The 113,161-nt window shown below is 58.5% G+C and carries 102 protein-coding genes, 1 tRNA gene, 1 other RNA gene, 2 pseudogenes and 1 riboswitch (1 of these 107 cut by a window edge); of the genes and pseudogenes, 46 read left to right on the top strand and 60 right to left on the bottom strand.

What is annotated here, in order from left to right; genetic code table 11:
• From ACVWY9_RS03990 to ACVWY9_RS03980, 3 genes are all read left to right on the top strand, one after another.
• Positions 1-925: the 3' portion of a hypothetical protein gene (locus ACVWY9_RS03990; RefSeq protein WP_457387571.1), read on the top strand. It extends 206 nt beyond the left edge of the window; 925 of the gene's 1,131 nt are visible here — the last part of the coding sequence; the start codon falls outside the window, past its left edge; the stop codon is at positions 923-925.
• Positions 926-1,109: 184 nt separating this feature from the next.
• Positions 1,110-1,637: a hypothetical protein gene (locus tag ACVWY9_RS03985; RefSeq protein ID WP_414380883.1), complete on the top strand. Its 528-nt coding sequence runs from the start codon at positions 1,110-1,112 to the stop codon at positions 1,635-1,637.
• Between the two features lie 36 nt (positions 1,638-1,673).
• Positions 1,674-2,192 carry a MogA/MoaB family molybdenum cofactor biosynthesis protein gene (locus tag ACVWY9_RS03980; protein WP_414391002.1) on the top strand — a complete coding sequence of 173 codons (519 nt, stop codon included), beginning with the start codon at positions 1,674-1,676 and terminating at the stop codon, positions 2,190-2,192.
• A gap of 28 nt (positions 2,193-2,220) precedes the next feature.
• On the opposite strand, the gene metK is transcribed toward ACVWY9_RS03980, so the two are convergent.
• Together metK and ACVWY9_RS03970 are read right to left on the bottom strand one after the other, a co-directional pair.
• The gene (metK, locus tag ACVWY9_RS03975) at positions 2,221-3,480 is read right to left on the bottom strand and encodes a methionine adenosyltransferase (protein ID WP_041436796.1); all 1,260 of its coding nucleotides are present in this window, start codon (positions 3,478-3,480) and stop codon (positions 2,221-2,223) included.
• A gap of 298 nt (positions 3,481-3,778) precedes the next feature.
• A riboswitch (SAM riboswitch) is annotated at positions 3,779-3,890 on the bottom strand.
• Positions 3,891-3,957: 67 nt separating this feature from the next.
• A complete protein-coding gene (locus tag ACVWY9_RS03970; protein WP_011434147.1) occupies positions 3,958-4,326 on the bottom strand; it encodes a hypothetical protein in 369 nt (122 codons plus the stop codon).
• 269 nt (positions 4,327-4,595) lie between these two features.
• Here ACVWY9_RS03970 and cobO point away from each other — a divergent pair, with 269 nt between their 5' ends.
• Together cobO and ACVWY9_RS03960 are read left to right on the top strand one after the other, a co-directional pair.
• Positions 4,596-5,189: a cob(I)yrinic acid a,c-diamide adenosyltransferase gene (cobO, locus tag ACVWY9_RS03965; protein ID WP_049749600.1), complete on the top strand. Its 594-nt coding sequence runs from the start codon at positions 4,596-4,598 to the stop codon at positions 5,187-5,189.
• 16 nt (positions 5,190-5,205) lie between these two features.
• Complete coding sequence (locus tag ACVWY9_RS03960; RefSeq protein WP_457387570.1) at positions 5,206-6,609, top strand: cobyrinate a,c-diamide synthase; 1,404 nt, start codon at positions 5,206-5,208, stop codon at positions 6,607-6,609.
• On the opposite strand, the gene ACVWY9_RS03955 is transcribed toward ACVWY9_RS03960, so the two are convergent.
• The gene (locus ACVWY9_RS03955) at positions 6,606-7,853 is read right to left on the bottom strand and encodes a URC4/urg3 family protein (RefSeq protein WP_457387569.1); all 1,248 of its coding nucleotides are present in this window, start codon (positions 7,851-7,853) and stop codon (positions 6,606-6,608) included. The two genes, ACVWY9_RS03960 and ACVWY9_RS03955, sit on opposite strands and share 4 nt — an antisense overlap.
• Positions 7,854-8,338: 485 nt before the next feature.
• Between ACVWY9_RS03955 and ACVWY9_RS03950 the strand changes: the two genes are divergently transcribed.
• Entirely contained in the window at positions 8,339-8,686 is a 348-nt protein-coding gene (locus tag ACVWY9_RS03950; protein WP_011434143.1) for a DUF1815 family protein, read from the top strand.
• Between the two features lie 313 nt (positions 8,687-8,999).
• Here the strand turns inward: ACVWY9_RS03950 and ACVWY9_RS03945 are convergent.
• A tRNA-Glu gene (locus ACVWY9_RS03945) sits at positions 9,000-9,072 on the bottom strand.
• Positions 9,073-9,462: 390 nt separating this feature from the next.
• On the opposite strand from ACVWY9_RS03945, the gene clpP reads away from it, so the two are divergent.
• The 4 genes from clpP to ACVWY9_RS03925 all read left to right on the top strand — a co-directional run bounded on the left by clpP (position 9,463) and on the right by ACVWY9_RS03925 (position 12,814).
• Positions 9,463-10,065, top strand: coding sequence for an ATP-dependent Clp endopeptidase proteolytic subunit ClpP (gene clpP / locus ACVWY9_RS03940; protein ID WP_011434140.1), 603 nt, complete (start codon positions 9,463-9,465; stop codon positions 10,063-10,065).
• Between the two features lie 509 nt (positions 10,066-10,574).
• Positions 10,575-11,999, top strand: a complete 1,425-nt coding sequence (locus ACVWY9_RS03935) for a form I ribulose bisphosphate carboxylase large subunit (protein WP_011434138.1) — start codon at positions 10,575-10,577, stop codon at positions 11,997-11,999.
• 66 nt (positions 12,000-12,065) lie between these two features.
• Complete coding sequence (gene rcbX / locus ACVWY9_RS03930; protein ID WP_457387568.1) at positions 12,066-12,473, top strand: RuBisCO chaperone RbcX; 408 nt, start codon at positions 12,066-12,068, stop codon at positions 12,471-12,473.
• 8 nt (positions 12,474-12,481) lie between these two features.
• Positions 12,482-12,814, top strand: a complete 333-nt coding sequence (locus tag ACVWY9_RS03925) for a ribulose bisphosphate carboxylase small subunit (RefSeq protein WP_011434136.1) — start codon at positions 12,482-12,484, stop codon at positions 12,812-12,814.
• Between the two features lie 321 nt (positions 12,815-13,135).
• Here the strand turns inward: ACVWY9_RS03925 and ACVWY9_RS03920 are convergent, their stop codons facing one another.
• From ACVWY9_RS03920 to ACVWY9_RS03910, 3 genes and pseudogenes are all read right to left on the bottom strand, one after another.
• Positions 13,136-13,894 carry a TIGR00297 family protein gene (locus ACVWY9_RS03920; RefSeq protein WP_457387567.1) on the bottom strand — a complete coding sequence of 253 codons (759 nt, stop codon included), beginning with the start codon at positions 13,892-13,894 and terminating at the stop codon, positions 13,136-13,138.
• A gap of 73 nt (positions 13,895-13,967) precedes the next feature.
• Positions 13,968-14,542 (bottom strand): annotated as a pseudogene (locus ACVWY9_RS03915) (IS5 family transposase); the annotation flags it as partial.
• A 98-nt stretch (positions 14,543-14,640) separates the two neighbouring features.
• Complete coding sequence (locus tag ACVWY9_RS03910) at positions 14,641-16,005, bottom strand: serine/threonine protein kinase (protein ID WP_457387566.1); 1,365 nt, start codon at positions 16,003-16,005, stop codon at positions 14,641-14,643.
• Between the two features lie 134 nt (positions 16,006-16,139).
• Here ACVWY9_RS03910 and ACVWY9_RS03905 point away from each other — a divergent pair, with 134 nt between their 5' ends.
• Both ACVWY9_RS03905 and ACVWY9_RS03900 read left to right on the top strand, forming a co-directional pair.
• Entirely contained in the window at positions 16,140-17,711 is a 1,572-nt protein-coding gene (locus ACVWY9_RS03905) for a photosystem II high light acclimation radical SAM protein (RefSeq protein WP_414330735.1), read from the top strand.
• A 129-nt stretch (positions 17,712-17,840) separates the two neighbouring features.
• The gene (locus tag ACVWY9_RS03900; RefSeq protein WP_011434132.1) at positions 17,841-18,668 is read left to right on the top strand and encodes a DnaJ domain-containing protein; all 828 of its coding nucleotides are present in this window, start codon (positions 17,841-17,843) and stop codon (positions 18,666-18,668) included.
• On the opposite strand, the gene ACVWY9_RS03895 is transcribed toward ACVWY9_RS03900, so the two are convergent.
• The 4 genes from ACVWY9_RS03895 to ACVWY9_RS03880 all read right to left on the bottom strand — a co-directional run bounded on the left by ACVWY9_RS03895 (position 18,665) and on the right by ACVWY9_RS03880 (position 20,795).
• A complete protein-coding gene (locus ACVWY9_RS03895) occupies positions 18,665-19,360 on the bottom strand; it encodes a chorismate pyruvate-lyase family protein (RefSeq protein WP_414522719.1) in 696 nt (231 codons plus the stop codon). The two genes, ACVWY9_RS03900 and ACVWY9_RS03895, sit on opposite strands and share 4 nt — an antisense overlap.
• Positions 19,361-19,492: 132 nt before the next feature.
• Positions 19,493-19,996: an AbrB family transcriptional regulator gene (locus ACVWY9_RS03890; protein WP_414330730.1), complete on the bottom strand. Its 504-nt coding sequence runs from the start codon at positions 19,994-19,996 to the stop codon at positions 19,493-19,495.
• Positions 19,993-20,442 (bottom strand): Fur family transcriptional regulator, encoded by a 450-nt coding sequence (locus tag ACVWY9_RS03885; protein ID WP_414422382.1) that lies wholly within the window; start codon positions 20,440-20,442, stop codon positions 19,993-19,995. Before ACVWY9_RS03885 ends, ACVWY9_RS03890 begins: the two co-directional genes overlap by 4 nt.
• 29 nt (positions 20,443-20,471) lie before the next feature.
• On the bottom strand, positions 20,472-20,795 hold the full coding sequence (locus tag ACVWY9_RS03880; protein ID WP_011434128.1) for a DUF1825 family protein: 324 nt from the start codon (positions 20,793-20,795) through the stop codon (positions 20,472-20,474).
• A 150-nt stretch (positions 20,796-20,945) separates the two neighbouring features.
• On the opposite strand from ACVWY9_RS03880, the gene cobT reads away from it, so the two are divergent.
• A complete protein-coding gene (gene cobT / locus ACVWY9_RS03875) occupies positions 20,946-22,073 on the top strand; it encodes a nicotinate mononucleotide-dependent phosphoribosyltransferase CobT (RefSeq protein WP_041436788.1) in 1,128 nt (375 codons plus the stop codon).
• Here the strand turns inward: cobT and clpS are convergent.
• From clpS to ACVWY9_RS03860, 3 genes are all read right to left on the bottom strand, one after another.
• Positions 22,022-22,327, bottom strand: a complete 306-nt coding sequence (clpS, locus tag ACVWY9_RS03870) for an ATP-dependent Clp protease adapter ClpS (protein WP_457387565.1) — start codon at positions 22,325-22,327, stop codon at positions 22,022-22,024. The genes cobT and clpS overlap by 52 nt on opposite strands.
• Before the next feature lie 177 nt (positions 22,328-22,504).
• On the bottom strand, positions 22,505-24,346 hold the full coding sequence (locus ACVWY9_RS03865) for a hypothetical protein (RefSeq protein ID WP_457387564.1): 1,842 nt from the start codon (positions 24,344-24,346) through the stop codon (positions 22,505-22,507).
• Between the two features lie 140 nt (positions 24,347-24,486).
• Positions 24,487-24,882, bottom strand: a complete 396-nt coding sequence (locus ACVWY9_RS03860) for a hypothetical protein (protein WP_011434124.1) — start codon at positions 24,880-24,882, stop codon at positions 24,487-24,489.
• Between the two features lie 106 nt (positions 24,883-24,988).
• Here ACVWY9_RS03860 and ACVWY9_RS03855 point away from each other — a divergent pair, with 106 nt between their 5' ends.
• The 3 genes from ACVWY9_RS03855 to ACVWY9_RS03845 all read left to right on the top strand — a co-directional run bounded on the left by ACVWY9_RS03855 (position 24,989) and on the right by ACVWY9_RS03845 (position 28,438).
• Entirely contained in the window at positions 24,989-25,663 is a 675-nt protein-coding gene (locus ACVWY9_RS03855) for a RibD family protein (RefSeq protein WP_457387563.1), read from the top strand.
• Positions 25,664-26,282: 619 nt separating this feature from the next.
• Complete coding sequence (locus ACVWY9_RS03850) at positions 26,283-26,483, top strand: DUF2811 domain-containing protein (RefSeq protein WP_041436785.1); 201 nt, start codon at positions 26,283-26,285, stop codon at positions 26,481-26,483.
• Between the two features lie 149 nt (positions 26,484-26,632).
• Positions 26,633-28,438 carry a tetratricopeptide repeat protein gene (locus ACVWY9_RS03845; RefSeq protein WP_457387562.1) on the top strand — a complete coding sequence of 602 codons (1,806 nt, stop codon included), beginning with the start codon at positions 26,633-26,635 and terminating at the stop codon, positions 28,436-28,438.
• Here the strand turns inward: ACVWY9_RS03845 and rpaB are convergent.
• The 4 genes from rpaB to ACVWY9_RS03825 all read right to left on the bottom strand — a co-directional run bounded on the left by rpaB (position 28,411) and on the right by ACVWY9_RS03825 (position 31,834).
• Entirely contained in the window at positions 28,411-29,151 is a 741-nt protein-coding gene (gene rpaB / locus ACVWY9_RS03840) for a response regulator transcription factor RpaB (RefSeq protein ID WP_011434119.1), read from the bottom strand. The genes ACVWY9_RS03845 and rpaB overlap by 28 nt on opposite strands.
• Before the next feature lie 463 nt (positions 29,152-29,614).
• Positions 29,615-30,472 (bottom strand): DNA repair protein RecO, encoded by an 858-nt coding sequence (recO, locus tag ACVWY9_RS03835; RefSeq protein WP_457387561.1) that lies wholly within the window; start codon positions 30,470-30,472, stop codon positions 29,615-29,617.
• Positions 30,469-31,164 carry a deoxyribose-phosphate aldolase gene (deoC, locus tag ACVWY9_RS03830; protein ID WP_414380898.1) on the bottom strand — a complete coding sequence of 232 codons (696 nt, stop codon included), beginning with the start codon at positions 31,162-31,164 and terminating at the stop codon, positions 30,469-30,471. Before deoC ends, recO begins: the two co-directional genes overlap by 4 nt.
• A 205-nt stretch (positions 31,165-31,369) precedes the next feature.
• Positions 31,370-31,834, bottom strand: a complete 465-nt coding sequence (locus tag ACVWY9_RS03825) for a redox protein (protein ID WP_414343843.1) — start codon at positions 31,832-31,834, stop codon at positions 31,370-31,372.
• Between the two features lie 174 nt (positions 31,835-32,008).
• On the opposite strand from ACVWY9_RS03825, the gene ACVWY9_RS03820 reads away from it, so the two are divergent.
• Complete coding sequence (locus ACVWY9_RS03820) at positions 32,009-32,890, top strand: LysR family transcriptional regulator (protein ID WP_457387560.1); 882 nt, start codon at positions 32,009-32,011, stop codon at positions 32,888-32,890.
• A 328-nt stretch (positions 32,891-33,218) separates the two neighbouring features.
• On the opposite strand, the gene ACVWY9_RS03815 is transcribed toward ACVWY9_RS03820, so the two are convergent.
• Positions 33,219-33,389 (bottom strand): hypothetical protein, encoded by a 171-nt coding sequence (locus ACVWY9_RS03815; RefSeq protein WP_457387559.1) that lies wholly within the window; start codon positions 33,387-33,389, stop codon positions 33,219-33,221.
• Positions 33,390-33,462: 73 nt separating this feature from the next.
• On the bottom strand, positions 33,463-34,101 hold the full coding sequence (locus ACVWY9_RS03810) for a response regulator transcription factor (RefSeq protein WP_457387558.1): 639 nt from the start codon (positions 34,099-34,101) through the stop codon (positions 33,463-33,465).
• A gap of 503 nt (positions 34,102-34,604) precedes the next feature.
• On the opposite strand from ACVWY9_RS03810, the gene ACVWY9_RS03805 reads away from it, so the two are divergent.
• Both ACVWY9_RS03805 and ACVWY9_RS03800 read left to right on the top strand, forming a co-directional pair.
• Positions 34,605-36,665 (top strand): ribonuclease catalytic domain-containing protein, encoded by a 2,061-nt coding sequence (locus ACVWY9_RS03805; RefSeq protein ID WP_457387557.1) that lies wholly within the window; start codon positions 34,605-34,607, stop codon positions 36,663-36,665.
• Positions 36,666-36,769: 104 nt separating this feature from the next.
• A complete protein-coding gene (locus ACVWY9_RS03800; protein ID WP_457387556.1) occupies positions 36,770-37,783 on the top strand; it encodes a phosphate ABC transporter substrate-binding protein in 1,014 nt (337 codons plus the stop codon).
• Between the two features lie 258 nt (positions 37,784-38,041).
• Here the strand turns inward: ACVWY9_RS03800 and ACVWY9_RS03795 are convergent, their stop codons facing one another.
• Complete coding sequence (locus ACVWY9_RS03795) at positions 38,042-38,839, bottom strand: ABC transporter permease (RefSeq protein WP_457387594.1); 798 nt, start codon at positions 38,837-38,839, stop codon at positions 38,042-38,044.
• Positions 38,840-39,105: 266 nt separating this feature from the next.
• Positions 39,106-39,927, bottom strand: coding sequence for an ABC transporter ATP-binding protein (locus ACVWY9_RS03790; RefSeq protein WP_457387555.1), 822 nt, complete (start codon positions 39,925-39,927; stop codon positions 39,106-39,108).
• Positions 39,928-40,123: 196 nt separating this feature from the next.
• On the opposite strand from ACVWY9_RS03790, the gene argJ reads away from it, so the two are divergent.
• Genes argJ through hypA form a run of 3 tightly spaced genes read left to right on the top strand, consistent with a single transcriptional unit; the run spans position 40,124 to position 42,937 of the window.
• Entirely contained in the window at positions 40,124-41,341 is a 1,218-nt protein-coding gene (argJ, locus tag ACVWY9_RS03785) for a bifunctional glutamate N-acetyltransferase/amino-acid acetyltransferase ArgJ (protein WP_457387593.1), read from the top strand.
• A gap of 15 nt (positions 41,342-41,356) precedes the next feature.
• Entirely contained in the window at positions 41,357-42,535 is a 1,179-nt protein-coding gene (gene speB / locus ACVWY9_RS03780) for an agmatinase (RefSeq protein ID WP_457387554.1), read from the top strand.
• Between the two features lie 3 nt (positions 42,536-42,538).
• Positions 42,539-42,937, top strand: coding sequence for a hydrogenase maturation nickel metallochaperone HypA (hypA, locus tag ACVWY9_RS03775; protein ID WP_011434106.1), 399 nt, complete (start codon positions 42,539-42,541; stop codon positions 42,935-42,937).
• Here hypA and ACVWY9_RS03770 read toward each other — a convergent pair.
• The 4 genes from ACVWY9_RS03770 to ACVWY9_RS03755 form a co-directional block, all read right to left on the bottom strand.
• Positions 42,934-43,251, bottom strand: a complete 318-nt coding sequence (locus ACVWY9_RS03770) for a TMEM14 family protein (protein ID WP_011434105.1) — start codon at positions 43,249-43,251, stop codon at positions 42,934-42,936. The genes hypA and ACVWY9_RS03770 overlap by 4 nt on opposite strands.
• Positions 43,252-43,278: 27 nt before the next feature.
• Entirely contained in the window at positions 43,279-43,521 is a 243-nt protein-coding gene (locus ACVWY9_RS03765) for a hypothetical protein (protein ID WP_011434104.1), read from the bottom strand.
• Between the two features lie 293 nt (positions 43,522-43,814).
• On the bottom strand, positions 43,815-44,621 hold the full coding sequence (locus tag ACVWY9_RS03760) for a PPC domain-containing protein (RefSeq protein WP_457387553.1): 807 nt from the start codon (positions 44,619-44,621) through the stop codon (positions 43,815-43,817).
• Positions 44,622-44,788: 167 nt separating this feature from the next.
• Positions 44,789-46,081, bottom strand: coding sequence for a methionine gamma-lyase family protein (locus tag ACVWY9_RS03755; protein ID WP_414341573.1), 1,293 nt, complete (start codon positions 46,079-46,081; stop codon positions 44,789-44,791).
• A gap of 879 nt (positions 46,082-46,960) precedes the next feature.
• Here ACVWY9_RS03755 and hpf point away from each other — a divergent pair.
• The 3 genes from hpf to ACVWY9_RS03740 all read left to right on the top strand — a co-directional run bounded on the left by hpf (position 46,961) and on the right by ACVWY9_RS03740 (position 49,614).
• A complete protein-coding gene (hpf, locus tag ACVWY9_RS03750) occupies positions 46,961-47,533 on the top strand; it encodes a ribosome hibernation-promoting factor, HPF/YfiA family (protein WP_011434101.1) in 573 nt (190 codons plus the stop codon).
• Positions 47,534-47,545: 12 nt separating this feature from the next.
• Positions 47,546-48,286: an urease accessory protein UreF gene (locus ACVWY9_RS03745; RefSeq protein ID WP_148202769.1), complete on the top strand. Its 741-nt coding sequence runs from the start codon at positions 47,546-47,548 to the stop codon at positions 48,284-48,286.
• A gap of 134 nt (positions 48,287-48,420) precedes the next feature.
• Positions 48,421-49,614 carry an RNA-guided endonuclease InsQ/TnpB family protein gene (locus ACVWY9_RS03740; protein ID WP_457387592.1) on the top strand — a complete coding sequence of 398 codons (1,194 nt, stop codon included), beginning with the start codon at positions 48,421-48,423 and terminating at the stop codon, positions 49,612-49,614.
• A gap of 183 nt (positions 49,615-49,797) precedes the next feature.
• On the opposite strand, the gene psbV2 is transcribed toward ACVWY9_RS03740, so the two are convergent.
• Entirely contained in the window at positions 49,798-50,301 is a 504-nt protein-coding gene (gene psbV2 / locus ACVWY9_RS03735) for a photosystem II cytochrome PsbV2 (RefSeq protein ID WP_414380910.1), read from the bottom strand.
• A gap of 26 nt (positions 50,302-50,327) precedes the next feature.
• Positions 50,328-50,870, bottom strand: a complete 543-nt coding sequence (gene psbV / locus ACVWY9_RS03730; RefSeq protein WP_457387552.1) for a photosystem II cytochrome c-550 — start codon at positions 50,868-50,870, stop codon at positions 50,328-50,330.
• A gap of 321 nt (positions 50,871-51,191) precedes the next feature.
• Between psbV and ACVWY9_RS03725 the strand changes: the two genes are divergently transcribed.
• A complete protein-coding gene (locus ACVWY9_RS03725) occupies positions 51,192-52,079 on the top strand; it encodes a hypothetical protein (protein ID WP_457387551.1) in 888 nt (295 codons plus the stop codon).
• A gap of 30 nt (positions 52,080-52,109) precedes the next feature.
• On the opposite strand, the gene ACVWY9_RS03720 is transcribed toward ACVWY9_RS03725, so the two are convergent.
• Positions 52,110-53,408, bottom strand: a complete 1,299-nt coding sequence (locus ACVWY9_RS03720) for a hypothetical protein (RefSeq protein WP_457387550.1) — start codon at positions 53,406-53,408, stop codon at positions 52,110-52,112.
• Positions 53,409-53,535: 127 nt separating this feature from the next.
• A complete protein-coding gene (locus ACVWY9_RS03715; protein WP_457387549.1) occupies positions 53,536-55,332 on the bottom strand; it encodes a M61 family metallopeptidase in 1,797 nt (598 codons plus the stop codon).
• Between the two features lie 273 nt (positions 55,333-55,605).
• Between ACVWY9_RS03715 and ntcA the strand changes: the two genes are divergently transcribed.
• On the top strand, positions 55,606-56,280 hold the full coding sequence (gene ntcA, locus ACVWY9_RS03710) for a global nitrogen regulator NtcA (protein WP_011434093.1): 675 nt from the start codon (positions 55,606-55,608) through the stop codon (positions 56,278-56,280).
• Positions 56,281-56,518: 238 nt separating this feature from the next.
• Positions 56,519-57,802, top strand: a complete 1,284-nt coding sequence (gene eno, locus ACVWY9_RS03705) for a phosphopyruvate hydratase (RefSeq protein WP_011434092.1) — start codon at positions 56,519-56,521, stop codon at positions 57,800-57,802.
• On the opposite strand, the gene ACVWY9_RS03700 is transcribed toward eno, so the two are convergent.
• Positions 57,799-59,886, bottom strand: coding sequence for a prolyl oligopeptidase family serine peptidase (locus ACVWY9_RS03700; RefSeq protein ID WP_457387548.1), 2,088 nt, complete (start codon positions 59,884-59,886; stop codon positions 57,799-57,801). The genes eno and ACVWY9_RS03700 overlap by 4 nt on opposite strands.
• A gap of 431 nt (positions 59,887-60,317) precedes the next feature.
• On the opposite strand from ACVWY9_RS03700, the gene treZ reads away from it, so the two are divergent.
• Entirely contained in the window at positions 60,318-62,141 is a 1,824-nt protein-coding gene (gene treZ, locus ACVWY9_RS03695; protein ID WP_457387591.1) for a malto-oligosyltrehalose trehalohydrolase, read from the top strand.
• On the opposite strand, the gene ACVWY9_RS03690 is transcribed toward treZ, so the two are convergent.
• On the bottom strand, positions 62,138-63,658 hold the full coding sequence (locus ACVWY9_RS03690; protein ID WP_457387547.1) for an NAD(P)/FAD-dependent oxidoreductase: 1,521 nt from the start codon (positions 63,656-63,658) through the stop codon (positions 62,138-62,140). The genes treZ and ACVWY9_RS03690 overlap by 4 nt on opposite strands.
• Positions 63,659-63,693: 35 nt before the next feature.
• Positions 63,694-65,016 carry a four-carbon acid sugar kinase family protein gene (locus ACVWY9_RS03685; protein ID WP_457387546.1) on the bottom strand — a complete coding sequence of 441 codons (1,323 nt, stop codon included), beginning with the start codon at positions 65,014-65,016 and terminating at the stop codon, positions 63,694-63,696.
• Positions 65,017-65,224: 208 nt separating this feature from the next.
• Between ACVWY9_RS03685 and phoU the strand changes: the two genes are divergently transcribed.
• The 3 genes from phoU (at position 65,225) to clpB (ending at position 71,061) form a co-directional block, all read left to right on the top strand.
• On the top strand, positions 65,225-65,866 hold the full coding sequence (gene phoU, locus ACVWY9_RS03680) for a phosphate signaling complex protein PhoU (protein WP_414357802.1): 642 nt from the start codon (positions 65,225-65,227) through the stop codon (positions 65,864-65,866).
• Between the two features lie 148 nt (positions 65,867-66,014).
• Positions 66,015-68,219, top strand: a complete 2,205-nt coding sequence (locus tag ACVWY9_RS03675; protein ID WP_457387545.1) for a ribonuclease R family protein — start codon at positions 66,015-66,017, stop codon at positions 68,217-68,219.
• 199 nt (positions 68,220-68,418) lie between these two features.
• Positions 68,419-71,061: an ATP-dependent chaperone ClpB gene (clpB, locus tag ACVWY9_RS03670; RefSeq protein ID WP_414398779.1), complete on the top strand. Its 2,643-nt coding sequence runs from the start codon at positions 68,419-68,421 to the stop codon at positions 71,059-71,061.
• Between the two features lie 15 nt (positions 71,062-71,076).
• Here the strand turns inward: clpB and ACVWY9_RS03665 are convergent, their stop codons facing one another.
• From ACVWY9_RS03665 to ACVWY9_RS03650, 4 genes are all read right to left on the bottom strand, one after another.
• Entirely contained in the window at positions 71,077-71,478 is a 402-nt protein-coding gene (locus ACVWY9_RS03665) for a SaoD/DsrE family protein (RefSeq protein ID WP_457387544.1), read from the bottom strand.
• 268 nt (positions 71,479-71,746) lie between these two features.
• On the bottom strand, positions 71,747-73,069 hold the full coding sequence (locus tag ACVWY9_RS03660) for a dihydroorotase (protein ID WP_457387543.1): 1,323 nt from the start codon (positions 73,067-73,069) through the stop codon (positions 71,747-71,749).
• A 101-nt stretch (positions 73,070-73,170) separates the two neighbouring features.
• A complete protein-coding gene (locus tag ACVWY9_RS03655; RefSeq protein WP_457387590.1) occupies positions 73,171-74,388 on the bottom strand; it encodes an RNA-guided endonuclease InsQ/TnpB family protein in 1,218 nt (405 codons plus the stop codon).
• A 45-nt stretch (positions 74,389-74,433) separates the two neighbouring features.
• A complete protein-coding gene (locus ACVWY9_RS03650; protein WP_457387589.1) occupies positions 74,434-74,931 on the bottom strand; it encodes a MarR family winged helix-turn-helix transcriptional regulator in 498 nt (165 codons plus the stop codon).
• Between the two features lie 409 nt (positions 74,932-75,340).
• On the opposite strand from ACVWY9_RS03650, the gene ACVWY9_RS03645 reads away from it, so the two are divergent.
• From ACVWY9_RS03645 to ACVWY9_RS03635, 3 genes are all read left to right on the top strand, one after another.
• On the top strand, positions 75,341-76,633 hold the full coding sequence (locus tag ACVWY9_RS03645) for a D-alanyl-D-alanine carboxypeptidase (protein WP_457387542.1): 1,293 nt from the start codon (positions 75,341-75,343) through the stop codon (positions 76,631-76,633).
• A gap of 197 nt (positions 76,634-76,830) precedes the next feature.
• On the top strand, positions 76,831-77,127 hold the full coding sequence (locus ACVWY9_RS03640) for an IS630 transposase-related protein (RefSeq protein WP_414342861.1): 297 nt from the start codon (positions 76,831-76,833) through the stop codon (positions 77,125-77,127).
• A gap of 161 nt (positions 77,128-77,288) precedes the next feature.
• On the top strand, positions 77,289-78,212 hold the full coding sequence (locus tag ACVWY9_RS03635; protein WP_457387541.1) for a fructosamine kinase family protein: 924 nt from the start codon (positions 77,289-77,291) through the stop codon (positions 78,210-78,212).
• Between the two features lie 72 nt (positions 78,213-78,284).
• On the opposite strand, the gene glyS is transcribed toward ACVWY9_RS03635, so the two are convergent.
• Together glyS and ACVWY9_RS03625 are read right to left on the bottom strand one after the other, a co-directional pair.
• A complete protein-coding gene (gene glyS / locus ACVWY9_RS03630; RefSeq protein WP_457387540.1) occupies positions 78,285-80,477 on the bottom strand; it encodes a glycine--tRNA ligase subunit beta in 2,193 nt (730 codons plus the stop codon).
• A 179-nt stretch (positions 80,478-80,656) separates the two neighbouring features.
• The gene (locus tag ACVWY9_RS03625; RefSeq protein ID WP_457387539.1) at positions 80,657-82,735 is read right to left on the bottom strand and encodes a cation:proton antiporter domain-containing protein; all 2,079 of its coding nucleotides are present in this window, start codon (positions 82,733-82,735) and stop codon (positions 80,657-80,659) included.
• Between the two features lie 261 nt (positions 82,736-82,996).
• On the opposite strand from ACVWY9_RS03625, the gene ACVWY9_RS03620 reads away from it, so the two are divergent.
• Positions 82,997-84,640 carry a serine/threonine protein kinase gene (locus tag ACVWY9_RS03620; RefSeq protein WP_457387538.1) on the top strand — a complete coding sequence of 548 codons (1,644 nt, stop codon included), beginning with the start codon at positions 82,997-82,999 and terminating at the stop codon, positions 84,638-84,640.
• 97 nt (positions 84,641-84,737) lie between these two features.
• On the opposite strand, the gene ACVWY9_RS03615 is transcribed toward ACVWY9_RS03620, so the two are convergent.
• The 3 genes from ACVWY9_RS03615 to ACVWY9_RS03605 form a co-directional block, all read right to left on the bottom strand.
• On the bottom strand, positions 84,738-85,337 hold the full coding sequence (locus tag ACVWY9_RS03615) for a superoxide dismutase (protein WP_011434074.1): 600 nt from the start codon (positions 85,335-85,337) through the stop codon (positions 84,738-84,740).
• 263 nt (positions 85,338-85,600) lie between these two features.
• Positions 85,601-85,960 (bottom strand): hypothetical protein, encoded by a 360-nt coding sequence (locus ACVWY9_RS03610; protein WP_414418597.1) that lies wholly within the window; start codon positions 85,958-85,960, stop codon positions 85,601-85,603.
• Positions 85,957-87,945 carry a transglycosylase domain-containing protein gene (locus tag ACVWY9_RS03605; protein WP_457387537.1) on the bottom strand — a complete coding sequence of 663 codons (1,989 nt, stop codon included), beginning with the start codon at positions 87,943-87,945 and terminating at the stop codon, positions 85,957-85,959. Before ACVWY9_RS03605 ends, ACVWY9_RS03610 begins: the two co-directional genes overlap by 4 nt.
• A 202-nt stretch (positions 87,946-88,147) precedes the next feature.
• Between ACVWY9_RS03605 and tyrS the strand changes: the two genes are divergently transcribed.
• A complete protein-coding gene (gene tyrS / locus ACVWY9_RS03600) occupies positions 88,148-89,389 on the top strand; it encodes a tyrosine--tRNA ligase (protein ID WP_457387536.1) in 1,242 nt (413 codons plus the stop codon).
• Between the two features lie 135 nt (positions 89,390-89,524).
• On the opposite strand, the gene ACVWY9_RS03595 is transcribed toward tyrS, so the two are convergent.
• Positions 89,525-90,718, bottom strand: coding sequence for an RNA-guided endonuclease InsQ/TnpB family protein (locus tag ACVWY9_RS03595; protein WP_457387535.1), 1,194 nt, complete (start codon positions 90,716-90,718; stop codon positions 89,525-89,527).
• Positions 90,719-90,757: 39 nt separating this feature from the next.
• On the bottom strand, positions 90,758-91,429 hold the full coding sequence (locus ACVWY9_RS03590) for a hypothetical protein (RefSeq protein ID WP_457387534.1): 672 nt from the start codon (positions 91,427-91,429) through the stop codon (positions 90,758-90,760).
• A gap of 447 nt (positions 91,430-91,876) precedes the next feature.
• On the opposite strand from ACVWY9_RS03590, the gene ACVWY9_RS03585 reads away from it, so the two are divergent.
• Positions 91,877-92,755, top strand: coding sequence for a vWA domain-containing protein (locus ACVWY9_RS03585; protein ID WP_457387533.1), 879 nt, complete (start codon positions 91,877-91,879; stop codon positions 92,753-92,755).
• Positions 92,756-93,670: 915 nt separating this feature from the next.
• Positions 93,671-94,777 (top strand): peptidylprolyl isomerase, encoded by a 1,107-nt coding sequence (locus ACVWY9_RS03580; RefSeq protein WP_457387532.1) that lies wholly within the window; start codon positions 93,671-93,673, stop codon positions 94,775-94,777.
• Here the strand turns inward: ACVWY9_RS03580 and ACVWY9_RS03575 are convergent.
• The 3 genes from ACVWY9_RS03575 to ACVWY9_RS03565 all read right to left on the bottom strand — a co-directional run bounded on the left by ACVWY9_RS03575 (position 94,774) and on the right by ACVWY9_RS03565 (position 97,332).
• Complete coding sequence (locus ACVWY9_RS03575) at positions 94,774-95,805, bottom strand: succinate dehydrogenase/fumarate reductase iron-sulfur subunit (RefSeq protein WP_011434066.1); 1,032 nt, start codon at positions 95,803-95,805, stop codon at positions 94,774-94,776. The two genes, ACVWY9_RS03580 and ACVWY9_RS03575, sit on opposite strands and share 4 nt — an antisense overlap.
• Positions 95,806-95,891: 86 nt before the next feature.
• Entirely contained in the window at positions 95,892-96,659 is a 768-nt protein-coding gene (locus ACVWY9_RS03570; protein WP_041436771.1) for an MlaE family lipid ABC transporter permease subunit, read from the bottom strand.
• Between the two features lie 10 nt (positions 96,660-96,669).
• Positions 96,670-97,332 (bottom strand): GerMN domain-containing protein, encoded by a 663-nt coding sequence (locus ACVWY9_RS03565; protein WP_011434063.1) that lies wholly within the window; start codon positions 97,330-97,332, stop codon positions 96,670-96,672.
• A 184-nt stretch (positions 97,333-97,516) separates the two neighbouring features.
• On the opposite strand from ACVWY9_RS03565, the gene atpD reads away from it, so the two are divergent.
• Entirely contained in the window at positions 97,517-98,950 is a 1,434-nt protein-coding gene (gene atpD / locus ACVWY9_RS03560; RefSeq protein WP_011434062.1) for a F0F1 ATP synthase subunit beta, read from the top strand.
• Positions 98,951-99,134: 184 nt separating this feature from the next.
• Here the strand turns inward: atpD and rppA are convergent, their stop codons facing one another.
• Together rppA and rsmI are read right to left on the bottom strand one after the other, a co-directional pair.
• Positions 99,135-99,836, bottom strand: coding sequence for a two-component system response regulator RppA (gene rppA, locus ACVWY9_RS03555; protein WP_457387531.1), 702 nt, complete (start codon positions 99,834-99,836; stop codon positions 99,135-99,137).
• Between the two features lie 28 nt (positions 99,837-99,864).
• The gene (gene rsmI / locus ACVWY9_RS03550) at positions 99,865-100,863 is read right to left on the bottom strand and encodes a 16S rRNA (cytidine(1402)-2'-O)-methyltransferase (RefSeq protein WP_457387530.1); all 999 of its coding nucleotides are present in this window, start codon (positions 100,861-100,863) and stop codon (positions 99,865-99,867) included.
• A 206-nt stretch (positions 100,864-101,069) separates the two neighbouring features.
• Here rsmI and ACVWY9_RS03545 point away from each other — a divergent pair, with 206 nt between their 5' ends.
• From ACVWY9_RS03545 to ACVWY9_RS03535, 3 genes are all read left to right on the top strand, one after another.
• Entirely contained in the window at positions 101,070-101,525 is a 456-nt protein-coding gene (locus tag ACVWY9_RS03545; protein WP_414331465.1) for an Rrf2 family transcriptional regulator, read from the top strand.
• A 13-nt stretch (positions 101,526-101,538) separates the two neighbouring features.
• The gene (cbiB, locus tag ACVWY9_RS03540; RefSeq protein ID WP_414416517.1) at positions 101,539-102,543 is read left to right on the top strand and encodes an adenosylcobinamide-phosphate synthase CbiB; all 1,005 of its coding nucleotides are present in this window, start codon (positions 101,539-101,541) and stop codon (positions 102,541-102,543) included.
• Positions 102,544-102,867: 324 nt separating this feature from the next.
• A complete protein-coding gene (locus tag ACVWY9_RS03535) occupies positions 102,868-103,062 on the top strand; it encodes an IS630 transposase-related protein (protein WP_071818172.1) in 195 nt (64 codons plus the stop codon).
• Between the two features lie 65 nt (positions 103,063-103,127).
• On the opposite strand, the gene ssrS is transcribed toward ACVWY9_RS03535, so the two are convergent.
• A non-coding RNA gene (gene ssrS / locus ACVWY9_RS03530) (6S RNA) lies at positions 103,128-103,314 on the bottom strand.
• An 86-nt stretch (positions 103,315-103,400) separates the two neighbouring features.
• Here ssrS and ACVWY9_RS03525 point away from each other — a divergent pair.
• A complete protein-coding gene (locus ACVWY9_RS03525; protein ID WP_457387529.1) occupies positions 103,401-103,925 on the top strand; it encodes a YIP1 family protein in 525 nt (174 codons plus the stop codon).
• A 286-nt stretch (positions 103,926-104,211) separates the two neighbouring features.
• Here ACVWY9_RS03525 and ACVWY9_RS03520 read toward each other — a convergent pair whose 3' ends face one another.
• The 4 genes from ACVWY9_RS03520 to ACVWY9_RS03505 all read right to left on the bottom strand — a co-directional run bounded on the left by ACVWY9_RS03520 (position 104,212) and on the right by ACVWY9_RS03505 (position 107,297).
• Entirely contained in the window at positions 104,212-104,439 is a 228-nt protein-coding gene (locus ACVWY9_RS03520) for an indolepyruvate ferredoxin oxidoreductase subunit alpha (RefSeq protein WP_011434056.1), read from the bottom strand.
• Between the two features lie 395 nt (positions 104,440-104,834).
• Positions 104,835-105,479, bottom strand: coding sequence for a rod shape-determining protein MreD (gene mreD / locus ACVWY9_RS03515; protein WP_457387528.1), 645 nt, complete (start codon positions 105,477-105,479; stop codon positions 104,835-104,837).
• On the bottom strand, positions 105,457-106,209 hold the full coding sequence (mreC, locus tag ACVWY9_RS03510) for a rod shape-determining protein MreC (RefSeq protein WP_011434053.1): 753 nt from the start codon (positions 106,207-106,209) through the stop codon (positions 105,457-105,459). The genes mreD and mreC overlap by 23 nt, the downstream gene beginning before the upstream one ends.
• A 59-nt stretch (positions 106,210-106,268) precedes the next feature.
• Positions 106,269-107,297, bottom strand: coding sequence for a rod shape-determining protein (locus ACVWY9_RS03505; protein WP_414419661.1), 1,029 nt, complete (start codon positions 107,295-107,297; stop codon positions 106,269-106,271).
• 456 nt (positions 107,298-107,753) lie between these two features.
• Here ACVWY9_RS03505 and ACVWY9_RS03500 point away from each other — a divergent pair, with 456 nt between their 5' ends.
• On the top strand, positions 107,754-108,167 hold the full coding sequence (locus ACVWY9_RS03500) for a VOC family protein (protein ID WP_457387527.1): 414 nt from the start codon (positions 107,754-107,756) through the stop codon (positions 108,165-108,167).
• Here the strand turns inward: ACVWY9_RS03500 and ACVWY9_RS03495 are convergent.
• From ACVWY9_RS03495 to ACVWY9_RS03470, 6 genes are all read right to left on the bottom strand, one after another.
• The gene (locus ACVWY9_RS03495) at positions 108,164-108,757 is read right to left on the bottom strand and encodes an SAM-dependent methyltransferase (protein WP_457387526.1); all 594 of its coding nucleotides are present in this window, start codon (positions 108,755-108,757) and stop codon (positions 108,164-108,166) included. The genes ACVWY9_RS03500 and ACVWY9_RS03495 overlap by 4 nt on opposite strands.
• A gap of 367 nt (positions 108,758-109,124) precedes the next feature.
• On the bottom strand, positions 109,125-109,892 hold the full coding sequence (locus ACVWY9_RS03490) for an RNA polymerase sigma factor SigF (RefSeq protein WP_414349817.1): 768 nt from the start codon (positions 109,890-109,892) through the stop codon (positions 109,125-109,127).
• Positions 109,882-110,073 carry a hypothetical protein gene (locus tag ACVWY9_RS03485; RefSeq protein WP_041436759.1) on the bottom strand — a complete coding sequence of 64 codons (192 nt, stop codon included), beginning with the start codon at positions 110,071-110,073 and terminating at the stop codon, positions 109,882-109,884. Before ACVWY9_RS03485 ends, ACVWY9_RS03490 begins: the two co-directional genes overlap by 11 nt.
• Positions 110,074-110,444: 371 nt before the next feature.
• Positions 110,445-111,623, bottom strand: a complete 1,179-nt coding sequence (locus ACVWY9_RS03480; RefSeq protein ID WP_011434048.1) for a tetratricopeptide repeat protein — start codon at positions 111,621-111,623, stop codon at positions 110,445-110,447.
• Between the two features lie 27 nt (positions 111,624-111,650).
• The gene (locus tag ACVWY9_RS03475; protein WP_457387525.1) at positions 111,651-111,983 is read right to left on the bottom strand and encodes a hypothetical protein; all 333 of its coding nucleotides are present in this window, start codon (positions 111,981-111,983) and stop codon (positions 111,651-111,653) included.
• 1 nt (position 111,984) lies between these two features.
• Positions 111,985-112,842: a hypothetical protein gene (locus tag ACVWY9_RS03470; RefSeq protein WP_414342821.1), complete on the bottom strand. Its 858-nt coding sequence runs from the start codon at positions 112,840-112,842 to the stop codon at positions 111,985-111,987.
• Positions 112,843-113,055: 213 nt separating this feature from the next.
• On the opposite strand from ACVWY9_RS03470, the pseudogene ACVWY9_RS03465 reads away from it, so the two are divergent.
• A pseudogene (locus ACVWY9_RS03465) lies at positions 113,056-113,161 on the top strand (IS5-like element ISSoc13 family transposase); the annotation flags it as partial.

Genomic DNA, 113,161 nt, shown 5'->3' with positions numbered 1-113,161 from the left:
AGCTTTTCTCGACCGCCACGGCGAGCATCCTCTGGCCGCCGCCGTCCGCTATGCTCTGGCGGTTCGCTTCGCCCGCGAACACCGCTACGACCTAGCCCTGCAGCTGACGGAAAATCTGGCTTTGGATGCTGTGTTGGATCGCTACCCCTTGCTGGATGGCGGCTACTGGCTGGACGACTGGGATCCCGTGCCCGCCAGCCGCACCCCTCTGCAACCGAAAATCCAGGCCCAACGAGAACGCTGGCGCCAATTGAGCCGTTGGCAAGCCCAATCCACTCCCCAACAACGCTATCAACTGGCCGCCCACTGGGCCGCTGCCGACGGTTGGCGCAATGGGTACCTGTGGCTGTTTAACCAAACCCGTGCCGGTGGCCTGAGTGGGGATGCTGATGGAAGCGCGCCGCCGCAACCAGCTTCCTCCAGTTCTCTATCGGACTATCAGCGGGCCAATCACCATGCTGTAGCAGCAGAGTTACTCGGCTCTGTGCTGGCGGATCCCACCGCCCCTGCCCATCTTCAGGAAGAAAGCCTGTACCGGCAGGTGCTGATCCTCTACCGCCAGTACACCACCTACCCTCCCGAGGAAACGGCAGCCATCTATCCGCTGCCGGGCTTCCCCCCAGGAGTGACAGAAGATACCAGCTTGTTCGACACGTCACTGCCGGACTACGTGGATCCTGGCAGCCTCAGCTACAGCTACTTTCTGGAAGCCAAAGCCCTGCAGGATGGCTATGCCCGCCAGGCGATCTACGCCGGCAATGAGCTGCTAAACCGCTTCCCCCAGAGACGCTATGCTGGGGATGTGCTCATGGCTCTGTACGGCCTGACGGGAGATGTCGCCTTCCTAGGACGGCTGCTGACGCAGTTTCCTGATAGCGAGCGCGCTCTGGAGGCAGCGCTTGAGCTGGGGCCCGTCAGCCACTGAGTCTTTAAGCGTACCGCAGCTTTGCAGCTTTATAGCCTCTTCACAGAGCCTTCATGAAAGGCAAATAGGGGTATTCTTGGACGAGAGCTGTCTTGCGAGATCCAGGGAGAAAGGCTTTATCTCCCCTTTGTCTCGGCGGATCTGGACTAGCTTGGGTTGAGTTTCCTTGGGCTGCCATGGGCTGATGGATCCTGCCACCTTTCTGGAGCACTATGGGTTTGAGCTGGAAGGTCAACCCAGCCAGGTTTGGGTGGAGCGCTGGAGCCAGTTGTTCCCGGATCTTTGGATCCCGGCAGCCTTGCTAGAAGCCCTCTACCAGGGGCGGTACAAGGCCGCCTCTGTGGAGCAGCTTCTCCGCCTTTGGCAGCGTCGCGGCTCTCCTCATCTTACCTTTCCCCCAGAAATCGGCCAGTTCCTTTGGCAGGAGCAGCAGGAGCGGATCCGCTCTTTGGCTGCGGCTGCCTTTGCCTGTTCTCCTCTGCCGCCGGTACCCCCCGCGGGATCCCTGTTTTCCAGAGAACCGGCCATATCTCTAAACTTGTTGTTGGAGCAGTTGCAGGAGCTTCCCCCCAAGCTGCGCCGCCTGCTCGCCCAGTCCCCTCCTCCCCAACTCGCCCGTGCTGGTGGGGCAGAGTCCTCAGGGATCCTAGAGCTCCAGCAGACGGTCGTTGACCCTCCAACTCCTGCCGAGCCCCCTCAGGGACAGTCTTGATGGGCTTGCCACTCTCTTTCCTCAGGGATCCTGGCCATGAACTTTCCCCTCGATTGCGACAGCGGTGCGGAGCACATTTTTGCCGCCTTGCCCTGTGGGGTGATCACCGTCAGCGACACGCGCACCCCTGAAACCGATCACAGCGGCCAGTTTATCTGCACAGCCCTCCAGGAGTCCGGCCACCGGGTGGAGAGATATTGCATTCTCCGAGATGAACCGCAGCTCATTCGAGAGCAGGTTCAGGATTGGGCCGGATCCCTGCCGGTGATCTTGTTGAATGGTGGCACAGGCATCGCCCCCCGCGACACCACTTACGACGCCATCGAGGCTCTCCTGGAAAAGACCTTGCCCGGCTTTGGGGAGATCTTCCGCCAGCTCAGCTATGCCCAGATTGGCAGTCGGGCCATCGCCTCTCGGGCCATCGCCGGGATCCACGGAAAGTGCTTGATCTTTTCCATGCCTGGCTCCCCGGCAGCCGTGCAACTGGCTATGCGCAGCCTGATCCTGCCGGAGCTACCCCACCTGGTTAAGCAACTGCACCAGGGCAAGCATTGAGGCAGCAGGCCGTCTTAGTGATCCCCTCTTAGGCCAAGAGGGCAGTCGCCTTGGCAAGAGCCTCCTCCCGCAGCAGAGCGGCTTTATCGGTGCGCTCCCAGGGCAGATCCAGGTGAGTTTGCCCGAAGTGACCATAGACCGCTACATTTTGGTAGAAGCGTCCCCCCCGTTGGCGGGGCAGCTCCCGCAGTTGGAACTGGGCCAAAATGGCTGCCGGCCTCAGATCGAAGTGGCGCTGCACCAGCCGCAACAGCTCTTCGTCGGGGATGCGCCCTGTGCCAAAGGTTTCCACCAAAATGTTGATGGGGCGGGCTACCCCAATGGCGTAGCTCACCTGCACTTCACATTTTTGCGCCAAGCCAGCTGCCACGATGTTCTTGGCCACGTAACGAGCCGCATAGGCAGCGCTGCGATCCACCTTGGTGGGATCCTTGCCGGAGAAGGCCCCGCCCCCATGGCGAGAATAGCCGCCGTAGGTATCGACGATGATCTTGCGTCCGGTCAGGCCCGCATCTCCCTGAGGGCCGCCGATGACAAACTTGCCGGTGGGATTGGTGAGGAAGCGGGTGTGGCTATCCGGCTTGATGGGCAGCTCGGCAAACACCGGCGTGACCACTGCCTCCCAGAGATCGGCGCGGATCCGCTCTTGCACCGCCGCCTCTTCCGTAATGGCGCCAATCGTGGGTGTGTGCTGGGTGGAGATGAGCAGGGTGTGAATGCCCACCGGGCGACCTTCCTCATAGGCCACAGTCACCTGCGTTTTGCCATCCGGGCGCAGATAGGGCAGGGTGCCGTTTTTGCGAACCGTGGCCAACTGGCGGCTGAGGCGGTGGGCCAAGCTAATGGGCAAGGGCATCAACTCGGGAGTTTCATCGCAGGCAAAGCCAAACATCAACCCCTGATCCCCGGCCCCGACCAAGTCGAATTGATCTTCCTGGGAGCCGCGACTTTCCAGGGCCATGTTCACCCCTTGGGCAATATCGGGAGATTGCTCATCGAAAGCCACCAACACCGCGCAGCTTTCGGCACAAAACCCATTCTTGGCATCGGTATAGCCAATTTCGGCCACCTTGTCCCGCACCAGACGGGTGAAGTTGACCTGCGCTTGCGAGGTGATCTCCCCGGTCAACAAAACCAGGCCCGTATTGACCACCACCTCAGCAGCCACCCGACTGAGGGGATCCGCCGTCAAGAGGGCATCCACGATGGCATCGGAGATCTGATCGCAGATTTTGTCGGGGTGCCCCTCCGTCACCGACTCCGAGGAAAACAAAAACGACTTGGACAACGAACCTTCTCCTTAAAAGCTAGAACTGAGAACCTGAACAAAAAACAAGGCTCACCCGCTCGTTCATTATCCGTCGGAGAAAGAGCCAACCAGGGATCCCCAGGTGCTCCGCACCAGCCCCAACTCAGCCAGAGGAAAGGCCCAGCAACCAGCAAGCGTTCTGCACCGCTGACGCACCAGCACTGCCGCGAAGGCCTTGCCCCGCTGCCGCGACCAGAGCTATGGGAGCTGCTAAAGGATAAAGTTGCCAGAAAAGTCCCCCGCCAAAGAGGGCTATCCTCTAGAGAAAACTTTATTGCCTTTATCTTTCGGTTACTGACTAACCGCAGGAATTGGCACCGTAGCGGAGGCTTCCGCCGGGTTGCCGCAGCTTCATTGGGCCTGGTCCCTCAGTCTGCTCTGGATAAAGAACGGAACTTGTCCCTATAGTACCCCCAACCTCCGCCCATTTGTCAAAAAAATAAGCTGTGGGCGGCTTCAGCCAAACAGACCCTGCCACCAGTCTGTCCCCTGAGCGGCTTTGAGAAAGAATGCGCCGGCCAAGCCCAGGGGGGAGAGAACGCCGAGAAAGCCAACTGTCCCCAATCCCCAAGCCAAGCGGTGCAGATGCTTTTTGTCGGCAGGATTTGGCGTCGTTTCGGCTGAGATGGCCAACAGGGATCCCAAGGCTGCCAATAGGGATCCCCCCAGACCTGCAAAGTAGCTGGGCGCTAGCCACGGTTGCAACTCGGCGGCAGATACGACTTGGATGCGGGGCAAGACTTGAAAACACCCTATTGCCAGCACTGCCCAGATGAAGCAGTACATTAGCAGGCTATCTCGGAAAGCAGCAGCCGGTTCTCTCATATCCCAGCCGAATGAAACCGGATTAGGATAAAGGCGGTTCACTGTGGGGAACTTGGGTTTGCCCCGACGGTCGCGCCAGTGGTGCAGTTCCCCTCAGCCTGTGTGGCGAATCTCGATTCCTTTTGATTATGGCCCAACCCGCCCTGTCTGGCTTGCCTGCACCGGCTTCCGGATCCCAGCCCCTGCCCCTCTCGACAACAGAACTTGAGGCTGCTTGCGATAGCTCACCGGGCGCAGAGGCCGACCCAAACTGGCGGCACCGCCAAAGAATGCAAAAACGCCAGCAGATCCAGCGGCAGCGTCTGTCGGGCATGCGAGATGACAAGGGCTTGATCATCGTGCACACGGGGCAGGGCAAGGGCAAGACCACGGCTGCCTTTGGCATGATCTTCCGCGCCCTCGGCCAGGGATTGTCGGTGGGGGTGGTGCAATTTATCAAGGGGGCCTGGGATCCAGGAGAAGCCAAGCTATTGCGGAAATTGGCCGAGCATCCAGAGCTGGGCCTGGGGAAAATAGCTTTTTACGCCATGGGAGAGGGCTTTACCTGGGAAACCCAAGACCGGGAGCGAGACATCGCCCATGCACAGGCGGCCTGGGAAAAGGGGCGGGAGCTGTTCACCAGCGGGGAGTTTCAGTTGGTGCTTCTGGATGAGATCAATGTCGCCCTCAAGTTGGGATATCTCTCGCCGGACAGGGTGTTGGCCGGGCTAGCGGAGAAACCGGAGCGGGTTCACCTGATCTTGACGGGGCGGGGCGCGCCGGCAGCGTTGATCGACCGAGCCGATCTGGTGACGGAGATGACTTTGGTCAAGCATCCCTTCCGTGACCAGGGGATCAAGGCGCAAATCGGCATCGAGTTCTAACCCTTGGGCAGGAAAGATGGCCATTCTGCTGGCGGCGGCAGCAAGCGGCAGCGGCAAAACCACCATCACTCTGGCTCTGTTGGCCGCTCTGAGGCGACGGGGCCTGCGCATCCAACCTTTCAAGGTGGGGCCGGATTACATTGATCCTCTGTTTCACACGGCGGTGAGCGGGATCCCCTGTCGCACTTTGGATCCCTTCTTGACCGACGAGGACTTTGTGCAGCGCTGCTTTCGCCACCATTGCCAGGGCAAGGATGGAGCCATTGTGGAGGGGGTAATGGGCCTCTTCGATGGACGAGCGCCGGGATCCCTGCCCCTCCCCGAGGGCGGAACGGAGCCTTTTTTTGCCAGCAGCGCCCATGTGGCCCGCCTGCTCGGGATCCCTGTGGTGCTGGTGATCGATGGCAGCGGCATGGGAACGACGGTGGCCGCTTTGCTCTACGGCTTGAGCCGCTGGGATCCCCGCCTCTCCATTGCTGGGGTGATTTTCAACCGGGTGGCCTCGGAGCGGCATGGACAAATCTTGCAGCAGGCAGCGGCTGCAGCGGGGATCCCAGTCTTGGGCCAGTTTCCCCGGCGGGAGGATTTGCGGTTGCCCAGCCGACACCTGGGGTTGGTGCCTGTCTCAGAACTGGATCACTTCCCCCACTGGCAAGCTGCCTGGGCCGAGCTGGCCGAGCAACACGTCAATTGGGATAGCCTATTGCCCCTCATTCGGAGGCTTCCTCCAGCGGTAGGAGAGCTGTGGCCAGGGATCCCCCCTCTCACCGAAAGGACTCCGCCCCGCCGCTGCGAACAGGTACGGGTGGCGGTGGCCCAAGACCACGCCTTTAACTTCTACTACGCCGACAACTTGGATCTGTTGCGGGCCTGTGGAGCCGAGCTGCTGGAGTATTCCCCCCTCCAGGTGGGGCTATGGCCACCGGAGCCCTGCGACGGCGTGCTGCTGGGGGGAGGGTTCCCGGAATTGTTTGCAGCACCTCTATCTGAGAGCATTAACCAACGCCCGCTCCCGCCCGCCCACCCACCCCTCTATGCCGAGTGTGGCGGACTGATGGTGCTGGGCCAATCCCTCACCGATTTTCAGGGAAAGACCTACCCGATGGCCGGGCTATTACCCATCCAGGTAGACATGGCCGACCGGCTGTGTTTGGGCTACCGCGAAGCTGCGGTTTTGCGCCCAACCCTGCTGGCCCCAGCCGGGGATCGCCTGCGCGGGCATGAATTTCACCGCTCCCGCAGCACCCCTATCTCCCCAAGCCCAATCTATGGCTGGGGATCCCCCGCCCAGCTTCAACAGGAAGGATGGGCCACCGAGCGTCTTCACGCTTCGTACCTGCATCTGCACTGGGGATCCCGTCCTGATTTGGCCCTGAGATTATTACAGAACTTCTTAAGAATCTCGAAAGGGGATCCCTAAAAAACCGTGCCATCGCTGAGCAGTTGGATGGGGGGAGAAGCATCTGGCCTGAGCTGGGCCGCTATTTGCCGCCCTGCCGTCCAGGTTCCCCCTTGCAGTATTTTCACCAGGGGCAACTCCTGGGCAGAGCAGCCAAGCCTTTCCCGGATTAAGGAGGCAACTTGATCCAGCAAAATCACCGTCAGGGCTCGCCACTCCACAATCACCGTCGAATCTGGAGGATACGGTTGCTGCCCAATCTCCGGCTGCTTGAGCTGGATCACCCCCAAATCCACAAACAGCCCCCCGTTGCGATACTCCGCCAAACCCGTCAGCTCATCCAAACCCCAGATCGGGATCCCCTCCTGCTGCAACGGCTCCAGCAGGGAATAGGTCATCCATTGGGACAACTTGTGAAAAGGCACCCAATGGCTCCCCGGCTCCGTTTGGGGCAGGTGGGGATAGGGCCAGACATCCCCCAGAGGGATCCCGGCCAGCGAGACTCGCCCAGGCCAAATGGGGCCAACCCCCCTCTGAACTGCCTGTAAGACCTGTGCTGCCTCGATCCCACCGCTGGGATCCTCAGGCTGGATGGCGTCCCACAACCGGCCTGGACGAGGAAGATTGTGACCAGATCCAAAGTAATGAGGTTGAGCCCGCAAAGTTTGTGCCAACCTTTGCAGCAGTTGCCAGCGCCCCTCCAGTCCCAGTAAAGGATTTTCCGGCCCCACCTGGAAAGCTGCTGCCAAATCCGCCAAGGTGATCCGCTCCAGGCCTGCCGCATCCACCTGCAGAGGCTGCTGGGGATCGCTGGAAAACCCACCTTGCCAGAACCAGTCGAAACTGGCCAAGGCCAAACCTTCGGAACGACCCACCACCGTCTGACTTTCTGGATCCCGGTACTTCCAGGCAGAGCCTGCCCCTGCGTCCAGCAACACGCTGACGATGGCCAGATCCCACTTGCATCGCAGCCGCTCCAGCGGATCCATGTCTTTAAGTCGATTTTCCAGACGGGTTAGGCGCTCCCCGGATCCCACCTGAAAATGTTGCCAGCGGCTGTGGAAGGGAATTTCCCCGTTGGGATAATGGGCCCGCATTGTGGTGATCACATAGTCGGCTACGGATCCCAGCCGGTTCAGGTCGAGGCGAAAATGCTCTGATTCACCGGCCAAAACCCTTTCCAATAGCAACTGACAGCGATCCCGAATGGCTTGGGGACTCTGAAAATAAGCCACTCGTTTCTCCAGATCAACAGGTGTCAGCATCGAGCTGTTCCTTCTCAATTGTCCATGCCGAGAATTTTCTCAGCATAATCGGGCGGGAACCCACCTTGATCTGCATTCGTCTGCAAGCCTTGGCCCACTTGACACTCCCGCCGGTCTCTTGTCAAAAGACCGCGTCTTACTTCGCGATCGGTGAGACCCTTGCAAGAGAAAGCTTTGAGGCAACTGTCCTGATGACGCGAGCAGCCGCTGAGCCATTTTGAGAAAAGACTGGGCGAGCACTGAGTGAGGATCCCGATAGATAAGAGCATTGACTCGAGGTAAATTTTGATGTCCCTGTTAAGAGAAGTGTTGAATACTACATTTCCCTGAAGTAGACTTTGCCCACTCTGTGGCCTTAATCACTTCCTTGAGGGGTTGTCGATTGTTATGATAGATGTAATCCTAGTCCTAAGCATAAATTACTAGTTAGGTCATTTGCAGCTAGGCTGAGCCCCAAAAGTGCCAATCCATTAGGGAGGAGTGTGATGTTCACACGGTTGGCGGAACAATACCGCAGCTATGTTCAAGATCTGGTGATGAGTTTGCAGGCCCTGGCCATCGTTTTGGAGAAGCGGGGCTACCCAGCCTCTTGCTACACCTGTGGTACGTCTTTCGAGAGTGCCTCGTTTATGGTCAGTTTACGAGAGGGGCACCTAATCCGCTTTTTGGTTTCCGAATGCTCCATTAGCTGGACAGAAATGCGGGATGACCGGGAGCTTATGAAATTGGAAGGGGCAGAGGCGATTCGCCAACTGCAGGAGCTGGCAGAGCTTATCAAAGATGAGCTGTTGGTCGCCGCCACGCCGGCTGAAGCTCTGGTGGCCAGCACCTGATCCTGGCAGGCCCTAGGTCTGCTCAAACCCAAGCCGTAGCCGATTGGACAACTAAGCCTAACCTTCTAGGCCGCTGCTTTGGAGATTTTTCCCCTGTTGAGGAGTAAGTGTGGAATAGGGATCCCCCTCGACAGAGTGGCAGTTGGCTGGCTGCCCATGCCGCTTGTATGGGGATCCCAGATGACCCGCTCTCCCAGCTTGTATCTGGAGTGGTTTGTGGCGGCAAAGCCTCTCTGAGTAAAGTCTGAGTAAGGTGTCACCGCTGCCAGGGATCCCGTGTCGACGGGCTCAGTCTCTCATGGCTCTTACGCAATACCCCCAAGGGGATTCGAACCCCTGTCGCATCCGTGAAAGGGATGTGTCCTAGGCCTCTAGACGATGGGGGCGCTCTCCGACAAGGCGATCCTAATCCTAAAGAAGGATAAGTAAGCTTGTCAACCTTTTAATCTGCATCCCCAGACCCACGCCCTGCCAAGTTCAGAATCAAGATCCCCAGCAAAGCCAGGCTCAGCAGGCTGGCAATCACAATCGGTTCATCTGGGATCACGTCCATCTTGGCTTCACCTCACCACATCACAAAGAGCCACACCTCAGACCCGTTCCACATCCCAGAAGAAGAGGGATCCCGCTATAACCACCCCGTCTCCTTGCTGTTCTAGCCGGCTCACACCCCATCGAGCCCCGTACGGAGGCGGGCCGGTGAGTCGTCCTGAGCAAAGCATCCGTCCGGTGGCTTAGACTACACTAGTAAGGACTGACCCATCGTTTGGACTGGCATGATTCCCACCGTTATTGAGCAATCTGCGCGAGGCGAGCGCGCCTTTGACATTTACTCGCGTCTCTTGCGGGATCGGATCATTTTCTTGGGCACCCAGGTGGACGACGACATTGCTAACCTGATTGTGGCCCAGATGCTCTACTTGGAGTCCGAAGACCCTGAAAAAGACATCTACCTCTACATCAACTCCCCCGGCGGCTCTGTCTATGCTGGCATGGCCATTTACGACACCATGCAGCACATTCAGCCGGATGTCTCCACCATCTGCATTGGTTTGGCTGCCAGCATGGGAGCCTTTCTGCTGGCAGGGGGCACCAAAGGCAAGCGCATTGCCCTTCCCCACGCCCGCATCATGATCCACCAACCCCTTGGTGGAGCTCAGGGGCCAGCTACCGATATTGAAATTCAGGCCAAAGAGATCCTCTTCATCAAAAACAGCCTCAATAGCTTGCTGGCCTACCACACCGGCCAACCTCTAGAGCGCATCGAACGAGATACCGACCGCGACAACTTCATGACCCCAGAACAAGCCAAAGAGTACGGCCTTATCGACCAGGTGATCAGCAAGAGACCCCAGCCAACCCTGGCAGCCGTTTCTTGACCCTCCAGATCCTGTGGGTGGACTTGCTCCGCTCCCTCAAAGAAGGGAGCTTTTGGTTTTGGCCAGGGATCCCACCCAAAGGATATTAAGAAAGCCAAAGAAATCTGTATTCTCAGCGGGAAGCAGGGGGCCTCACTTTAATTAAACTAATCAAACTCATAAAGAAAGTAATGATCAGCCCACTATTGCGGATGATAGCTTAGGATTAAACCAATATAGAGTTGTGTTTGCCGAGATTCTAGCTTAGGCGCTGTATAAATTCCTTTCCGCTGGGTTTGCAAATCCAGGGAGTCGAAGCTAGTAATTGAAGGCACTCGAAAAGAAGGGTTTGGGGCTTCCATCCCCTGGGATGAAGAGTGTCTTAAGGCCCAACTTTGGCCTCGCGGTTGTGGGGCGAGTTCGTTCACGAAAACTCGGTGGTCTTGAGTTTTGGCCCTGGGTTTTTTCCTCTTGGTTGCATCCGTGAATGGCATTTTCTGGTTCTGTGATTCGTTCAGAGGGAGATCAACGTGGCCTATTCAGCAACCCAATCCAAAAGCGGCTATCAAGCCGGGGTGAAGGATTACCGACTCACCTATTACACTCCCGACTACACACCCAAGGATACCGATGTCTTGGCCTGTTTCCGGGTTACTCCTCAGCCGGGTGTTCCTCCCGAAGAGGCCGGGGCGGCTGTGGCGGCTGAGTCTTCGACAGGCACCTGGACAACGGTATGGACCGATTTGCTGACCGACTTGGATCGGTACAAGGGCCGCTGCTATGACATCGAGCCGGTTCCCGGCGAAGACAACCAGTACTTCTGCTTCGTCGCCTATCCGCTGGATCTGTTCGAGGAAGGCTCGGTGACCAACATGCTCACCTCGATTGTGGGCAACGTTTTTGGCTTTAAGGCCCTAAAGGCGCTGCGGCTGGAAGATGTGCGGATCCCGGTGGCCTACCTGAAAACCTTCCAAGGCCCTCCCCACGGCATTCAGGTGGAGCGGGACAAATTGAATAAGTATGGCCGTCCGCTGCTGGGCTGCACCATCAAACCCAAGTTGGGCCTTTCTGCCAAAAACTACGGGCGGGCCGTGTATGAAGCTCTGCGGGGCGGCTTGGACTTCACCAAAGATGACGAAAACATCAACTCCCAGCCCTTCCAGCGCTGGCGAGATCGCTATCTGTTCGTGATGGAGGCTGTCCACAAGGCCCAAGCGGAAACCGGCGAGATCAAGGGCCACTATTTGAACGTGACGGCGCCCACCTGCGAAGAGATGTTCAAGCGGGCCGAGTTTGCCAAGGAGTTGGGCGCCCCTATCATCATGCACGACTACTTGACAGCTGGCTTCACTGCCAACACCAGCTTGGCCAAGTGGTGCCGGGATAACGGCATTCTGCTGCACATCCACCGGGCCATGCACGCGGTGATCGACCGGCAGAAAAACCATGGCATCCACTTCCGGGTGTTGGCCAAGTGTTTGCGCATGTCCGGTGGCGACCACCTGCACTCCGGTACGGTGGTGGGCAAGTTGGAAGGCGACCGCGCCATCACGATGGGCTTTGTGGATCTCATGCGGGAAAACTACGTAGAGGCCGATCGCTCCCGCGGCATTTTCTTCACCCAAGATTGGGCTTCCATGCCAGGGGTGATGCCGGTGGCTTCCGGCGGGATCCACGTTTGGCACATGCCGGCACTGGTGGAAATCTTCGGCGACGACTCGGTGCTGCAGTTTGGCGGCGGAACCCTGGGACACCCCTGGGGCAACGCGCCGGGCGCAACCGCCAACCGGGTGGCCTTGGAAGCGTGTATCCAAGCTCGTAACGAAGGTCGAGATCTGGCCCGCGAAGGCAACGACATTATCCGGGAAGCAGCCAAGTGGTCGCCAGAGCTGGCGGCTGCCTGCGAGCTGTGGAAGGAAATCAAGTTCGAGTTCAAGGCCGTCGACACCCTCTAGAGATCTGCTGGGGGCAGGGGATCCCCACGGCTCTCTTGCCCTACTGGCTCCCTCCCTGGATCGGCAATGGATCTGAAACAGATCGCCAAAGACACCGCCAAGACCTTGATCAGCTACCTGACTTATCAGGCGATGCGCACGGTGCTGGCCCAACTGAGCGAAACAGATCCCCCCAGGGCCCTTTGGCTACAGCAGTTCTCCGCTCGGCAAAACCTTCAGGATGGAGAAGCCTACCTGCGGGCTTTGCTGGCTGAGCATCCTGAGTTGGCCTATCGCATCATGACCGTTCGCGAGCACATTGCTGCGGAGGTGGTGGATTACCTGCCGGAGATGGCCAAATCCGGCATCCAGCAAGCCAACATGGAGCACCGCCGCAATCATCTGGAACGGATCACCTCGGCGACGGGATCCCTGCCCGTTACCCACCCGGAAGCGGGATCCCCCCCGCAAAACCCTAGACCCGAAACGGAGTGATACCCATCATGCAAACCTTACCGAAAGAGCGCCGCTACGAAACTCTCTCCTACCTGCCGCCGCTGACGGATCTGCAGATCATCAAGCAGGTGCAGTACATCTTGGATCAGGGCTATATCCCTGCCATAGAGTTCAACGAATCTTCTGAGCCGACGGTTCGCTACTGGACACTGTGGAAGCTGCCCCTGTTCAGCGCCACTTCTCCCCAGGAGGTGCTCAGTGAGGTGCAGGCTTGCCGCAGCGCCTACCCCAACTGCTTTATTCGCGTGGTGGGGTTCGACAACATCAAGCAGTGCCAGGTGCTCAGCTTCCTGGTCTACAAGCCCAGCGGCCTGCGCTAAGGGAGCTCTGGTCAGCGAAAGGGGAGGGCTTCTCCCCTTTTGGTCAAGCCTCCTGGCTTGACTTCTTTGTATGGCCGCTCTCGGTGGCACGGCAATAGAGACCGTGGTTCGGTAATGGTCATGTACAACGTTGCCGTCAACGGGCAACCGGGGTTGGGAACCAGCCTCGTTGGTCTCGGATGTTGCAGCACTCCTTCAGAGACCTGCGGGTCTATGAAGCAACTGGGACAGAGGAAGGGACAAAAACCTCACTGTTAAGGGGATGGGGCACTAGAAACCCCATCTGCCTATACGGTGGGGTAGTTCATGGTGACCCTATTTCTAGGATCCGATGCCCATAAGGGATCCCAGCCCTACCGCCAGAAGAGCGGCCAGGGTTGTTTGAATACTGTTTATAACTTCGTTGGTCATCCAGGCCAAACGGGGTTGTAACACCACTCCCATCCAGCTTTCCGCCAGGGTGGCCAGGATCCCAGCCAGCCAGCAGATGCCCAACCAAAATGGGCTTTCCCCCACCCACTCCCCGCCAATCCCCCAGGCCAACCCGGCCATCCCTGCCGCTGCCGCTACTCCCGCCAGGGATCCCTCTAGGCTCACGGCTCCTTCTGTGCCCGCCGGCACGGACTGGAAGGTGGTGATCAAAAAGGTCTTGCGGCCATAGGCTTTCCCCACCTCGCTGCTGACGGTATCGGCCAATTTCGCTGCAAAGCTGGCGCTGTATCCCAACCACCACAGGGGACGCGGGAAGAAAGCGTATCCTAGCGCACATACTGCCCCGGTTAAAGCGGATCCCCAGACGTTCTCCGGCCCTCGCGCCCCCTCTCGCTTTTCGGCGATCCCCTGCGCCTGCTTGCGCCGGATCCCCAGTTTGGTTACGGCTGTCCCTATTAAAAAATAGGCAGCTACCACCGCGTAGCCCCGCCCCCCCAGCCCCCCCCACACCAGCAGGCCCAGCAGGCCCGCGTGGATGACCCCTGCTCGCGTCAAAGCCTTCTGAGGGCTCAGCAGACCCAGCACCACCAGAGCCAGGTTGAGCCAGAGTGCCACCCCCCACTGACTCAGAAGCCACGCTTGCCACATATACCCTTAAACTTTAGCCACAGCAATTTGGCCAGATAATCCTCAGTACAAGCACCAATATAGCAATTCGTGTTAAATCGTAAAAAAATCTTTTATCGACTAAATGCCTCTCCCTGTAAACGTGCCGGTCAAATCTCCCACCACCCTCCTATTCCTCTTAGAAGGAATCAGCACCCGGCCTTCCCTTGTCTATCCTCTCCCTGAATTCCTGAGAATCTTATCCCCTATCACCTTCGTATGCTCTTCTTGCCAACTCTCTGGTAATGCCTCTGCTTGGGTAATATCCTGCTTTGCCCTGCTGTGATTCTAAACACTAACGGCTTCCCCAAACCATCCACACTCACATGGATCTGAGTGCTGTATCCACCTCGACTCCTCCCCAAAGCTTGCTCCCCTTTTTTTGCGGCTGCCCAGGGGTGAGCACGAACGACAGTTGAGTCAAGGATAAGATGCTCTAAGTCAGGGTCTTTCCCAAACTCCCAAGCAACTCCAGCGATGGAATCTCTGGTGTATCATTTTCCATATCTTTTTGGGAGGTAGCGCCACGGGGATCCAGAGCGAGCTATTACAGCAGGCCTTGGATAAACTGCTTGCATCCTGCCTCTTTGCCGATGTGGATCTGGATTCTGTTTTCAGGAAATCTATAATTTTTTGCTATTTTATTTGCTGTGATCTGCAGCAAGATAACTCATCAGACCTTACCCAAAAACTGTCCTTATCATAACTAAATGCAAAAAACCTAACGACTACACCTTTCGCCGTTCAACTGGGATCTGCAGCCAACGGCTTAGTTCCGAGGCCAACCACTCCAGCTCTGGCTCCTGCAAAGGGATCCCCGCTCCCAACTCGTATTTGCGGTTGCCCGCCCAGATGTTCAACTGTGGGCTTTGGCGTGGGATCAGCTCTAGCCGGTCAATATCCCATCGCCGACTGGGGGGAACGTTGCGAAACCTCAGGCCAAGCACCTCGTGAACCAGGCGAATGTATTCTGTGTCGATCCGTAGGTGGGCCTTGCCGAATAGGCCGTAGAGGATCCCGCCCACCATCCCCAACCCCACCGTCCAGAAGGGCAGCATGAATAGGCCAAACATCAGATTGGCCGGAAAAGGCGCAAACCCAACCGATATGATCGTGAAAAAGGTGGTGAAGGAGTTCCAAGCGATGGCGAAAGGCAGCAACACCAAAACACCGATTTGCCGGGCCGGGATCACCACCTGAAAGGTCTGTTCGGACTTGTGCAGTTGAATCCGGCTGCCTGCTGGCTGTCGAGTAGGGACTGCTGCTGCGTCTGAGGGAATCAAGGCGGGACGACGATCCAAATGCTCCAGCGCCTCCAGGGCCTGCCGGGCGGAAGCGGGACGATCTGCCGCCAAAGGTTCCGTCAACCACCGCAGCCAGTCGCGAAAGGGCGGGCTCAGTTGCACCGCTTGCTCGAACGCAATCCGGGATCCCTCCTGGGGCAAGTCCGCCGGATGTTGTCCGGTGAGCAGGTGGATTAGGGTGGCACCTAAGCTGTAGAGATCAGAAGCGGGCACGGTTCTGCCGCCAAATTGCTCCAGGGGCATGTAGCCGTAGCTCCCCACCACGGTGTAGGATCCCTGCTCCCGGGGGGCAGCCGCCTGAACCGAACCAAAGTCCACCAGATACACCTGCTGGTCGGATCCCAAGAGAATGTTGCTGGGCTTGAGATCCCGGTGAATGACGGGGGGATGGAGTTCGTGCAGGTAGACGAGAATGCGCAGCAACTTTTGCGCCAGATCCCGCACCTCCGGCTCGGCAAAGCGCCGCCCTTGCTCCATCCACTCTTGCAAAGAGGGGGCGTCGATGTAGGTTTGCACCAGGGCCAGGCCCCGTCCTCCCTCTAGGCTGATCTCGAAGTGGTCGCGGTATTCAGGAATGGCTGGATGGGAGAGGGTCTGCAGGATCTGGGCTTCCCGCTCGAACAGCTTCAGGTCGGCCCAATCAAAGTCTGGCCCAAAGAGCAGCAGCTTGATCACCACCTGTTCCGAGGTGAGCAAATCCTGAGCCAGGTAGGTGTGTCTGCCGCTGCGCTTGCTCAATCGCCGCTCTGGCCGATAGCGACTGTGCCAAATTGGACGCTCTGGAGTCATACCCTCTCCTCAGGTCCGACCCTGCTGGTTGCTTCAGCTTTAGCTTATCTTTGTCCCTTTTGGATCCCTGCCGCCGCGCCCCTCAAAAACCGACTAGAGTGAGTGAAGAGATGTGAAGTAAGCTCTCAGGTTATATGGCCTCGAACCTGAAGATTCAAAAAATCCTCTATGTGCGGCTGCCCTGCAACCCCATTTTTCCCATTGGGGTGGTTTACTTGGCCGATCATGTCCACAAGCTGTTCCCCCAAGTTGAGCAGCGCATCTTCGATATGGGCACCTTTCCGCCCTTGGATTTTCGCCGCCGCATGCTGGAGCAAATTGATCAGTTTCAGCCGGATTTGCTGGTTTTCTCTTGGCGAGATATTCAAGTCTATGCGCCGGTGAACGGGCGGGCCGGCAACCTGTTGCAACACTCTTTTGAGTTTTTCTACGCCCGCAACCCCCTGAAAAAATTGCGGGGATCCCTGAATAGCCTCAGGCTGGTGCTGGCCTACTATGGCGAGATTTGGCGCAACACCCGGCTGGTCTGGCAGGGGATCCGCAGAGCCAGGCGCTACAAACCTCACGCTGAAGCGGTGTTGGGGGGTGGGGCAGTCAGCGTCTTCTACGAACAATTGGGCCGCTACCTGCCCCAAGGCACCATCATCTCGGTGGGGGAAGGAGAAACGCTGCTGGAAAAAGTCATCCAAGGGCAAAGCCTTGCTGCAGAGCGCTGCTATCGGGCCAAGCTGGAGCAACCTCGCCCAGGTTTGATCCACGAGCCGCCTCAACCTCTGCAAAAAACCGCCTGTGATTACACCTACATCACCGCCATTTGGCCGGAAATTGACTACTACTTAGAAGGGGGCGACTTTTACATTGGGGTACAAACCAAGCGCGGCTGCCCCCACAACTGCTGCTACTGCATCTACACCGTCATCGAAGGCAAGCAGGTGCGCCTCAACCCTGTGGATGAGGTGATCCGAGAAATGATGCAGTTGTACGAGCGAGGAGTGCGAAACTTTTGGTTTACTGACGCCCAGTTTATCCCTGCCCGCCGCTACATTGAGGATGCGGAGGAATTGCTGCAGAAAATCCTTGATGCCGGCATGACCGATATTCGTTGGGCTGCCTATATTCGGGCCGACAACCTCACCCCAAAGCTGGCCGAGCTCATGGTGAAAACTGGCATGAGCTACTTCGAGATCGGCATCACCAGCGGATCCCAGGAACTGGTGCGCAAAATGCGCATGGGCTATAACCTGCGCACGGTACTGGAGAGCTGCCGCTACCTCAAACAGGCAGGATTTAACGACCTGGTTTCGGTCAATTACTCCTTTAATGTTATCGACGAGCGACCGGAAACCATTCGGCAAACAGTACGGTACCATCGCGAGCTGGAAGCCATCTTTGGTCGCGACAAAGTTGAGCCGGCCATCTTCTTCATCGGCCTGCAACCCCACACTCATCTAGAAGATTTTGCTCGCAAAATCGGTGTTATCGACGACCGCTTTAACCCCATGCACATGACTCCTTGGACGGCGCGCAAACTGCTCTGGAACCCAGAACCCCTGGGATCCTTTTTTGGGGAAGTGTGTCTGGAAGCCTGGGATCGCAACCCCCATGATTTTGGCCGCGAGGTGATGGATATCCTGGAGCGTCGTCTTGGCCTGGCAGAGTTGGAAGAAGCCCTGAGCGCGCCTCTAACAGGGGTTTACGTGTCTTAGATCTTGGCCAGGCAGCCTCGCTGAACCGGGCAGGATATGCTGGTCCGAAAGGAGGGATCCCTGTTGGGGTAAGGTGGCTGGCCTTCGAAGGCAGCCGGTTCTCCCTCTGTTCTGCAACCAACTGCTCCCATGCCTACTCTGCCTGCTTCCCCCACCTACTACCAACAGCTGGGGCTTTCTCCCCAAGCCAGCCTGGAGGAGATCAAAGCTGCCTACCGCCAGCGGGCACGCGAACTGCACCCGGATCGGTTGCCTGCCGATATCCCCGCAGGGTTGCGGCAGTTGGCCCAGCGGGAGTTCCTCCAGCTACAACACGCCTACCGAGTTCTCAGCGATAGCCAGCAGCGTCGGGCTTACGATCTCAGCCTCATGTCCAAACCCTTGCCTCCTCATGCGCCGGTGCAGGTGGTGCTTGAGCCGACTGCGACCTCTGTCAGTTGGCTCGCCCTCTTGAGTGCTGGACTGATAGGGGCTGCTCTGTGTTTGGCGGGCTTGGCCCTTTGGAATGCCCTCAACCCGGCCCAAGACTTGGACGCAGCCGGCAGAGTGGCCCTCCAGGCTCCTGCCAACCCGGATCCCTCTCCCTCGCCCAGGCCAGACTCCGGATGGGATGGGGATCTGCCCGCAACCTCTTCAGAGACGATGACCTCGGCCCCGGCTAGTCTTTCTGAAGCCACCTCTCCACCTTCTTCTGAGCAGATTGACCGCTTTGCCCGCACCCTCCTGGCGGTGCAACCTCTTCTGGAGAGCACCCAAAATCGCCTCCAACAGGCCAACAGCAGCGAGGAACGTCGGCAAATCGAACAACAGTTTGAGGCTGCTGCTGCCGAGATCATCGTCGCCCATCAACTGACCCCAGAGGACTATCAGCGCATCTCCGCCAGCGCCCAATTGGATCCGCAGGTGGCAGCCGCCATCACCGCAGCCGTGCGCCGTTGGAGGTCTCCGTCGCGCTAGCGGGACAGGGCCCTTGCGGCCAGCCGTGGAGAAAACACCTCGTAGATGACCGTCAAAGGCTGGCCCCTGTGCAACAAAAGATAATGCCTAGCCCAGAAGGGACCGGGACACTGCAGCAGCCGGGCAACCGGGTCTGCCTCGCCGTGGTAAAGGCCGCGCAGCTCGCGAAAGGTCTCCAGTTTTTCTTGGATCAGATTTTGGCCAATGGGCTGATCGGGATGGGGCAAGTATTGGGCCAAATGTTCAGAGTTCCACCAAGAGGTGGCATAGAGCAAGGGCTGTTGAGAGGTTGCCCCGCACAGCCAAACCCGCCGCCGCATCAAAGGGGATCCCAGCCGCCCCAAATCTCTGGCCAGCTGTTGCATGGACTTGGGGGCAGTGCCCTGCTCTGCCTGTAAATCAACCCGGCCCGTGTCCAGCAGATGAGCCTGAATCGGCTCTTGGATCAAGGCAGCAAGATTACGGGTGGTAAAGCCATCCCCCAAAAGCAGCAAGCGCAGCACGGGATCCACCTGCACCAGCTCAGGCTGTACCGGGTCTGGCTCCCCCTGCCAATGCAGCTGTAGAGGCCACCAATCGCCTTGGCCAGAGGAGACATTGCCCAAAGAGCCATCCGCAGAACGGAGAGCAGCGCTCCAAGGGGATCCGGCAGCGTCGGCATGGCAGGTGAGTGGAGAGGGGGAAAGTTCCAAGGCGGCGGTTCAGTTGTTAAGTTCTGTATCGCCCCTAGTCTAACCCACCCACCGTCTCTGCTCCGAGGACTTTCGTGACATACTCCGGCACTCATGCTGATGCACAGAGGGCGGGGCTTCCCGGCGGTCTAGCTAACTCGTGCCCGGCTGAACCAACAGCCGCACCACCCAGGGGACGACCACGACGACACTGATCAGGCGTGCCAAGTGCATGACCACCACTGTGCTGGTTTGGGCTCCCATGTCCAGGGCTATCAGGCTCATGTCGGAAATGCCTCCTGGAGCTGTGCCCAAGATGGCAGTCAAGCGCTCGATCCCCAGCCAACGGGAGATCAGGTACCCCGACAAGACCCCCGTGCCCACCGCAATCACTGTACAGAGCAGGGCTGGTCGCCACAGATCTTTCAGGGCCAGAAGCGTATCGGCAGTGAGCTTAGTACCCAAAAGAATGCCCAACACCACCTGCATGGCAAAACGGATCCCGGCTGGGGGAGCGGGAATTGGGATCGCCCCCCAGACATTCACCAAACCCACCGCCACCATGGAGCCCACCAGTGCTCCCGCCGGAAGCCTCAGCTTGACCCCGATCAGGGCGCCGGCCAGCCCGATCAACACCGTCCAGAGATAGCTCATCATTTGGGCTTAGCTTTGAGAAAAGAGGAACGCCGTGAGTCCGGGCTTGGCCCAACCCCTCTACGGCACTGGGCACAGACGCCGTAGAAGTCAAGCACATGGTACTCGATCGCAAATTGGTATCGGCTGGAAAGCTGTGCCTCCAAATCTTCCACCGGACAATCGGGCAAAGGCACCACCCGCCGACATTCGGTGCAGATCAGGTGATGGCGGTTGTGGCCATTGCTGGGCAGAACCTGGTAGTAGGTCTGCTGGTCTCCCAAGTTGACCGCCTGCAGCTTGCCCTCATTGCGCAGAGCATCCAAAACTCGGTAAACCGTGGCCAGACCGACGGTGTGGTTGGCATTGCGCAACTCCAAAAAGATCTCTTGCGCTGAAAGGGGCTGCGACTGCTGCTCTAGCACCTCCAGAATCAATTTCTGGTTGCGGGTCTGGCGGGAAGAAGACATGATCCCTTCGTGTAGGTCGTTCTTGGGGGTCAACGCTCAGCGTCTGCCTCAGCTTTCATGCGCTCTAGGGTCTGGTGCATCTGGTCAAACATTTGGGTCAGGGAGAGCCCAAACCCCCCAAGCTGAGTTTGCAGTTGTTTGATGGTCATTTGAGCCATAAAGTCGTCGGAGAGTTCCAGCCGCTTCATGAAAATGCGCTGGCGCTCCAGCAACTCCTCCATCTGTTCGATGAAGATTTTTTTGCCTTCCCGGTCGAATTGGCCGTACCGTTGACCAAGCTGCATCAGGTTTTGGAAATCCTGAAACAGTTGCTTGGCTTCCTCTTGGACGATCTCAGAGTCGAAGAAGCTCATGGCCTTCCGTTTGCCCTGAATAAACTGCATTGGGTATACCCATCCTATCCGAATCCGATTGCCTCAGCAGGAGGCAACCCCTCCTGCGAGTACGGGATCCCGCCCTTCTGGCTCAGGATAGACTCTGGCTTGTTTGCCTCGGTGTCCGGTATGCTTCCGTTTCCTTGCGTTAAGGCTTACACTCAGCCGGCTGTGGCCCGGCGGTGGTGCGAACGGGTGCAGGGATCCCGACCTCTGTTTCTGGCCTGCTTGGGGTTTACCGAAACGGCTCTTGTTCCGGGCATTTCGGCTGCCGGCGCTACCCCCTCCTTGCGTCGCTACACGGCTCTTGCCGATGGCGAAGTGTTGCTGGCGGGCCATTCTCACCGCTTGCCCACCTCTCCGGATGGCTATCCTTCTCCGGTGGTGATCAGCTGCGCCATCCTGAGGGAGTTGGGGATCCCGTGCCGAGTGTTCGATTGTGGCTTGCCGGAACCTTTGCCGGGGGCAGAAATGGTGAGCTCTGGGGGAGTGGCCCGCTGCTTGAGCACAGGACAGGCTCTGTCTTTGGAGCAGGTGGGATCCCTTTGGCAAGAAGGGTACGACCGCGGATCCCGGCTGGAGCAAGGCTACTGTGTGATTGGGGAGTGTGTGGCAGGGGGCACCACCACGGCGCTGGCGGTGTTGTTGGGACTGGGGTGGGCAGCAGAGGGCATGGTAAACAGCAGCCACCCGGTCTGCAACCACGCCCAAAAGCTGGCCTTGGCCCGGCAGGGATTGGCCCGTCTGCCAAGGGGAGCTTCTGCTGCTGAGGTGGTGGCGGCAGTGGGGGATCCCATGCAGCCCTTTGTGGCCGGGTTGGCGATGGGCGCAGCGCAGCGGGGAGCGGTGCTGCTGGCGGGGGGAACCCAAATGTTGGCGGTGCTGGCCTTGATGCAGCGCTGGGGGGAAGAGCAGGGGATCCCTTGGCCCCCAGAGAACGTGGTGGTGGGAACCACCCGCTGGGTGGCAGAGGATCCCTCGGGCAATACGGTGGCCTTGGCAGAGTTGTTGGGGGTTGCTCCCCTTTTGGCCACCCAACTGAGCTTTGCCAATAGCCGCTATCTGCCTCTACAGGCTTACGAGCGGGGCTATGTCAAGGAAGGGGTGGGGGCGGGTGGGCTGGCCATTGCCAGCAGCCTTTACGCCGGTTGGGGCCAAGCGGAGCTGTTGGCAGCAGTTGAGCGCAGCTACGAACGCCTGGTGCTTCAGGCCGGCTCCAAGGGGGCCATGGTCAACCCCTCCCGCAGCAATTGCTGATGGTAGAGCTCCGCCTGTTCTTGAGGGCCGACCCAAACAACTGCTTGCCCTTCGGCATCCACCTGCACGGTCAGTTGCCGCGCTAGGGGCAAAGTCATGCCGGGGATGTATTTCAGCAGACATTCCGTAACGTGCTGAAAGGTATTGAAATCGTCATCCAAGACGATCACCTTGAAGTGGGGGTAGGGCTGGCGAACCTGGGTTCTCGAGGGCGAGGACTGCTGAGCAGGTCGAGTTGGAGCTTCCGTAGTCATAGCAGAAGAGATCGACACAACTACCGAGTAACTTGGGTCTCTCAGGGGTGAGAAACCGGTCGCTTCTGATGATCTATCTCTATCTAGTTTCTAGTCTAATTGGCATCTTGTTGGCAGCTTGTGTCTGTATTCGGATCCCTTGTCGGTCGTTGGCGTCAGCGATAGAGCATGGTTCCTCTAAAGCTCTTCCCGCAGCGGGCGGCGGGGCTTTTGCCCGCCGAAGTGGCGCTCGAAATACAGGGCAGTGGCCCGGTGTAGGATCCCGGCTTGGGCAAGGGCCTGACACAGGGATCCCCCTGGCGGCAGGTGCTTCTGGATCTGTTCGATTTGGGTGGCGCTGACCAATCCAGAAGCCTTGAGGTAGTCGGCCACGTGGCGTCCCCCTGCCAGTTGAACAGAGTAGCCCCCTTCGCTGAAAAATTTGACGGTCTCCGGCTTGAGGCCGCTGTGGTGGGCCAGCACATCCGTGAAGGTGCCCCCTTCCTTTTCCCAAGCGTGAATGACGGTTTCGATGCCGGCATTGTCGATTAGGCCAGCCGCCCGCAATTGGGTCAATACCCGCTGTACCCAGGGGGTAGCCCGCTGCAAGGCTTCCAAGTCCTCTTCCCCCAAATACTGCTGCGGGGGCAATTCGCTTTCTGGGGCACTCAGCTCGGCTGCCCAGTCGGCTACGGTCAGGGTCTTGAGATCCTCTGCCTCTGGCCGGGCTTTCTCCGAAGCTGGGGTCGGTGCAGCTGCAGGTGGGGAAGTTCGCCGGGCTTCGGCTACCGCTGCGGCTAGAGCACGGTTTTCCACTTGAGCCGCTTGCAGTTGGGCCTGGAGCTGGCTCACTTGGGCTTGGGCTTGCTGCAAGCGATCTTGAGTTTCTCGCAGTTGGGCTTGGGTTTCTTGGAGCTGCACCTGCAAGCGGTGGGTGGCCTCGGCAGCTTCTTGGCGAACGTGGGCCAGGTCGGCAGTTAAGCGCTGCTTCGTAGACTGGGCCAGTTGGAGTTGATGTTGGTGCTCCTGCAGCGATTGGTTCAGGGCAGCCACTTGGGCTTCCATTTGCTGCAGAGCATGACGCAGGTGGGTTTGCTCTTGGAGCTGCTGTGCCTGATCCTGCTGTATCTTCTGCTGCTCCTGCAGTTGGGATCCCAGCTCTTGCAGCTGGTGTTTGGCTTGAGATTGCCATTCTGTCAGCTCGTGGCAGCGGCGACGTAGGATTTCCAGCTCTGCTTGGGCGGCTTGCAGTTGCGCGGATCCCTGAGTTTGCTGGGCTTGGAGTTGCTCCTCCAGTTCCCGAATGCGCTGCTGGGCAGCCTTTTGTTGTTCAGTGCCCTGCTGGATTTGGGCTTCCAATTGGGCAATGCGCTGCTGCTGTTCCTGCTGGCGGGCTTGATGGTCGGCAACCTGCTGCAGCGATTGTTCGACCAGGAGCTGTTGCTGCTGCCGCTGCTGCTCCAGTTGCGCTTCTAAGATGGCAATTTGCTCTTGGTAGCGCTCCAGTTGGGCTTTGTACTGCTGGGTGGCTTTGTAAGTCTCTTGAGCTACCTGTAGAGGTGAGACGTAAAGAGGGGGCTGATCGGGAATGGTGGACCACTGCTCCACCATCACCTCCCAACTGTTGGCAGCTCCTTTCTGGCGCCGCAGCCGCTGCTGCTTGTCCAAGGCCCATTCCAACCAGTGGGGTTGTACCCAGCCCTGCTGCACCAAGATCTCCCCCAGCTTGCGCTCCGGGTGCTGCCGCTGCTGAATCAGGGCCTGATGGATGTGCTCCAGCTCCAGATACCCATGCAGCATCAAGATCTCGCCGATACGCACCAGTTCGACCGGGATCAACGGATAGAGATCTTGGGGGGCAATCCAGCTGTGCTGCATACACAGCTCCCCCAACATCAAGGGGTTGTCGGCCTTTTCCCACATGGCCTGAGCCAGTTGGGCGGGGGTGAGCAGTCCTGCTCGATTGAGGGCTTCTCCCAAGCGGATCTCAAACTTTTCCTGCTCGATGGCGGTTGGGGTGGGGCTGGTCGGCGGATTCATTGGGCCTCTCGGACGGGAAGAGTAAGCTCTGCTACAACTATCGTAGTGGAAAATCCTTAGAGAAGTAGCATGCCGCAACCGAAACGCATTTTGTCAAGCCGAGGATCCACGGATTTTGCCGGAAGGTCGCTTTTTAAGTCCTAAGAGGGGCGCTGTTCTTGGCTTTGGGCAAACTGTTGCAGCCGCCGCAGCATCAGCAATTGTCCCAAGCCCAAGGGCAGGAGAGAGACGGCCTCTACCCGCAACTGCACCCAGCCGTTCCCCCACAGCCAGTCACAGTAGCCATCGGCTCCTCCCCACATCAGCAGGCGCAGCCGTTCCGGCAGCAGGGTTTCCACCTGGTGCATGATCGAGAGGGGGCCCCATTGGGCGGCAAAGGTGCTGCCCAGCTCCAGCCTTTCGGGAAGGGATCCCTGCAGTTGCTGGGGCCAGATCCACTGCTGCAGCAACCCCACTTCTGTCAGACAGCGCTGCATCGTCGATGCACTGGCCTCGACTTCAACCCGGATGGTGGAGGATTGAAATGTCCCTAGCATATCCATTCCGCGTGGGCGCTCTGGTGACCGGTGCCACGGTTCCCCCGGCGATGCCTGACTCTATTCTGGTCAATTTGTAGGGTTTGCCCACCCTTTCTCAGCAATCTTGTCTTTGAATCGTCCCCATTTGGTAGCTATCTTTGCCCAGAGCTTGGATGGAAAGATCGCAGCCCATCGAGCGCAGAGGCCCTCCTTCAGCAGCCCTGAGGACTATCGGCACTTGGAAACCCAAGCTGCCCAGCAACAGGCTTTGATCATGGGGGCCGCCACTCTGCGGGCCTACGGCACCAGTCTGCGTATTCGGGATCCCGAGTTGATCCAACGCAGAACCGCTCAGGGCCTCTCTCCCCAGCCCCTGACGATCATCTGTTCCGACAGCGGGGATATTCCTGAGGATTTGCCGTTTTTTCGCCAGCCCCTCACCCGTTGGCTGTGGACAACTCCCAAGGGATCCCAAATTTGGCAGAACCGAACCGGCTTTGAGGACATCTGGGTGGCTGCCGATTGGGATCTGCCGGCACGGCTGGCCCGCCTGCGCAGCTTGGGCATTGAACGGGTGGGGTTGTTGGGCGGGGGGCGGCTTTTGGGGGCATTTCTCCAGGCAGGGGCCTTGGATGAGCTGTGGGTTACCCTCGCTCCGGTGCTGCTGAGTGGATATGCCGATGCGCCTGCCAGCATTGAGGGTTGGCAAGTGCAGGGATCCCCGCCCCAGTTGGAGCTGCTGGAATGCCGCCGCGGTTCCAAGGAGCTGTTTTTGCGCTACGGAGTTGAGTGGCCCTGAGAAATGCTCGACACAAACACAAAAATTTTTGGACAAATTCAGATTTCCCGGAAATCCACAGGTTTTCCCCAGACTTTCCACAGGCGGGTGGGCTGTTTTCCACAGGGCCTTTCCCTCAGGGGGCGGCATCGGGGGTTTCTGTGGAAAAGTGGAGGTGGGTAAGGTTCAGGCAATTACACCCTGAGAAACGTAACGGGATCGCGCCGTTTTTTCCGATCCCATCAAGGCCAATGGCAGGCTTTTGTCCGGTTGGATCCCTGGCTTGGGATTGACATCCCCCATAGGGCAGAGGGCAGAATAGCCCCACCTGAGGGCGAGTGGTGTGGAGATTTTCCCGAGCGCTCTCCTTAGAAAGAAAAGACTTCATCTGTTCTACGGCCCACGACAGGCTTAGGAACAGTTGTGAATGCCCTCCCTCCCATCCGCTGGGATAGGGGCAAGCTATGAACCTATATTGCTTGCTTTTCTGCTTGCGAGCCTGCTGAGGCTCTTGGCCTATCTAGGTTGGGTTTTGATGTTGCGGGTTCGCTCTGTTCGAGCTGCCCAAGTTTTGGCTGTGGCCGCAGGTTTTGCGGGATACCGTTTTCTCCCCTCTTGACCCCGAGTGAGTGGTTGGACTATGAGTTCTCACAGCGTTAGCATTTTGAGTGAAATTCCCGAGGAGCTGCATGACACCCTCCAAAACTACCTCTCTCGCCATCCCGACTGGGATCAGGATCGGGTGGTGACGGCAGCGCTCTCGTTATTCCTGCTCCAAAGCGGGGAGAGCGACCGGCGGGCGGCACGCATCTACTTGGACAGCCTGTTTCGCCGCAACTGAGCCCCAAGGATGGCCCGTGAAAACCGGGGCAGTGGGAACCTTTTGTTAGCCTGGGTAGGGATCCTGTCCCACCGCTGTCATTTGGACACTGGGGGGAGGGCGCTAAGAAGTGAAAAGGATCTCAAAAGAGGCAAAAAAGAGGCAAAGACGTGCCACGGGGCTTTGGGCGAGGGAAAGACAATCGGCAAGCGGCTAAGTCACAGAATCCAGAGCGGGGATCCGAGATCCCATCCTCTTCGCAGGCGGCTCTGACGTGGGTTCAACGCTACCGACAGGCGGGGGATCTGAAAGCTGCTCTGCACCTCTGCCGGCAGCTTACCCGCGCCCATCCCCATCTGTTCGCCGCTCAGGCGTTGCTGGGATCCCTTTATCTGCAGATGGGGGATCCCCGCCAAGCTTTGACCCCCTTGCAACTGGCTCTGCACCTGCGGGGGGATTGGGTGCCGGCCTGGCAGGATCTGGGCGATGCCTGGATGCAGCTCGGCAACCCAGAGGAAGCGGCGCGAGCCTACGAACAGGGCCTGGCCTTTGCCCCCGGTGATGGGCAATTGCTTTTCCGATTGGGCAGTTGTTGGCTCACCCTGGGGAAATTGGCCCAGGCAATTGAGGTGTTGCAACAGGCAGCAGCAGCCCAGCCTCCCCAGGTCTATGCCTTGGCAGCTTTGGGGAATGCCCTGATGCTCGATGGCCAAGCTGAGGAAGCGGAAGGCTGGTTTCGCCAAGCTCTCGCCCTTGCACCCCAGGAGGGGCGAATTCTCGTTAACCTCGGCCACTGCCTGCACCTGCAAGATCGCTTGGAGGAGGCCGCCGATTGTCTGCAACGGGCCATCTCGCTGTTGCCGAGGGACGCCCAGCCTCACAACAACCTGGGCACCATCTTGCAGGAACAAAACCGGTTGGAAGCGGCCATTGAAGCCTATCGGCGCAGCTTGCAGTTGGCCCCCCACTGGCCGGAGATCCACTACAACCTGGGCACGGCTTTGCTGACCCTGGGCCGCTACGAGGAGGGGTGGCGAGAATACGAATGGCGGCTGCAGCGACAAGGGGCGACCTACCCGCGCTTTCTTTCGCCTCTGTGGACGGGATCCCCTCTGGGCCGCCAGACCCTGCTGATCTACGCCGAACAAGGGTTGGGGGACACGCTTCAGTTTGTGCGCTACCTGCCGCTGCTGGCCGAGGCCCATCCCCAAGCGCAAATCTGCCTTCGCTGCCAGGAATCCCTCGTGGAGCTGTTCAGAGGGTGCCTGCCCCAGGTGCAGGTGATCTCGGAAACGGATCCCTTGCCCTCTTTCGATTGCCATCTGCCCTTGCTCAGCTTGCCACAGCGGTTGGGTACCACCCTGGAGACGATCCCGGCCCGCATCCCCTATCTTGTCTATCCCGTTCATGCCGGCGGGCCGCAGATCCCTTTGAGCCTCTCCTGGCCAGAGCTTTCCCAGGAGCGGATGAAGGTGGGGCTGGTGTGGGCCAGCGGCCGGCGTGCCCATCCTGAGCTCAACCGCGTGCAAAGGCTGAAAAGTTGTCCTCTGGATCTGCTGCTCCAGCACTTGCATGTGCCTTCCATCCAGTGGGTTAGCCTGCAGGTGGGGGAAGATCTAAGGCCGCTGGGATCCCTATTGGAGCAGTACCAGGTGGTGGAGCTGGGATCCCGTTTCCGCAGTTTTGTCGATACAGCCGCAGCCGTTGCCCAGTTGGATCTGGTGATCAGCGTTGATACAGCCGTTGCTCATTTGGCCGGGGCGATGGGCAAGCCGGTATGGGTGCTGCTGCCCTTTGCCGCCGATTGGCGCTGGCTCCTCCATCGAGAAGATAGCCCCTGGTACCCTGGGGTGATGCGCTTGTTTCGACAAAACACACCGGGAGACTGGGTTGGCGTGCTGAGGCGAGTCCAGGTTGCCCTCGAAGAGAAGTTGCGAGGGATCCCCTCTCAAGACCGTGCCTGTTCCTCCCCCTGAACGATGCGCTGAAATAGATAGCCGGTGCCTCGGGCCGTCAGGATCAGCTCTGGGTTGCTGGGGTCATCTTCCAGCTTGGCCCGCAGCCGCGAGATGTGGACATCCACCACCCGCGTATCCACATGGCGCTCCGGGGTATAGCCCCACACCTCTTGCAAAATCTCGGAGCGGGAAAAAGGCTCCCCCGACCGACTGACCAACAACTCCAGCAGACTAAACTCCATCCCCGTCAGGCGAATGCGCTCGTCCCGTTTGTAGACCTGCCGCTTGTTGGTATCGATGCGGATGTCCCCCACTTGAATCACCCCAGAACTGGGGATCCCATCGTGGGCCGACCGCGCCACCCGGCGCAACACCGACCGAATGCGAGCTTCCAGCTCCTTGGGCGAAAAGGGCTTGACCACATAGTCGTCTGCCCCCAGCTCCAGCCCTGTGATACGGTCGGCTACATCTCCCAGCGCCGTCAGCATGATGATGGGGATGTCCGATTCTTTGCGCAGCTCCTGGCAGACCCCATAGCCATCCAGCTTCGGCATCATCACATCCAGCACCACCAGGTCGGGATCCTGCTTGTGGAAAACCTCCAGCGCCTCCTCGCCGTCCGAAGCTGTGACCACATCGTATCCGATCATGGACAGACGGGTTTCCAAAATGCGTCGAATGCTGGCCTCATCATCGACCACCAGAATCCGTTCCTTACGCTGTGCTTCCACGGTGCTGCAACTCCTGAACTTCTAACGGTACTCGGTAAAAGAGAAATCTGAAAAAGAACTGAGGTGGGCGCTAACTTGAGTTGGGCGGATACAGGAACCTCAGGGGCTGCTCCTCAGTTGGGCAGACTCACCGAGTGAAATTGAACACTCACAAGCAATCATCTGCAATTAACCAAAGCCGCACCCCAGGGATGCAGCTCCGGGAAACAAGCACAAAACAGAAGGCCCTCTCAGCAGTCGATTCAATCTTGTTAAAAGCTCCAACTTCAATCCCACCTGATGATGCTGTCCAGTACCTGGTGCAAGGCACTCCTCCCCCCAAACCATTGCTCAAACCTGAGAGGCCTTCGTAAGAAGTTACTTTCCATAACCTAATTTATCATCCAAAATCGGCTGCCAACCCGCCTCGATGCTCTATTTTGCGGCTATTGGGCCGGACTTGATACATACCTTCACAACTTTTTCAGACCGATGCCCATTTTTCGGGATGTCCCTCAGGAAAAGCTGGGGATCCCTGGCCGTTTGCGGTGGGAACAGCGTAGCAACTGGCCAATAGCTCGGCGGAACGGATTTCTCGATCTGTATGATGCTCCAAAACGCGCCGCAACAGACGTTCTGCCTCCAGCCAAGCAGCCAAAGGCAGGGAATCCTCCGGCAGAGGCAGTGTGGAGCTGGGCAGGGATCCCAAGGCACGTAAGGCAGAAGCGGAGACCCAGGCAATTGGGCTGGGCCGCTGGGCCACCCGGCAGGGATCACAGATCAAGCCACCCCATTGGGGGCTGAAAAAAACGCTGCCGACCAACCCCCCTTGACAGAAGTAGCAGGCTTGTACCTGAGGGGCAAACCCTGCCAACGCCAGGAGGTGATACAACCCATGGGTGAGCAAGGGCAGAACGGCCTGTTCCGAAGCAGCCCGCTCGATGCGTTCCAAGTGTTCGACCAACACCACAAACAGCTCTTCCTGAGCTTGATCGGGCAAGGCCAACAGCAAGGCCACCTCCGCCAAGTACTGCGCTGCCGTGAGATGGGCTAAGCTGCGGCTGAGGCGGGGAAAAGTCTGCAGGGTTTCCGCTTGGACGATGCGCTGTAAACGCTGGGAAGTCTCTGTTTGGGCAGACCAGCGCCCCCGCACAATCAGCAAGTCGTTGATGACAAAAGGCTCCATCCGCCCGCCCAGCTTGGAAGGCTGCTTACGGGATCCCTTGGCCACCGCCCGGATCAACCCTTGCTCGCGGGTCAAGATGGTAACAATCCGATCCGACTCTCCCAGGGGGATCCCTTTGAGGTTGATGCCCGTAACCCGGTAGGTGCGGCCACTCATGGGGTTCCTCTGGCTTTCAGCTCTTGCATCAGCTCCAGCCCCCAAGAGGTGCCAATACGGCTGGCCCCCGCCTGGATCATGGCCTCTGCTTGAGCCACTGTGCGAATGCCGCCCGACGCTTTCACCCCCACTTTGCCGCGGCTGAGTTGCCACAACAGTTGCACATCTGCCAGCGTCGCCCCCCCCATCCAGCCGGTGGAGGTCATCAAAAAAGCCGCCCCCGCATCGATACAAATCTCCCCGGCCAGCTTTTTCTCCTCCTCGGTCAGCAGAGCCGTTTCCAAAATGGCCTTGACGCAAACCCCCGTTTCTTCCACCAGTTGGGCAATCTCAGCATGGAGGCGATCCAGCTCTCCCGCCTTGAGCCAAGCCAAGTTGATGCGGACATCCAGCTCCCGGCACCCCTGCTCCACCGCCAGTTGGGCCTCGTAAAGCTTAGCCTCTGCAGTGGTTGTGCCCAGGGGAAACCCCACCACCGTGCTCACCTTGACCGGGGATCCGTGCAGCCGCTCCACCACCCGCGGCACATAGCAGGGAGGAACACAAAAAGTGGGGAAGCCATAGCGCAAGGCAATCTCACACCCCTGGTCAATCTGTTCTGGAGTAACCATCGGCAACAGCAGAGTATGGTCGATGTACTCCGCCAAATTGAGCGAGCTATCCGCTATGCCCTTGCGCTCCAGAGAGAGCATTGGTCGATCCCCCAGCACCCATCTTTACTCTAGCTTCAGTTTTCACCTGCAGGGATCCCCAAAGAGGGCTGAGCCTCTGGCCACAGCCAACCCACCAGGGCATCCCTTCGACCCCACAGTGTCCATTCCCTCGGCACAGCTCACACAGGCTGCTGCCCGATTGCGAGCCCTGATTGACTCGCGGGGGGGCATGGGTTAACTGTACTCAGGCACAAATGCGGGGCAAAGGTGCAGGCGCCGAGGTCACCTGCAGCAATCGGGGGATGCGGCTGCTGTCGTAGATGCGAAATTCTTTTTCCAAGATGGCTTTTTCGTCGCGCACCGCCTGGTTCAATACGATGGATCCCTCTGGATCGGAGACGGAACGGTGAAAAGTGCCGGGAGGAATGCGCAAAATGCCTCGGTTCGCTTCCAGGCGCACAATATGGAAGGGATCCCGCCAGCTAAAATTCACCAGGTAAAACGTCCGTCCGCCCCATAGAGCCAGTAGGTTGTCCTCTTGGTGTGGATGCATATAAAACTGCCAATAGCCCTGAGGATTATTGGGGGGACTGATGGCGGGCCCATCGTGGTAAACCAAATCGCGGGCGTTGGATCGCGCAACCGTGATGTCGAAAAAGCGCACGCCGGGAGTATCTCGAAATTGATGGAAAGGCAATAGGGCAAACATGGATCTCGACATAGGGACACTTGACCAACGACAGGAAGATAAAGATGATTTCACACTGTTTCCCGCTGTTTCGCAGTGTGAAGGAGAAGTTATGTCGTAGTTTAGTCAGGTGCGGCGGAGGGTTCAAACCTGAGATAGCATCACATCTATGCGCAGATCGAATAGATGGGATCCATGAACATCTCACAACTGCAAACCCTGGTGGCTGTGGTGGAGCGGGGGAATTTCAGCGATGCCGCTCTGCAATTGCACATTTCCCAGTCGGCGGTGAGCCGGGCCATTGCCAGCCTAGAGGAAGAATTGGGGGTGACTCTACTGGTGCGCGGTCGCTTTGGGGCACGCCTGACGCCGGTGGGAGAGCGACTGCTGCGCCATGTCCGCAAAATGCTGCAACTGCGGGAACAAATGGATTATGAGGCCAACCTGGAAAAAGGGTTGCGGGGGGGAAATGTGCGAGTTGCCGCTTTTCGCAGTGCTGCAACCCATTTGCTGCCGCCGGTGATCGCCCGCTTCCGCCAACAATTTCCCCAGATTACCCTCACCCTCACAGAAGAAGATCCGGCCACTGTTGAACATCTGTTGCGATCGGGCCAGGTGGATATTGGCCTATTGCCTCTGCCGCGGGCTGGTGAGGATCTACAGACGTGGGAGATTGCCCGCGATGAGTTCATTGTGTTGGTTCCGCTGAGTTTTGGGCCCCTGCCGGAAACCCTGACCTGGGAGGATCTTTCCCGTTTTTCCTACATTCTCTACAACTACGCCGAATGCACCACCGCGGTGCGGAACCACTGGGAAGCCGCTCACCAAACCCTCAAGGTGGCCTACTTGGTGAAGGAAGACTCCACCATTGTGAACATGGTGGCACAGGGTCTGGGGGCTGCCATCTTGCCCCGCTTGGCCGCCATTCCCATTCCCGAAGGGATCCAGATCCGCCGGCTGCCGATCCCACTGGAGCGGGTGATCGGGGCTGCCGTTCTGGCCTCTGCGCTGCATCCGCCTGCAGTATTTGCCTTCCTGGAAGCCTTGCAGGGAAACCCATCCCAGTTGCCAAGTTAACATTGCATCGGGAGTACAAGGCAGCTTTGTTGACACCACGCTCATCCATCCAGTGACGCAAGCATTGGTTGCGGACAAACTGGGCAGGGCCTCATCCAAGGCTTGGTATGGCGCTGGAGCGGCGTTGAGGAGTTTGGCTTCCCTGACCAGCATGGGTTTATTTCATTGCAGGTCTATATCATTGCAGGTCTATAGTCATTTCAAACTAGATTGAGACACCCCCGCTGCTGCCCAAACGTTCCACGCCGCTTCCACAATCACCTTTAGATCCTGTCCCAGAGGGAGAAAGGAGCTAGGAAGCAATGCAACGGAAATGTTTCATTCCTGTTTAAAATGACAACAACAGGGCAAAAACTGTCCTGGAAGGACGGGGCTTTAGACCCAGTTTTTGGGTAACGCAGTGAAAATCGGCGGCCAATGTAGGTTGGGGCAAGGCCAGCAGATCCTCCCCCGCCAATTTTTGAAAAGACTTGCCCACCCCAATTACCTTGCCCTTCAAGTGCGATCACTACCCTATCTCCAATCGCGCCGAGGAGATAGAGTTCTCCAGCCGTTGAAAGGGGTGGCGGGAATTACAACGGTTTTTTGCCCAAACCACTTTCTATTGCCCAGCGGGCCAGTTCTGTGCGGTTGTGCAGGCCAGTTTTGCCCAGCATGTTGCTGACGTGGCTTTCAACGGTGCGCTGGCTCACCCCAAGAACTTCGGCAATCTCGCGGTTGGACAGGCCCCTGGCCACGTACTGGATCACCTTGGTTTCCGTTGGCGTAAGTTCAATTTCCCGATCCAGTTTTATGACGGGTTGAACGCCCGCGCCCTGCATTTGTAACAGGCGCTCAGTATGTTTGAGAGAAGATTCCACCTGCGCCACCAATTCTTCCGGCTCAAAGGGCTTGACCATGTAAACATCTGCCCCTGTGGTCAGGCCGCGCACCCGGTCTGCCGTTTGCCCACGCGCCGACAGAAAAATCACGGGGATCCAGTCCGTAGCACTGTTGGAGCGAATGGTTTCCACAAAGGTGTAGCCATCCATCTCCGGCATCATCACATCGCAGATGATCAGGTCTGGAGTGAAATGGCGCATCGCTTCCAACCCCTCCAGACCGTTGCTCGCCGCCACCACCTCATAACCGCGAAACTCTAGGTAGTCCTTGGCCAGCAGGATTAAGTTCGGATCGTCATCGATGAGCAACAGTCGCTTTGGGTTGTCCACGGTTTACCTTTTGAGCGCTAAGCTAAAAAGTTTTAGGTGAAGAAATACGGAATCTCCTGTTTCCGTGACCTTCACTGTAGGGAAACGACTCTTGAGTACCACCCTTTTGCTTGCTCAATTGGGGAGCAGCCTATGGTAACTGTGCCTTACCCCTAGTCTCTAGGATATCACACATGGAAGAAGTGGAAGTATCCACTTGCGAACGGAATTTAGGAGCCCTAGTTGGTAACCTTATCCCACAAACCTGGCAGAGCTGGCCTCTGCTCTGGCATCGCAGTGCCCAACACATAACCGCAATCTACCCAAAAATTTGTATCTCGTATGTCTGTATATCTCTATATATCACATACCTATATACTTAAGTACCGATATATCTAACATCTGCTATCTATTCAAGTGCCCGTACGTCTTCTGGCTGGGGTTTCCAGGTAGGCAGGCGGGCAGAGCTGATGGAGAATGGAAGAAAGCCTGCGCTTTAACGACAGCCGACATGGGGAGAACGGGTGGAAAAGGGCACACTGGTGGAGTTTCGTTACAATAACGACCGTGTGTTGGCAGTGGTTCAGGGCACCGAGGGCAAGAAGAACCTACTGCTGGGGGTGCCTTCTGGGCAGGTTCATAGTGTTCACCCTCGCCAGATTACCTTTGCTTTGAACGGGGGATCCAGCTTCACGGCTTCCGACATTCCCGGCTTTTGGCAGGCGGTGCAAGCAAAGTTGGATCCCGAAAGTTTGGCGTTGGCCTGGGAACTGGTGCAGGAGGAGCGTCAGCCCCTGAGCTTGGCGGAGATGGCTCGGCTGTTGTTTTCTGATGATTCCCCGGTCTCCACCTATGCCGCCTATCGCCTCTTGAGCGAGGATCGCACCTACTTCAAGCAAAAGGGGGAAAGCTACGAACCCCGCACTCCGGCTCAGGTGAAGGAGATCCTCCATCAAATGGCCGTCGCCCAACAACGGCAGCAGGAACAAGCAGAGTTTGAGGCCCATCTGCGGGAGGCTCTGGCTCATCCCGGTCAAGGGTATCCCTGGACTCCTGCCGAGCGGGCCCGCCTGGAGGTGCTGGAGCGCCTGGCCCTGCAGGGAGCGGCGGCAGCCATTCGCAGCCACGAGGATCTCTCTTACAATCTCAACCCGTCGGATCGGGAACGGGCCTCGCAACTGCTGGAGCTGATGGGGTTTCCTGACACTCCGCAGGGGGCTTTTGAAGCTTTGGTGGCCCTGGGCCTGTGGAGCCGCCACGAGAACCTGGCCCTGCGCCTCACCGGGATCCCAACCCAGTTCCCGAAGGCGGTGGAGCGATACACCCAAGCCCTGCTCAGCCAGCCTCCCTCTTTCTGGGATCCCCACCTGCGGCAGGATCTCACCCACCTCCACACCTACACCATCGATGATGCCAGCACCCGCGACATTGACGATGCCCTCAGCGTCGAGTTCTGGTCGGATGACGCGGTGAAGCTCTGGATCCACATTGCCGATCCCAGTTGTTGGGTGCAGTGGGGGGATCCCCTTGATTTGGAAGCCCGCAAGCGTGGCACCAGCGTCTATTTGCCGGAGCGGGTGATCCCGATGTTCCCGCCGGAGTTGTCCACCGGCCCGATGAGCTTGGTGCAGGGAGAGGTGCGGCCTGCCCTTAGCTTTGGCATTCTACTGGGATCCGACGGCCAGATCCGCGATTCCAAGATTTGCCTCAGCCAGATCAAAGTGACCTACCGCCTCACCTACGAAGATGCCGATGAAATGTTGGAGTTGGGGGCAGAGGCTCAACTGACAGCCATTGCCCGGGCAGCCCAGTGGCGTTATGCCTGGCGGATGGCTCAAGGGGCAATCCAAATTGGCTTGCCCGAGCAAGATATCAAGGTCATCGACGAGATCCCCCACCTCCGGGTAATCGAGGATACTCCTGCGCGGCAGATGGTGGCGGAAATGATGGTGCTCACCGGCGAGGTGGCGGCTCGCTTCGCCAGCCAAAATGGGATCCCGGTGCCCTATCGTCTGCAGCCGGCTCCCGACTTACCCCCACCCGAAGTGCTGGATAGGTATCCCCAGGGGCCAGTTCGGTCTTTTGCCATCATGCGCTGTCTATCGCGGGCGGAAGTGGCCACCCAACCTGGGCGACATACGGGGCTGGGTCTCGATGCCTACTGTCAGGTTACCTCCCCGATTCGGCGCTACCTGGATTTGGTGGCCCATTACCAGATCAAGGCTTTCCTGCGTGGGGATCCCTTGCCGTTGACGGAGGCGGATGTGCAGCAGCTGCTGCTGGGGATTGAGCCGGGCACCGCTGAGGCCAACCAGGTGGAGCGGAAATCCAAGCGCTATTGGAGCATCGAATACCTGCGCCTGCGACCGGGGCAAATTTGGCGGGCTCTGGTCTTGGGCTACCTGCGCGAGCAGGAAAACTTGGTGTTGGCCATGCTGGATGAGATTGCCTTTCGGGTGCCGGTGCGCCTAGAACGCCAGATTCCTCTGGGGGCTTGGATCGAGTTGGAAGTTGTGCAGGCGGATCCCCGTGCGGACGTAATTGAGCTGCGCGAGGTGGGACGAGAGGCTGCCATGGGCGGATAGATATGCCTTGACCTGTCGCTCACCCAATCTGCGCGGATAGCTGATACAACAGAGGGGGGAAGTCTCAAAAGTCTGGATCGTGAATTTTCTTTAGGGGGGATCCCATGACCGCACGACCTTCCGGCCCACCTCCAATCGTTTACATTCTTTTGTTCGCGATACTGGGAGGCGGCGGCTGGTATGCCTATCGTTCCGGCCTGTTGGACTCATTCCTGAATAGAGAGAACACGCCTCCTATCCCCAGCCAGATTCCAGCTGCCCGGCCCCAAGCCCCAACAGCGCCCAACCCCCCTCAGGCCCAGGTACCCAACCCGCCTGCCAACGCCGTTAATCTGGATACTTCTCTGCCCAACCCAGCAGTGCTCCAGGTGGATGGCAGCGTCACGATGATCCGGATCGTCTTGGCCCTGAAGGGAGGCTACACCCAGCGCAACCCCGGCATTCCCCTCACCTATGGGATCCCAGATGGCAAGCCCAATGGATCCAATGCCGGCCTGAAGGCCCTGATGGAAGGTCGCATCCAGATGGCCGCTAGCTCCCGCCCCCTCAATGCCAGCGAAGTGCAGGCGGGTCTACAGGCGATCCCGGTGGCCAAAGATGCCCTGGCGGTGGCGGTGGGGGTGAACAACCCCTACAAAGGAGGACTGACGCTGCAGCAATTGGCCGATATCTTCCAGGGTCGGATCACCAATTGGAGCCAGGTGGGCGGCCCGGATCGGCGGATTCGGGTCCTCAATCGCGCCCCCCAGAGCGGCACCTACAGCGTTTTCCAAGAGCTGGTGTTATTGGGGTCGCCCTTTGCTCCCGATAACCCTCCCTACTTCACCACCGCCACAGAAGATGTCACCACCCCGCTGCTGCGGGCTTTGGGAGAAGATGGCATCACCTACAGCACTGTCGATCAGGTGCAAAACCAGCAAACGGTGCGGATTGTGCCCATCGACGGCCAGATGCCCACCCGTGAGGCCATCCAGAGGGGCAGCTACCCCTTGGCGCGGACTGTGTTTTTGGTGGCACCTCAAAGAACCAGCCCTGTGGTGGCCGACTTCATCAACTATGCTCTTTCGGATCAAGGCCAGCAAATCATTGGCCGCACTGAGTTCATCCCCCTCCGATAGCAACCCAAAAATAGCATCTGAGATAGCCGCCGACAGCAAGCGCAGCGATATCTCTGGGCTTTTCCAGAAGACGCCTTCCACCTGCTCCTATTCAAGGCACTTAGTCGTTTCAGGTTAGAGTAAGGCGCCTGAGCTATTGAGAAAAGCCTTTGGCCACGTGCGTTCAACGTTTTAGGGGTGGGTGCAGCGTCCTAGTTTGAATCCAAATGACCCTAGATGTTAGAGAGGGGGCCCTAATTTTCACCAAAGTTCAATTTTTCAGTTCTCTCGGCGCACAGCGCTCTCATGCCACTTGCCCAACACCCTGTCGGATAGAGCACTCAAGGAAATGAAGATCAGGATCCCCAAGCCGGTGACCAAGATCAAGGCCGCAAACATGCGGGGCACCTGCAGGTTGAAGCTGGAGATCAAGATCTGGTAGGCGATCCCGGCCCGCTGCCCGCCAGTACCAGCGACAAACTCCGCCACCACCGCCCCAATCAAAGAGAGGCCACCGCTGATGCGCAGGCCCCCCATGAAATAGGGCATGGCACTGGGTAGCCGCAAGTAGATCAACGTTTGCCAGCGGTTGGCCTTGTACAGTTGGAACAGGTTGAGCAGGTTGTGATCGACGCTGTTCAGCCCCAGAGTGGTGTTGGAAAGAATCGGGAAAAAAGCCACAATCCAGGCGCACACCACCATCGCGGCAAAGGTGTTGTTGCGCAGCCAAATGATGATCAGCGGGGCGATGGAGACAATGGGCATCGTCTGTAAAATCACCGCATAGGGGAAAAAGCTGCGCTCAATCCACTTGCTCTGGGTGAACACAATCGCGACCAAAAGCCCCGACACTGTGGCAGCCAAAAAGGCCACCACCGTAATTTGCACAGTGATCAACAGGGAAGGAAAAAGCGTTCCCCAGTCGCGGATGAGGGTTTGCACCACCAAAATCGGCCCCGGCAAGAGGTAGTGGGGCACTCCCGTTACCCGCACCGCCACTTCCCAGCCCACCAAGAAGAGGATCCCGACGATAAGGGGGGCAATCACTTCCAGATTGAGCCAGCGGCTCAGATTCAACCCCTTCGCGGGCACCCCTGAGCCGGCACTCGGTATGTCTGCCTCATCCGTGGGTTGGGATCCGAGTTTTTCTCCAACTGCGCCGGTCAGCTTGGGCAGAGTCCAATCCGGCCAATGCAGAGGCCAGCCCTCCCCCAAGCCAACAAGGGATCCCAGCCAACGGCGCCATGGCTCGAGAAGCTGGACAAACAGGTCGAACATATCGTGAGGTTGGGGCATCAAGGGACTTACGCAACAGAGAGAACACCGCTAAGCCAGGGATCCCGTCAGCGCAAACGTCCAGCAGAGAGGGGGCGCAAATAGGGGGGATCCTGAGCTGAGCCGTGCATGGCCTCGTGCAGACGGGCCGACACTTCACGGCAGTAGTTGTTGTAAAGGGAAGAGGTGCGAAAGTCTTCCGAGCGGGGATAGGGCGCATCGATGGGAATATCGGCTATCACCCGCCCTGGGCGAGCCGCCATCACCACCACGCGGTTGGACAGGTAGACGGCCTCGTAAATGTTGTGGGTAACAAAGATCACCGTCCAGCGCTTTTCTTGCCACAGCTCCAACAGGTCGCTGTTCAACTTGCTGCGGGTGATTTCATCCAGAGCTCCGAAGGGTTCATCCATCAGCAACACCTGCGGCTTGGTTACCAGGGCGCGAGCAATGGAAACCCGCATGCGCATGCCGCCCGATAGCTCGCGGGGAAAACTGCGCTCAAACCCCCGCAGGCCCACCAGTTGCAGAGCTTCCAAGACATCTCGATTGGCTTTTGGCTTGGGCTCACCTGCCAACTTTAAGGGTAGCCCCACATTGTCCATCACCGTCGCCCAAGGCATAAGGGCCGGTTCCTGAAACACAAAGGCCAACTTGGGTTCCCCTTGGGGAGCATCCTTCTCAAGATTTTGCCCCCATTCGATAGAGCCTGTGGTCAGATGCCCCAGACCTGCCACCAACCGTAGCACTGTGCTTTTCCCACAGCCGGATGGCCCCACCAAGCTAACGAACTGCCCTTCTTGGATGGTCATATTCATGTCCTGCAAAGCCACCGTGCCATTGGAATAGACCTTGCTGACATGGTTGAGGGTGATGACAGGGGCAGGCATGGCTGGCAATTCCCGGAGCAGAGGAAGCACACACTTTCAAAATAACCCTCTCTGCCGCCTCTGCTTGGTAGGCGTAACTACAACTCTTTCCCTCAGAACCGGTTTCCAGAGAGTTTCTCACGGAAAGCTTGCGATGACCCAAATCGGAGCAGCAAGTCGGTATGATGTTGCCGACCACCCTCTGGCCAAGGAACACATGGGATCCCCATTTAAACCGGTTGCAGGTGCTGTTACAGCCCCGCGAGGATTTCGAGCCGCTGGAGTGGCCGCTGGCCTCAAGCCCTCAGGAGCTGCGGATCTGGCTTTGATCGTTTCCGAGTGCGATGCGGTTGGGGCAGGCGTTTTCACCACCAATCAGGTCAAAGCAGCCTGTGTCACCTACAACCAAGGGATCCTTTCCCAGCAGCAGCCGGTGCGGGCCATTCTCTGCAATGCTGGGCAAGCCAACGCCTGTACCGGAGAAGAAGGAGAGCGCAACAACGCCCAACTGGCCCTCTGGGTGGGAGAACGGTTGGGGATCCCGGCCCATCAGGTGCTCACGGCCTCCACAGGGGTCATCGGGCGACAACTGGAAATGCCGAAAATCCAAGCAGCCCTGCCTGGCCTTATCGACAGCCTCTCTCCAGAGGGGGGGGAGAGCGCCGCCCGCGCCATCATCACCACCGACTTGGTGACCAAAAGCGTTGCCCTGCAAGCTGAGATCGACGGGTACACCGTCAGGGTCGGGGGCATTGCCAAGGGATCCGGCATGATCCACCCCAACTTGGCCACGATGCTGGCTTTTTTAACCTGTGACGCGGCTGTGGATCCCCGCCTGTGGCAGCAGATCCTCAAGCAAGCTGCTGACCTCAGCTTTAACCAAATCACGGTGGATGGGGATACCAGCACCAACGACATGCTCTTGGCTCTGGCCAACGGCCAAAGTGGGATCCCAACCCTGCAAGCCGGCACAGAAGCTGCCCAGACTTTGGCGGAGATGGTCAACCAAGTTTGCATTCATCTGGCCAAGGCCATTGCCCGCGATGGGGAAGGAGCTACCAAGCTGCTGGAAATTCGGGTGTGTGGGGCTGTGGATGATGCGGCAGCCCGGCATATGGCCCGTGTGATCGCCAGCTCTCCCTTGGTGAAGGCGGCAGCTTTTGGCAACGATCCCAACTGGGGACGGGTGGCAGCCGCCGCCGGCCGAGCCGGGATCCCCTTCGACAGCCGCCGGTTGGATATCCGTCTGGGGGATTTTCTGCTCATGCAGGCGGGAATGCCCCTGGCTTTCGATCGCAAGGCAGCCTCTGAGTACTTGAAAGGGGATCCGGTGACCTTTACCGTGGATCTCCATCAGGGATCCGGCCAGGGCGTGGCCTGGGGCTGCGATCTCAGCTACGATTACGTGCGCATCAACGCCGAATACACCACCTAATGGGGGATCCCAGCCATGACCACCGAATCGAACGCAAATAACGGCTTTTCTACCGAAGCCCAAGCGGCTTTGGCCAAGGAAGCGAGGCTTTCCCTATCCGGTTGGCAGCAAGAGGTGAGTCGAGGCTTAGAGTTTGGCCTCGAGGCAGCAGCCAGCATCGGCGATCGCTCCATCCCCACCTTTTCCCGTGGCGAATTGCCCCATTATGCCGGCATCAACACCTTCCTCAAGGCTCCCTACCTGGAGGATGTGCGCAAAGTTGGGGAGTACGATGTGGCAGTGGTGGGTGTACCCCACGATTCCGGCACCACCTATCGGCCCGGCACTCGCTTTGGCCCACAGGGGATCCGGCGCATTTCCGCTCTGTACACCCCCTACAACTTTGAGTTTGGCGTCGATCTGCGAGAGCAGATCACCCTCTGCGATGTCGGCGATATTTTTACGATCCCGGCCAACAACGAAAAATCCTTCGACCAAATCTCCAAAGGGGTAGCTCACATTTTCGGGTCTGGCGCCTTTCCCGTCATCCTGGGCGGGGATCATTCGATTGGCTTTCCCACGGTGCGGGGGATCTGTCGCCACTTGGGGGACAAGAAGATGAGCATCATCCACTTCGACCGCCATGTGGACACCCAAGAAACCGACTTGGATGAGCGCATGCACACCTGTCCTTGGTTTCATGCCACCAACATCCGCAACGCACCGGCCCACAACCTGGCGCAACTGGGCATTGGCGGCTGGCAAGTGCCACGGCAAGGGGTGAAGGTGTGCCGGGAGCGGGCCACCCACATCCTCACCGTTACCGACATCACCGAAATGGGCTTGGATGCAGCCGCCGATTTCGCCCTCGAAAAAGCCCTAGACGGCACCGATTGTGTGTACATCAGCTTCGATATCGACTGCATCGATGCCGGCTTTGTACCCGGTACAGGCTGGCCAGAGCCGGGTGGGCTGCTGCCGCGGGAAGCGCTCTACTTGCTCAAGCGCATTGTGCGGGAAGCACCGATCTGTGGCCTGGAGGTGGTGGAAGTCTCTCCCCCCTACGACATTAGCGATATCACAGCTCTAATGGCCACCCGAGTTATTTGCGATACGCTGGCCCATTTGGTGGTATCTGGGCAACTGCCGCGCCGAGAGAAGCCCGCCTACATCCACCCGGAGGCGACGCCAGAAATGGTCGGCGACTGGAGGTAAGAGATGCACGAGACCGACATGACCCGCGCCTTGATCCAAACACTACGTGACTGGTGGCAAAGTCAGCCGGGACAGCCTCAGATCGCTCGGGTGCACCTGGTGGTGGGACAGTTTACCTGTGTAGAGCCGGCCAGCCTAACCTTTGCCTATGCCGCACAAACCCAGGGTACTTTCCTACAGGGATCCCAGTTGGTCATCCGGGAAACGCCGCTCATTGCCTATTGCCATCCCTGCGGCCAAGAATACAAGCCAGAAATAGGCCGGCGCTATGCTTGCCCCAACTGTGGATCCCCGATGGAAGAGATTCGCTCGGGCCGAGAGCTGAAAATTGACTACATCGAAATTGACTACATCGAATGTTCAACAAACTTCACCCCACCGGCGCAACCAGAAGTCGCCTAGGCCGCTCCAAAGCTAAGTCCCAGAAGGACAGCTGCTCCCAAGCTGAGGATGAACATCAAGCCGGCAGGCATTAACGTTCGGGTTTTGCGGTAGCGCAGGGCGAATACGATAGATCCCAGCACTGTCGTCCCCAGGCCCAAGCCCAGCCCCCAGCGGGGATCCACCCCCAGCAGCCCATAGCTGACTCCGCTGAGGGCGGCCCCAACCAGCCCCCCGATGAGAGACTTGGAGCTTTTGCCTTTGCTATAGCCGATTGCTCCGCCCACCAAAAGCAGTGCCCCGTAGACCAGCAAGGTGATTTGTGCGGCCAGCATGATGGGAAAACCTTGTCCTCTCTAGGTTTAATCCACGAGGATATCGCGAATCAAGGGCAAGCGAATGCTGATGTAGCGATTGAGAATTGAGGCATCGACACTGCTGAGGGCGTGTTTTTTCTGACAGGCGCTCAGAAGCAGGTTCACCAAGTCATCGTCACGCTTTGTGAGCCAATCTGGCCTGCCAATCTCGCTGACCAAAGACCAAAACTGGCGTACCATTTCAGGAGTCATGGCATCCATTTTGTGGAGATAGGGGCTGAACTGCAAAAGAATGGTCTAGGCCATCGATTCGATTCTAGAAAAAAGACCTCATCCCCGAGGACAATATTTCAGCTCCGTCACAACTTAGGATAAGATGTTATGCTTTCCCACAAAGCTCAGCAAGCAGTGCCCCTTCTGGCTTTGTGAGGATCTTAGGAAGGTAAACTGGCAACTCCTGACATATATCAACATTAGGCGTTAAAAAACGATGATTCCTGTCAAAATCTCGACATCAGCATCAGAAGGTTCACAAGCCCCCTTATCCAAGCTGTAAGACAGGGAATCTGGGCGAGCAGGGGCTAGCGCAAGGCGTACTGTAACCTATAGGCTCCTTCTTCTCGTGGCTTATGGGTGTTGGCCCGCAGGGTATAAGTGCCGGTGCGGGGCAGAAAGGCAATCATCAGAGCATCGGTTCCACCCCCTTGGTCATCATCCCAAGCCCTGACTTCTCCACTGGGATCCAGCAGCTGCAAAAAGGCATCGAAATCGGAGCTGGTCATGGAAGCGATCAGGATCTGGCCGGCGCGGGCGGCAATGGGATATTCGTCCATCCAACTGCCATCCTCGGGATGCTGAAGGGATCCCTCCTGCAGACGGCCCGATAGGCTTTCCTGCCAATCTACCTGGGTGAGGATATAGGTGAGCCGGTAGTTGCCGGTGGATTCGGGCTCAAAGCTGGTGGCCCGCAGGGTATAGGTGCCTCCCTCCGGCAGACGCACTGCCAACAGGGCATTCACATCCAGGCCAGAGTCATCGTCAAAGCCAATCACCCGCCCTTGACCGTCCACCAGCTCCAGATAAGCATCAAAATCTTCGCTCTCTAGGGCCGCAATCAAAATTTGTCCCGGCTCAGCGGTGACGGGGATCCCATCCCAAAAGCTGCCGTACTGGCGGCTGACTTGATCTCCCACCTCCAGCGCTCCCGTCACGGTTTGGCTGCCTCTCCACAGAGCAGAACGGGTCAGCGCAGATCCCACCGGCAAGCCTCTCTCTCCCACCCGATCCAGCAGCCGACAGCCGCCGGCCAACCCCAATGCCACCAGAGCCAGAGTCAAACGGGATCCCCAACGGCGAGGAGACACGCAAGAACGATACCAGCTCAACATCGGAAGGGATCCCTTTCTAAAGAATGGCAACTGTAGACTGATCCTACCCCCTGATTGATTGAGCGAAAAGTTGGTCAGAGACGACAACTTCTGCCAACTTCGTGCTGAGTTTTGAGGTTGTTGGCTTGCCCCTTCCTTGCTGTTTCAGCCGAGAGCAAACTGTTGGCCTACAGGGTTTCCCAAGCTTGCAAGACGGCTTCTAGGGCCAGCCGCCCATGGTAGAGATGGGTTCCCCCCTGCAAGTAGACGGTGTAGGGATCCCGCATCGGCCCATCGGCAGACAGCTCGGCGCTGCTCCCGGCAATAAAGGTGCCTGCTGCCATCACCACCGGGTCTGCATAACCGGGCATCACCTCCGGAACTGGGGTGAGGTAGGAATCCACAGGAGAACTGTTTTGAATCGCTTGGCAGAAAGCCTGCAGCTTTTGCGGGGATCCCAATTGAATGGCCTGGATGATATCGGTGCGGGGAGTTTGAGGCAGAGGCGAGACCGGGTAGCCCAGATCAGAAAACACCTGCGCCGCCAGATGGGCGATCTTCACCGCTTCGGCCACCATCTGCGGGGCCAAGAACAAGCCTTGAAACAGAAGGCGGTTGAGATCTAGAGTTGCCCCCCCCTCCGAACCAATGCCCGGAGCCGTTAACCGACAAGCGGCTTGCTCCACCAGCTCTGCCCGCCCGGCCACATAGCCCCCTGCGGGAACGAGGGTGCCCCCCGGATTTTTGATCAGGGATCCGGCAATCAGATCTGCGCCCACATGGGTTGGCTCCTGGGTTTCCACAAATTCGCCGTAGCAATTGTCCACAAAAACCACAACTTCGGGGTTTTGCGCTTTGACCATTTGGATCATCTCGGCAATCTGGGCAATGGAAAAGCTGGGCCGCCAATCGTAGCCACAGGACCGCTGAATGTGAACCAAGCGGGTTTGCGGTCTGAGGGCGGTTTTCAGGGCCTGCCAATCGACAGTTCCCTCCCGCAAATCCAACTGGCGGTAACCGATGCCAAACTCCCGTAGGGATCCCCGCCCGGAACCCCGCAGACCGATGACCTCTTCAAGGGTGTCGTAAGGGGGGCCGGTAATCGCCAGCAGCTCATCCCCCGGACGCAGCACCCCAAACAAAGCACAGGCAATGGCATGGGTACCAGACACCATCTGCAGCCGCACCACCGCTGCCTCACAGCCCATGATCTGGGCAAACACCCGATCCAAAACCTGCCGCCCCTGGTCGTCGTGGCCATACCCCGACACCCCGGCAAAGTGATGGGATCCCACCCGCTGGTCGCGAAAGGCCCGCAGCACCCGCGCCAGGTTCTCTCTGAGGGTCTTCTCCACCGCCTGAAACTGCTCCTGTAGAGCCTCTTCTGCTCTGTCTAAAAGCTCTGCCGCCTTCAACGGGATCCCTCCGCCCACCCAGTCTGCCCCACCTTTTGCACACCAAGCTGGTTTCGAGGGTAGCATTTCAGCCACCCCGGAAAGAGTTGGCCTTCTCCCCACCGCTCCTCAAGGTGACTGCAGCGGCAGAACCGAGTTCCAAGTTCTTATGTACTTATGTAGCTCTCCGATAGAAACCTTACAGCATGGAACAGTGAACAACAGGCTTGTCAAAGCTAATACCGACAACAACACCATCTCTCAAGTCGAAAGCCTCATATTGATAAAAAATCGATAAAAAGCTTAATTTATATCAATATCCCTTCATTTTTGCTGTCAATGGCTATCCAATCAAGATGCTGCTAGGCTGTAGGATAATACCAACATACCCTGGAGGAAAGCTGAAGCATCTGGATTGCCGAGCTTATGGGCAATACGGCCCACCTTCAGTCTCTCAAAAACAGGTCAGAGTTAGAGACATTGTTTAACCAACTCAAAATCCAGCTCAGGAAGATTTTTAGCAGGCTAGATCTGTCTATGGGTTTGATGATAGATCTGGCTTTTGACTGAGGAACTTGCAACTTAAACTCTAAAAAACCTTTCCCAAAGACACTCAACACAGCCAATAGAAGTGCATGTCTTGCAGGGCGGGGATCCCGCTTCTCTACAGAGCTCCTGCGATTCGGGAAAATCTGGAATTCAACATCTCTGAAACATTAAGAGAGCCTAAATTTATTCTTAACCTCTGGCAGAGATCCTTGAGCGAGATGTTAACCTAGACTTAACCCAAGAGGTTAGTGCCACTCCCAAAGCCGATCTGCTCACCCTTGATGACAGGGCTCCATTTTTGCCAATTAAAGGGCTGACGTCGCCTGTGAGCTGGGATCGCTTTCCAGAGTTAGAGGGATCCCGGGTGGGGATGAGGCGCTATCTCAGGTATAAACCGACATGACTGGGAGAGTCCTCATGACTAAGCTTGTGATCCAAGGGAAAAACGTCGAGATTACCGACGCCATCCGCAGCTACGTTCAAGAAAAAATTGAGCGTGCTGTCAGTCATTTTGCCCAGATCACCAGTGAGGTTGATGTCAATCTATCGGTAGCCCGCAACCCCCGTATCAGTGCCAGCCAATCTGCCGAAGTGACCGTCTACGCCAATGGCACCGTGATCCGGGCGGAAGAAAGCAGCGAAAACCTCTATGCCAGCATCGACCGTGTGGCCGACAAGCTGGCCCGCAAGTTGCGCAAATACAAAGAACGGAACGGCATTCACCGCGTCCGCCACACCCCCAAAACCTCCGTGGCAGTGGCCCAGCAGCCCGTCACCGATCCGCTAAATACGGAACGGCAAGCGGAGTTACCCGCAGAGGTGGTGCGCACCAAATACTTCGCCATGCCACCCATGACGGTTCAGGAAGCGTTGCACCAGTTGGAGCTGGTGGATCACGACTTCTACGTTTTCCGCAATATCGAAAATGGCGAGATCAACGTTATCTACGTCCGCAACCATGGCGGCTATGGCCTGATCCGCCCCCGCTAAGGCTTGGTGAAGATGCGTGGTGAGCTCTCCTCCCAACTTACTTCTCCAGGATCCAGCGGCACTTTCTATCTGTTGCTACAGCTCACCGATTCTGCCCTGCCGATTGGGGCTTATTCCCACTCCTGGGGCTTGGAAGCTGCCGTTCAAGCGGGTCAACTTCGCGATCGGGCTGGGGTGCAGCAGTACCTGTTGGGGGTTTTGCACATGGGCTTAGCCCCCACCGAGGGCAGAGCCTGTGCCTTGGCCCATCGTCTATCCCGATTGGGATCCGAGTCGGGAGTGGAGAAGCTGCAGCAACAGCTGCAAGCAACCCGTTGGGCGGCAGAGCCGCGCCAAGCCAGCCTAGATTTGGGGAAACGCCTAGCTCAACTGGCAGAACGCACCTGGGGAATCTCTGTCCCCAAGGCAGAGGGGGATCCACTGCATCATTCCGTGGTGTTTGGCTGGATCTGCGCTCAGGCGGGCATTGGGTTGGAAGATACCCTGCGTGCCTTCTTGTTCTCCTCCCTCACTGGGCTGGTCTCGGCAGCGGTGCGTCTGGTACCTTTGGGGCATACCGAGGGGCAAAGCCTATTGGCTCAGTTGTACGAGCCCATCGAGGCAGTGGTACACCAAGAGATCCTGCCGGTTGTGAAGCGGGCCGAAAGGCCAAACCTCTCCCCCAGCTGGCCGGCTTTGGGCAGCTTCACCCTCCTACAAGAACGCGATTGTCAAGTCCACCAACAGCTCTATTCCCGCCTTTTTCAATCTTGAAAGCCGTCAACCCTCACCCCTAAACCCTTCTCCCAGAGGGAGAGGGGAGTTCAGCTAGAAATCGCAGGAGCCCCGCACTGTACCCGTAGGGTCACTGTCGGGAGGAATGCGCTTTGATGAAGTACAATGAACTCATGAGCCAAGTCCTGACCATATCCTGTAAGCTCAAGGCGTCCCCGTCGCAAGCCGCCAAATTGGACGCGACGATGGATGCCTTTGTACAGGCATTGAACTGGGTCAACCAAAACACACCAGAAAAAGTAGTCAACGCAGTCAAACTCCAATCCCTTTGCTACTACGAGATTCGAGCCCGGTTTGGCTTGTCCAGTAACTTGGCTCAACAGGTGTGCAGACGGGTAGCGGGTTCCCGCAAAGTGGCTAAGCAGAAAAAGCGTCCCGTCAAGGAGTTTAAGAGCGGCTTTGTTACCTACGACGCTCGCATCTTTTCGTTCCGTCAAAAAGACTGGACGGTGTCGCTGACCACGGTGGAAGGGAGAGAACGCTTTGAACTGGTCATTGGCAACTACCAGCGTGGGATGCTGGCTGGTTCCAACCCCAAATCCGCCACCCTGGTCAAGCGCAAAGATGGCTCCTACTACATCCAGATTTGCGTAGAGAAAAAACCACCCAAGCAACAAGATACCGACAAGGTGATCGGGGTGGATTTGGGAAGGATAGATATCGCTCATACCTCAGAGGGGAAGAACTGGAATGGACAGCAGTTAAACAAGGTACGAGACCATCACTCGCGGTTGAGGGCGGTACTCCAACGCAAAGCCAGTAAGGGCACCCGCAGTTCGCGGCGCAGATGCAGAGAACTGTTGCAACGGCTGTCTGGCAAGGAGAGACGCTTTCAAACGTGGGTCAATCATCGCATCTCCAAAGCTATTGTCTCTAGGGCAAAAGCTACCAACAGCGCTATCGCCCTGGAAGACCTGACAGGGATCCGGAAAAGAGTCAATCAACAGCCGCGCAGCAAAACCGAAAGGCGCAGGGCCAACAGTTGGGCGTTCTACCAACTACGTCAGTTTCTGGAATACAAGGCGAGGGTTGCAGGGGTTTCTCTGGTTCTTGTGCCGCCTGCTTACACGTCGCAGACCTGTCACAAGTGTTTACACATCCATCCCGATCCTGCGCAATCCTACCGCAGTGGCAAGTCGTTCAAGTGTGGGCACTGTGGATGGGAAGGGGATGCGGATTTGAATGGTGCGAATGTGATTGCGCTCTTGGGGGCTGCCGTAAACCAGCCTAGAGGTCCGGGCTTGTTTTGTTCTCTGGTAGAGCAGAACAGGCTCAGGGCTACTGAAAGCCCGCTCCGTACCGCTTAGCGGTCGGAGCCGGGTAGTTTACTTCTCCTCTGCTTCTCTTGGGCAAAGATGGGTTCGCGCGGCCAGAAGCGCATTGAAAAGCGAAAAGAAGGTGCCCTTACCAAAGAATTGGGTCTAAAGCCCTGCCGTACCGCTATGCAGCTCGCCTTGGCGGGCCTAGCACGGTGGCTTTTGTGCTACACCCTAACCGGCATCGATCAAATCGTTGGATCCCCAGCCAGGGGCAACCTGAGCCGCTCTGAGAATAAAGGCAGCCAGATTTCTCAGGGCTTCGTCGTCCATCCAGGAAGGGGGTACAGGTCGGCATCCATAGCTGGAATCCGAGCCATCGTAGCTGCGGGGATCCCGCTGGTACTCCATCAAGGCTTGAAGGGTATCTCGGGGTGGAGTGGCACCGCGCAAGTCCTTCAAAGAGAGGGAAATGTTGGGAGCCGGCAAAGTGGCACCGCCCACATGACAATTCAAACAGGCGGACTGAAAACGATTTTTGCCGTCCGTGAGCTGCTCTGGGGTAAAGGTGAGGGTATGCCCTGCGGCATCTAGAGGCAATTCCACAGGGCCACTCACCCGCAAATACTGGTTCACGTAAGGATCAATGCGGGCAGCCACCGGACTGGCCAGCCCCAGCCACAACAAAGCTAGGATCCCGACCCAGGCCCAGAGGCGAGACGGGATCCGCCATCTCATAGGCAACTTCTGATCCAGATGCGGCATTAGAGATAGGCTGATAGGTCGCTGTGGCTTTCGCTCTTGGTACCACCCCAGCCGGGAACGGTCTTGGCCTGCACCAGAATGTAGCCCGCAATCAGCTTCAGATCCTCGTCGGTGAGGTTGCGCAGACGTGGATACTCACTGGTGAGCTGGGTGTTGGGGTGATACTCCAACAGAGACTCCACCCCGTCATAGGTGACTGGATTCTTGATGTAATCCACAATCGCCAGCACATTATCCCGTGGGGGAGTTGCCCCCTCCAGATCCGAAAGCTTCAAGCTCACATCCGGGTTGGGATAGGTCTGGCCGCCCACATGGCACTGGGCGCATGCGGTGTTGAATAGCTTCTTCCCTTTGGCCAACTGGGCTTCGGTAAAGGTAATAGACTCAGTTGGCGACAGAGCCACTGCAGGAATATCCCTAGCTGCAAACACTGGAGCCAGACCCCAGCCAAACCCAGCCATCAACGCAGCCAACAGCAGGACAAGCAACCGACGACGCGCTGGCGCAAACACCTTCTGAACAGAAAAAGCTTTGCTAAACATGGTTCTCCGTAGATCAGTCTAGAAAGAGGAGAGGTGAGCTCCACTCCAGCCACAAACCCGACAACAGGATCAAGAATAGACCATTAAGAGATCATTTGCAGATGGGATCCGGGATAGTTTCCCAATGGTTCCATTTGCCTTTGGTGTTAAGTTTGATTACGGAGCTATGGCCTGTTGGGAGTCTGTTGGCCGAGAGCTGACTTGGCCACAGCCCAGTCGAGAGAACTGAGCAGGTAATGAGCAGGTAATATAGAGCTTGGCTTGCTTGCCCGGCAACCTCAGAGCAGGAGAATACGGCAGACTCCGTTCCAGGTTTTCCCCATGTCCTCTATCCGATTCCAGCCGTTGCGGGTGGCTTTCACCTGTGCGGATCCCAGTCAAGTGCAAATGCCCGTTGCCGATTTGCTGGCGGCCTTGCCGGCCTCACCGCTTCTGACCTACACAGACCCGGAAGCAGCGGACTTGCGGGTAGAGCTGTTGCCCGATGCCACTTATCACTTTTACCGGCGGGGGGAAGAGGTGGCTCTGGCGGCCTTCCGGATCCCGGTGAAGAAGCTACTGGCCCTGCCTCGCAAGCTGGTGCGGCTGTTGGAGCACGTGGCTGCTTTTGGTAATCTTTTGAACCTGCAACCTGCCAGCGATGCGCTGAGCAGCATCTTGGAAGTGGAATTTCTCCAACTGGAAACCCCGGCCAGCAGCTCTGCCCCTGCCGAAGTGAGCCCCCTGCCGCGGGATCCCCAGGGACAAGTGCAAATCCAAGCGGGCCGCAACCTGGCCATTGCCCTGAGGAACAGAGCCCCCACCCCGGTGTATGTCTACGTCACCGTCTTTGACGAGCGGCGGTACAGCGTGGATTTGGTTTACCCCTATCAACCGGATCTGCCCGCCCGTTTGCGCCCCAACGAGAGCCTACTGATTGGCTCTGGCCCCCGCTACTTGCTGCAGATGCAACTACCGGAAGGGATGGATGTAGCGGTGGATCGCTTCAAAGTTTGGGTCAGCGGTAGCAGCATGCAGCCGGGCATTATGGTAATGCCTCCCCTGGGGCAACGGCTGGAACCCCCCTCAGAGGATCCCTACGGGGCCGGATCCCGCCTGGATCGAGAAGTGAGGCTGGCCATTCTGGGCAAGGCAGGCAGCACTCCCATGCCGGCTTTTGCCGAGGATCCCTGGTGGTGTATGGAACAAGCCGTCCAGATTGTGGCCTGAGCCGATGCTCTGGGGTGCTTTTCAGATTTCTTAAAGGTGACTTTTCAGGATCTCCTCAAAGGTATCCTCAACCTCGTCAACGCTGATGACTGACAAATGATAGAGGGAAGATAGACTGGTTCTTACATCTTGGCTAACGTCGGTTAAAACCATGAAAGCTTGGTTTCTCTGAAGACCGAGGTCAGAAGCAATCTTGGAGTACTTCTGTACTTTGTCTTGGTACTCACCTGTCTTCGACTCCACCCAGTAGAATTGATCGTTAACATGAAAGAAAAGATCCATCTCAAAATCAGCTCCGTTCGACAAAGTGACTTGGGCATTTGTTATGTAAGAGAAATCAATCTTTCCAGTTTGACTTGTAGCAAGACAGATCAGCTTATCCCTGACGTATCTCTCTAGCCAGTTTCCTGAGAGAAAACTCAGTGCCTGGGGCGATCTACTGGGCCTTGCCACCAACAGGTACTTGGGTGCCCTAAAGTATCTGTACTCTTCCAAAAATGCGATTCCGTATAACTCTTTGGCGACTTGGCAAGTTGCGCTGATTACTTGTTGGGGCTCGTCTTTAAAGTTTATTGAGAAAGAGTTTCCGCTGTTCATATTTGATTTAATCATTCTATAGAATCTTTTGATCGAAGAGTATCGGCTGCCCATAAAGGCAGCTATTTGATCTAGCTTTTCCTCTTTTTCTCCCACAGCTATGCTTTTTATCCTTACGTTTTTTGAGTTTAAGAATGACTCTATCTTTGATATATCAACAGTAGCTACCCTATCCTTGTCTCTTGGCACTTTGTCTATTGATTCAGGCTCTGGTGGTTGATCAATAATCTGAGTGATCTGATCATTCTGGGAGTCCTGATCTGTAGTTTGAGATGTCTCTAATTCGCGAAAATTTCGAAGAGCAACTTGTAGGTGCTGATAAACATACTGAGTTTCTTTCAATAAGTTTTCCAGAAGAACTCGCTGGTTGCTTAGTTGCTTATCCTGCTCAGCTAGCTTTACAGATATGGTTCGTAGAAGGTCTCTACTCCAATCTTTTAGCAAGCTCTGACAGCTATCGACTAGGCGAAATTTAAACTCTTCAAGGTTAGCTTGGGAATCGTGTAACTTCTCAGAGATTATGTTCACCAATTCTTCGCTCAATTTGCTTAGCGCTTTGTTTGCTTCGTCAAGGACTTGGCTGTGTTGGCTTAACTGTGAAGATATCTCTCTGATAATCTCTCGTTTCCAGATCTCTAGTTTAGGGTTTGCCCTATACTGGCGAGCAACGTAAATACCTAACGAGAAACCAATAGCTACCCCAATCAATAAAACCAAAACGAAGTCTACCAAATGCCCCTGGCCCCCGCGCTGTTACTTTTCTTTCAAGTTGACTGGACTACCCGCTTGCCTCAACATGCTATAGGGAGATGAGCAAATTTTCAAGTAGAGGGCGGGCCTGCCCCTGACCCCTGAGAAGCTAGGCGCTGATGAGGGATCCCAGCCAGCCTTTCTGGAGAGCCTTCTGCGCGGGAGTCAGTTCAGGCAACACCTCCAACGTGTAGACATCGGGCCGAGGGGGATCCAACGGGATCCAAAAGTGTTTCAACTGATCGGCTTGAAAAACACTCAAACAAATGACCTGGTGGGGCTGATAGGCTGTCAATCGTTCTGCCAAGTTGGCAGCGTTCACCCTGAACCCATCCAGGGCCACCAGCTCATCGCCGGCCCAGATGCCTGCTTTTTGCGCCGGGGATCCCATCTCCACTGCGCTGATGCGATTGCCCTCGCCGTTGAAATTGAGGCCCAGGTATGGGATGGGGTTGGGGCGGCTGAAGTGGGCTTTAAGGGTGAGGCCAAGGGGGTGTAGGTAAGTGTTGTAGTCTAGCTCTTCCGTGCCTTCCACATAGGCTGCGAAAAACCGGCCAAGATCGGCACCGGCTGCCCGCTCAAACGCCTCCCGCAAGTCTTGGTCGCTGTAGCCCTTCTCTGACCGACCAAAGCGCTGCCACAGATCCTGCAAAGCCGTATCCAGGGATCCCCGACCGCCGGAAAGGTGACGGATGTGCAGATCCAGCAGCCAACAGACCAAAGCCCCCTTTAAGTAATAAGAAACCTGGCTGTTGAGGGTGTTTTCGTGGGGGCGGTAGAGTTTGATCCAGGTATCGAAGCTGGACTCCCGCAGCGATTGCACGGCCCGGCCCGGAGTACGCTGCAAGCGACCAATCTGTTCGGAAAGAACTTTTAAAAAATCGCCGGCACTGAGGATCCCTGCCCTCAACAAGATGACATTTTCGTAGTAGCTGGTCGCTCCCTCACAAAACCACAGGCATTCCAGATAGTTTTCTTGGTTGTAGTCGATCTTTTCCAATGCCAGCGGACGCAGACGCTTGACATTCCAGGCATGAAACAACTCGTGGGCCAGCAAAGACAAAAAGCGCCGATAGGACTCTGGCTGATGCAGCTCCAGCCCAGAGTAAAGAAGGGTGGTGCTGTACTTGTGCTCAAGGCCACCAAATCCTCCCGGCGACAAATGCACAATGAACCAGTAGCGGTCGTAGGGTAGCCCACCGAAAAACGCGGCTGTGGTTTTGACAATGGCCTTGGCATCGGCAACGGCCCGATCGACATCCAGAGTGCCTGACCCCCAAACCACAAGGTAATGCGGGATCCCTTCCACCTCAAACGATTGCATCCGATGCAGGCCCACCTCCACCGGGCTATCCACCAGCTCGTCATAGTCCTCTGCCACAAAAGACTGGCCGGAAGCGGGATCCCCAGAAGGAGAGGTCAAGGGCCGCAAACTGGTGGCGATGTGCCAATCCGGCTTGGGGGGGATCACCGTCAAAGTGTAGGGTTCCCGCTCGCGACCGGGCACGTAGAGGAAGAGCGCTGCCCCGTTGAAATAGGCGTGGGTCAAATCCAGATGGTTTGTGCGCACCGTCAGCTCATAGGCATAGACCCGGTAGCACACCTTCACGGCAGAACAGCCCGGCGGATCGATCTGCCAGGTGTTCTTATCCACCTTCCGCCAGGCCAAAGGGATCCCTTGCTCGGTTGCCGCCTGAAACTCCTGCACATGACGGGCATACTCCCGCACCAAGTAGGATCCCGGCGTCCACACCGGCAGTCGCAGCCGCAAAGGCACCTCTGGATCCACCTCTTGGATCTGCAGTTCCACCTCCAGCAGGTGATTGGCCGGATCCGGCATCCGCACTGTGAAATGCTGGCGGCTCAGTTGAGAAGGTGCAGCAACGATAACCTCTGGGATCCCCATAGAACCCACCCTACCCTCTACTGCCAAGGGCTGGCGCAGCCCCCAGCGGCAATGGCTCCTATCCTAACCCTTGCCTTTGGCTGGAGAGCAGCAACGAGACTTAAAAACGTAGCACGTGCTACAAAGATGCCTGGGCAGAACCTTCTACTTTAGGGTAAATCTTGGTATCCTCGTAGATTCTGAAGTCAATGGGTTGCAACCTAGCCTAATGCTTCTAGATTGATCTTAGTAGGTTGATCTTAGGTATAAACTGACCTTAAAAGGTTGATGAGTATGGCGGTGGCCGTAGCGGAAAAATCTCTGATCACAGCCTTCAAGCAATTGGGAGGCCCTCACCATCCTCCGGTTATCGAAACGTTCGAGCGCGGGAAGACCATTTTTTTTCCAGGGGATCCGGCGGAGCGGGTTTACTTTTTGGTAAAGGGAGCGGTTAAGCTCTCGCGGGTCTACGAAATGGGAGAGGAAATCACAGTTGCCCTCCTGCGCGAAAACAGCATCTTCGGCGTGCTCTCCTTTATCACGGGACAGCGCTCCGACCGCTTTTATCACTCGGTGGCTTTTACACCTACCGAGTTACTCTCTCTACCGATCGAGCAGGTGGAGAAATCCCTACAGGAGAACGCCGAACTGGCCATGTTGCTGGTTAAAAGCCTGTCGTCCCGCATTTTGCAAACGGAGATGATGATCGAGACGCTGGCTCATCGCGACATGGGATCCCGTCTGGTCAGCTTTTTGTTGATCCTCTGTCGCGATTTCGGAGTGCCTGGCCCGGATGGGGTCACCATCGATCTCAAGCTGTCTCACCAGGCCATTGCCGAGGCCATTGGCTCAACCCGCGTCACCATCACCCGCCTGTTGGGAGAGCTGCGCAAGAAGAAGTACATCTCCATTCACAAGAAAAAGATCACCGTACACGACCCGATGCGGCTGAGCCATCGCTTTGCCTAGAAGGAAGAGGAGAACACCTCCTGAGCAGCACCCTGCCTAGGCAAACCCCGCTCGATGGTTGGTTGAAGCTCTACCCGGCCTATGTTCAATCTACTGCTGCAGCCTTGAAGAATCTCTGTGCCCGAAGGACAGACTTAAAGTTTTCTGGAAGCTGACCGGATCGCGGGCAAAAACCTACTAGTCTATGGGGGGATCTGGCTTTGGCCAGAGCTATCTAGCCAATTGCTGAGGTGTAACTGTGGAAACAGCCATCGAGTGGATTACCGCCCATGAGATCCTCGACTCGCGAGGGCGTCCCACCCTAGAAGCCCTGGTGGGTCTAGCCAATGGGGCAACGGGCTTGGCGCAGGTTCCCAGCGGCGCTTCGACCGGTACCTTTGAGGCCCACGAGCTGCGGGATGGGGATCCCAAACGCTACGGCGGTAAGGGTGTGCTGAGGGCGGTGGAAAACATCCTTGGCCCCATCCAGTCGGAGCTGCAGGGAGAAGATGCCCTCAACCAAGCCCGTATTGACCAGTTGCTGATCGACCTGGACGGCACCCCCAACAAGTCCCGCCTGGGGGCCAACGCTATTTTGGCAGTTTCTCTGGCGACAGCCAAAGCGGCTGCGGAAGCAGTAGGCTTGCCTCTTTACAAATACCTGGGGGGGCCCTTTGCCAACCTGCTGCCGGTGCCGCTGATGAACGTGCTCAACGGCGGCGCCCACGCCGACAACAACGTCGATATTCAAGAATTTATGCTTGTGCCCATTGGAGCGGCCAGCTTTCGCGAGGCGCTGCGCTACGGGGCTGAGGTGTTTGCGGTACTAAAACAAGTGCTGCAGCAGAAGGGGCTGTCCACCGGTGTGGGGGATGAAGGGGGGTTTGCTCCTGATCTCGACTCCAATGCGGCGGCTTTGGATCTGCTGATGACGGCTATTGAACAGGCAGGCTACAAACCGGGAGCAGATATCGCCTTGGCCTTGGATGTGGCCGCCAACGAGCTGCTGCAGGATGGGCAATATCACTTTGAGGGCAAAGCCCACAGCGCGGCTGATATGGTGGCTTACTACCAGCAACTGCTGGCCAACTATCCCATCCTTTCCATTGAAGATGGGCTAGCGGAAGAAGACTGGGCCGGTTGGCAAGCCATGACCGCTCAACTGGGATCCCGGGTACAGCTGGTGGGAGATGACCTGTTTGTAACCAACCTGACCCGCCTGCAAAAGGGTATCGACAGCGCCGCCGCCAACGCCATTTTGATCAAGCCCAACCAAATCGGCACCCTGACGGAGACCGTCTCGGCCATCCAATTGGCAGTTCAAGCCGGCTTTCGCACCATCATCAGCCACCGCTCTGGCGAGACGGAAGACACCACCATTGCCGACTTGGCGGTGGCCACCCGTGCCGGGCAGATCAAAACCGGATCCCTCTGCCGCAGCGAGCGCATTGCCAAGTACAACCAACTGCTGCGCATCGAAGACGAGCTGGGGGAAGCGGCAGTTTATGCCGGTCGGGTGGGCCTGGGTCCTAGAGCTCGCTAACTTCCCGTTCCGTCCCAGGGGATCCCTAGCACCTGCACCAAAAAGGCCCAGCGGTCGGCAGCTTCCTCAATCAGCTTGCTGGTGGGCTTGCCGGCCCCGTGCCCTGCCTTGGTGTCGATGCGGATGAGGATGGGCTGGGATCCCCCCTGGGCTGCCTGCAGGGCAGCGGCAAACTTGAAGCTGTGGGCGGGCACCACCCGGTCGTCGTGATCTGCGGTGGTGATCAGGGTGGCGGGATAGGCAGTGCCGGGCTTGAGGTTGTGCAGAGGGGAATAGGCGTAGAGGGCCTTGAATTCCTCCGGGTTCTCCGGGGATCCGTACTCGGAGATCCAGGCCCAGCCGATGGTGAACTTATGAAAGCGCAGCATGTCGAACACCCCCACTGCCGGCAGGGCCGCTGCAAACAGCTCCGGCCTCTGAACCAGGCAGGCCCCCACCAGCAGGCCGCCGTTGCTGCCGCCGGAGATGGCCAACTTGGCGGGGTTGGTGTAGCCATGGGCTATCAGCCACTCGGCAGCGGCAATAAAGTCGTCGAACACCTTTTGCTTGTTGAGCTTGGTGCCCGCCTGGTGCCACTCTTCTCCGTACTCGCCGCCGCCGCGCAAACTTGGCTGGGCATAGACACCGCCCATTTCCAGCCAGGCCACCAGACCCACTGAAAAGCTGGGGGTAAGAGAGATGCCAAAGCCGCCGTAGCCATACAGCAGAGTGGGGTGATCCCCTGTCCGAGCCAGGCCGCGGCGGTGGACAAGAAACATGGGGATGCGGGTGCCATCTTTGCTGGTGTAGAACACCTGCTGCACCTCGTAGGCCTGGGGATCGAAATCCACCTGGGGCTGACGGAACAGGGTGCTGGTGCCGCTGGTGAAATCGTAGCGGTAGATGGTGGGTGGGGTGGTGAAGCTGGTGAAGGTGTAGAAGGTCTCGGTGTCGTAGCGCTTGCCGCCAAAGCCGCTGGCGGATCCCAGCCCGGGCAGCGGAATTTCCCCCAGGTAGCTACCGTCTAAAGCAAAGGTCTTGATCTGGGTGTGGGCGTCTTTGAGGTAGAAGGCCACAAACTGATTGTTGATCAAGCTAACCCCCTGCAGGGTCTCCTCCGCCTCGGGGATCACCTCCTGCACCTGGTCGGGCTGCTCCAAGTCAATCGCCACCAGTCGCCGCCGAGGAGCTTGGCAGTCCGTCAACAGCCAAAAGCGGGATCCGTCGTTGCCCACGAAGCTGTATTCGGCCTCAAACTCGCGGATGAGCTCTACTACAGGAGACTGGGGATCCCGCAAGTCTTTGTAGAAGATGAGGTTTTTGGGATCCGTGCCCCGCCAGACGGAGATGATGAGGTAATTCCCATCTTCAGTAACCCCGCCGGCAAAGCCCCACTCTTTTTGGTCGGGGCGGTGATAGACCAAAACATCTTCTGACTGGGAGGTGCCCAGGCGGTGGTAGTAGAGCTTCTGGAAGTAGTTGGCGCTTTCGTATTCGCTGCCGGGGGCCGGTTCGTCGTAGCGGCTGTAGAAAAATCCCTGCCCGTCCAGGGTCCAGCTTACTCCCGAGAACTTAATCCAGCGCAGGTGATCCGGCAAATCCTCGCCGGTCTCGATGTCCCGCACCTTCCACTCTTGCCAATCGGAGCCGGAGCAGGAGAGGCCATAGGCTAAATACCGTCCAGCGTGCTCCGCACCGCTGTCGCGAGCGCGGCTGATGGCAATGCCCGCTAGAGCCACCGTGCCGTCTTCCGAGAAGGTGTTGGGATCCAGCAAAACCCGCGCCTGGCCCTCTAGACTTTCTTGGGTGTAGAGAACGCTCTGGTTTTGCAGGCCGTCGTTTTTGAAGTAGAAGTAGCGGCCCCCTTCTTTGAAGGGCTGGCTGTATTTTTCATAGTTCCAGAGCTGGGTCAGGCGTTCTCGGATCCGCTGCCGGGCTGGGATCTGCTGCAAGTAGTTAAAGGTAAGGTGGTTTTGCGCCTCAATCCAGGCCCGCGTCTGCTCCGAATCCAGATCCTCCAGCCAGCGGTAGGGATCCGGCACCGGCTGCCCGTGGTAGATGTCCACAACAGTGGGATCGGGATAGCTGGGCGGGTAGTTGAGCATGAGACCTAAGCGCTAGAGCATGACTCTAGTCAATAATAAGCTCAACTATACTGAAAATAATGTATAATATGTTCAGTACGGATTACTACCAGTTGATCTTTCTGTTTACTTTCGAGTCTGCCAACATGGTAGCCAAAGCAAAGCAGAAAATTGGTAGTAAGACGACACGGAAACTGCGCTTTGGGTATTCTACTCAAAGCTTTGCGGGATACCGCCATTCTGTTTGGAAACAAACAGAATGCTATCGCTGCATAGTTGAACAGTGATGTTCAGCAGTGTTCAGCGTAAATGTATCAGACCCATTCCACTATGGCAGAGGAGAAGCCAAAAACCCACTCTCCGGCTTTTGCCAGGCATGCTCGCTATAGTGGAAGCCGAGTTGCGGGATAGATTCTGTGTTGCAGGCTTCTCCTTTCTTCCAGGCCGGGCGGATGGGCGCCTATCCCCTGGGCTCAGGCTGCTATCACTTCTCGGTGTGGGCGCCCTTGGTTGAGCAGGTGGAGCTGAAGCTGCTCAGCCCTGTCCAACGTTGCTTTACTCTAGTGCGGGATGAGCAGGGCTATTGGCAGGGGGAGGTGGACGGGATCCCACCTGGGCCAGTGGACTACCTCTACCGCCTGCACACCTCAGCAGGGGTAGTGGAGCGGCCGGATCCCGCTTCCCGCTGCCAGCCCTACGGCGTCCACGGCCCTTCGCGGGTGGTGGATCCCCACTTCGACTGGCAGGATCAGGGGTGGAAGGGGATCCCGCTGCCCCAGTGGATCCTCTACGAGCTGCATGTGGGCACCTTTACCCCTGAGGGCACCTTTGCCGCCCTGATCCCTCGCCTGCCGGAATTGGTAGAGTTGGGGGTGAATGTGCTGGAGCTGATGCCGGTGGCCCAATGCCCGGGGGGACGCAACTGGGGCTACGACGGTGTTTATCCCTACGCGGTGCAGACCGCCTATGGGGGAGCTGAAGATCTGAAAGCCCTGGTGAACGCCTGCCACCAACTGGGTTTGGCCGTCATCTTGGATGTGGTCTACAACCACCTGGGGCCGGAGGGGAACTACCTGCGGGATTTTGGCCCCTACTTCACCGACAAGTACCACACCCCTTGGGGGGATGCCCTCAACTTCGACGACCGCTATTCTGACGGCGTGCGAGAGTTTTTCCTACAAAACGCCGAGTACTGGCTGGAGGAGTTTCATCTCGATGGGCTGCGGCTGGACGCGGTGCATGCCATCTACGACTTCAGCGCCTACCCCTTCTTGCAGGAATTGGCAGAGCAGGTGGATGCCCTAGAAGCTCGCACTGGCCGGCCCAGGGTTCTCATTGCCGAAAGCGACCTCAACGATGTCCGCCTCATCACCCCCCGAGAGCAAGGGGGCTACGGGCTAGATGCCCAGTGGTGCGATGACTTCCACCACTCACTTCACACCCTGCTTACCGGGGAAAAGACAGGCTACTACCAGGACTTTGGCGAATTGGAGCACCTGGCCAAGGCTTACCGGGAGAGCTACGTTTATTCTGGCCAGTACTCCTGCTACCGCGCCAGGCGTCACGGCAACTCCGCTGTTGGGCGACCGGGATCCCAATTTGTTGTCTGCATTCAAAACCACGACCAGGTGGGCAACCGCAGGCTGGGAGAGCGCCTTAGCCAGCTCACCTCTTTCGAGGGCCTCAAGTTGGCTGCCGCTGCCCTGCTGTTGGCCCCCATGCTGCCGCTGCTGTTTATGGGGGAAGAATACGGGGAGGTGGCCCCCTTTCTGTATTTTGTCAGCCACGGGGATCCCGACCTGGTGGAAGCGGTGCGCCAAGGACGCCGCCGCGAGTTCAGCGCCTTTGCCTGGCAGGGAGAGCCGCCGGATCCCCAAGCTGAGGAGACTTTCCTGCGCTCCAAGCTGAATTGGGAGTTGAAAAAGGCCGGTCACCACCAGGTTCTCTGGAAGTGGTACCAGACCCTGATCCGGCTGCGCAAAACCCAACCGGCTCTCCAGCACTTGGAGCGGGATGGAGTGGAAGTGGAGCCGTTTTCGGGCGCTGGCCTTGCCCTGCACCGCCGCCACGGATCCCAGTCTTTGCTTGCCCTTTTCAACTTCAGCCCCAATCAGGCGGTCACCTATGCCCATTGGCCCAGCGGCACCTGGGAAAAACTTTTGGACAGCCATGAGACCCAGTGGTTGGGAAAGGGATCCTCTCTACCCGCCGGAAGCCAAGGAGATCTTGTGGAGGTACCGCCCTATGGGGTGGCGGTGTACGGTCAGAACCCCTAAAAGAGGTAATCCCGGCCGCAGCCGTAGCGCCAAGCCTCGCGGCGCCGCTTCCAGAAGTAGTCCTGGGGGTTGGTTTCCGGCTCCGGGCGATCTGTTAGCCTTTGCAGCAGCTCGAAGAGGCCAAGCGCGCCAAAGTGGCCCGCCCATTCCACCAACTCCGGCAACCCCAACCGGGGCAAAAGTCTGGCTACCAAGCTGGGATCCCGACGCGTCACCCCCCACAGGGCCTGGGCCAAGCCGCCGAACTGCACTACATCCTGCAAAAAGGGCTTCACCACCTGGGGGCCAGCGGCAACCATGGCCGCAAACACCCTGCTCAACAGGCGGTTAATGCTATTGGGATCCCAACTTTTGTTCTGCAGAGGGGGAATCATGGCCTTCTGAAATAGCCAGGTCACGGCCAAGTTGGGCTGGTAGGGTTGCAGCAGGGCCAGGGCTGCCTGGTTCAACTGCCGTTGCGCCAGGGCCTCGTGGATCCCCTGCTGTAGGCGATCCAGGTGGCGCAACATGGCGCCAAAGCCGCCAAAGCTTAGAGGCGACTGGCTGCCACTGCTATCCCCCACCGCCAATAGGCGATCCCAGGGCAGTTGCAGCGGGCTGCGGCGGTAGGCGGGGAAAACGCCACATAGCTTGCGCACCCAGCGGATCTGGGCCAGCTCCACCCCCTGGTAGGCTGGCAGCAGCCGGCAGTAATCCCGCCAGAGCTGCTCTAGACTAGGCCGCCGGGGATCCCGGTCGCAGTAGGTAAAAAGATAGGTGGTGCGCCCATCGCGGGCAGGGAAAGCTTCCCAAAAGGGCTGGTAGCCGTTCTGGGCTGGGGTAAAGCTGTAGAAGAGATCCCCGCTGGGTTGGTCGGGCAGCCCCTGGGCACAGGATCCCACCACCAGACAGACGCTATCTGGCGGCTGCCCTTGGCGAGCCTGGGCCGCGATGGGCGAGCGGTGCCCCATGGCATCCACCAGCAGTTGAGCACGGATCTGTCCCTTGGTGGTCTGGAGGCAGATCCCATCGGGGTGAACGGTGGCACTTTGAAAGGCAGTCTGCTCCCACACTTGGCCCCCCCAGGCCAGGAAATGCTGCTTGAGGAACTCCAGGAGGCTGACTGGATCCACGCCCACATTCAGCACTCCCTCCACCCACCAGTGGGGGCCCTCCCCAAAGCCAATCCGCCCCCTCGGGTAGTGGGTAACCTGGACTGCCTCCCACTCGGGCGGGGTAAGCAGCTCCAGCTCTAACAACACCTGCAGCTCCTGGTGTGAGGTGTTCCACTCCTGCTCCCGCCCCCGCAGGATCCCGCGCTCCAGCAGGATCACCCGCCAGCCCCGCTTGGCCAAAGCCGCTGCCAAGAAGATCCCCAGGGTGCCACCGGCAATGACAACATCCACCTCCCAGCTGCCCAAGCTCTGGGAAGCCTGCTGCACGACTGTCGGCGGTAACTCCCTCCGCCTCTGCCGCAGGGATCCCCACCAGGCATCCGAGGCGGGCAAGGCTTCCGGCGGGGGGACAACTTCAGCCATCGGCAGGAGGAACCCACAAGACCATCCTCTTCACCCTAAATCAAGCCCCGACTTTTGAGGCGACGATGAATCAAAACCAGCGTATCCACCTCGCCGACATTGCCCGGAAACAACACCACCGGCAGGTTGGGAAAGCGGGGATGGTCTGCCGGGGTGATCACCATCGAGATCCCAGGGTAGACTTGCCCCAGCAGACGCACCGCCGGCAAGTTGAGGCCAACGCTGAGGGTGTCGTTGGAGGTGATGCCGCCCTTGCTGATGAGATAGCCGATCCCTTCTGGCAGCCCCTGCACCACACCCATCAACAACCGGGAAACCTTCTGCCCAAAAGCTAGGCGCATTTCTACGGCGTCCTTTTCGAACGTCAGTTCCTCTCGGCTGGTGTAGACCACCGGCGTCAGACCCTGCTCATAGGCGCTGTGAACTTGGGCCAGGATCCCAGGCAGCAGCTCCGCGTCGGGATCCAATAGTCGCCTCACCTCCACCTCGATGCCTTGGGTTTCAGGCTCCTGCAGAAGGCGGGCCAACTGCTGGCTGGACTTTTGCACATGGGATCCCACGATCACCACCCCCGGTTGAGAGGAGCGAACAAACTGCCCCATCTGTTCCGGGGGAACGGGTTGTGGCGGCAACTGGGCCAGAGCCGTCAGGAGGCTGGCGGCACTGCGAAACAAAAAGCGTTTGCCTTGAGAGGCTGCCGCCAAAACATCTTGGGCAAACCGATCCAGATCCGCTTGAGTTTCTCCATCCACTACACAGCAGATATTCCCCTGCAAGGCCAGCAGCCGCGGCAAACAGCCAGAGCGAATCTGCTCCAGGGTAAATCGCTCCACTTGGTCAGCCCGGATCCGCCCCTGTGTTTTCTCCTGTACATAAGCGGGCAAATAGCTGTGGTGGTAGGCAAACACCGAGTCGCGGGCAAACTCCGTCTCATGCACCGGGATCCAGCGGCCCTCCACCCGCAGGTAATGGGTGCTCCGCCGCGTGATGCGCCCCCCTTCAAAAAAAGCCGGCACCAGAAAATGAGCATCGAAGGGCCCCAGCTCCGCTGCCATCACATCGGTTTCCAAGGGGTAGTGCCCCCGCAAAGTCGAGTCGGAGCGGCTGACGAAAATAGCCTGCTCACATCCCAGCTCCGCCATCACCTCCTTCAACGCCCCACATACCGACCGCGTCACCTCCGCTGCCTTCGCCGGGGGCAAAGCCCGAGTATTGGTGAGGATGAAGCGAATCGGCGAGCTATCCTGCAACCCCAGCTTCAAGGTCTCCGGATCCCAGCGGGTGAGGAGCAGGCAACTGTGAACGGTTTGGGATCCGGTGGGATCATCGTCCAACACAATGATGGGGGGAAGAGCCATGAGACCGTCTCAATCGACAAAGCAACCCGAGAACTCCAGAGGACGAATCCCCCTCAGAGGGCAACCGCTGTTCTCATCTTCGCCTAAGTTGGCCGTCTTCTCTGCCCTTATTCCAGGCGAAGTTTGCCATGATTGAGATCAACTGGCTCTGTTGAATCCAAAACGACTGCAGACATTTCCCCCCTGCCCACATTCATGGGAGAAAGCCATGGGGCAAGCCGAGCTGCAACTTCACATCAAACGGGTACAGCAGGACGTGCTGCGCATGGGGGCGCTGGTGGAAAAGTCGGTGGTCTTGGCCCAGCAGGCCCTGTTTGAACAGAACTTGGCCGCCGCCGAACAGGTGATCGCCCAAGACAAGCAAATTGACCGTTTTTATCGTCAAATCGAGAAAGACTGTATTAATTTGATTGCCTTGCGCTCCCCGGTGGCGCGGGATCTGCGCTGGATCAGTACCCTGATGCAACTGGTACGCGATCTGGAGCGGATTGGCGACTACGCCAAAGATTTGGCCGAAGTGGCCCTGCGCTTGGTCATGTACCCGCCGCCCCCGGAGCTGGGTCGTATTCAGGTGATGATGCAGCGTTGCCAGAAAATGCTCAGCCACAGCCTGGTGGCCCTGACGGAATTGGATGCTGACCTGGGCCGACAACTGAAGCGGGAAGACGACGCCGTTGATGAAGATTACACTAACCTTTACAATACGTTGGCGCAGCAGTCTGACATTCGTGGATCGGTCGAGCCTATTCTATTGATGTTGCTGGCGATCCGTTACCTAGAACGTCTGGCCGACCACAGCACCAACATCGGCCAGCGGGTTGCCTTCATTGTCACCGGCCAGCGTGACTAATGCCAATGGGTTGGGTCTTGTGATGTCTTAACCCCTCTTCTTCTCTCCTCTTTTGCCAATACCCAAAATGGACTTCTCTCGAATTTTTCAGCATTTTCTCTCTCAGCCTCCCGATCAATTGACCGACAAAGATACTCTTCTTGCTCTCTTGCAGTCCGCCGATCCAGAAGCGCCGGAAATGCTGGAGATTGCCCTCGATGGCCTGGTGCGGGCCGGGTTTCTGGAACGACTAGGGGATCCCCCTCGCTATCGGCGCAAGCCGGACGAATCTTTGGTGGTGGGGCGTTTGCGCTGTTCCAGCAAAGGCTTCTGCTTCGCCATTCGGGACGAGCCGGGGGTAGAGGATGTGTACATCCACGGCAGCAACCTCAGCGGCGCTTGGAATGGGGATCAGGTGTTGGCACGGGTCACCAAAGATGGCAACCGTCGCCGCAGTCCAGAAGGAGAGGTGGTGGCCGTCATGGAGCGGGCCAATTCTGCCCTGGTGGGTCGCCTCAAACAGACGGAACAGGGTTTTCGGGTTGTGCCCTTGGATGACCGGCTGCTGTTCGAGCTGGCCCTGACGGAGGGATCCCCTGTCGAGCTGGCGGAAGGTCGGGTGGCCTATGTGGAGGTGAATCGCTACCCGCTGGGGGATCTGCCCCCAACCGGAACCATTCGCAAAATTTTGGGCGACGGCCCAGAGGCCTCCATCGATGCAGATTTGGTCTGTTGCAAGTACGACCTACCGCAGGAGTTTCCCGCTCCAGTGTTGGAGGCAGCAGCAGCTCTGCCCAAAAAGCTCAGCCGCTCTGACCAAAAGGGCCGCCGCGATCTGCGCGACTGGTTTTGCATCACTCTGGAGCCTTTGGATCTGCAGCATCCCCACGGCTTGGAACCCAACGTGGCCGTCTCCCTACAACGGCAGGAGGATAACCACTGGCTGCTGGGGATCCACATTGCCGACGTAGCCCACTGGCTGGATCCCGACCACCCCTTGGAGCAAGAGGCTCAGCAGCGGACGGCCACCGTCTACCTCGATACGATGGTGCTGCCTCTCTTTCCGCCGGAGGTGCACAACCGCCTGGCTCTGTTGCCACAGCAGGAGCGCTTGGCCTATTCACTGCTAGTGACCCTCGACCCAGAAGGGGTGGTACAAAACTTCGAGATTTACCCCAGCCTGGTGCAATCGCGGGCTCACCTGTCCTATGGTCAGGTGCAGGCTCTTTTGGCCACCACCGCCGACTTGGGCCCCGACGAAGAAGTGCCGGAGTTGATGGCCCTGCTGCAAAATCTGCTGCGCCTCAGCCAGATCCTGCGGGCCAAACGTCACCAAGCGGGGGGATTTGACCTGCCCCTGTTGGATTTGCTCACTCCCCACTCTGCCGATGAAAGCGGCTACGGCCCCCTCTTGATCAGCGATCGCCTCGGCGCCCATGCCCTGATGACGGAAATTCTCCTGCTGGCCAACCAAATCCTGGGCCACCATTTGCGCCAGTTGGGGATCCCTTCTTTGGCCCGCGTGCAGCCTGCCCCTGCCGCCGAGGCCCTGCAGAGCTTTTTGCGCCTGGCCAATGCCATGAAGCTGGATTTGAATTTGCAAGATCCCGCTGTCGTAACTCTGGCGGACTGGCAGCGGATTTGTGCCCGCATCACCGCTCCCGATGTGTTGGCCTCTGGCGCGAGCCCGGCCTTGGTGGCGCAGATGCTGGCCACCTTGCCCCCGGTCGAGTATCGTCTTCAGCCTCTGGAAGAACACCTGGGCCATTTTGGCTTGGGCCTCAAAGAACCCTACGCCACCTTTACGGCCCCCTTGCGCCGCTATGCCGACTTGCTCAATTTGCGTGCTCTGCACCTGGCCCTGAGCAAAGGACGCGATCGCCGCAGCCCTCGCTCCAAAACTGTGGTGGATCTGCACGGCCCCAGCGGCTACGGCCAAATCGACTGGCAGGTGTTGCCGCCCAAGGCGCAGGAGGAATGGCAGGCGTTTCTCCAGGCGCAACTGCCCAAAATTCAGGAGGGGTACCGGATCCGGCAGCAGGCGGAACGGGAGCTGATGGGCCTGAAGCGCTCTGAGTTCATGCAAAAGCACCTGGGAGAGGTGTTCCCCGGCCTAATCATCGGTGTCCAGAACTACGGCTTTTTTGTCCAGGTGGATCCCATCTTGGCGGAAGGCTTGGTGCGGGTCAGCACCCTGAAAAACGATTGGTACGAGTACCGCAGCCGTCAGCAGGCGCTGGTGGGACGCAAGAGTCGGCGCCAGTTTCGCCTGGGGGATCGGGTGGAGGTGCAGATTAAGAACGTGGATTACTACCGCCAACAAATTGACCTGGCGGTAATCGGGGAAGGCCGTCCCTACGAAGAAGAAGAATAAGGCGGGGATCCCTCCATGGATCGCAGCTGGAGAGGACGGTTGTTGCGAACTCTGGCTCTGGCAAAATAGGCGATACCTAGATCAGGAAGATCCTACCGGAGCTTCCGGCACCCAGCTCTACTGCCCCGAAAGAGTCCAGGGTGCTCCCTGTGTCTGTATTGCCTTCCTATACTGAGTAGCAAAGCTCTGCCGAACTCCTATGCAGCCCACCAATCCCAACCAATTTACCGAAAAAGCTTGGAGCGCCATTGTCCAATCCCAAGATGTGGCCCGGCGGCACCAGCAGCAACAGTTGGAAACCGAGCATTTGCTGATCTCCCTTCTGGATCAAGAGGGGGGGCTCACCCAAACCCTCCTGCAACGGGCAGGTATCGATCCGAGGCTGGTGCGGGATAAAGTGGAAAGCTTCATCAACCAGCAGCCCAAGTTGGCGCGGGTGGATCAGCTCTACTTGGGTCGCGGCCTGGAAACCACCCTGGATCGGGCCGAGGAGTTTCGCAAGGAATACGAAGATGACTTCATCTCGGTGGAGCACTTGTTTTTGGGATCCCTGCAAGATGAGCGGGTGGGCAAGCGGGTCTTGGCACCCCTGGGCCTGACGGTAGAGCGCCTCAAACCGGTCATCAAAGAGGTGCGAGGCAAACAGCGGGTCACCGACAAAAACCCCGAATCCCGCTACGAAGCCCTGGAGCGCTATGGCCGCGATCTCACCCAGGCGGCCCGCGAAGGGAAGCTGGATCCGGTGATCGGGCGAGATGACGAGATCCGCCGCGTCATTCAGGTGCTCTCCCGCCGCACCAAAAACAACCCCGTCCTCATCGGCGAACCCGGCGTGGGGAAAACAGCCATTGTGGAGGGCCTAGCCCAGCGCATCAACCGGGGAGATGTGCCGGAGTCTCTGAAAAACCGGCGAGTCATTGCTCTGGACATGGGCGCTCTCATTGCCGGGGCCAAGTACCGCGGGGAATTTGAAGACCGCCTCAAAGCTGTGCTCAAAGAGGTCACTGAATCCGAAGGCCAGATCATCCTCTTCATCGACGAGTTGCACACCGTTGTCGGCGCCGGGGCCGGCGAAGGGGCCATGGATGCCGGCAACTTGCTCAAGCCCATGCTGGCGCGGGGCGAATTGCGCTGTATCGGCGCCACCACCCTGGATGAATACCGCAAGCACATCGAAAAAGATGCGGCCCTAGAACGCCGCTTTCAGCCGGTGTACGTGGATCAGCCTTCGGTGGAAGATACCATCTCCATCCTGCGCGGCCTCAAAGAGCGCTACGAGCTGCACCATGGGGTCAAAATCAGCGACTCCGCCTTGGTGGCAGCAGCAGTGCTCTCCAACCGCTACATCTCCGAGCGCTTCCTGCCCGACAAAGCCATCGACCTGGTGGACGAGGCGGCGGCCAAGCTGAAGATGGAGATCACCTCCAAGCCCGTCGAGCTGGACGAGATCGACCGGCGCATCATGCAACTGCAGATGGAGGAGCTCTCCCTGAAAAAAGAAGATGATGCTGCCTCTAGAGATCGCCTCAGCAAAATTGAGCAGGAGCTGGCCAACCTGACGGAGCGACAACGGGAGTTGAATGCCCGCTGGCAATTTGAAAAAGAGGCTATCGAACGCCTGCAAAGCCTTAAAGCCGAGCGGGACGCCGTCAAGCTTCAAATCGAACAGGCTGAACAAAAATATGACCTCAACCGCGCTGCCGAGCTCAAGTACGGCAAGCTGATGGAATTGGAGCGGCAAATCCAAGAGCAGGAGGCTCACCTGGCCAAGCTGCAGACCAACGGCGAGCCGCTGCTGCGGGAGCAAGTGACTCCTGAAGATATCGCTGAGATCGTCTCCCGCTGGACCGGGATCCCAGTCACCAGCCTGATGGAGTCGGAAAAGCAGAAGCTGCTGCGCCTGGAAGCCCATTTGCACCAGCGGGTGGTGGGCCAAGACGAGGCGGTAGCCGCCGTAGCGGCAGCCATTCGGCGCGCCCGGGCCGGCATGAAGGATCCCAATCGCCCCATCGGCTCTTTCCTGTTCATGGGGCCCACTGGCGTGGGGAAAACCGAGCTGGCCCGTGCTTTGGCGGAGTTCCTCTTCGACACTTCCGAGGCGATGGTGCGCATCGACATGTCCGAGTACATGGAGAAGCACTCGGTCTCTCGTCTAATCGGAGCTCCTCCAGGCTACGTGGGCTACGAAGAAGGCGGGCAGCTCTCCGAGGCGGTGCGGCGACGCCCCTACTCGGTGGTGCTGTTTGACGAGGTGGAAAAAGCCCACCCGGATGTCTTCAACATCCTGCTGCAGGTGCTGGACGATGGCCGCATCACCGACTCCCAAGGGCGGACAGTGGACTTCAAAAACACCATCATCATCATGACCAGCAACATCGGCAGCGACCTCATCCTGGAAATTGGGGCCGATGAAAGCCGCTACGAGGAGATGAAAACTCAGGTGCTGGCCATGCTGCGGCACCACTTCCGACCGGAGTTCCTCAACCGGGTGGACGAGCTGATCATCTTCCACGCCCTCACCAAAGAGCAAATTCGCCAGATTGTCGGCCTGCAAATGCAGCGGGTGGAAAAGCTGCTGGCAGATCAGCAAATCGAGATCCTGCTCACCGAAGAAGCCAAGGACTACCTGGCAGAGGTGGGCTACGACCCAGTGTTCGGGGCCCGTCCCCTGAAGCGGGTGATCCAGCGGGAGATCGAAAATCCCATTGCCACCAAGCTGCTGGAAAACGAGTTCCTACCCGGCGACCGCATTTTGGTGGATGTAGCCAACGAGCGGTTGATCTTCCGCAAGATCGGCTCTCAGCCCAGCCAAGAGCCGCCGGCGGCTGTGGCCGTCAGCTAAGTCGGGGTCCTTCCGTCAAAGCGTAATCACTTGGTCAGGTGGGTTGTCCTTCAAGGCCTCGTAGAGGTCAGGGAAACAGCCCACCTGCACTCCTTTGACGACGTTTTTGGGAACGCACCGAGCTGGCTCTCTGCGCCCGCGTCCTTGAGCGTCGCACCAGCGGGGTTCCCCTTCGGCTAGGTTGCGCTCCAGAGCGCACATGTCACACATCATCAGCAGGATGTTTTGCTCTTGGGCAACTTTGGCCAAGCGCTCGCCAATGGGATCCCCCTGCCGCAAAACAAAGCAGTTGTCGTCGAAAAAGAACATGCCCACCACCTGCGCTCCATGCACCCCTACTTCTAGCTGGGGCAGGATCATCTGGCCCAACTTATAGGTGCCGCAGCGAGGGTGAGTGAACACGTAGGCAACTTTCATGAGGCCCCCTTGCCGTTTTCAATTTTGATTATCAGTAATTATCATTTTCAGAGTAACACGAGTTTCTGGGCCAGAGTTGCCGGACCCAGCAGGCCGAGGTGTGTGGTGATCGGCGAACCAGCCTGAGACCGTTCCTGATGCTTTTGCGCCATCCCGCCCTCAGGCCTGGCTTCTCTCCCACAAAGGGAGAGGGAAGCTAGGATAGGCTACTGCGCCACTTCTGTCCTGCTGCTATCGGAAGCCCTTGCGGGATAGCAGGGATCCCTGGCTAGCGCTGAAACTGAAGAGCCTTTCCCCGCACCGAGGGATCCACCTGGCCGTTTTGAAAGGCAATCTGTCCGCCCACGATCGTGACTAGGGGCCAGCCCACCAATTCCCAGCCCTCGAAGGGACTCCAGCCGCATTTGGTCAGCAGCTCTTCCCGCCGCACCGGTTTGGGTGTGTGGCGATCCACCAGCACCAGGTCGGCGTCGTAGCCCACCTGCAGCCGCCCTTTGTTGGGGATCCGGTAGAGGCGGGCCGGCGCCTCACACATCCACTGCACCACCTGCGCCAGCGTACAGCGGCCCTGCTGCGCTGCAGTCAGCATCAGGGGCAAGGCCGTCTCTACTCCCGGCATACCCGAGGGGGAGTGGGGGTAGGGCTGAGCCTTTTCTTCCAGAGTATGGGGGGCATGGTCAGTGGCAATGCAATCCAGGATCCCGTCCTGCAGCCCCTGCCACAGTTGCTCCGAATTGGGGGGATCCCGCAGGGGGGGGTTCATCTGGGCCAGGGATCCCAGCCGGGCGTAATCGGCGGTGCTGAGCAGCAGGTGCTGAGGGGTCACTTCTGCCGTCACCCAGGCCGGCTTGTGCTGGCGCAGCAGTTCCACCTCTAGGCCGGTGGAGAGGTGCAAAATGTGCAGCCGATGGCGGTAGCGGGTGGCCAAGTCCAAAGCCCGCCGTGAGGCGATCAGGGCCGATTCCTCGTCCTGAATTTGCGAGTGAACGGCTACATCTGTGCGTCCGGCAAACAGGGCCTTACGGGCTTTGATGCGAGACAGATCTTCAGCATGGACGGCAATTAAGAAGTTGGGATCCGTTTCCCCGAAAATCCGCTCCAGCGCCGCCTGATCATCCACCAACAGGGGCCCATGCATGGATCCCATGAAGATTTTGATGCCACAGGCTCCCTGCACCGTTTGCAACTCTTCTAAGTTATCGGCAGTGGCCCCGATGAAAAAGCCGTAATTGACCACACACTTGCTGCCTGCACGGGCCAACTTGTCATCCAGCGTCGCTTGGTCAATCGTCAGCGGGTCGGTGTTGGGCATCTCCAAAAAGCTGGTCACCCCGCCCCGGGCACAGGCCCAGGATCCCGTCTGCAGGTCTTCTTTGTGCTCTCGGCCCGGCTCGCGGAAGTGAACTTGCGGATCGATCACCCCCGGCATCAAGGTATGGCCCTCGGCGTCGATGACCTTGGTCACCCCTTCTGGCGAGAGGTTTTGGCCGATTTGGGCAATGCGCCCCTCCCGCACCAGCACATCCCCCCGCCAGGGATCCCCTTCCGGCACCAGCAGCTCAGCATTTCGGATCAGCAAATCGCCAGACAAAGCTCCGCCCTCCCTCAAAGGCGCTCTCAAGATAAAGACTATTGACTTGGCTCCGCCAGCACAGCCGCATCTGGATCCAGTAAACTACCCGGCTCCGACCGCTAAGCGGTACGGAGCGGGCTTTCAGTAGCCCTGAGCCTGCTCTGCCCTACCAGAGAACAAAACAGGCCCGAACCTCTAGGCTGGTTTACGGCAGCCCCCAAGAGCGCAATCACATTCGCACCATTCAAATCCGCATCCCCTTCCCATCCACAGTGCCCACACTTGAACGACTTACCACTGCGGTAGGATTGCGCAGGATCGGGATGGATGTGTAAACACTTGTGACAGGTCTGCGACGTGTAAGCAGGCGGCACAAGAACCAGAGAAACCCCTGCAACCCTCGCCTTGTATTCCAGAAACTGACGTAGTTGGTAGAACGCCCAACTGTTGGCCCTGCGCCGCTCGGCTTTGCTGCGCGGCTGTTGATTGACTCTTTTCCGGATCCCTGTCAGGTCTTCCAGGGCGATAGCGCTGTTGGTAGCTTTTGCCCTAGAGACAATAGCTTTGGAGATGCGATGATTGACCCACGTTTTTGCTACGCAACGCTGACGCGACTGAAAGCGTCTCTCCTTGCCAGACAGCCGTTGCAACAGTTCTCTGCATCTGCGCCGCGAACTGCGGGTGCCCTTACTGGCTTTGCGTTGAAGTACCGCCCTCAACCGCGAGTGATGGTCTCGGACTTTGTTCAACTGCTGTCCATTCCAGTTATCTCCTTCCGATGTATGAGCAATATCCGTCCTTCCCAAATCCACCCCCAGCACTCTGCCCGTGCCTTGCGGTGGGCACGGTTCCGTTTCCACACAGATTTGAATGGAGTAGAAACCGTCTTTGCGCTTGACCAGAGTGGCGGATTTGGGATTGGAGCCCGCCAGCCGTTCTCTCTGGTAACGGCCAATCGCCAGCTCAAAGCGCTCTCGACCCCCAACCGTGGTCAGCGACACCGACCAGTCTTTCTCGCGGAACGAAAAGATACGAGCGTCGTAGGTAGCGAAGCCCCCTTTGAACGCTTTGACGGGGCGGTTTTTCTGTTGGGCAACTTTACGGGCGCCGGCCAGCCGTCTGCAGACCTGCTGAGCCAAGTTACTGGATAAGCCGAACCGGGCACGGATTTCGCGGTAGCACAGAGACTGGAGCTTAACGGCGTTGGCGACTTTCTCCGGCGTGTTCTGGTTGACCCAATTCAAGGCTTGGCCAAAAGCCTCCAAAGTCGCGTCCAATTTGGCGGCTTGCGACTGGGACGCCTTGAGCTTGCAGGATACGGTCAGGACTTGGGTCATAAGTTCATTGTACTTCATCAAAGCGCATTCCTCCCGGCACTGACCCTACGGGTACAGTGCGGGGCTCCTGCGATTTCTAGCTGACAGATGGGCGATCAGCCGATCCACCAACCGCGAGAGGGTTGCCTGTTCTTCTGGGCTGAGACAGCCGTAGGTTTGCTCCCGCAACTGCCAAATCAGAGGGGGTAAAACGTCTTTCAGCTCCTCCCCTGCAGGTGTGAGGTAGACCCGCCAAATCCGCCGATCCTCAGGATCCCGCTGCCGCCGGATCAGCTCCCGTTTTTCCATGCCATCCAACACCCCGGTCATGGTGCCCCCCAACTGCTGCAGGCGCTCACAAATGGTGGAAGTAGGGATCCCGTCTTCTTCCCAAAGGCAGCAGAGCACCACCCAATGGGAGATGGTCAGGCCAAAAGGCTCCAAATGAGACTGCAACTTCCGCCGCACCAATTGAGACAACAGCCGAATGCGGTAGCCCAGGGAGTTGGGGGCGAGAATGTCATGCCACCGTTCCAGGAAAGCCTGCTTTTCCGATTGAACCATCTCCCCGGTTTGACTGTTTCCCATCGGCGGCCTGGAATGCTCGGAGTCTAAATCGCCCTATTTTATCTTTTACTCAGGAGAGAAGGAGCTTGCGATCCGTTCTGCACGAGTGTATGAGCCATCTCCCACCCTCTCCAGTACAGCCTAGCCCTTGCACAGCCAACGGACGATCTGCAGCCATTGCCGTTGCAAAGGATATCCATCAGGCAACACAGCATTTTCTGGCTTCGCATCAGGCTACAGCCGAGTGGGATCCCTGACAAGCAGAAGATGGGCTTGCCTTGGCCGGAGTCGATAACGCTGGAAAAGGCTGGCACAGAGATTTGCCAAGGCAGTTCGGATGGCACTAGAGTAGCGTCAAGTCTTTTGCCAGCCCGTTGTCCTTTGCAAGTGTCTTTGTGAGGTCATCATGCCGCTTATCCCACAGGGGTTGCGCCCCCATCGTCGTCTCCTCTGGGCAGGGATCCCGTTGGCCGGTGCTTTGGCCTTGGGGGCCTGCTGGAGCAATCGCACGGGTGCCGAAGTCGAGTTTCCCACATCGGCTCAGAATCCTTTCCCCCCCATCCCCACCCCACCGCCGCCGCTGCCTTCCCCAAGTGGGACTCCGGGCCTTCCCCCCTGGTGGCCTCGTGCCCAATCGCCGGAGTGGGAAGATTCCCCTTATGCTCCGGTCTTGTCCGGCTTTTTGCAGGGATTGGCAGCCCAAGGGGGAGCGCTCTCTCAACAGGGGATCCTGCTCTGGACGCCGGAAGGGGAGCTGTTGGCGGAGCATGGGCTGGATCGACCTTTGCCGGTGGGAGCCTTGGATCAGTTGGCCATCAGCTTGATGGCCCTGGAGACTTGGGGTTACGAGCATCGCTTTGAGACCCGCTTCTACACCACAGGCCATCGGTTGGGCCATCGCTTGACGGGAGATTTGATCCTGGTGGGTGGCGGGGATCCCTATTTCACGGAAGCGAATGTGGCAGAGCTGGCCCGCCATTTGCATAGCCTCAACATTCGCCAGATCGACGGGGATGTGAAGGTGTTGCCCCCCTTCCGTTTGCTGGGCCAACCCGATCCTTTGGGCGGCGCTCAGCGTTTGGCAGAACTCCTCAGCAATACTCAACAACCCCATCCGGTTGTCATTCGCGGCTCGGTGTCAACCCTGACAGCCCTGCCCGCGGACGCCCACTGCCTGGCCAGCTACACCTCGCTACGGCTGGGATCCCTGTTGCAGATCCTCAATGGCAGCAACGACCGAGCCATGGCAGAAGCCCTGTTGGCGGAACTGGGGGGCGAAACAGCCCTGCTGGAGTACCTGCGGCAGCGGTTGGTGGCTCAGCCCATTTCCCGCCTGGATTCCCAAATGGCCCCCGCCGAGCAAGACATTCGCCTGGGGCAAAGAGGGCGAGCGCTGTACCTTTCCCCCCGCGCCCTAGCTCATCTCTGGGAACACCTGGTAGATTTCACAGATGGGGATCCGACTCGGATCTTGCCCAGAGCGGGCACTGGCCACAGCACCCTGCGGGCGCGCACCTTGCCCCCAGGCACGGCTGCTCAGGTGGGATCCGCTGCGGATCGGCTGATGACGATGGGGCAGCTGCCGAATGGCATCCACTTTGTCCTGCTCAACCAAGGTCCTGACCTGGGCATTTTGCGCCAGCAACAGGATCAGTTTCTGCAGGATGTGGTGGTCATTTCTGAGCCTCTCCGCCGCTAATGCTGACCTCAATTCGAACTTAATTTGAGATACAGCTCTCCCCCCACTTTCCCCATAGGAGGCGGAAGCTCAAGACCCCAGAGCCCCACAGGTTAGGAACAGGGTCAATTCATTTAAGAATGAGACGGCCCTGCAGCTAAGAAGGCATGGAGGTAGACCTCAGGAGGAAGCTTAGACCTGAGAGAGAGTCATAGGGTATGTCCAGGAAGGGAGCAGTTGCACGGATGAACAAGGTTAGTCGTGCAACAGTTTATCGCTGGCTGAACCGAGAAGACCTGAGGCCGACAAAAGTCAAGACCCGCAAGCGCAAGATAGACTCGGCTGCCCTGCAGCAAGACGGAGACCAGTACCCAGAAGCTCGACTGAAGGATAGAGCCCGGTCTGGCGTCCAACCCGTCCTGCCAGCGGGACGGAGTCCTCGCGCTATTGACTGTGCTCTTGAGAATGAGAAGGTGAAAGTAGCACAAAAAAAGAGTTATGGTCATTTCAATTAAACCAGGAGACTGCGCCCACACCTAAAACTTTGAATGCACGGGGCCATAGGGCTTTTCTCAATGGCCCAGGCAATGGCTCAGGCGTCTCACCCTAACCTGAAATGACTACCCGAAATGACCATAAGTACCTGTTTTTCTCCGACAATTGACTTTTGCTGCTGATGCAAACTCTTTGGCAGACCATCGCCCGGCACCTTTCAGAAGCAACAGGGGATCCCATCCAGCCCCTACAGTATCGTTCTGTGGGCGGAGGCAGCATCAACGCCACCTATCGGTTTTCCTGCGCTTCCCAAAGCCCTCTTGCAGAAGGGGTAAAAGACTACTTCGTCAAATTGGCCCGTGGGGGAGAAAGGGCGCTGGAGATGTTTGCAGCGGAAGCTGCGGGCTTGCAAACCCTAGCGGCTGCCCAGGCCATTCGCGTGCCCCAGCCCATCATCTGGGGATCCGTAGGAGAGCAGGCCTACTTGGTGCTGGAATACCTGGAGCTAACCTCGCCCCGTCCGCAGACTGCGGGTTTGTTGGGATCCCAGTTGGCCCAGTTGCACCGCACCCTATCCCCCAACGGCAGCTACGGTTGGGAGCGCGACAACACCATCGGCTCTACGCCTCAGATCAACAGTTGGCGGCAGAATTGGCCGGATTTTTATCGGGAACAGCGGCTGCTCTACCAGGTGAAATTGGCTTGCCAACAGGGGTATCGCGGCACGTGGGTGGCCCAAGCCGAACGGGTAATGGCGGAGCTGGAAGCCTTTTTTCAGGACTACAGGCCAGAACCCGCTCTGTTGCATGGAGATCTGTGGGGCGGCAACTACGGGGCCTTGGCCGATGGATCCCCGGTGATTTTCGATCCGGCCACCTACTACGGGGATCGGGAGACGGATCTGGCGATGACAGAATTGTTTGGGGGCTTTCCAGCCGAGTTCTATCGGGCTTATCAGCAGGCCTACCCCTTGGACGAGGGGTATCCCCACCGCAAGCCCCTCTACCAGCTCTACCACTGGCTCAACCATCTCAACCTGTTTGGAGAGGGCTACCTGGCCTCGGTGCAGCGGGCTTTGCGGCAATGTCTGCGCTTCCTTGGATAATAGGTTGCATGTCCATTCCCAAGCTCCCGAGGGGCCGGGAGTGAGGGTTCCAAGCGTGTCTGGATTGGCCAGCTAGGAGGTCTTCTCCGGCGACGACTCCCCTGCCATAACCACAGCCCCCATGTCCCCCAACAGGCGCGACTGGTTGCGCAATACTCCCAGCAAATTGAGCCGGCTGGCCCGTCGCACAGGATCCGGATCCATCACCAAAACGGCTTCAAAAAACTGGGCTACCTGAGGGGCTGCTGCTTGCAGAGCTTCCACCAAGGGGACAAAGTCTCCCTGAAGGGCTGGCTCCACCCCCAGGCGATAGACCTTCTGGCAAGCCTCGTACAACTCCCTTTCTGCCGCCTCCTGCAACTGGTCGGGATCCACGGCGGCTGCCGGATCCACCACGGCGTAGTCCAAGTCCCCTTGGGCTGCCAGGCGGGCGCAGCGATTGAGGGTGGGATAGAGATCCGCCAATTCCCCGGTGGCCCGCAGGTGTTGCAGGTACTCCGCCCGCAGCAGGGTCAAGGGCAGGTTGCCCAGGGCCCGCAAGGTGAGTTCGGCCTTCTGGGGATCCTCGGTTTTGACCGACTCGGGATCCCCCACCACAGCCCTGACCAAGTCGTAATCAATCCGCTTTTCCTCCTGCAAAAGGGTCTGTATCCGTTGGGCCAAAAACTCCTGCAAGGCTCGCAAGGTGTGGACATCGCCAAAGGCATAGTCCTGCACCACGCTCTGCAACAGCAAGTTGAAGTCAAAAGTCCAGCCGGCATCCCAGGCAACCAGCACCAGGCTGTTGGCGGCCCGCCGCAAGGCAAAGCGATCCGAGGAGCCGGTGGGGATCCGCCCCAAGCGAAACATGCCCACCAAGGTATCCAGGCGATCTGCCCAGCCCACCACCCGCCCCGTCAGTGCTGTGGGCAAAGCGTCCCCCGCTCCCAAAGGCCAGTAGTGTTGCTCAATCCCCTCGGCTACCGCCTCCGGTTCCCCATCCTGCCGAGCGTAGTCGGCCCCCATGATCCCCTGCAGCTCGGGGAATTCGTACACCATTTGGGTAACCAGATCCGCCTTGCACAGGTAAGCCGTGCGCTCCACCAGCGCTTGTTCCTGGGGATCCAAGTTCAGGGCAGCGGCAATGAGGCGGCTGATGTGGCGGATGCGCTCCACCTTGTCCCGCATGGAGCCCAGCCCTTCGGCAAAAGTAACCGCCTGCAGGCGTTCCACCCGCTGCGCCAAGGGGATCCGCCGATCCTCCTCGTAGAAAAAGCGGGCATCCGCCAGGCGCGCCCGCACCACACGGCTGTTGCCTGCCCCGATCCGCTCCGATTGCCGGGGGTCGCCGTTGGAGATGGTGATGAAATAGGGCAGCAATTTTCTGGGATCCCGGCCATCCCGTACTGGGAAGTAGCGCTGGTGAGTGATCATCACCGTCTCGATCACCGCAGGGGGCAAGCGCAAAAACTCTGGCTCAAAGCGCCCCAAAACCGCCGTCGGCCACTCCACCAAGTGCACCACCTCCCGCAGCAAAGGAGCAGGGATCTGGGCTTCCCCATTCACTTGCCTGGCCAGCTTGGTTACCTCGGCCTGAATGTATGCCTCTCGCGCTGTTGGATCGGGGCTGACCCCCGCCTCTTGCATTTGCTGAACGTAGCTCTCGGCCCGCTCCAGGACAACCTGCTGGGATCCCAAAACGCGGTGCCCCCGGCTCACCCGCCCCGCCACTAAGCCCGGCATGGAATTGTCCTCGTGGGTCGGCAGCAGCAAAGGCAGCACCTGATCATCCCAAAGGGAGACCAGCCAGCGGATGGGGCGCGGAAACTTCAGATCCCCGCAGGCCCAGCGCATCAGCCGTTCACCACTCAAGTTGGTAATCCAGGCGGGTGCCAGTTCCTGGAGCACAGCTGCCGTCGGCCGGCCTCGCACCCGCTGCACCGCAAACACAAAGGATCCCTTGCCCACTTGCCGGATTTCCAGGCTGCCGGGATCCACCCCTTGTTTTTGGGCAAATTTTTCCCCGGCAGGAGTGAGCTGGCCATCTTGGTAGGCGACCTGAACCGGTGGCCCCTTCACCTCCAAAGTGCGATCCGGCTGCTGGGTGGGCAACCCCTGCAACAGAACCGCCAGGCGGCGCGGCGTACCGAAAAGCTGCATCTGCTCCGCTTGCAAATGGGCCTCCGCCAAAGAGGCCGGGATCCCGGTTCGCCACTGCTCCAGAGCCGAATCCACAAAACTGGCCGGGAGCTCTTCACAGCCGACTTCTAGCAAATAGGCAACCATACTCCTGTGCTCCGCAGGGCACTATCCCCACTTCCTCAATCAACATAGTCTATGGCTCTGGGCCTCCCTTCTGGCTCACGACTGCTCCGAACCTGGGGTATCCCAGTTTACCAGGGGAGCCGGGGCGTCGTTGAGACAAGAGCTCCAGTCCGCCAGACAACACCCCAATGCCATCCCTGTCAAGTGGGCTCTGCGGCCGCCAGAACCCCATCTCCTTGGCGCAAGGGATGAGCTGAATCCCGCGGCAAATGCACCACAATGATGGGAAGGCTGGGTCGGTTGCGGGCGATGGTCTCCGGCTCTCGGCCCAGGCGCGACCGGTTGCCGGTTTCGCTGGGAACCAATACCAACACATCTCCTGGCTGCAGCGCTTTAAAGACTTCCGCCACCACCCCCCCCTGCACCCGCTGAACCGGCAAGTGGGCATAGCTTTCTGCCGGCAAGGCTGGGGAGCGTTCCCGCCCAGGTCGGGTTTGCACCAGCAGGATCTGCAAACCTGCTTTCAATTCGCCGGCCAGCGTTTGCGCCAGCCCAAGGGTCTGCTGCAGGGATCCGGGAGAGACCTCCAGCTCCGGTGCAACCAAGAGGATGCGGCGTGCTGTCTCGATGGGTACCGGAAACCGCGTAATCAAGACTGGGATCCCCACCTGCCGCACCACCGCGTCGATGATGCTGCCGAAAAAGTTCTCTGTATAGGTGGAGTAGCCCTTCCAGCCCAGGATCACCAAGGTCGCCTGCCGTTCCGCCGCCGAGCGAATGATCCCTTTTTCCACCGAGTCATCCACCCGCCGAATCGGCTCCACTCGGGTCACGGCGCTGTGGGCCAGAGCTTCTGCGAAAGTCAGCAACTGCTCCTGCCGGGCCAGGGCTGCCGGCGAGATCCCGGCGCGGTCAGACAAAACATGCAGCGGCAGCAGCGTTCCCCCATCTTTTTTGGCCAAAATCAAAGCCAACTGTAACAGGTTCCTCTCAGTATCCGGGTTGGCCACCGGCACCAAGACGCGAGCTCCCCAATCCGGCTTGGGCAATTCGGTGGACTCTGCGGCCACCTCGGTGGGCTGCATTTGCTCTCCCCAGCGGGCCACAATCCAAGGCGAGGCAACACAGGTCACGAGGATCATGGCAATGGTGCCGTTCACCGTCAGCTCATCCACCAACTTCACCTGAAAAGCCACCGTGATGGCCGCCAGGGTAGCCGCCGCCTGAGCCATCGACAGGCCGAACATAACCATAGCGCTGGCAAAGCGCCAGCCAAACAGTTGGGCCGGGATCCAAGCGGCCAGAAACTTGCTCACCACCTCCGCTGCAATCATCACTCCGCCCACCAGCAGCGTGCGCGGCTCCCCCAAGAGAATACCGGGATTGATCAGCATCCCCACCGAGATCAAGAAGAAAGGCACAAACAGGGTGTTGCCGATAAACTGAATCCGGTTCATCAGGGGGCTGAGAGGCGGGATGATAGGGGTGATGGCCGTCCCGGCCAGAAAGGCTCCCACCACCGGCTCAATGCCGATCAACCCCGCTCCGTAGGCCACCACAAACAAAGTGGCGATCACGAAAGTAAACTCTGCTCCCTCGTCGTGACCAAAGCGTTGAAAGAACCAACTGCCCAGCTTAGGCACCCCCCACAGGGTGGCAAACGTGTAGAGGGCAATGGAAGGGATCAACGTCAGCCAAAATTGCAGCGTCAGCTCCCCTTGGTGGGCGCGCACCACCACCGCCAACACCAATAACGCCAGGACATTCGTGATAAGGGTGGCCCCCAAAGTTGCCCTCACCGTCTGCAGGCGCATCAACCCCAGCTTCGAGATGATGGGCAGACCGATCAGGGTGTGAGAGGCAAAACAAGAGGCCACCAGCACCGCCGCCAGAAAGCCATACCCAATGGCCAACATGGCTGCTGTGCCGATGAGCATGGGCAACAGAAAGGTGAGCGCCCCGAAGATGGTGGCCTTCCCGGCATTGAGCTTCAAATCTTCCAGACTGGTCTCCAGCCCCGCCATGAACATGAGAAACAACAGCCCCACCGTGCCCAGCAGGATGATGGTCTCGTCCCGCCGCAAGATGCCCAAGCCGTAGGGCCCCACCACCAGCCCAGCCAAGATTAACCCGATGATCCCCGGCAGGCGCAGCCGCTCAAATAGCAAGGGAGCCACCAGCATGATGGTCAGGATGATCAAAAACACCAGCACCGGATTCTCAACGGGGCCAATTATGGCTAGAGGGATCCCCGAAATTTGCAGCCAGTTAGCCAGCATAAATACCCGACAGACAGCTAATGAACAGACCCGGCAAAGCGCCCGCATGAGTCTATCAGATCCCTCCAGATCCAAGTAGCTCTCGATGCCCCACAGACTTTGTCCGGCCTTCAATTACTGGCAGGGCGTTTAATAAGTACTTAAAAGCACATCAAATACATTGGGAATGAAGACTGCTGGGCAGGGATGGCCGGAGAAAGGCAAGAGAAACTCCCGAGAAACACGCATTAAAATCAGAGGGTACATGCTCCTAGGCTGCCTATGCACCAGCTTGCTCCTGGAAAAGTAATCGGCCAGCGCTATCAACTGGTTCACAGCATTGCAGCGGGCGGCATGGGGCAGGTGTTCAAGGCAGTCGATACGCGCCTGTTCAACCGTCCGGTAGCGGTAAAGCTGTTGCACCAAAACTTGGCAGGCGATGACAACACCCGACGCCAGTTGCACAAACGTTTTCAGCAGGAAATTCGCATCAGCACGTTGTTGGGGGAGCACCCTGCCATTGTTAAGGTGCTGGATTACGGTCTAGAGAACGACCAACCTTACCTGGTGATGGAATACCTAACGGGGCGCAGTTTGGGGGAGCTGATGCTCAAGCAGCCGGTGCTGCCGCCTCAACAGGTGGTGAGGATTGCCCGCCAAGTGTGTGCCGGTCTCTATTACGCCCACAACCTAGAGACCGAGCAGGATGGCCATCTCATCAAGGGGGTGATCCATCGCGACATCAAACCCAGCAACCTCTTCGTCCTGAAAGATGAAACCCTGGGGGAGACCGTCAAAATCTTGGATTTCGGCATTGCCAAGCTCCTCAGCGACGTTTCCCTTGCCCTCGGCACCCAGACCACCGGCTTTTTGGGTACGGTGCGCTATGCCTCTCCCGAACAGGTGCGCGGGGAAGCCCTGGATGCCCGCTCGGATATCTACTCGCTTGGCGTAGTGCTCTACCGCATGTTGACCGGGCAACAACCTCTGCGACCCAAGAGCGATTCTTTCCCCGGCTGGTACGAGGCCCACAATTACCAGCAGCCCCAACCCTTCAATCGCGCAAATTTGCCCTATGAAATTCCGCTGCAGCTGGAACAGGTGGTGCTCTCCTGTCTGGCCAAAGATCCCGACCAGCGGCCCCAAGATATGAAGGTTCTCAGCGCCCAATTGGAGGGATCCCTGCGCTCCCAGAGCGCTGCCGGCTCTTCCCTCGCGTCCCCCCCAGCCGCACCCATCTTCTCCGAGCGTACCCTAGCGGCGGTAGATGCAGGGCAGTCGGGCACACACCTGCTCAGTACCCAGGCAGAGCCCGAGGCCAAGCCGTTTCCCCTCTGGGCTGGGATAGCCCTTTTTGTTGTCATTGCGGGGAGCACCTTCTGGGGCCTGCGTCTGCTGTTGGATCCGGGCCCAGGCAGCGAAAGACCGCCTGCTGCCCCCGAACGCCCCCTTCCAGTCGGCGGTGCAGAGCACCCTGAGCGGGATCCCTCAGCCACTCCTGAACCTCTGCTGGACTGGCTGCTACGGGATCCGGAGGGCAAACCGGTGTTTGAGGATGATCCCGCCCCAGATCTGGGAATCGGTGAGTCCGCAAGCGAGCCCACACCCAGGCCAGCGGCAACTCCAGAGGCAGTGTCCTCTACCCCTCAGCCCCCTGCTCCAACTCAGCAGGTGTCACCTCCTCCTCCAGCCCCTGCTGTGCCTCCACCCCGACCGGTTGCAGTGCCCACACCCCCTGCTCCACCTTCTCCAGCCCCTGTCCCAGCCAAACCTCTCCCCCCGCCGCCCATCAATCAACCTTTGTTTCCCCAAGTGAACCGGGTTGCTCCAACTTCTGCTCCCCTTGCAGCCCCTCCAACCCAACCTCCCACCCCTGGCTTTCTGGAGCGATTGCGCGAGGAGCGAGAACGCTTGGGGAAAGACTAGGCGCAAAAAAGGGATCCCCAAGGATCCCTTCGCAAACAGAGACATAGGGCTAGTCTTCGATGGGATCCCCCGTCAAGGGATCCCAGAACAGGTGGAGTCAGGCGGCAGCCAGCCGGGCATTGGCGGCATCCCAGTTCACCAAGTGCTCCAGGTAGGCATTGATGAAGTCAGGCCGCCGGTTTTGGTAATCCAGGTAGTAGGCGTGCTCCCACACATCCAAGGTGAGCAGGGGCGTTTGACCGTGAACCAGCGGATTTTCGGCATTGGGGGTTTTGGTAACCTTCAGCGTGCCATCCTCCAGCACCAGCCAAGCCCAACCACTGCCAAACTGGGTGGCAGCCGCCGTCTTGAAAGCCTCGACAAACTTGTCGTAGCTGCCGAAATCGGCGTTGATCTTGTCGGCGATAGGCCCGGTAGGCGCACCTCCCCCGCCCGGCTTCATGGATTCCCAGAAAAAGGTGTGGTTCCAAACTTGGGCGGCATTGTTGAAGATACCCACTTTGTCAGGATCCCCAAAGGTGGCCTTGATGATTTCTTCCAGAGACTTGTTGGCCAGATCGGTGCCCTCGATGAGCTTGTTCAGGTTGGCTACGTAGGCCGCGTGGTGCTTGCCGTGGTGGAAGGAAAACGTTTCTGCCGACATGTAGGGCTTCAGCGCGTCGGCAGGATAGGGCAGAGCCGGGAGTTCAAAAGCCATAATCGTCTGTCCTCTGTGTCTTGTGCAAGGAATGCAAGAAAGAACGCGGTGAAGGGTCAGGAGAACCAGAAAAAGGCGTTACCTTTCTTTGCAGTTTTAGTGTAACTCAGAATCAGTACGCGCTGGGATCCCTTGGACACCTCGATTCCGGTTGGAACCCTGCTCGACCCCAGAGAGGTGGAATCGCGGCTGTCTCAGCGCAATTGCCGATAACCACTTGTTGGCCAGCGGTTGGAAAAGCGAGATGTCCCAGCTACAGAGGGCTAACGGGATCCCTCCCGCAACAGCTCGATCAGCAGGGGAGCGACATCCCTGAGCAGGGGGATCAAAACAGCCGTGATGGCGGCGATGGTCACTACATTGCGGGTGAAGTTGAGGGTATCGCGGCTGAGCTGGAAAAACCGCTCGTCCCAGCGTTTGACCTCGGCCTCCAGACGTTCTTCGGCGCCAGCAATGCGTTCCTCGGCTTTGGCAATGCGTTCCTCGGCTCTGGCAATGCGCTCCTCGGTGCCGGCAATGGTTTGCATCAGCTCTTGGTTTTGCCGGGCCAGTTGGGCGATGGCCTGAGCGTTGGCCTCGACAGTGCGCTCGATGCGCGCCAGCCGCTCCTCGCTGTAGGTCATGGTCGGGGAGGGGGAAATTGATGCGGGCTGGGGAAGTCCTGAGGTGGGATCCCTTGCAGAGCCTCAGTCATAAAGCGCTTCCAGGTGGGGGCAACAAAGGCCCCGCCGGCGGTGCCGGGCAGCATGGGGGAGTTGTTGTCGTTGCCAATCCAAATGGCGGTAGACAGTTGCGGCACATAGCCGATGAACCAAGCGTCGCGGAAATCAGAGGTGGTGCCGGTTTTGCCGGCTACAGGTCGCCCATCGTCCAGACGAGCTGCCCTCCCGGTGCCTTGGGTCACCACCCCTTTGAGGATTTGGTTGAGCGTAGCCACCGCCCAGGGATCCAAAACCCGCTGCGGCTGAGGCCTGGCCTCGAAGAGGATTTGGCCGTTGCGATCCACCACCTGGGCCAAGAGGGTCGGCTCCACCCGATATCCGCCATTGGCAAAGACCGCATAGCTGGCCGCCATCTCCAGGGGGCTGACGCTGGCCGAGCCCAGAGCTGTAGCCAAGTTGGGAAACATCTCGGCACTGATGCCGGTGGCCTGAGCCGCTGCGATGACGTTGCGGATCCCAACATCATCGGCCAACTTGACCGTGGGCACGTTGCGGGAGAGCTCCAAAGCCCGAGCAAAGGTGAGGGAGCCATAGAAGGTGTTGTCGTAGTTTTTCGGGCTGTAGGGTGGCGAGCCGGGATAGGTGACGGGGGTATCTTCCAAGATGCTGCCGGGTGAATAGCGCCCGCTGGCCAGAGCCGCGTAGTACACATAGGGCTTAAAGGTGGATCCCGTTTGGCGAAACGCCTGGGTGGCGCGGTTAAATTGGCCCCGCTGAGCGTTGATCCCGCCCACAATGGCTTTCACATAGCCGGTACGGGGATCCACTGCCGCCAAAGCCATTTGATCGGCACGACGAGCTGCCCCAATGCGGGGGCCATCTTCATTGACAATGCGCTGGGCAAGGCGCTGCAGACGCAGATCGATGGTGGACTGAACCCGCAGACCTCCTTGCATTAGAGCTTGTTCCCCATAGCGGCGCCGCAGCTCCGCCTCAATGGCGTCGGTAACTGCTGGGGCGTTACTTTGAAAGGAGGTAATGCGGCCTAAGGTCAGCTTTTGCTCCCGCGCCGCCTGGGCTTCCTCGGAGGTAATCCACTTCAGCTCCACCAGACGATCCAGCACCAGGTGTTGCCGCCGTTTGGCTCCCTCCAGGTTGCGAAAGGGGCTGAGGGTTTCCGGGGCCGGCAGGATCCCAGCCAACATCGCCGCTTCAGCCAAGTTCAGTTCAGACGCATCCTTGTTGAAGTAGCTGCGGGCCGCCGCCTGGATGCCGTAGAGATTGTGCCCCCAGTACACCTGGTTGAGGTACATCTCCAGGATCTCGTCTTTGCTGAAGACCTGTTCTAGGCGCACCGCCAACACGATCTCGGCGACTTTACGGCTGAGGGTACGCTCCGGCCTCAAAAACAGGTTCTTGACCAACTGCATTGTCAGGGTGGATCCCCCCCCCGCCGAGCCTATACCCCCCTCCACACTGCCTAGGATCGCCCGGCCCAAGCTGACCGGATTAATGCCTGGATGGGTGTAAAAGTGGCTGTCTTCAATGGCCAGCAAGGCCTTTTTCATCTCCGGCGAGACCTGTTCAAGGGAGATCACTTCCCGGTTGGCCTCCCCGTGTAGGCTGGCAATGGGCTCGCCCCGAATATCGACAATGTGGGTGGTGGCAATGGGCACGTAATCCCGCAATTGATGCACGTCCGGCAAGTTGCGGAAGCTAATGGCCAGCCCCACCAATCCGGCAGCCGTTGCCGTGGATCCCAAGAGCAGGGATCCCAGCAACAGATTGCCCACCACACCGGCAACCTGGGCAATCCGGGAGGGGCGGGTGGGTGGGGTATAGTCGGCATGCTCGTCAAACCCCGATCCGGAAAAAGGGGAATTGGAGACACGCTCCAACCCCGGCTTTCTCGCCCGGCGGGCCAATGGTCTGCGACCGTAGGTCACGTCAAAAACCCTGTCACGTCCGTGTTGCAAAGCAACAACAAGCTAGACCCATTATAGGGCGGCGTCTATTGGGGCAGCAGGATGGCCAACCCTGCCCATCGACAACTCCAACCGGGCTAGGGGGAGAAGATCTTGAGTTGAGAATCGAGCATCTTTTGCGTGGGCTTAAAATGGCTCATGGGTTCAGCCGGAGGAGCAGGATTTGAGTTTATCGTCAGCCTCAGTTTCGCCAACGTACCGGGATCCGTTGATAGCCCAAATTGTTGAGCGGGGGGTGGCCGAGATCTTTCCGGGAGGGCCTGCTGCCCTGGCGGAGCGCCTGGCCACAACAAATCGTCCCTTGCGGGTGAAGCTGGGCATCGATCCCACCCGACCGGATCTACACCTGGGCCATTCAGTGGTGTTGCGCAAGTTGCGCCAGTTCCAGGATGCGGGCCATGTGGCTATTTTGCTCATCGGGGACTTCACGGCGCTGGTCGGGGATCCCACCGGCCAATCGGAGGCCCGTCCCCGCCTCACCCCAGCAGAAGTGGAGGAAAACGCCCGCACCTACTTGGAGCAGGCCGGCAAGATCTTGGATTTTGAGACCCCTGGCCGGCTGGAGGTGCGCCGCAACAGCGAGTGGCTGGCCCGCCTGACTCTCAGCGAGCTGATCGAACTCCAGGCCCAGATGACGGTGGGGCAGATGCTGGCCAAAGAAGACTTTGCCCAGCGCTACCGAGCTGGAACGCCAATTTATCTGCACGAATTTCTCTATCCCCTCCTGCAGGGCTACGACTCGGTGGCTCTGGCAGCCGACGTAGAACTGGGGGGAACCGACCAGCGCTTTAACCTGCTCACCGGGCGAGATCTGCAAATTTGGAAGGGCCAAGCGCCGCAGTTCTGCGTGACGGTGCCGCTTTTGGAGGGGTTGGACGGGTACCAGAAAATGTCCAAGTCCAAAAACAACTACGTGGGCCTGACTGAGGATCCCCTCACCATGTACTCCAAGCTGGAGAAGGTGCCGGATCACCTGGTGGAGCGCTATTTTGAGCTGCTGACCTCGGTGCCCCTGTCGGAGCTGCCGGAGGATCCCCGCCAGCGGCAGATCCTCCTAGCCAAAACCCTTGTGGCCCAGTTTCACTCCCCTGCAGCGGCAGAAGAGGCCCAGCGCACCGCCCAAGCCCTGGTGCTAGACGGTATTCTTGCCGAAACGGGATCCATCCCCACCTTTGCCATCGACCGGCTGTCCTACCCTGTTAAGCTCAGCTATATCCTGCGAGAATCCGGCCTGTGCAAGAGTGCTGCGGAAGCCCGTCGGCAGATCCAAGGGGGCGCTGTGCGCCTGGATGGGCAAAAGGTGGAGGATCCCGACCTGGAGTTTGCCCATGTCTCGGAGCTGGCAGGACGGGTTTTGCAGGTGGGCAAAAAGGCCTTTCGTCGGCTAGTGGAAGGCGCAGATTAGTCTTCCCCTCTCCCTGTGGGAAAGGGGTGAGGGGATCCATCAACGGGCAGGCTTGAAGCCGAGTCCGGTTTTTTTCTGCCTGGTCTTGGCTGGGGGATCGGACAGAGGAGAAGGTAAACTACCCGGCTCCGACCGCTAAGCGGTACGGAGCGGGCTTTCAGTAGCCCTGAGCCTGCTCTGCCCTACCAGAGAACAAAACAGGCCCGAACCTCTAGGCTGGTTTACGGCAGCCCCCAAGAGCGCAATCACATTCGCACCATTCAAATCCGCATCCCCTTCCCATCCACAGTGCCCACACTTGAACCGCTTTCCACTGCGGTAGGATTGCGCAGGGTCGGGATGAATGTGCAAACACCGGTGGCAGGTCTGCGACGTGTAGGCGGGCGGAACAAGAATCAGAGAAACCCCTGCAGCCCTCGCCTTGTACTCCAGAAACTGGCGTAGCTGGTAGAACGCCCAACTGTTGGCCCTGCGCCTTTCGGTTTTGCTGCGGGGCTGTTGATTGACTCTTTCCCGAATCCCTGTCAGGTCTTCCAGGGCGATAGCGCTGTTGGTAGCTTTTGCCCTGGAGACAATAGCTTTGGAGATGCGATGATTGACCCACGTTTGGAAGCGTCTCTCCTTGCCAGACAGCCGTTGCAGCAGTTGACGGCATCTGCGCCGCGAACTGCGTGTGCCCTTACTGGCTTTGCGTTGGAGTGCCGCCCTCAGCTTGGAGTAGTGGTCTCGGATTCGGTTCAACTGCTGTCCATTCCAGTTATCCCCCTCTGACGTATGGGCAATATCTGTCCTTCCCAAGTCCACCCCCAGCACTCTACCCGTGCGTTGCGGTGGGGATGGCTCCGTTTCCACACAGATCTGAATAGAGTAGGAACCGTCTTTGCGCTTGACCAGAGTGGCAGATTTGGGATTGGAGCCCGCCAGCCGTTCTCTCTGGTAGCGGCCAATCGCCAGCTCAAAGCGCTCCCGACCCTCCACCGTGGTCAGCGACACCGTCCAGTCTTTCTCGCGGAACGAAAAGATACGAGCGTCATAGGTAGCGAAGCCCCCTTTGAACGCTTTGACGGGGCGGTTTTTCTGTTGGGCAACTTTACGGGCGCCGGCCAGCCGTCTGCAGACCTGCTGAGCCAAGTTACTGGACAAGTCGAACCGGGCGCGGATTTCGCGGTAGCACAGAGACTGGAGCTTAACGGCGTTGGCGACTTTCTCCGGCGTGTTCTGGTTGACCCAATTCAAGGCTTGGCCAAAAGCCTCCAAAGTCGCGTCCAATTTGGCGGCCTGCGACTGGGACGCCTTGAGCTTGCAGGAGACGGTCAGGACTTGGGTCATGGTTCTATTGTGACTTCCGCATTCCTCCCGGCACTGACCCTACGGGTACAGTGCGGGGCTCCTGCGATTTCTAGCTGACGAAGTTGGCGGGAAAACGGGCTCCGGTTTGGGCCGGATCGAGCCCGCCTCGGCTACTGCCTCAGAGAGCTTTTGCCGCACCAGCTCCTGAGTCTCCAAAATGTTGGGATCCGCCGCCCATTCCGGGGCCTCTCGAACGGGATCATCCTCGGAGGTGAACTCCAGGTCGTAGGTCTCGGCGCGGTAATCGAGGCTGAAGCATTCCCAAGCCCGCAGACTGTAAAAATAGGGGAACAAACGCACAATGCGCTCAATATCCAGGTGCTCGGCAAAGCGACGAAAAGCCTCTTCTTCAGAAACCGGGAAAGGGGCGTAGTGTTCTGAAACAAACCACCGCAAGAATTTCCGCGCCTCTGGGATGATCTGCTGGGCGGGCAGGGATCCCAGCACCGCTGCGTTGAAGCAGTTGACCAACAGGTGCTCCAGCATTACCGCGTTGTACTCGGCAAAGCAGGTTTGCTCGCGGCTTTCCACCGGCTGCCAGGGCATGTTGCCGTTGGCGGCAATGAGCAGGTGAACCAGGTCATGGGAGGGGTTGGTTTGGATGTAGCCGTGCCCCTCCAACTTGGCGCCATCGCAGCTAAAGAGCTGGTGTTGGGGGCTCCAATAGAACTTGAGTTGCTTTGCCGCCATGTTCAGTTCTCCTCCTCACCCAGGGGATCCTTTTAGAGCTTACACCTGCACTGATGAGCTGCTATGAACTATAGGCCACGGAGGAGAGCGCCGGCTTATTTGACAATTGGTCAGCGAGAACGCTTGCCACAAGTGGCAAAACAAAGGGGTCTTTATCTCGAAGCAATTCTCGGAGCAGACAGGCTTTAGCCGCCCTACTAGGCTCAAAGCTGAGACCCGCTGTGCTCGCATTGTGAAAAAAGATGAACTCGAGATCCTCTAACTGCAGTAAAAATCTTTACGCCTACACCAAGCGCTACAGTAGCTTTCGGAATTACTGGGTGGTATTGTAACTCCGTACTTTCATGCCACCCCACTATGCTTGCACTGGCAGCTGCAATGACTGTAAAAATACAGCCCGGTCAAGTAAAAAGCCAAAAAGCTGGTTGGCTGCTTCTCCTGGTGCTCGTGGGAAGCTGCCTTGTCGGCTGTGGCTCTTCCGGCGGTACAGGCATTGAGCCGTCTGCTGTGGGATCCCAAGCTCGCCTGACGTTCAATGGGGCTCTGACCCGCTCCTTTTCTGGCACACAAGGGGAAATGGAGTTCAACATCGCCCTCCTGCAAGGCGGGGATCCGCCCCAACCAATAACCCAGCTCTCTGCCAGTCAGGTCAGCCTGCAGGTAAACCGGGTAACCGACTTGCTAGGGATCCCGCAGCCGGTAGCCTTGACCCTGACACCCACCCGGATCGAGAACCCCCCGCCGGATCTGGCTCAGCGGCCTTTGCTCATGGCAGTGCTGATGGATGGCTCAGGCAGCTTGCTGGTTTTGGATCCCCAATCTCGGCGCTTCCTGGCTGTTTTTCGGCTCTTGGATCAATTTCGCCCTGCACCCCTGGATCTGGGCGCCATTCTGCGCTTTGACAACCGGGGGGCAGGTTTTGGCCTTACAGCCCTGGGGCAGCCTCTGCGCACAGCTCAGCTATTGCAGGACTTCACCGGCGACAAAGAGCTGCTGAGACGAGGCGTTTTGCGCGCTGTTCCGGGGGGGAACACTGCCCTCTACGATGCCACGGTAGAAGCCGGGCGTTTCTTGAGCGACTTTCGGCCCACCGAGCGTTTCAACCGCCGCTTGGTGGTATTCACCGATGGGATTGACAACGAAAGCACCCGCTCCATCAACCAAGCTACTCAGGAGCTGACAACTTTGGCCAGAGAGCGAGGACAAAAACTCACCGTGTATGTGGTTGGGTTGGGGGTCGATTTGAATCTTCTGGAGTTACAGCGTCTGGCTGCAGCTACTGAGGGGACTTTTGTGCTGGCACGGTTTGCGGATCAACTTAGCTAAACCGCCGGGAAGCCCCGCACTCTCTGCAACAGCAGGAGGGTCGGGATGAAAGGCGTATATATCCTGTGCCATAATCAACATGGCTGTACAAAACGGCGTTGCCGGAATCTGGTACAGCTACGCGGTGGGACATCCCGTGTCTGCGCGTGGAGGGTTCTTGCAGTAGCTCCCCGATGAAGCGCGAAGCCCACGCTGTACCTGTAGGGTCAGTGATGGGAGTATGTCACTTTTAATCAGCTTCGCTTTGTGGAAGATCTCATTCGCGTTTGCTATGCCCCAGAAGGCGATCAATCGGATCAACCCTGCCGCCTCCGCATTCCGGTGCCCCTACCTCCTGCACCGACGGACTTTCCGACACCTCGACCCACTCCTGCCTCTACCCCGACACTAACACCGACACTAACACCGACGCCAACACCGACGCCAACACCGACGCCAACCAACTAGGTAGGAGCATGCCTCTAACCCCCAAAACCCTGAACTTTGCTGAATTTACTGAGCTTTAGGCGGTTTGGCAAAAGTCATTGAGAGGGATATAGTAGACCAAGTTTCCCCCTGATCCTTGAGTCCACCGCAACGGTTGCCGGGAAGTGAAGGGGGAAAGCGCTCGGGGGGTATTCCTCAGGGCTTTGCGGGATACCGCCTTCCTGCTCAGAGATAGGCAGGATGCGATCGCTTCTTTCCTGAACCATGTTCAGGGGAGTTCAGCGTGAATGTATCAGAGCCGTGTAGCCATGCCCTTGGAGAAGTTCGTCCCGCTATTGCGGTCGCAAAAGCGTTGCGTAGCGATGACGGCTTTCCCCCGGGTGGAGCACGCCAGTCGTTGAAATCTCAATCGAGGTCTGACAGCGCTTGCCGCCTGTGACGGTGGGATGTCAGGCTAAGACAGGAGTGGTTTTGCAGTCGGTAGGAACCATGACGCAGCGTGCCCAAGGATTTTGGCAATGGGGATCCCTTTGCCGGATTGGCCTCTACGTAGCTGCTCTGCTCTGCGGGGTGGCGCTCTGGGGGATCCCGGCCTTGGCTCTGCCCCAGGGGGATGCCATCACGGATCCCCGTACCCTGTTGCGGCGGGCGTTGCCTATTCAGGAAACGAAGCTGCTGGAAATTGATGAGGCCATCTCCAAAATCGACACCGACCTGAAGTACAACCGCTGGTCAGCGGTGCGGGGAGATGTGCGCCAGGTGGAGCGGCTTCTGGATCGCCATGGAGATTCCCTGCTGGCCAGCTTGCCTCCGGATCGGGTGACCCCAGCCTCTGAACAGATGGCTGCGCTGCGGGAGCAGTTGCGGGTGATCGGCCAAGCCAGCGAGCGCAAATCCAAAGGCAAAGAAGAGGCCCGCGCTGCCTACGACCGTCTAGTGGACGAGTTGGGATCCCTCGAAAACAACTGGGTGGGGGCTTTCCCCTACACAGTGCCTGCTGAGTATGCCGACAAACCTCAGCTCTTGGGGCGGGCAGAGGTGGAGCTAAACACCACCGCTGGGCGCATGGTGATCACCTTGGATGGCTACAGCGCCCCCCTCACTGCCGGCAACTTCGCCGACTTGGTGCAGCGGGGCTTCTACGATGGCCTGACCTTTGACCGGGTGGAGACCTTCTTCCTGGCGCAGGCCGGGGATCCCCCTGGCCCTGCCGATGGCTATGTGGATCCCGCCACCGGAAAAATTCGCACCATTCCTATGGAGATTCGCGCCAAAGGCGAGGTGATGCCCCGCTACGGCCAAACTTTTGATCAGATGGGCCTGTGGGATGTGGAGCCGGCCTTGCCTTTTTCTGCCGAAGGGACGGTGGCCATGGCCCGCTATCCCGACGATCCCAACAGCGCTTCTTCCCAGTTTTTCATCTTCATGGCCGAACCGGATCTCACCCCCGCTGGGCTCAACCTGATGGATGGCCGCTATGCGGTGTTCGGCTACGTTACCGAGGGAACGGAGGTGCTGCGCCACATCAAAGTGGGGGATCGGATTTTGAGTGCCAGATTGATTTCCGGCCAAGACAACCTCAAAACTGGAGCCTAGAGGGGATCCCTTCCTTCCTGCCTAACTGTGTCGATAAGCCGCCGTACCGTCGCCGCCCCTGAAGAGGGCTGGAAGCGAAAGGGAAATTTGCCCCTGACCAACAGGCGCAGCCCCAGAGGCACCAAGCTGAGCAGCCCTTTGGGATCCCGGCCCACCACCTGCAGGGCAAAGCGGCGCTCATCTATCCAACCACCGGAGCGCACCAGTTGCACCAGAGTCTTGCGGTGGCGGATGGCTATGGGCAAGGACTCCGTCCGAATAGCGCGAACAGCGTGCTGGCGGGAACGGTCGGTGGGCAGAGCAGCGGTCTTGTCTACAGGGCGGGAGAGGATCCCCTGTTTGAGTTCGGTGATTTGATCCAGAGGTGCCACGCCCATCGGGCAGACGCTGTTGCAGTTCCAGCAGCGGGTACAGCCCCAGACACCAGCCAAGCTATCCAGAGCCTGCAGGCGTTGTTCCCGTTGGCTGTCGCGGCTGTCTTGGACGAGGCGGTTGGCTCTGGCCAGAGCATGGGGGCCGACAAACTCTGGGTTCACCTCTTTGGCATTGCAATCGGAATAGCAGGCTCCGCAGAGAATACAGCCACCGGCAGCGTTGAGATGCTCCCGTTCGGCAGGCAGCTGTAAAAACTCTCGCTCCGGGATGCGTCGCCCCGCCGTGCTGACAAAGGGATCCACCCGGCTGAGATCGTTCCAGAAGGGCTGCATATCCACCACCAGATCCCGCAGAACGGGCAGGTTTCCCAGAGGGCCGATGCGAATAGGCTGCGGCTGGGGGCTGCGGGGATCCAGCTCTTCGCCCACATGTCGGCCACAAGCCAAGGCTGCCCTACCGTTGATGCGCATGGCGCAACTGCCACAGATGGTGTTGCGGCAGTTTTTGCGGAAGGCCAAGCTGCCATCCTGCTCCCACTTGATCTGGTTGAGGCAATCGAGAATGGTGGCGCCAGGGGATGTCTCCAGCCAGAAGGACTGCCAGCGGGGCGGCTCCGGCGGCAACTGTCGGAAAATCTGAAATTCTACTCGCAAAGTGCTCTGCACCGCTGAAGGGAAAGGGGATCCCATCCTAGCTCTCTCCCTATTGCTCCGCAACGCTAACGGGACAGCAGAAGTGGCTACAACGCGCGGCTGAGGGCGCTCCCCGGCCCCTGAAACAACAGCCAAGAAATAAGGAAGTTGGTGACAAACACGCCCAGCAGCGCCGTAACCACTGCATCGGTGGTGGAGCGACCCACCCCCTTGGCTCCCCCGCTGGTGGAAAGGCCCCAGTTGGAGCCGACAATGGCGATCAAAGACCCAAACACCATCGCCTTCAAACAACAGACGAGCAAATCCCAGGAGCTCAGAAGGGTTTGCGCCGAGTTGAGAAACACTGCAGGAGAGATGTTGTAGGCCGAAGCGCAGATGATCATCCCCCCCACCAGCCCCGTCAGCAGGGAGAGGATGGTGAGCACCGGCAGCATCAGCCCCGCAGCCAGCACCCGCGGGATCACCAGATAATCCACCGGATCGGTGCGTAACAACAGCAGAGCGTCGATCTGCTCCGTGACCTTCATGGTGCCCAGCTCGGCGGCAAAGGCGGATCCCACCCGTCCGGCCAAGATCACGGCCGTCACCACCGGTGTCAGCTCGCGGGCAAGGGCAATCGCCAAAACCCCCCCAATTAGGGAGGAAGCGCCAAAGTTGATGAACTCCCGCGCCAACTGGATGGTGAAAACACCGCTGATCACCACCGCCGTAATCAAAACAATCAGCAGCGACTCCAGACCCACCGCCGAAAGCTGATCCAGGGTGTTGCGGCGATGGATACGACCCCGCATCAGATGCAAAATCACCTGGCCGGCCAGGAGAAAACTGCTGCCCACCCGCTGCAACCAGCTCATGGTTTCCGTCTCAAGAAGCCGTTATCGCTAGGCGACGCTTTGGCGACCCCGTTAGGGGGGCGGAGTCCTTCGGGGTTGCCGGCTCCGCTGGCAGCTGAAAGCTGGGCACAAACGAGGCCCGTGTCAGGGGTTGATCCAGGATCAGCCCCTCTCCCCCCAGCACTTCTAGGGCACGGCCTTCCACCGAGATCCAAACCCGGGCGCCGGGGTTTTGGCTGGTGGCGGTGTAGAGCACCTGCGTGACCCGGCTCATCATTGCCGTGGCTCCCCCCCCCTGGGTAAACTCTGGGGAAAAATTGAGAAAAATATCGTCACCTTCCACCCGCACATCCAACACCCGCGTCTGGGGTGGAATGGCGCTGGTAAGGTGGGGATCCCTGGGGCCGGCAATCAGCTCCTCCAGAGCCAGGCGGATGGCTTCCTGAGCGTCGAAGGCGCGAACCGTGCGCTCTTGCTGCACATAGTAAATGGAGTTGTCGGCACTGGTCAGCCAATACAAGGAAAGCGTCTGCCGCGGCCCAATGGTGTACCACCAGGCTGCCCCCATCGCCCCCAGCCCCAGCAAAAAGCCGAGGATCCCCAGTTGTAGGGCCCGGCCCCGACGCGGGCGGGAACGCCGTCCTCCCAACCTAACGGAGCTGAGCTGTGCAATACGGCCTCCGTAGTGGCTCATCGCTGGCAACCCCCTGTCTTACCTAGCTCTAGGGTAGCGAAGAAAAGCCCACTCTGCCGGGGATCCCCCATAGGCTGGACAGGCAAAAGTGCGGCAGCAACTGGGATCCCTTGTATGATGATAATGATTTACACCCGGCATTGCTGAGTCGATAACTGAGCACACAAGGAGCTGAGCCTCAATCATGGTTACTGCCACCGCTACTGCCACCAATGTTGGCTACATCACTCAGGTCATTGGGCCTGTGATCGACGCCGAGTTTCCCAGCGGCAAGCTGCCCGAAATCTACAATGCCCTCAAGGTGGAGGGCACAACCGAAAGCGGCCTGAAGGTTAACGTCACCTTTGAGGTGCAGCAGCTTTTGGGGGATAACCGCGTGCGTGCGGTGGCCATGTCCTCGACCGACGGCCTGGTGCGGGGCATGCCGGTGGTGGATACGGGCGCTCCGATTACTGTGCCGGTCGGGCAGCCCACCCTGGGGCGCATTTTCAATGTGCTGGGAGAGCCGGTTGACCAAGGAGAGCCCGTTCAAGCCCAAGAATTTGCCCCCATCCACCGCAGTGCGCCTCCACTTGTCGATTTGACGATTAAGCCAGAGCCCTTTGAAACCGGCATCAAGGTGATTGACCTGCTGGCCCCCTTCAAAAAGGGGGGCAAGGTGGGCCTGTTTGGCGGTGCCGGCGTCGGCAAGACGGTGCTCATCCAGGAGCTGATCCACAACATCGCTGAGGAGCACTCTGGCCTATCGGTGTTTGCGGGCGTGGGAGAGCGCACCCGCGAGGGCAATGACCTCTACAACGAGATGAAAGAATCCGGCGTGCTGGATAAGGTGGCGCTGGTCTATGGCCAGATGAACGAGCCACCGGGTGCCCGCATGCGGGTTGGCCTGACTGCCCTGACCATGGCAGAGTACTTCCGCGACGTTAACAAGCAGGACGTGCTGCTGTTCATCGACAATATCTTCCGCTTTGTGCAGGCCGGGTCGGAAGTGTCGGCGCTGTTGGGCCGCATGCCCTCGGCGGTGGGTTACCAGCCCACCTTGGCTACCGAAATGGGCAACCTGCAAGAGCGCATCACCTCTACCAAGCAGGGATCCATCACCTCGGTGCAGGCGGTGTATGTGCCTGCTGACGACTTGACGGATCCGGCCCCAGCCACCACCTTTGCCCACCTCGACTCCACGGTGGTATTGTCCCGCAGCTTGGCAGCCAAGGGTATCTATCCGGCGGTGGATCCCCTGGATTCCTCTTCCACCATCCTGCAGGCGGACATTGTGGGCGAAGAGCACTACAACACCGCCCGGGCAGTGAAGCAAACGCTGCAGCGCTACAAAGAGCTGCAAGATATCATCGCCATCCTGGGGCTGGACGAGCTGTCGGAAGAGGACAAGCTGGTGGTGGCCCGCGCCCGCCGCATCGAGCGTTTCCTGTCCCAGCCGTTCTTCGTGGCGGAGGTGTTCACCGGCTCCCCCGGCAAGTACGTGAAACTGGCAGACACCATCAAGGGCTTCCAGCGCATTTTGTCGGGGGAATTGGACAATCTGCCGGAGCAAGCCTTCTACTTGGTGGGCACCATCGAAGAGGCCATCGAGAAAGCGGAGAAGCTCAAGTCCAAGTGATCCCTCACCCCCAGCCCCTTTCCCACAGGAGGAGAGGGGAGTTGCCGATAGCGCGGCGACTGGGCTCCCCAGGGTTGAAGGGGGGAACGCCCTGGTGGCATTGCTGACTGAAAGCGCTCCCCAGACCCGGCAGGGCTCCTTCTTTTCGGAGGAGCCTTGGTTTTATCTACAGGTGGGACGGCTGCTAGGGATCCCCGGCGACAGGCCCGAAGCGATAGCCCTTGCCGTAGACGGTGTGGATCAATTCTGCTGCTCCGGGCAACCTGAGGCGGCGCCGCAGCAGGCGCACCTGAGCTGCCAAGACATTGCTGCTGGGGGGATCCTCTCCGGCCCACACCTGCTCGTAGATCTGGTCGTGGGTGAGCAACTGGCCGGGGTGGGTCATGAAGTACTCCAGCAGGCGAAACTCTTTTTGGGAGAGGTGGATCATCCGCCCCTGCCGGTAGGCCACCTGGTTCTCCCGATCCAGCTCCAAATCCCCGACCTGCAGGCGAGGGATCCCTTCTCCAGTACCTGTGGTTCGCCGCAAGAGGGCCCGCACCCGCGCCAGCAGTTCCCGCAGCTCGAACGGCTTCACCAAGTAATCATCTGCCCCGGCATCCAGCCCTTCCACCCGGTCGTCTAGGGTATCTTTGGCCGTCAGAAACAGGATGGGGGTGGTGCAATCCACCTGCCGTACCCGCTGGCAGAGGGAAAGCCCAGAGAGCTCCGGCAACATCCAATCCAAGACCAGCAGATCGTAGGGCAGAGCGGGGGACTTTTGCAGCAGCTCCCAGGCCCGCCCTCCTGTGTAGGCGACGTCCACCGTGTAGCCCTCTCGCCTCAATTGCTGGGCCAGAGAATCGGCCAACTCCACTTCATCGTCCACCAACAAAATCCGTGCCATAGGACTCCGTCCCGCTAACGCGAACGCCTCAGGACTCAGTCTCGCCGTCGTCTTGGAAACTGACGCACGCAGGAAAGGACTCCTTTCCGCCAGAGCGTTGCGCAGCAATCACAGAACTGGGGAGCGGCTCAAGCTGCAAGGATAGATTGTAAAGGCGGCGCCGCGTCCAGATGGGGGATCCCTGCAGACGCTGGGCCAACCGGCGGCTGGCTGCAGACCGGGACAGGCCCTCGGCCAGCAATCGGGCCATTTCTTGACGAATTTCCGCTTCCGATTCACTGTCTCCCCGCCCATTCAAGGACTCCGTCCCGCCTCTGGCAGGGTTAGGGCTGGGAACGGCACCCACATATCCCTCAAGCAAGAGGGTGAACTCCCCCCGCGGCGGCTGGGCGGCGCAGTGCTCCAGAGCTGCTGCCAGGGATCCCCGCCAGAAGGACTCATACAGCTTGGTCAGCTCCCGCGCCAGCACGATCTGCCGCTCTGGGCCGCAGTGATCCAGCAGATCCTGCAGAGTTTGGCGCAGGCGATGGGGGGCTTCATAGAGAACGACGGTGCGCTCTTCTTGGGCCAACTGTTGCAGGCGGGCCTGTCGCTGACTGGGTTTAAGCGGCAAAAATCCCTCGAACACGAATCGTTCTGTGGGCAGGCCCGAAGCGGTCAAGGCCGCAACAGCAGCTACCGGCCCCGGCACAGGGATCACCGGGATCCCGGCCTGAATGCAGGCACGCACCAGCTCTTCTCCCGGATCGGAGATGGCAGGAGTGCCGGCATCGCTGATCAGGGCCACCGACTGGCCCGCCGACAGATACTTCAGGAGTTGCGGGATCCGTTGGGCAGCGTTGTGCTCGTGATAGCTGATGAGGCGGGCGGAGATTTGAAAATGTTTAAGAAGCTGGCCGGAGTGGCGAGTATCTTCTGCCGCCACCCAGTCCACTTCCCGCAAAACCCGCAGCGCCCGCAGGGTGATGTCTTCGCGGTTGCCGATGGGGGTGGCCACCAAATAAAGGCTGGCGGTGGGGTGTTCCATCCCGAGCTCCAAGGCTGAGCTGCCGATAACCAGACAATAGCCAATTAGAGCAATTAGAGATCGCCTCGGATCCCCAGATTAACCTCTCTTGGCCGGTGCCCCGATACCCAAGCATCTGCCTTTCGCGGTAGCGGGACGGAGTCCTTTCGCGGTAGCGGGACGGAGTCCTATGGCAGGATCGAGAAGTGCTGCGGAGAGGGATCCCGGTGCGCTTGACAACGCGGGCCACCTATAGCATCAAAGCTTTGTTGGATCTGGCGATGCTCGGCTCCGGGCAAATGGCTTCGGTGCGGGCCATTGCTCAGCGACAGGGGATCCCAGCTCCCTACCTGGAAAAGTTGCTGATTGAGTTGCGCCAGGCCGGCTTGGTTTGTTCCCAACGGGGGGCCCAGGGAGGCTACCGGTTGGCACGGGCGCCGCGGCGGATCCCGATCAGCGCCATTTTGGCGGCGGTGGGAGAATCCCTGCATCCTCTTGTGGAGAGTTCTGACGCCACAGCCGTGTATTCGGCGGAGCGGCTGGACTGGGTGACGGAAGCCCTGTGGAAGCGGATCGCTCGGCAAGTGCAGCAGGTGCTGGAGGAAACCACCTTGGAAGATCTGTATTTTGATGTTCGGAGCTGGCAGGCGGCTCAGGATCAGGAGAGTGGATTTGTGGTTTGAGCCTGCTGGCGGGATGGAGTCATCGCTGTTTTTCCCGGCCCAACCAACTGCCGGGGTGGTGCTGGCGGCAGCTTTGGCTTTGGATTATCTGCTGGCGGATCCCTGGGGTTGGCCTCATCCGGTGCGGGTGATGGGGGCTGTAATTGCCTGGGGACAAGGCTATATCCTCAAGCACTGTTCGACTCCGCAAGCACAACAGTGGGGCGGGGCAGTTCTCACCCTAACTTTGGTGGGGGGATCCTACGGCGTGGGCTGGGGACTGGTCGCCATCGGCAATACCATCCACCCCTGGGCAGGGATCCTCGTGCAGGTGATCCTGATGGCCAGCTGTCTGGGAGGGCGCAGCCTGCGCTTTGCCGCCTTGGAGGTGTTGGATCCCTTGGAAAAAGAGGATCTGCCGGAGGCCCGTCAACGTCTCAGCCGCTACGTGGGGCGGGATACAGAGCACCTGACGGCATCGGAGATTTTGCGGGCGCTGATTGAGACGGTGGCCGAAAATACTCCCGACGGAGCAACTGCCCCTCTGTTCTACGCCTTCTTGGGAGGGGCGCCCTTGGCCCTAGCCTACAAGGCCAGCAGCACGCTGGATTCGATGGTGGGCTACCGCCACCCCCCTTTCACCCATTTGGGCACAGTGCCGGCCCGCTGTGAGGATGGGCTGACTTGGCTGCCCTGCCGCCTGACGGTGCTCACGCTGGCGCTGCTCAGCCGGGATCCTTGGGGGTTCTGGCAGCGGTGTCGTCAGGACGCGCAGGCGGATCCCAGCCCCAATTCGGGGTGGAGCGAAGCGGCTTTTGCCTGGCGGCTGCAGATCCAATTGGGGGGAACCAATTTCTATCAGGGGATCCCGAAGGTGAAACCCAAATTGGGGATCCCAGCTCGCCCCTTGACCCCGCAAGTGGTGCGGGAAAGCTTGGGACTGCTGCGACAGGTTGTATGGATTTGGGGGAGTTTGATGGTGGGAGCAACTCTCCTGTTGACCGTTCTGCAACTCATGGTCGTTTATTTCACCCCCTAGGATGAACTAAACAACCGGTTGCTTCCTGCTTCTACGACCCTTACCTAGCTGAGCTTTTGACTCAACCCCGGCAGAGGAATCTCCACAGGTGCAACTTCCCCCAGAACTTGAGGTAGAGTTAGCAAAGCTAACTAGATCGGCGGCAACAAAAACCGTAGCTGCTGTCAACCTGCCGTGAACCTAGAACCGCTGAAATAAACGATGATAAAAACAGCAGCTGCTACAGATATCAAGCACAGGGCGGTGGGGCATCCCGTCCTTTTCGCGTCAGCGGGACGGAGTCCTTGAAGCTCGCACTCTCTCGCTTTAGCGGCGCGGAGCGCTTTGCGTCAACATGAGTGCGGGAGTTATGTCACTTGTGCAACCGTTTATCGCTGGCTGAGCCGAGCAGACCTCACGACAACAAAAGTCAAGACCCGCAAGCGAAAGACAGACTTGGCTGCCCTGCAGCAAGACGTAGACCAGTGCCCAGAAGCTCGACTAAAGGATGGAGCCCAGCGCCAGAGCAATACCCATTAACTGCAGCATTGACAATATCCGACAATATCCAAACAACAAAAAGGCCCCCTTTCGAGGGCTTTTTTGAGGATACTGTTGCGCCGTTTTACCGTGGTTTTCGACCTGGAAAATCCAGTATAGGATACCGGGGATGATTGTCGATAGTTTCCAAATCAAGTTTGGCCTACTGCTCTCACATCCACTTCCCATCCTAATTGTCGAAGGGTATAGATCGCAAAAACATAACGGCAGTCACCAACGCCGCAGAATCCTCTCCCAATCATACCCCATTTTTGGGGTGTGCCCGTCAAGTGCTCACCAAGGGCTAGGATAAAAGACAGCTTGACGGGTTGCTGGCCATGCTTGGTTCCTGGTTAGACAACATCTACGGCGCTTGGTTTCTGCCGGAGCGCACCTTTCGGGCGTTGCGGGAACAGCCTGTTCTCTGGCAAGCCTTTGGGGTGGTGGGACTGCTCAACGTCCTGGATGCGATTCGCCGCTCTGGGGTAAGCCTGCCGAGCATGGTGCTGGCGGTGCTGATGGGATCCCTGGGCTGGGTGGGTTTGGCGGCTTTGTTGCAATTGCTGGCCTTTTGTTTGGGTCGGGCTGTCCCTTCCTTTTCAGCGCTGCTGTGCTTGACGGGGTTTGCCGGTTTGCCGTGGCTGCTGCTGGGGCCTGCTCAATCGTTGGGTGGGGTGGTGGGATCCCTGCTGGGCTTGTCAGCTCTGCTGTGGTTTGTGGTTTGGCAGGTGCGGGCAGTAGCTGTAGCGCTGGATTTGGAGTGGTGGCGGCTGCTGGGCCTGATCCCATTGGCTTTCCTGGGGGGGATCCTGTCCCTGAGCTGGCTGACCAGCGGCGTCGTTGCTTTGGCTTCCTTGGGCTAAAGCTTATAGTTGTTTCAGGTTAAGGTGAAACGCCTAGGCTACTGATCGCGCCAGCGGGACGGAGTCCTTGAAAAGCCTTCCGGTTCTGCGTATTGTTGCTCCGCAACGCTATTGCTATGCCTACGGCACCCTGACGGGAACCGCAACGCTATTGCTCCGCAACGCTGACACGACGACGCGAAGACGCGACTAACGTTCTAGGTGTGGGTGCAGCGTCCTGGTTGGAATTGAAATGATTGTAATTCTCGTTGAATCCCGGCGTGTGGCCAGGGATGCTTCCCTGGAATTAGCGGGGCACTCGCTGCAGATGCGGCTTTTCCTCCGGCAGAATAGCGCCTTCTACGGGGCAAACCTGTAAACAGATGCCACAGTCGATGCAGGTGGAAAACTCAATCCAAAAGTAGTCGGTGCCTTTGGCATTTTTGGTATCGCCGGGGTGGATGCAGGCAACAGGGCAAGCCTCTACACAGTCGGCCACACCTTCACAGATATCGGTGACAATTGTATGCGGCATGGATCCCTCCCAATGATTGCTCTAAGTCAAATTCTAAGTGCAGTTGCCACAAGGTCAGCCTTGACGTCGCCTGCGCTTCCTATGCTTTTGACTTTTTGATTGAGATGCGCGACATTAGCCCAAAGCTGTCTGAAAAAGATGGGGCTTATATCTCAGTTCTAGGGTTCATTTTAGGCCAAAATTGCTCCCCAACGAAGAATTTTCCGGATTGTCGCTTTTTCTGACTTTGTCTGGGGCCTCTCAGCACAGCGCCAACATGTGGGAGGTCAGAGACAGTCGGCAAACCGGCTCCCGCCGCCTCGAGAGTTCTTTCTTGCCAAAAATGCCAAGGGACATACTCTGCTGTGACCTGGGTTTTAACCGAAAGGTAGGATGATTTGGCATAAAACCAAAGGCTAAACCTCTCTGGGATCCCGCTCTTGAGATTGCCACCAACGGCTGAGGGGCCAGTACAAAGCAGGTGCCCAGAGGCTACTTAAAATAGCAGACGTGAGGGAATTGCGTTGATGGTTCCACCAGATGCTCTCCAGAGAACGGGGGCCATCGCCACCAATGTTGCCGAAAAACCGAAGGGAGTTCTCCAATCCATCCAGCAAGGTTTGCGTTCCTGCTGGATCCAGGTCATCGGATCCCTGGGAGGCGGCAAGCCACATCCACTGCAGCGCCATCAGGGTTTCGGCGATCACCACCATACCAAAAACGATCAAGGCCACCGAGATAAAGTCTTCTTGCATGTAGCGTTGTTTTTGCAACTTGGCGGTGAGGATCCCAACTACAGCCAGCCCCAGCGCATGGGTAGGACAAGGGCTGGTCAGCGCATCTTGCAGAAAACCCAGGGTGACCCCGGCAACAGCCCCCTGCCAAGCTTTGCGCCGCACACTCCAGCACACCACCCAGATCAAGGGCCAATCTGGGGTTAAGCCTGCTAGCTCCAAGCCCGGCCCTCGCCACCAAGGGGCCACTGCTGCCAGCAATCCCGACAGGACAGTCACCAGCCAGTTAAAGTGAGACTTAAGCTTAGGAATCAGAGGGTTGAGCATAGCGGTAGATCAAGGCCCATTCCAAGAGACCCAGCGGCGCCGACAGTTCGACAGTGGCTTGAGGGGCAGGGCTGGCATCCAAGTTGACCGCTCGAACCGTTCCCACCACAACCCCGGCTGGGTAAAAGCTGCTCAGGCCCGAGGTCACCACCACATCCCCCACCTCTACTTTGGGGGCCTTGTCGAAAAAATCCAAAATGGCACTCTGGGTGCCCGTACCCCTCAGGATGCCCATGTGTCGGCTGCGACTCAGCATTACCCCGACACGGCTGGTGGGATCGCTGATCAGGAGCACTCGGCTGGTGTTGGGCGTGACCGACTCGACTCGCCCGATCAACCCGCCCGGCGCCATGACTACATCTCCCACCCTGACTCCATGCCGGCTGCCGCGGCTGAGGGTGAGCTGTTGCCACCAGTGATCGGCGCTGCGACCCACCACGGCTGCTGGGATCCCCGCTTGGGGCATTTGCTCGGTAAATTGCAGCAGTCGCTTCAGCTCGCGGTTTTGGTACTGCAACTCGGCTACCAGGGCCTGCAGCTCACGGTTGGCGGCCTGGCTGAGCACCGCAGCGGGATCCACAGGCGGACGGGCTGGAGCAGTGATCCAACTGTACAATTCCACCAACAGGGATCCCTGGGTTTGGCGCAAGCCCAATGCTACCCCCATCGCCAAAGCAGACAGGAGTAACCCCAAGCCGTATCGCCTCCACCATTGGCGTAGCCGATTCAAGCAATACCTCTCCGACCCACTCGACTCACACCTTAGATCAGGGATGGGAAGAAACTCCTCTAGCCCTTGAAGCTGCCGCTCAACACTCGACCTAGGGTTTTGAAATCCTCCAAAACTCGCCCTGTACCGAGCACCACACAACTGAGGGGATCCGGGGCAATGTGAACCAAGATCCCGGTTTCATGGCTGATCAGGGCATCTAGACCCTTGAGCAAGGCTCCTCCCCCGGCCAGCATGATGCCTCGGTCGATGATGTCGGCAGCCAATTCCGGTGGAGTGCGCTCCAGGGTGCGCTTAATGGCTTCCACAATCACCGAGAGGGGCTCGGCCATGCTCTCGCGAATTTCGGTGCTCTTCACCGTGACGGTACGGGGTAAACCCGAGAGCAGGTGTAACCCGCGCACTTCCATGGTCAGTTCCTCTTGAATCGGGTAGGCGGAGCCAATCCGAATCTTGATCTCTTCAGCGGTGCGCTCCCCGATGGTGAGGTTGTGGACTTTTTTCATGTACTGGGCGATGGCCTCGCTCAGTTCATCTCCCGCTACCCGCACCGACTCGCTCAGCACGATCCCCTGCAAACTGAGGACGGCTACCTCAGTGGTGCCGCCGCCAATGTCGATGATCATGTTCCCAGTGGGCTCTTGCACCGGCAGCCCGGCCCCGATTGCTGCTGCCACCGGCTCATCCACCAAATACACCTCCCGCGACCCAGCTTGGAGAGCGGCTTCCATCACCGCCCGTCGCTCCACCCCAGTCACACCGCTGGGGATCCCAATCACAATGCGGGGAGCAATCAGGTACCGGCCCTCGTGTACGCGGTGGATGAAGTGTTTTAGCATCATCTCCGCCGTGTCGAAATCGGCAATCACCCCATCTCGCAGAGGACGCACCGCTACAATGTTGCCGGGGGTACGGCCCAACATTTTTTTGGCATCTTCCCCCACAGCCAGGGGTTGCTTGGTGTTTTGGTCGATGGCGACCACAGAGGGCTCTTGCAGGACAATGCCTCGCCCGGCCACGTAGACCAGCGTGTTGGCAGTGCCCAAATCAATGCCCATATCACGGGAAAATCGGCTGAATAACCCCACGGTAAGTCGCTCCAGTCTTGATTTGGGAAGAAGCAGCAAGCTTTGGTACCTACTATAGTCTAGTTCTGCAAGAGAATCTCCCCCGAAGAGTGGGAATCTGCTCCAGAGAAACCGGCTATGGCTGTATCCCAGCCAGCTGTGGAAGATCGAATTCGCCGCTAAGGTGCAATCCTGTTGTGATTCGGGATCCCTCGTGCCTAAGGTTGCCATTGCTCCAGCCGGCTATCCGGCCATCGCCCCCTATTCTCCCGGCGTGAAGGTGGGCAAAATACCCTCTACATCTCGGGCACATTGGCCCTGGATCCGGAGGGCAAGACGGTGGATCCGACATCGCCACCCAGACTCGCGTGGTGTTGGAGCTGAGTGACATCCTCCCGACGCTCACCCTGCGGGTACAGCGCGGGGCTTCTCGGCAGTTTAGCTAAGATAGACCAACCCGGTCTTTTGGCGGTTGCGATGCAGCTCTCTGGTGCCTTGGTTAGCGTGGCTACCCCGGACTTGCCTCGTCTACAACGCTTCTATCGGGATCTCTTGGGGATCTCTCCCCAAGTCCAGCTCCCGACAGAGGGGGATCCGGTGTACGTAGAGTTTCGTCTGCCAGGGTTGCGGCTGGGCCTCTATCGCAGCCGTCATCTCGATGGTGGTGCCCAAGCCGCAGCGGTGAGCCTCTGCCTGCAGGTGCAGGATTTACAGGGATCCCTGACAACACTGGAAGGGTTGGCGGGAGCTTATCAGATCTCCATTTCCCCCCTGCGGCAAGCCTTTCATGGACAGGAGGTGGATTTTCGGGATCCCGATGGCAACCGGATTGTGCTGCACCAGCCCTCTGCTGCTTTTGAGGAAGCGACGGCCTGGGATCCCCAGGGTTAGATTCGCCAGAGATAGATGGTGTAGGTGTTGATAACATCCGATACAGTGGTGGTGGCGGTGGGGAGCCAATCTCCCATGTCGAAGGAGTGGGTGACCAGACGAGCGCCGGGCCGAAGCTGGGAGCGCAGCTTGTCTCGGATCAGCAGGTGGGAGCGGGGCAGCAAATAGCAGCTCACCACCGTCGCCGGGGTTAAGTCCAGAGTGAGCAGATCCTGCTGGAGAAAGGTAACTCGATCCTGAACTTGGGCTTCTCGGGCCCGCTGTTGGGCTTCCAGGATGCGCTCCGGGTCGATATCCACTCCCATGCCCTGTGTGCCAAAGCGCTGCGCCGCCCGGATGAGAATGCGGCCATCCCCACAGCCCAAGTCGTAGAGAGTATCCTCGCTCCCCACCTGGGCCAAATCCAGCATGGCATCGACAACCAAGGGCAAGGTGCGCACATAGGGGGCCAAGCGGATTCCCTCTGGACTTTGCGGGTTGGGCTGGCATTGGAAGAAGGGATCCCTGCCCACCGAGTTCTGACCCAGCTTAGGTTTGAAACCGCGGGGCACCAAGGGTTGATTCCGAGAAGAGCGGTTTTCTCTGTTCATCAAATATTCTCATCAATTTCCCATCAGTCTATCAACCTGTCGCAGTACAGAGCCCCTGCCGTTCTACTGGGTGGAAAGTCACCGCCAATTGCGTCGGCTCAAGTACAGTCTACTAAGGGGTTATGGGATACACCTGTATGGTCATTTTCAACAGGAATGAAACATCTCCGTTCCATTGCTCTCTAACTCCCCTCTCCCTCTGGAGGGGCTGGGGGAAGCGGCGCGGAGCGTCTGGGCAGCGGCGGGAGTATCTCAATCGAGTCTGGAATGACTATGAACCTGCTTGTTCTAAACCTCACTGGGGTCAAGCCTCGGAAACACGATTTTTATACCCTTTTATATCCCTTAATTTGTAACGGGCTGTATCTCAAAAAATATCTTGATTCAACAACTTAGCCAGGCGTTCCAGCCCCTTTTTGACTTGGCGGGAAACGGTAACGGCACTGATCCCTAGCCGCTCTGCCGTTTCTTTTTGGGTGAGGTCGTAGAAGAAGACAAATTCCAAAATCTTGCGGGTGCGTTCCTCCAGCTTGGCCAAGGCATGCTGTAGGCGAATGCGGTCTTCTTCGGCCAGTTGAAAACTGCGGTAGCGCTGATCCGGAACGACCTCCCCCAGAGCAACACTGTCTTCCTCGGTTTGAATCGGGGCATCCAGGCTGAGCAAAAGGCTGTTTTGTTGGGCCAGTTCCAGCTCTCGCCATTCCTGCTCCGTCAGTTGTAGGGCTTCTCTCACCTCGGCCTCAGAGGGAGAACGGCCCAACTCTTGCCGCAGACGGGCAATCACCTTCTTGGCTTGTCGTTGCAGAGTTGTCCAGCGGCGTGGGATCCGCATGGTGGGGCTCTTGTCCCGCAGGTAATGTTGAATTTCTCCGCGAATGTAGGGCAGGGCAAAGGAGCTAAAAGCCAGGCCTCGGCTGATGTCAAAGCGTTCGATAGCTTGAATCAAACCCAAACAGCCAACTTGCACCAGGTCGTCGTACCCCTCATTGCATTGGTTGCGCCAGTGGTGGGCCTCTTTGCGCACCAAGCCCAAGTTCATTTCCACCAGCCGGTTGCGCAGGGCTGGATCGCGATTCTGGTGGTACAGCCGCAACAGTTCGGCAGTTCGGGCTTTAACATCCTCACTAGATGCCATAGATCCACATGCGGCTGGGAATCCGGTCTTGGCCAAAGGCAATGGAGGGAGGGCCGCCGGTCGCCTCAGGGAGACGGAGTTCTTGGGAGAGGTCAGGCGAGGGGCCGTTATCATAGACAACCACTTTACCGATTTGCCGAAAATAACTGTAGAACAAGCACTCAAGGAACTCGAAAACCATTCAAAGGTTGAGGATCCCACCCATAACCAACACCCATCCAGTCAAGAGACGCTTTTGCCCAGCCAGACCCTGCGCAAGCAGGTGCTACAGGGCTACAGGGATGGCGTTAGAAGCACAACCGGACACTGTTGAGATTTGCCAAGAGCTGGAACGTTCTTAGTTTGACCAGGTTTCTTGACCCAAGCAACAGCATCTCCACGGAAAATCGGCGGGTTTCATCGGCAAAAGAGCGCAATTTTCCCGTAAGACCCAACGAAATTGCCGGATTTCTGTTGTTGGCGTGCTCTCGTGGTTATTGGTGATTGGGTCAGGTTGGCGGTGAAACAGCCTGTGCATTCCAGCCTCTCCTCTCCTTCTGGGAGGTGAGAACGTCAAGAGGCTGTTCGTGACAGCGGCGGGGGGTTCTTGGGGGGATCCGTGCCGGCAAGGGCTGCCAAAAAGGATGCAAAACTCGGCTCCTCGCGAATGAGGTCGAAATAGGGCTCAGAGGAGAGCAAGGGGCGGTAGCGTTCCGGCTCCAGGCGTAGGGCTTGCTCCAAAGCTTGTAGGGCCTGAGGCACTTGGCCTTCCCAGGCGTAGCAGCAGGCTTTGGCGTAGTGAGCCTCGGCATTGCTAGGATCCATCTGCAGGGCCCGATCAAAACTCTGGATGGCCAGCTCGTAGAGGTTCAAGTCCATCAGCACCAGGCCGCGCTGCACCCAGATCTGAGGGCGTTTGGGATCCTGCGCCAGGGCACGGTCATAGCTGTTGAGGGCCTCCATCGGGTTGCCGAGGCGGTGGTGGGCAAGGGCATGGCCGGCCCAGAGAGAGGCCGATTCGGAGCCCAGTTGCAGGGCTCGTTCGTAGCTGGCCAGAGCATCGACGTAGCGCTCTAGGTGAAACAGAGCCAGGCCCCGACTCTGCCAAACTTGGGCATTGACGGGGTTGATGGCGAGGGCTTTCTCGTAGCTGATTAGGGATCCCTGCCACCGTCCCAGAGAGGCTAAGGTTAGCCCGTGCAGGTACCACGTTTCCGGGCTGTCGGGGCTGAGGGCAAGGGCCCGTTCGTAGGCACGTAGGGCTTCTTCGTAGCGGCCCAATTGCCGCAGCGTGTTGGCCTGGTTAAAGCGGGCCTCAAAAAAATCCGGTTTCAGCCGCAGAGCCCGCTCATAGCTGGCCAGAGCTTCTTGATGGCGACCGAGATCGTCCAGCAGAGAACCACGGTTGTTCCAGGCTTCGGGGAAGTCCGGCTTCAGCTCCAGGGCGCGGTCGTAGCTGGCCAGGGCAGCTTGGGCTTGCCCCAGGTGGTCGAGGGTGGTGGCGCGGTTGTACCAGGCAATGGGATCCTGCGGCTGATCTCCCACCGCCTGCTCGAAGGGCTGTAGTTGAGCCGCCTGTTCCGCCGAAAGGGCAGATGGGTCAACCGCCGGGGCCGGCGAAACGGCTGTAGATTCTGGGGAGGCAGCACGCTTCTGCCGCCGCAGCCACCAGGCCCAACCCCCGGCCAAAAGCAACAGGCTCGCCCCCAGCACCAGCACGCCCACGTCGGTCGGGGCAATCACAAACGGCATGACCCACTTCCTCTTTTCTGCGCGCCTCTACATCATCACCAAAAACGGCAAGGGATCGCTGGGCCCTGCCGGCGAGATCAGCTCAATGCGCTTTTCGCCAGGGTAGGTGCTGGGATCGATCTCAAAGGTAACCGTCAGCGCCTCGGCGTTGGCCTGCACCGGTTCCCTAGAGCGTCCCAAGGGATCCCCAAAGCTGACTCGGATCCCTTTACCCGCCGGGCTGACTCGGATTTCCGTCACCTGATCCAGATGGGATCCCTCTAGGGTACAGACGATTACATCCCCGACAAAGGCCTCCAGAGGCCAGCCCCGCCGCACCACCGGTTTGGACATGGTTGTCGCTCCCACAGGCTTCTGCATCTCAGTTTAATTTTTCATTTTCCCCTCCCTGCTCCAGCCCAAAACGGCTTTGGTGGCAGAGAGGCTCTCCCCCCTTGGGCCGGATCTCCTGCCACCCCTGTAGAGAAGAGGGAGTTGGGGAAAGGGCAACGGCAGGCGCTCGCAGCAACACCTGGCGGTCTGGGCCCACGCTCACCAAGCGGGGCATCTCTCCAAGGCTATCGGCCACCGCAAACAGCACCCGCTCTCGCGCCTGGGGATCCCAGCCCAGCAGCTGCGCATACCCCAGCGCCGGCGGCGGATCCCAGATTTGCACCGGTGGGATCCCTGTCGAGCCAGTGGGCAAAGGCCAGACCACCGCCCGATCCCAGCTCAAATCGGTCTGGAACCAGCCTTCGTACTCCCGCGCCAGCAAAGTGTTCCCCTGCCAGGCTAGAGGCAGGATCATGGCAAAATCCAATGCCTCAACGGGGTCGTACACCGACCCTGAGGCTTGATAGATAACCTGCAAGGCCCGAGTACGGGTGTTCTCGGCAAACAACACACTGGTCAACCGACCAGCCTGAGGCGTGGCCACCAAATCTAGCCGTGTGTACACCTGCCACTGGGGATCCGGCGCCGGCAAGGGATCGCTGCGCAACAGGCCAACCAATGTGCATTGCCGCTGCCGGGCTTGCTCCTGCAAGTCGTACACCCATTCCCAAGGGATGGGCAAAGTAGGGGGAGAGGAGACTCCAGGGGCAGCCGGCGCCATGTCCCTCGCCCAGGCAGCGCTCCCCTCCGCCCAGCCGATCCAAACAGCCACAAGGGCTCTCCCCAGTTGCCACAGCCAGTTTTGCCTGAGCCAGCCCCCCATCTGCCTCACCTTCCGTCGTGACATACTCCCGCACTCATGCTGACGCAAAGCGCTCCGCGCCGCTAACGCGAAAAGGACGTTTCCTGCGCTTGAGGACTACGTCCCGCTGACGCGAAAAGAACGGGATGCCCCACCGCCCTGTGCTTGATGTTGATGGCCGCATGGTGGTCGCGCTCTAGTTCTAGGTCGTGTTGATCTTATGTTAGGATAGAGAGAATAATTTATAGAGGAAAGAGGATGAAGTTGGTTTTTTTAGATGAAAACAAATGGCAGAAGATATTGGCTTTTTTACAGACAGAAGAGAGAGTTAACATTGGGAAAGAAGCAAACTGCAAACAGTTTA

Source organism: Thermostichus sp. OS-CIW-31 (assembly GCF_054060305.1).
This window is presented reverse-complemented; position numbering and strand designations above follow the sequence as displayed.

Excerpts from the sequence above, each read along its gene's own strand:
- ACVWY9_RS03985 (WP_414380883.1), top strand. The coding sequence starts at position 1,110 with ATGGATCCTGCCACCTTTCTGGAGCACTATGGGTTTGAGCTGGAAGGT.
- ACVWY9_RS03980 (WP_414391002.1), top strand. The coding sequence starts at position 1,674 with ATGAACTTTCCCCTCGATTGCGACAGCGGTGCGGAGCACATTTTTGCC.
- ACVWY9_RS03970 (WP_011434147.1), bottom strand. The coding sequence starts at position 4,326 with ATGAGAGAACCGGCTGCTGCTTTCCGAGATAGCCTGCTAATGTACTGC.
- cobO (WP_049749600.1), top strand. The coding sequence starts at position 4,596 with ATGCAAAAACGCCAGCAGATCCAGCGGCAGCGTCTGTCGGGCATGCGA.
- ACVWY9_RS03960 (WP_457387570.1), top strand. The coding sequence starts at position 5,206 with ATGGCCATTCTGCTGGCGGCGGCAGCAAGCGGCAGCGGCAAAACCACC.
- ACVWY9_RS03955 (WP_457387569.1), bottom strand. The coding sequence starts at position 7,853 with ATGCTGACACCTGTTGATCTGGAGAAACGAGTGGCTTATTTTCAGAGT.
- ACVWY9_RS03950 (WP_011434143.1), top strand. The coding sequence starts at position 8,339 with ATGTTCACACGGTTGGCGGAACAATACCGCAGCTATGTTCAAGATCTG.
- clpP (WP_011434140.1), top strand. The coding sequence starts at position 9,463 with ATGATTCCCACCGTTATTGAGCAATCTGCGCGAGGCGAGCGCGCCTTT.
- rcbX (WP_457387568.1), top strand. The coding sequence starts at position 12,066 with ATGGATCTGAAACAGATCGCCAAAGACACCGCCAAGACCTTGATCAGC.
- ACVWY9_RS03925 (WP_011434136.1), top strand. The coding sequence starts at position 12,482 with ATGCAAACCTTACCGAAAGAGCGCCGCTACGAAACTCTCTCCTACCTG.
- ACVWY9_RS03920 (WP_457387567.1), bottom strand. The coding sequence starts at position 13,894 with ATGTGGCAAGCGTGGCTTCTGAGTCAGTGGGGGGTGGCACTCTGGCTC.
- ACVWY9_RS03910 (WP_457387566.1), bottom strand. The coding sequence starts at position 16,005 with ATGACTCCAGAGCGTCCAATTTGGCACAGTCGCTATCGGCCAGAGCGG.
- ACVWY9_RS03905 (WP_414330735.1), top strand. The coding sequence starts at position 16,140 with ATGGCCTCGAACCTGAAGATTCAAAAAATCCTCTATGTGCGGCTGCCC.
- ACVWY9_RS03900 (WP_011434132.1), top strand. The coding sequence starts at position 17,841 with ATGCCTACTCTGCCTGCTTCCCCCACCTACTACCAACAGCTGGGGCTT.
- ACVWY9_RS03890 (WP_414330730.1), bottom strand. The coding sequence starts at position 19,996 with ATGATGAGCTATCTCTGGACGGTGTTGATCGGGCTGGCCGGCGCCCTG.
- ACVWY9_RS03885 (WP_414422382.1), bottom strand. The coding sequence starts at position 20,442 with ATGTCTTCTTCCCGCCAGACCCGCAACCAGAAATTGATTCTGGAGGTG.
- ACVWY9_RS03880 (WP_011434128.1), bottom strand. The coding sequence starts at position 20,795 with ATGAGCTTCTTCGACTCTGAGATCGTCCAAGAGGAAGCCAAGCAACTG.
- cobT (WP_041436788.1), top strand. The coding sequence starts at position 20,946 with ATGCTTCCGTTTCCTTGCGTTAAGGCTTACACTCAGCCGGCTGTGGCC.
- clpS (WP_457387565.1), bottom strand. The coding sequence starts at position 22,327 with ATGACTACGGAAGCTCCAACTCGACCTGCTCAGCAGTCCTCGCCCTCG.
- ACVWY9_RS03865 (WP_457387564.1), bottom strand. The coding sequence starts at position 24,346 with ATGAATCCGCCGACCAGCCCCACCCCAACCGCCATCGAGCAGGAAAAG.
- ACVWY9_RS03860 (WP_011434124.1), bottom strand. The coding sequence starts at position 24,882 with ATGCTAGGGACATTTCAATCCTCCACCATCCGGGTTGAAGTCGAGGCC.
- ACVWY9_RS03850 (WP_041436785.1), top strand. The coding sequence starts at position 26,283 with ATGAGTTCTCACAGCGTTAGCATTTTGAGTGAAATTCCCGAGGAGCTG.
- recO (WP_457387561.1), bottom strand. The coding sequence starts at position 30,472 with ATGAGTGGCCGCACCTACCGGGTTACGGGCATCAACCTCAAAGGGATC.
- deoC (WP_414380898.1), bottom strand. The coding sequence starts at position 31,164 with ATGCTCTCTCTGGAGCGCAAGGGCATAGCGGATAGCTCGCTCAATTTG.
- ACVWY9_RS03825 (WP_414343843.1), bottom strand. The coding sequence starts at position 31,834 with ATGTTTGCCCTATTGCCTTTCCATCAATTTCGAGATACTCCCGGCGTG.
- ACVWY9_RS03820 (WP_457387560.1), top strand. The coding sequence starts at position 32,009 with ATGAACATCTCACAACTGCAAACCCTGGTGGCTGTGGTGGAGCGGGGG.
- ACVWY9_RS03800 (WP_457387556.1), top strand. The coding sequence starts at position 36,770 with ATGACCGCACGACCTTCCGGCCCACCTCCAATCGTTTACATTCTTTTG.
- ACVWY9_RS03790 (WP_457387555.1), bottom strand. The coding sequence starts at position 39,927 with ATGCCTGCCCCTGTCATCACCCTCAACCATGTCAGCAAGGTCTATTCC.
- argJ (WP_457387593.1), top strand. The coding sequence starts at position 40,124 with ATGGGATCCCCATTTAAACCGGTTGCAGGTGCTGTTACAGCCCCGCGA.
- speB (WP_457387554.1), top strand. The coding sequence starts at position 41,357 with ATGACCACCGAATCGAACGCAAATAACGGCTTTTCTACCGAAGCCCAA.
- hypA (WP_011434106.1), top strand. The coding sequence starts at position 42,539 with ATGCACGAGACCGACATGACCCGCGCCTTGATCCAAACACTACGTGAC.
- ACVWY9_RS03770 (WP_011434105.1), bottom strand. The coding sequence starts at position 43,251 with ATGCTGGCCGCACAAATCACCTTGCTGGTCTACGGGGCACTGCTTTTG.
- ACVWY9_RS03760 (WP_457387553.1), bottom strand. The coding sequence starts at position 44,621 with ATGTTGAGCTGGTATCGTTCTTGCGTGTCTCCTCGCCGTTGGGGATCC.
- ACVWY9_RS03755 (WP_414341573.1), bottom strand. The coding sequence starts at position 46,081 with ATGCTACCCTCGAAACCAGCTTGGTGTGCAAAAGGTGGGGCAGACTGG.
- hpf (WP_011434101.1), top strand. The coding sequence starts at position 46,961 with ATGACTAAGCTTGTGATCCAAGGGAAAAACGTCGAGATTACCGACGCC.
- ACVWY9_RS03745 (WP_148202769.1), top strand. The coding sequence starts at position 47,546 with ATGCGTGGTGAGCTCTCCTCCCAACTTACTTCTCCAGGATCCAGCGGC.
- ACVWY9_RS03740 (WP_457387592.1), top strand. The coding sequence starts at position 48,421 with ATGAGCCAAGTCCTGACCATATCCTGTAAGCTCAAGGCGTCCCCGTCG.
- psbV2 (WP_414380910.1), bottom strand. The coding sequence starts at position 50,301 with ATGAGATGGCGGATCCCGTCTCGCCTCTGGGCCTGGGTCGGGATCCTA.
- psbV (WP_457387552.1), bottom strand. The coding sequence starts at position 50,870 with ATGTTTAGCAAAGCTTTTTCTGTTCAGAAGGTGTTTGCGCCAGCGCGT.
- ACVWY9_RS03725 (WP_457387551.1), top strand. The coding sequence starts at position 51,192 with ATGTCCTCTATCCGATTCCAGCCGTTGCGGGTGGCTTTCACCTGTGCG.
- ACVWY9_RS03715 (WP_457387549.1), bottom strand. The coding sequence starts at position 55,332 with ATGGGGATCCCAGAGGTTATCGTTGCTGCACCTTCTCAACTGAGCCGC.
- ntcA (WP_011434093.1), top strand. The coding sequence starts at position 55,606 with ATGGCGGTGGCCGTAGCGGAAAAATCTCTGATCACAGCCTTCAAGCAA.
- ACVWY9_RS03700 (WP_457387548.1), bottom strand. The coding sequence starts at position 59,886 with ATGCTCAACTACCCGCCCAGCTATCCCGATCCCACTGTTGTGGACATC.
- treZ (WP_457387591.1), top strand. The coding sequence starts at position 60,318 with ATGGGCGCCTATCCCCTGGGCTCAGGCTGCTATCACTTCTCGGTGTGG.
- ACVWY9_RS03690 (WP_457387547.1), bottom strand. The coding sequence starts at position 63,658 with ATGGCTGAAGTTGTCCCCCCGCCGGAAGCCTTGCCCGCCTCGGATGCC.
- ACVWY9_RS03685 (WP_457387546.1), bottom strand. The coding sequence starts at position 65,016 with ATGGCTCTTCCCCCCATCATTGTGTTGGACGATGATCCCACCGGATCC.
- phoU (WP_414357802.1), top strand. The coding sequence starts at position 65,225 with ATGGGGCAAGCCGAGCTGCAACTTCACATCAAACGGGTACAGCAGGAC.
- clpB (WP_414398779.1), top strand. The coding sequence starts at position 68,419 with ATGCAGCCCACCAATCCCAACCAATTTACCGAAAAAGCTTGGAGCGCC.
- ACVWY9_RS03665 (WP_457387544.1), bottom strand. The coding sequence starts at position 71,478 with ATGAAAGTTGCCTACGTGTTCACTCACCCTCGCTGCGGCACCTATAAG.
- ACVWY9_RS03655 (WP_457387590.1), bottom strand. The coding sequence starts at position 74,388 with ATGACCCAAGTCCTGACCGTATCCTGCAAGCTCAAGGCGTCCCAGTCG.
- ACVWY9_RS03650 (WP_457387589.1), bottom strand. The coding sequence starts at position 74,931 with ATGGTTCAATCGGAAAAGCAGGCTTTCCTGGAACGGTGGCATGACATT.
- ACVWY9_RS03645 (WP_457387542.1), top strand. The coding sequence starts at position 75,341 with ATGCCGCTTATCCCACAGGGGTTGCGCCCCCATCGTCGTCTCCTCTGG.
- ACVWY9_RS03640 (WP_414342861.1), top strand. The coding sequence starts at position 76,831 with ATGTCCAGGAAGGGAGCAGTTGCACGGATGAACAAGGTTAGTCGTGCA.
- ACVWY9_RS03635 (WP_457387541.1), top strand. The coding sequence starts at position 77,289 with ATGCAAACTCTTTGGCAGACCATCGCCCGGCACCTTTCAGAAGCAACA.
- glyS (WP_457387540.1), bottom strand. The coding sequence starts at position 80,477 with ATGGTTGCCTATTTGCTAGAAGTCGGCTGTGAAGAGCTCCCGGCCAGT.
- ACVWY9_RS03625 (WP_457387539.1), bottom strand. The coding sequence starts at position 82,735 with ATGCTGGCTAACTGGCTGCAAATTTCGGGGATCCCTCTAGCCATAATT.
- ACVWY9_RS03620 (WP_457387538.1), top strand. The coding sequence starts at position 82,997 with ATGCACCAGCTTGCTCCTGGAAAAGTAATCGGCCAGCGCTATCAACTG.
- ACVWY9_RS03615 (WP_011434074.1), bottom strand. The coding sequence starts at position 85,337 with ATGGCTTTTGAACTCCCGGCTCTGCCCTATCCTGCCGACGCGCTGAAG.
- ACVWY9_RS03610 (WP_414418597.1), bottom strand. The coding sequence starts at position 85,960 with ATGACCTACAGCGAGGAGCGGCTGGCGCGCATCGAGCGCACTGTCGAG.
- ACVWY9_RS03595 (WP_457387535.1), bottom strand. The coding sequence starts at position 90,718 with ATGACCCAAGTCCTGACCGTCTCCTGCAAGCTCAAGGCGTCCCAGTCG.
- ACVWY9_RS03590 (WP_457387534.1), bottom strand. The coding sequence starts at position 91,429 with ATGGCGGCAAAGCAACTCAAGTTCTATTGGAGCCCCCAACACCAGCTC.
- ACVWY9_RS03580 (WP_457387532.1), top strand. The coding sequence starts at position 93,671 with ATGACGCAGCGTGCCCAAGGATTTTGGCAATGGGGATCCCTTTGCCGG.
- ACVWY9_RS03570 (WP_041436771.1), bottom strand. The coding sequence starts at position 96,659 with ATGAGCTGGTTGCAGCGGGTGGGCAGCAGTTTTCTCCTGGCCGGCCAG.
- ACVWY9_RS03565 (WP_011434063.1), bottom strand. The coding sequence starts at position 97,332 with ATGAGCCACTACGGAGGCCGTATTGCACAGCTCAGCTCCGTTAGGTTG.
- atpD (WP_011434062.1), top strand. The coding sequence starts at position 97,517 with ATGGTTACTGCCACCGCTACTGCCACCAATGTTGGCTACATCACTCAG.
- rppA (WP_457387531.1), bottom strand. The coding sequence starts at position 99,836 with ATGGCACGGATTTTGTTGGTGGACGATGAAGTGGAGTTGGCCGATTCT.
- rsmI (WP_457387530.1), bottom strand. The coding sequence starts at position 100,863 with ATGGAACACCCCACCGCCAGCCTTTATTTGGTGGCCACCCCCATCGGC.
- cbiB (WP_414416517.1), top strand. The coding sequence starts at position 101,539 with ATGGAGTCATCGCTGTTTTTCCCGGCCCAACCAACTGCCGGGGTGGTG.
- ACVWY9_RS03525 (WP_457387529.1), top strand. The coding sequence starts at position 103,401 with ATGCTTGGTTCCTGGTTAGACAACATCTACGGCGCTTGGTTTCTGCCG.
- ACVWY9_RS03520 (WP_011434056.1), bottom strand. The coding sequence starts at position 104,439 with ATGCCGCATACAATTGTCACCGATATCTGTGAAGGTGTGGCCGACTGT.
- mreD (WP_457387528.1), bottom strand. The coding sequence starts at position 105,479 with ATGCTCAACCCTCTGATTCCTAAGCTTAAGTCTCACTTTAACTGGCTG.
- ACVWY9_RS03500 (WP_457387527.1), top strand. The coding sequence starts at position 107,754 with ATGCAGCTCTCTGGTGCCTTGGTTAGCGTGGCTACCCCGGACTTGCCT.
- ACVWY9_RS03495 (WP_457387526.1), bottom strand. The coding sequence starts at position 108,757 with ATGAACAGAGAAAACCGCTCTTCTCGGAATCAACCCTTGGTGCCCCGC.
- ACVWY9_RS03490 (WP_414349817.1), bottom strand. The coding sequence starts at position 109,892 with ATGGCATCTAGTGAGGATGTTAAAGCCCGAACTGCCGAACTGTTGCGG.
- ACVWY9_RS03485 (WP_041436759.1), bottom strand. The coding sequence starts at position 110,073 with ATGGTTTTCGAGTTCCTTGAGTGCTTGTTCTACAGTTATTTTCGGCAA.
- ACVWY9_RS03480 (WP_011434048.1), bottom strand. The coding sequence starts at position 111,623 with ATGCCGTTTGTGATTGCCCCGACCGACGTGGGCGTGCTGGTGCTGGGG.
- ACVWY9_RS03475 (WP_457387525.1), bottom strand. The coding sequence starts at position 111,983 with ATGCAGAAGCCTGTGGGAGCGACAACCATGTCCAAACCGGTGGTGCGG.
- ACVWY9_RS03470 (WP_414342821.1), bottom strand. The coding sequence starts at position 112,842 with ATGTCACGACGGAAGGTGAGGCAGATGGGGGGCTGGCTCAGGCAAAAC.